This window comes from Agromyces sp. NPDC029043 (assembly GCF_055564615.1).
The window spans coordinates 135,459-247,445 of sequence record NZ_JBVHVX010000004.1 but is presented as its reverse complement, the minus strand read 5'-3'; the positions used below and the strand labels follow the sequence as shown (position 1 = coordinate 247,445).

104 protein-coding genes, 3 tRNA genes and 1 pseudogene (2 of these 108 running past the window's edge) are annotated in these 111,987 nt (G+C 71.6%); 49 read left to right on the top strand and 59 right to left on the bottom strand.

The genetic code is table 11. The features are described 5' to 3' along the window. Positions 1-1,382, top strand: the 3' portion of a protein-coding gene (gene dgt / locus ACZ4TW_RS07975) for a dGTP triphosphohydrolase (RefSeq protein WP_465541812.1). 130 nt of this gene lie to the left of the window's left edge; only the last 1,382 of its 1,512 coding nucleotides appear in the window; its start codon lies beyond the left edge, outside the window; the stop codon is at positions 1,380-1,382. Here the strand turns inward: dgt and ACZ4TW_RS07970 are convergent. Then, positions 1,379-2,272 (bottom strand): LysR family transcriptional regulator ArgP, encoded by an 894-nt coding sequence (locus ACZ4TW_RS07970; protein WP_465541810.1) that lies wholly within the window; start codon positions 2,270-2,272, stop codon positions 1,379-1,381. The two genes, dgt and ACZ4TW_RS07970, sit on opposite strands and share 4 nt — an antisense overlap. Before the next feature lie 70 nt (positions 2,273-2,342). On the opposite strand from ACZ4TW_RS07970, the gene lysE reads away from it, so the two are divergent. From lysE to ACZ4TW_RS07920, 10 genes are all read left to right on the top strand, one after another. Then, the gene (gene lysE, locus ACZ4TW_RS07965) at positions 2,343-3,065 is read left to right on the top strand and encodes an L-lysine exporter (RefSeq protein WP_465541809.1); all 723 of its coding nucleotides are present in this window, start codon (positions 2,343-2,345) and stop codon (positions 3,063-3,065) included. Positions 3,066-3,108: 43 nt separating this feature from the next. Continuing rightward, the gene (locus tag ACZ4TW_RS07960) at positions 3,109-3,756 is read left to right on the top strand and encodes an SRPBCC family protein (protein ID WP_465541807.1); all 648 of its coding nucleotides are present in this window, start codon (positions 3,109-3,111) and stop codon (positions 3,754-3,756) included. Positions 3,757-4,068: 312 nt separating this feature from the next. Next, positions 4,069-5,073 carry an isopenicillin N synthase family dioxygenase gene (locus tag ACZ4TW_RS07955; RefSeq protein ID WP_465541805.1) on the top strand — a complete coding sequence of 335 codons (1,005 nt, stop codon included), beginning with the start codon at positions 4,069-4,071 and terminating at the stop codon, positions 5,071-5,073. Between the two features lie 50 nt (positions 5,074-5,123). Next, positions 5,124-5,984 carry a YciI family protein gene (locus tag ACZ4TW_RS07950; RefSeq protein WP_465541803.1) on the top strand — a complete coding sequence of 287 codons (861 nt, stop codon included), beginning with the start codon at positions 5,124-5,126 and terminating at the stop codon, positions 5,982-5,984. After that, a complete protein-coding gene (locus ACZ4TW_RS07945; RefSeq protein WP_465541872.1) occupies positions 5,981-7,309 on the top strand; it encodes an RNA polymerase sigma factor in 1,329 nt (442 codons plus the stop codon). The genes ACZ4TW_RS07950 and ACZ4TW_RS07945 overlap by 4 nt, the downstream gene beginning before the upstream one ends. Positions 7,310-7,507: 198 nt before the next feature. Continuing rightward, the gene (locus ACZ4TW_RS07940; protein WP_465541801.1) at positions 7,508-8,407 is read left to right on the top strand and encodes an ABC transporter ATP-binding protein; all 900 of its coding nucleotides are present in this window, start codon (positions 7,508-7,510) and stop codon (positions 8,405-8,407) included. Continuing rightward, entirely contained in the window at positions 8,404-9,303 is a 900-nt protein-coding gene (locus ACZ4TW_RS07935) for an ABC transporter permease (RefSeq protein WP_465541800.1), read from the top strand. The genes ACZ4TW_RS07940 and ACZ4TW_RS07935 overlap by 4 nt, the downstream gene beginning before the upstream one ends. 36 nt (positions 9,304-9,339) lie before the next feature. Beyond that, positions 9,340-10,560: a sensor histidine kinase gene (locus ACZ4TW_RS07930; RefSeq protein WP_465541798.1), complete on the top strand. Its 1,221-nt coding sequence runs from the start codon at positions 9,340-9,342 to the stop codon at positions 10,558-10,560. Beyond that, on the top strand, positions 10,557-11,219 hold the full coding sequence (locus tag ACZ4TW_RS07925; RefSeq protein ID WP_465541796.1) for a response regulator: 663 nt from the start codon (positions 10,557-10,559) through the stop codon (positions 11,217-11,219). The genes ACZ4TW_RS07930 and ACZ4TW_RS07925 overlap by 4 nt, the downstream gene beginning before the upstream one ends. A gap of 29 nt (positions 11,220-11,248) precedes the next feature. Beyond that, a complete protein-coding gene (locus tag ACZ4TW_RS07920; RefSeq protein ID WP_465541794.1) occupies positions 11,249-12,853 on the top strand; it encodes a phosphatase PAP2 family protein in 1,605 nt (534 codons plus the stop codon). Between the two features lie 52 nt (positions 12,854-12,905). On the opposite strand, the gene ACZ4TW_RS07915 is transcribed toward ACZ4TW_RS07920, so the two are convergent. The 5 genes from ACZ4TW_RS07915 to ACZ4TW_RS07895 form a co-directional block, all read right to left on the bottom strand. Next, positions 12,906-14,126 (bottom strand): UDP-N-acetylmuramate dehydrogenase, encoded by a 1,221-nt coding sequence (locus ACZ4TW_RS07915; RefSeq protein WP_465541792.1) that lies wholly within the window; start codon positions 14,124-14,126, stop codon positions 12,906-12,908. A gap of 1 nt (position 14,127) precedes the next feature. Further along, the gene (locus ACZ4TW_RS07910) at positions 14,128-14,553 is read right to left on the bottom strand and encodes a MaoC family dehydratase (RefSeq protein ID WP_465541790.1); all 426 of its coding nucleotides are present in this window, start codon (positions 14,551-14,553) and stop codon (positions 14,128-14,130) included. Continuing rightward, a complete protein-coding gene (locus tag ACZ4TW_RS07905; RefSeq protein WP_465541788.1) occupies positions 14,553-14,999 on the bottom strand; it encodes an FAS1-like dehydratase domain-containing protein in 447 nt (148 codons plus the stop codon). The genes ACZ4TW_RS07910 and ACZ4TW_RS07905 overlap by 1 nt, the downstream gene beginning before the upstream one ends. Before the next feature lie 67 nt (positions 15,000-15,066). After that, positions 15,067-15,669: a DUF937 domain-containing protein gene (locus ACZ4TW_RS07900; protein ID WP_465541787.1), complete on the bottom strand. Its 603-nt coding sequence runs from the start codon at positions 15,667-15,669 to the stop codon at positions 15,067-15,069. A gap of 73 nt (positions 15,670-15,742) precedes the next feature. Continuing rightward, positions 15,743-16,360, bottom strand: a complete 618-nt coding sequence (locus ACZ4TW_RS07895) for a TetR/AcrR family transcriptional regulator (protein WP_465541785.1) — start codon at positions 16,358-16,360, stop codon at positions 15,743-15,745. A gap of 182 nt (positions 16,361-16,542) precedes the next feature. Between ACZ4TW_RS07895 and ACZ4TW_RS07890 the strand changes: the two genes are divergently transcribed. The 4 genes from ACZ4TW_RS07890 to ACZ4TW_RS07875 all read left to right on the top strand — a co-directional run bounded on the left by ACZ4TW_RS07890 (position 16,543) and on the right by ACZ4TW_RS07875 (position 20,586). Next, entirely contained in the window at positions 16,543-17,787 is a 1,245-nt protein-coding gene (locus ACZ4TW_RS07890; protein ID WP_465541783.1) for an MFS transporter, read from the top strand. Next, positions 17,784-19,430 carry an amidohydrolase gene (locus ACZ4TW_RS07885; RefSeq protein WP_465541781.1) on the top strand — a complete coding sequence of 549 codons (1,647 nt, stop codon included), beginning with the start codon at positions 17,784-17,786 and terminating at the stop codon, positions 19,428-19,430. The genes ACZ4TW_RS07890 and ACZ4TW_RS07885 overlap by 4 nt, the downstream gene beginning before the upstream one ends. Before the next feature lie 138 nt (positions 19,431-19,568). Further along, complete coding sequence (locus ACZ4TW_RS07880) at positions 19,569-19,928, top strand: ArsR/SmtB family transcription factor (RefSeq protein WP_465541870.1); 360 nt, start codon at positions 19,569-19,571, stop codon at positions 19,926-19,928. A 1-nt stretch (position 19,929) separates the two neighbouring features. Then, the gene (locus tag ACZ4TW_RS07875; RefSeq protein WP_465541780.1) at positions 19,930-20,586 is read left to right on the top strand and encodes an SRPBCC family protein; all 657 of its coding nucleotides are present in this window, start codon (positions 19,930-19,932) and stop codon (positions 20,584-20,586) included. 113 nt (positions 20,587-20,699) lie between these two features. Here the strand turns inward: ACZ4TW_RS07875 and ACZ4TW_RS07870 are convergent, their stop codons facing one another. From ACZ4TW_RS07870 to gabT, 6 genes are all read right to left on the bottom strand, one after another. Next, positions 20,700-22,256: an APC family permease gene (locus ACZ4TW_RS07870; RefSeq protein WP_465541778.1), complete on the bottom strand. Its 1,557-nt coding sequence runs from the start codon at positions 22,254-22,256 to the stop codon at positions 20,700-20,702. Further along, positions 22,253-23,140, bottom strand: a complete 888-nt coding sequence (locus ACZ4TW_RS07865; RefSeq protein ID WP_465541776.1) for a universal stress protein — start codon at positions 23,138-23,140, stop codon at positions 22,253-22,255. The genes ACZ4TW_RS07870 and ACZ4TW_RS07865 overlap by 4 nt, the downstream gene beginning before the upstream one ends. Continuing rightward, positions 23,137-24,528, bottom strand: coding sequence for a flavin monoamine oxidase family protein (locus tag ACZ4TW_RS07860; protein ID WP_465541774.1), 1,392 nt, complete (start codon positions 24,526-24,528; stop codon positions 23,137-23,139). The genes ACZ4TW_RS07865 and ACZ4TW_RS07860 overlap by 4 nt, the downstream gene beginning before the upstream one ends. A gap of 188 nt (positions 24,529-24,716) precedes the next feature. Further along, on the bottom strand, positions 24,717-26,183 hold the full coding sequence (locus ACZ4TW_RS07855) for an NAD-dependent succinate-semialdehyde dehydrogenase (RefSeq protein WP_465541773.1): 1,467 nt from the start codon (positions 26,181-26,183) through the stop codon (positions 24,717-24,719). Positions 26,184-26,223: 40 nt separating this feature from the next. After that, positions 26,224-27,525, bottom strand: coding sequence for a Glu/Leu/Phe/Val family dehydrogenase (locus ACZ4TW_RS07850; RefSeq protein WP_465541772.1), 1,302 nt, complete (start codon positions 27,523-27,525; stop codon positions 26,224-26,226). Continuing rightward, positions 27,522-28,883 (bottom strand): 4-aminobutyrate--2-oxoglutarate transaminase, encoded by a 1,362-nt coding sequence (gene gabT / locus ACZ4TW_RS07845; RefSeq protein WP_465541770.1) that lies wholly within the window; start codon positions 28,881-28,883, stop codon positions 27,522-27,524. The genes ACZ4TW_RS07850 and gabT overlap by 4 nt, the downstream gene beginning before the upstream one ends. 130 nt (positions 28,884-29,013) lie before the next feature. On the opposite strand from gabT, the gene ACZ4TW_RS07840 reads away from it, so the two are divergent. The 3 genes from ACZ4TW_RS07840 (at position 29,014) to ACZ4TW_RS07830 (ending at position 31,689) form a co-directional block, all read left to right on the top strand. Next, a complete protein-coding gene (locus tag ACZ4TW_RS07840) occupies positions 29,014-30,567 on the top strand; it encodes a PucR family transcriptional regulator (protein ID WP_465541768.1) in 1,554 nt (517 codons plus the stop codon). A gap of 67 nt (positions 30,568-30,634) precedes the next feature. Next, positions 30,635-30,835, top strand: coding sequence for a DUF1918 domain-containing protein (locus ACZ4TW_RS07835; protein WP_465541766.1), 201 nt, complete (start codon positions 30,635-30,637; stop codon positions 30,833-30,835). Between the two features lie 86 nt (positions 30,836-30,921). Next, on the top strand, positions 30,922-31,689 hold the full coding sequence (locus ACZ4TW_RS07830) for an SGNH/GDSL hydrolase family protein (RefSeq protein WP_465541765.1): 768 nt from the start codon (positions 30,922-30,924) through the stop codon (positions 31,687-31,689). Positions 31,690-31,705: 16 nt separating this feature from the next. Here the strand turns inward: ACZ4TW_RS07830 and ACZ4TW_RS07825 are convergent, their stop codons facing one another. Both ACZ4TW_RS07825 and ACZ4TW_RS07820 read right to left on the bottom strand, forming a co-directional pair. Then, on the bottom strand, positions 31,706-32,200 hold the full coding sequence (locus tag ACZ4TW_RS07825) for an FBP domain-containing protein (RefSeq protein ID WP_465541763.1): 495 nt from the start codon (positions 32,198-32,200) through the stop codon (positions 31,706-31,708). Positions 32,201-32,260: 60 nt separating this feature from the next. Beyond that, on the bottom strand, positions 32,261-33,562 hold the full coding sequence (locus ACZ4TW_RS07820; RefSeq protein ID WP_465541761.1) for an aminotransferase class V-fold PLP-dependent enzyme: 1,302 nt from the start codon (positions 33,560-33,562) through the stop codon (positions 32,261-32,263). 328 nt (positions 33,563-33,890) lie between these two features. Between ACZ4TW_RS07820 and ACZ4TW_RS07815 the strand changes: the two genes are divergently transcribed. Beyond that, positions 33,891-35,513, top strand: coding sequence for a stealth family protein (locus tag ACZ4TW_RS07815; RefSeq protein WP_465541869.1), 1,623 nt, complete (start codon positions 33,891-33,893; stop codon positions 35,511-35,513). A gap of 42 nt (positions 35,514-35,555) precedes the next feature. Here ACZ4TW_RS07815 and ACZ4TW_RS07810 read toward each other — a convergent pair whose 3' ends face one another. Together ACZ4TW_RS07810 and ACZ4TW_RS07805 are read right to left on the bottom strand one after the other, a co-directional pair. After that, positions 35,556-36,503 carry a phosphodiesterase gene (locus tag ACZ4TW_RS07810; protein WP_465541759.1) on the bottom strand — a complete coding sequence of 316 codons (948 nt, stop codon included), beginning with the start codon at positions 36,501-36,503 and terminating at the stop codon, positions 35,556-35,558. Positions 36,504-36,848: 345 nt separating this feature from the next. After that, positions 36,849-37,346 (bottom strand): hypothetical protein, encoded by a 498-nt coding sequence (locus tag ACZ4TW_RS07805; RefSeq protein WP_465541757.1) that lies wholly within the window; start codon positions 37,344-37,346, stop codon positions 36,849-36,851. A gap of 261 nt (positions 37,347-37,607) precedes the next feature. Between ACZ4TW_RS07805 and ACZ4TW_RS07800 the strand changes: the two genes are divergently transcribed. Both ACZ4TW_RS07800 and ACZ4TW_RS07795 read left to right on the top strand, forming a co-directional pair. Continuing rightward, the gene (locus tag ACZ4TW_RS07800) at positions 37,608-38,582 is read left to right on the top strand and encodes an ABC transporter ATP-binding protein (RefSeq protein WP_465541755.1); all 975 of its coding nucleotides are present in this window, start codon (positions 37,608-37,610) and stop codon (positions 38,580-38,582) included. Further along, positions 38,579-40,321, top strand: a complete 1,743-nt coding sequence (locus tag ACZ4TW_RS07795; protein ID WP_465541753.1) for an ABC transporter permease — start codon at positions 38,579-38,581, stop codon at positions 40,319-40,321. Before ACZ4TW_RS07800 ends, ACZ4TW_RS07795 begins: the two co-directional genes overlap by 4 nt. Here ACZ4TW_RS07795 and ACZ4TW_RS07790 read toward each other — a convergent pair. Together ACZ4TW_RS07790 and ACZ4TW_RS07785 are read right to left on the bottom strand one after the other, a co-directional pair. Next, the gene (locus ACZ4TW_RS07790) at positions 40,272-42,635 is read right to left on the bottom strand and encodes a phosphoketolase family protein (RefSeq protein ID WP_465541751.1); all 2,364 of its coding nucleotides are present in this window, start codon (positions 42,633-42,635) and stop codon (positions 40,272-40,274) included. The genes ACZ4TW_RS07795 and ACZ4TW_RS07790 overlap by 50 nt on opposite strands. After that, positions 42,632-43,450, bottom strand: coding sequence for a universal stress protein (locus ACZ4TW_RS07785; RefSeq protein ID WP_465541749.1), 819 nt, complete (start codon positions 43,448-43,450; stop codon positions 42,632-42,634). Before ACZ4TW_RS07785 ends, ACZ4TW_RS07790 begins: the two co-directional genes overlap by 4 nt. A gap of 201 nt (positions 43,451-43,651) precedes the next feature. Between ACZ4TW_RS07785 and ACZ4TW_RS07780 the strand changes: the two genes are divergently transcribed. From ACZ4TW_RS07780 to ACZ4TW_RS07750, 7 genes are all read left to right on the top strand, one after another. Then, positions 43,652-45,268 (top strand): GAF domain-containing sensor histidine kinase, encoded by a 1,617-nt coding sequence (locus ACZ4TW_RS07780; RefSeq protein ID WP_465541747.1) that lies wholly within the window; start codon positions 43,652-43,654, stop codon positions 45,266-45,268. Between the two features lie 5 nt (positions 45,269-45,273). Further along, positions 45,274-45,915, top strand: a complete 642-nt coding sequence (locus tag ACZ4TW_RS07775) for a response regulator (protein ID WP_465541745.1) — start codon at positions 45,274-45,276, stop codon at positions 45,913-45,915. Between the two features lie 136 nt (positions 45,916-46,051). Continuing rightward, entirely contained in the window at positions 46,052-47,200 is a 1,149-nt protein-coding gene (locus ACZ4TW_RS07770; protein ID WP_465541743.1) for a zinc-dependent alcohol dehydrogenase, read from the top strand. Between the two features lie 15 nt (positions 47,201-47,215). Next, entirely contained in the window at positions 47,216-47,815 is a 600-nt protein-coding gene (locus ACZ4TW_RS07765; RefSeq protein WP_465541741.1) for a hypothetical protein, read from the top strand. Between the two features lie 87 nt (positions 47,816-47,902). Beyond that, positions 47,903-48,805, top strand: coding sequence for a VOC family protein (locus ACZ4TW_RS07760; protein ID WP_465541739.1), 903 nt, complete (start codon positions 47,903-47,905; stop codon positions 48,803-48,805). Further along, positions 48,802-49,434, top strand: a complete 633-nt coding sequence (locus ACZ4TW_RS07755) for an alpha/beta hydrolase (RefSeq protein WP_465541737.1) — start codon at positions 48,802-48,804, stop codon at positions 49,432-49,434. Before ACZ4TW_RS07760 ends, ACZ4TW_RS07755 begins: the two co-directional genes overlap by 4 nt. A 72-nt stretch (positions 49,435-49,506) precedes the next feature. After that, on the top strand, positions 49,507-50,076 hold the full coding sequence (locus ACZ4TW_RS07750) for a GIY-YIG nuclease family protein (RefSeq protein WP_465541735.1): 570 nt from the start codon (positions 49,507-49,509) through the stop codon (positions 50,074-50,076). Positions 50,077-50,207: 131 nt separating this feature from the next. Here the strand turns inward: ACZ4TW_RS07750 and ACZ4TW_RS07745 are convergent, their stop codons facing one another. After that, positions 50,208-52,076 carry a DEAD/DEAH box helicase gene (locus ACZ4TW_RS07745; protein ID WP_465541733.1) on the bottom strand — a complete coding sequence of 623 codons (1,869 nt, stop codon included), beginning with the start codon at positions 52,074-52,076 and terminating at the stop codon, positions 50,208-50,210. 169 nt (positions 52,077-52,245) lie between these two features. On the opposite strand from ACZ4TW_RS07745, the gene ACZ4TW_RS07740 reads away from it, so the two are divergent. Together ACZ4TW_RS07740 and ACZ4TW_RS07735 are read left to right on the top strand one after the other, a co-directional pair. After that, positions 52,246-52,533, top strand: a complete 288-nt coding sequence (locus ACZ4TW_RS07740) for a hypothetical protein (RefSeq protein WP_465541731.1) — start codon at positions 52,246-52,248, stop codon at positions 52,531-52,533. 201 nt (positions 52,534-52,734) lie between these two features. After that, positions 52,735-54,072 (top strand): hypothetical protein, encoded by a 1,338-nt coding sequence (locus tag ACZ4TW_RS07735; RefSeq protein ID WP_465541729.1) that lies wholly within the window; start codon positions 52,735-52,737, stop codon positions 54,070-54,072. Between the two features lie 12 nt (positions 54,073-54,084). Here ACZ4TW_RS07735 and ACZ4TW_RS07730 read toward each other — a convergent pair whose 3' ends face one another. Genes ACZ4TW_RS07730 through ACZ4TW_RS07710 form a run of 5 tightly spaced genes read right to left on the bottom strand, consistent with a single transcriptional unit; the run spans position 54,085 to position 59,005 of the window. Further along, positions 54,085-54,957 (bottom strand): MurR/RpiR family transcriptional regulator, encoded by an 873-nt coding sequence (locus tag ACZ4TW_RS07730; protein ID WP_465541727.1) that lies wholly within the window; start codon positions 54,955-54,957, stop codon positions 54,085-54,087. 17 nt (positions 54,958-54,974) lie between these two features. Further along, the gene (locus ACZ4TW_RS07725) at positions 54,975-56,189 is read right to left on the bottom strand and encodes a M20 family metallopeptidase (RefSeq protein ID WP_465541725.1); all 1,215 of its coding nucleotides are present in this window, start codon (positions 56,187-56,189) and stop codon (positions 54,975-54,977) included. A 1-nt stretch (position 56,190) separates the two neighbouring features. Then, the gene (locus ACZ4TW_RS07720; protein WP_465541723.1) at positions 56,191-56,997 is read right to left on the bottom strand and encodes an amino acid ABC transporter ATP-binding protein; all 807 of its coding nucleotides are present in this window, start codon (positions 56,995-56,997) and stop codon (positions 56,191-56,193) included. Continuing rightward, positions 56,994-57,995 carry an amino acid ABC transporter permease gene (locus tag ACZ4TW_RS07715; protein WP_465541721.1) on the bottom strand — a complete coding sequence of 334 codons (1,002 nt, stop codon included), beginning with the start codon at positions 57,993-57,995 and terminating at the stop codon, positions 56,994-56,996. Before ACZ4TW_RS07715 ends, ACZ4TW_RS07720 begins: the two co-directional genes overlap by 4 nt. Positions 57,996-58,033: 38 nt before the next feature. Continuing rightward, positions 58,034-59,005: an ABC transporter substrate-binding protein gene (locus ACZ4TW_RS07710; protein WP_465541719.1), complete on the bottom strand. Its 972-nt coding sequence runs from the start codon at positions 59,003-59,005 to the stop codon at positions 58,034-58,036. A 206-nt stretch (positions 59,006-59,211) separates the two neighbouring features. Between ACZ4TW_RS07710 and ACZ4TW_RS07705 the strand changes: the two genes are divergently transcribed. Beyond that, positions 59,212-60,513, top strand: a complete 1,302-nt coding sequence (locus tag ACZ4TW_RS07705; protein WP_465541717.1) for a cyanophycinase — start codon at positions 59,212-59,214, stop codon at positions 60,511-60,513. A 125-nt stretch (positions 60,514-60,638) separates the two neighbouring features. Here ACZ4TW_RS07705 and ACZ4TW_RS07700 read toward each other — a convergent pair whose 3' ends face one another. The 6 genes from ACZ4TW_RS07700 to ACZ4TW_RS07675 form a co-directional block, all read right to left on the bottom strand. After that, positions 60,639-61,316, bottom strand: a complete 678-nt coding sequence (locus ACZ4TW_RS07700; RefSeq protein WP_465541716.1) for a histidine phosphatase family protein — start codon at positions 61,314-61,316, stop codon at positions 60,639-60,641. Next, entirely contained in the window at positions 61,313-62,956 is a 1,644-nt protein-coding gene (locus tag ACZ4TW_RS07695) for a dipeptide ABC transporter ATP-binding protein (protein WP_465541714.1), read from the bottom strand. The genes ACZ4TW_RS07700 and ACZ4TW_RS07695 overlap by 4 nt, the downstream gene beginning before the upstream one ends. After that, positions 62,953-63,816: an ABC transporter permease gene (locus tag ACZ4TW_RS07690; RefSeq protein WP_465541713.1), complete on the bottom strand. Its 864-nt coding sequence runs from the start codon at positions 63,814-63,816 to the stop codon at positions 62,953-62,955. Before ACZ4TW_RS07690 ends, ACZ4TW_RS07695 begins: the two co-directional genes overlap by 4 nt. Then, positions 63,813-64,751, bottom strand: coding sequence for an ABC transporter permease (locus tag ACZ4TW_RS07685; protein WP_465541868.1), 939 nt, complete (start codon positions 64,749-64,751; stop codon positions 63,813-63,815). The genes ACZ4TW_RS07690 and ACZ4TW_RS07685 overlap by 4 nt, the downstream gene beginning before the upstream one ends. Positions 64,752-64,833: 82 nt before the next feature. Next, positions 64,834-66,504 carry an ABC transporter substrate-binding protein gene (locus ACZ4TW_RS07680; RefSeq protein ID WP_465541711.1) on the bottom strand — a complete coding sequence of 557 codons (1,671 nt, stop codon included), beginning with the start codon at positions 66,502-66,504 and terminating at the stop codon, positions 64,834-64,836. Between the two features lie 20 nt (positions 66,505-66,524). Continuing rightward, on the bottom strand, positions 66,525-68,180 hold the full coding sequence (locus tag ACZ4TW_RS07675; RefSeq protein ID WP_465541709.1) for an amidohydrolase: 1,656 nt from the start codon (positions 68,178-68,180) through the stop codon (positions 66,525-66,527). 194 nt (positions 68,181-68,374) lie between these two features. Here ACZ4TW_RS07675 and ACZ4TW_RS07670 point away from each other — a divergent pair, with 194 nt between their 5' ends. The 4 genes from ACZ4TW_RS07670 (at position 68,375) to ACZ4TW_RS07655 (ending at position 71,343) form a co-directional block, all read left to right on the top strand. Continuing rightward, the gene (locus ACZ4TW_RS07670; protein WP_465541707.1) at positions 68,375-69,073 is read left to right on the top strand and encodes a TetR/AcrR family transcriptional regulator; all 699 of its coding nucleotides are present in this window, start codon (positions 68,375-68,377) and stop codon (positions 69,071-69,073) included. A gap of 91 nt (positions 69,074-69,164) precedes the next feature. Next, a complete protein-coding gene (locus tag ACZ4TW_RS07665; protein ID WP_465541705.1) occupies positions 69,165-70,412 on the top strand; it encodes a flavin-dependent oxidoreductase in 1,248 nt (415 codons plus the stop codon). Beyond that, complete coding sequence (locus ACZ4TW_RS07660) at positions 70,409-70,879, top strand: MarR family winged helix-turn-helix transcriptional regulator (protein ID WP_465541704.1); 471 nt, start codon at positions 70,409-70,411, stop codon at positions 70,877-70,879. The genes ACZ4TW_RS07665 and ACZ4TW_RS07660 overlap by 4 nt, the downstream gene beginning before the upstream one ends. After that, on the top strand, positions 70,876-71,343 hold the full coding sequence (locus ACZ4TW_RS07655; protein ID WP_465541702.1) for a DUF3237 domain-containing protein: 468 nt from the start codon (positions 70,876-70,878) through the stop codon (positions 71,341-71,343). The genes ACZ4TW_RS07660 and ACZ4TW_RS07655 overlap by 4 nt, the downstream gene beginning before the upstream one ends. Before the next feature lie 45 nt (positions 71,344-71,388). On the opposite strand, the gene ACZ4TW_RS07650 is transcribed toward ACZ4TW_RS07655, so the two are convergent. Both ACZ4TW_RS07650 and ACZ4TW_RS07645 read right to left on the bottom strand, forming a co-directional pair. Then, on the bottom strand, positions 71,389-71,913 hold the full coding sequence (locus ACZ4TW_RS07650; protein ID WP_465541701.1) for a hypothetical protein: 525 nt from the start codon (positions 71,911-71,913) through the stop codon (positions 71,389-71,391). A 55-nt stretch (positions 71,914-71,968) separates the two neighbouring features. Further along, entirely contained in the window at positions 71,969-72,388 is a 420-nt protein-coding gene (locus ACZ4TW_RS07645) for a DUF4383 domain-containing protein (protein WP_465541699.1), read from the bottom strand. A gap of 260 nt (positions 72,389-72,648) precedes the next feature. On the opposite strand from ACZ4TW_RS07645, the gene sigK reads away from it, so the two are divergent. The 3 genes from sigK to ACZ4TW_RS07630 all read left to right on the top strand — a co-directional run bounded on the left by sigK (position 72,649) and on the right by ACZ4TW_RS07630 (position 74,449). Next, the gene (gene sigK, locus ACZ4TW_RS07640) at positions 72,649-73,239 is read left to right on the top strand and encodes an ECF RNA polymerase sigma factor SigK (RefSeq protein WP_465541697.1); all 591 of its coding nucleotides are present in this window, start codon (positions 72,649-72,651) and stop codon (positions 73,237-73,239) included. Further along, a complete protein-coding gene (locus ACZ4TW_RS07635) occupies positions 73,236-74,063 on the top strand; it encodes an anti-sigma factor (protein WP_465541695.1) in 828 nt (275 codons plus the stop codon). Before sigK ends, ACZ4TW_RS07635 begins: the two co-directional genes overlap by 4 nt. A gap of 95 nt (positions 74,064-74,158) precedes the next feature. Next, positions 74,159-74,449, top strand: a complete 291-nt coding sequence (locus ACZ4TW_RS07630; RefSeq protein ID WP_465541693.1) for a hypothetical protein — start codon at positions 74,159-74,161, stop codon at positions 74,447-74,449. 437 nt (positions 74,450-74,886) lie between these two features. On the opposite strand, the gene ACZ4TW_RS07625 is transcribed toward ACZ4TW_RS07630, so the two are convergent. From ACZ4TW_RS07625 to ACZ4TW_RS07600, 6 genes are all read right to left on the bottom strand, one after another. Further along, a tRNA-Met gene (locus ACZ4TW_RS07625) sits at positions 74,887-74,960 on the bottom strand. A gap of 33 nt (positions 74,961-74,993) precedes the next feature. Beyond that, positions 74,994-75,065 (bottom strand) — tRNA-Thr (locus ACZ4TW_RS07620). A 64-nt stretch (positions 75,066-75,129) separates the two neighbouring features. Continuing rightward, on the bottom strand, positions 75,130-75,627 hold the full coding sequence (locus ACZ4TW_RS07615; protein WP_465541691.1) for a DUF4190 domain-containing protein: 498 nt from the start codon (positions 75,625-75,627) through the stop codon (positions 75,130-75,132). A gap of 156 nt (positions 75,628-75,783) precedes the next feature. Next, complete coding sequence (locus ACZ4TW_RS07610; protein WP_465541689.1) at positions 75,784-76,770, bottom strand: sugar ABC transporter permease; 987 nt, start codon at positions 76,768-76,770, stop codon at positions 75,784-75,786. Next, positions 76,770-78,407, bottom strand: a complete 1,638-nt coding sequence (locus ACZ4TW_RS07605) for an ABC transporter permease subunit (RefSeq protein ID WP_465541688.1) — start codon at positions 78,405-78,407, stop codon at positions 76,770-76,772. The genes ACZ4TW_RS07610 and ACZ4TW_RS07605 overlap by 1 nt, the downstream gene beginning before the upstream one ends. Positions 78,408-78,493: 86 nt before the next feature. After that, on the bottom strand, positions 78,494-79,729 hold the full coding sequence (locus ACZ4TW_RS07600) for a sugar ABC transporter substrate-binding protein (protein WP_465541686.1): 1,236 nt from the start codon (positions 79,727-79,729) through the stop codon (positions 78,494-78,496). Positions 79,730-79,995: 266 nt separating this feature from the next. Between ACZ4TW_RS07600 and ACZ4TW_RS07595 the strand changes: the two genes are divergently transcribed. After that, positions 79,996-81,690, top strand: a complete 1,695-nt coding sequence (locus ACZ4TW_RS07595; RefSeq protein WP_465541684.1) for a glycoside hydrolase family 13 protein — start codon at positions 79,996-79,998, stop codon at positions 81,688-81,690. 297 nt (positions 81,691-81,987) lie between these two features. Here ACZ4TW_RS07595 and ACZ4TW_RS07590 read toward each other — a convergent pair whose 3' ends face one another. From ACZ4TW_RS07590 to ACZ4TW_RS07580, 3 genes are all read right to left on the bottom strand, one after another. Continuing rightward, positions 81,988-82,263 (bottom strand): DUF559 domain-containing protein, encoded by a 276-nt coding sequence (locus ACZ4TW_RS07590; protein ID WP_465541683.1) that lies wholly within the window; start codon positions 82,261-82,263, stop codon positions 81,988-81,990. Beyond that, positions 82,170-82,922 carry a type IV toxin-antitoxin system AbiEi family antitoxin domain-containing protein gene (locus tag ACZ4TW_RS07585; RefSeq protein WP_465541876.1) on the bottom strand — a complete coding sequence of 251 codons (753 nt, stop codon included), beginning with the start codon at positions 82,920-82,922 and terminating at the stop codon, positions 82,170-82,172. Before ACZ4TW_RS07585 ends, ACZ4TW_RS07590 begins: the two co-directional genes overlap by 94 nt. Positions 82,923-83,122: 200 nt before the next feature. After that, on the bottom strand, positions 83,123-84,145 hold the full coding sequence (locus ACZ4TW_RS07580) for a M23 family metallopeptidase (RefSeq protein WP_465541682.1): 1,023 nt from the start codon (positions 84,143-84,145) through the stop codon (positions 83,123-83,125). A 342-nt stretch (positions 84,146-84,487) separates the two neighbouring features. On the opposite strand from ACZ4TW_RS07580, the gene ACZ4TW_RS07575 reads away from it, so the two are divergent. Beyond that, positions 84,488-85,021 (top strand): hypothetical protein, encoded by a 534-nt coding sequence (locus ACZ4TW_RS07575; RefSeq protein ID WP_465541680.1) that lies wholly within the window; start codon positions 84,488-84,490, stop codon positions 85,019-85,021. 568 nt (positions 85,022-85,589) lie between these two features. Here the strand turns inward: ACZ4TW_RS07575 and ACZ4TW_RS07570 are convergent. Next, positions 85,590-86,420: an inositol monophosphatase family protein gene (locus tag ACZ4TW_RS07570; protein ID WP_465541678.1), complete on the bottom strand. Its 831-nt coding sequence runs from the start codon at positions 86,418-86,420 to the stop codon at positions 85,590-85,592. Positions 86,421-86,671: 251 nt separating this feature from the next. On the opposite strand from ACZ4TW_RS07570, the pseudogene ACZ4TW_RS07565 reads away from it, so the two are divergent. Both ACZ4TW_RS07565 and ACZ4TW_RS07560 read left to right on the top strand, forming a co-directional pair. After that, positions 86,672-86,794: pseudogene (locus ACZ4TW_RS07565) on the top strand (hypothetical protein); the annotation flags it as partial. Then, the gene (locus ACZ4TW_RS07560; RefSeq protein ID WP_465541866.1) at positions 86,778-87,203 is read left to right on the top strand and encodes an integrase core domain-containing protein; all 426 of its coding nucleotides are present in this window, start codon (positions 86,778-86,780) and stop codon (positions 87,201-87,203) included. The pseudogene ACZ4TW_RS07565 and the gene ACZ4TW_RS07560, both read left to right, overlap by 17 nt. A 53-nt stretch (positions 87,204-87,256) precedes the next feature. Here ACZ4TW_RS07560 and ACZ4TW_RS07555 read toward each other — a convergent pair. The 3 genes from ACZ4TW_RS07555 to ACZ4TW_RS07545 all read right to left on the bottom strand — a co-directional run bounded on the left by ACZ4TW_RS07555 (position 87,257) and on the right by ACZ4TW_RS07545 (position 88,364). Continuing rightward, a tRNA-Tyr gene (locus ACZ4TW_RS07555) sits at positions 87,257-87,338 on the bottom strand. 99 nt (positions 87,339-87,437) lie between these two features. Continuing rightward, positions 87,438-88,115, bottom strand: coding sequence for a PH domain-containing protein (locus ACZ4TW_RS07550; RefSeq protein WP_465541676.1), 678 nt, complete (start codon positions 88,113-88,115; stop codon positions 87,438-87,440). An 81-nt stretch (positions 88,116-88,196) separates the two neighbouring features. Then, the gene (locus ACZ4TW_RS07545; RefSeq protein WP_465541675.1) at positions 88,197-88,364 is read right to left on the bottom strand and encodes a hypothetical protein; all 168 of its coding nucleotides are present in this window, start codon (positions 88,362-88,364) and stop codon (positions 88,197-88,199) included. A 175-nt stretch (positions 88,365-88,539) separates the two neighbouring features. On the opposite strand from ACZ4TW_RS07545, the gene ACZ4TW_RS07540 reads away from it, so the two are divergent. Further along, on the top strand, positions 88,540-89,559 hold the full coding sequence (locus ACZ4TW_RS07540; protein ID WP_465541673.1) for a LacI family DNA-binding transcriptional regulator: 1,020 nt from the start codon (positions 88,540-88,542) through the stop codon (positions 89,557-89,559). A 341-nt stretch (positions 89,560-89,900) separates the two neighbouring features. On the opposite strand, the gene ACZ4TW_RS07535 is transcribed toward ACZ4TW_RS07540, so the two are convergent. Continuing rightward, the gene (locus ACZ4TW_RS07535; protein ID WP_465541672.1) at positions 89,901-91,049 is read right to left on the bottom strand and encodes an ROK family protein; all 1,149 of its coding nucleotides are present in this window, start codon (positions 91,047-91,049) and stop codon (positions 89,901-89,903) included. A 116-nt stretch (positions 91,050-91,165) separates the two neighbouring features. Between ACZ4TW_RS07535 and ACZ4TW_RS07530 the strand changes: the two genes are divergently transcribed. From ACZ4TW_RS07530 to ACZ4TW_RS07510, 5 genes are all read left to right on the top strand, one after another. Beyond that, positions 91,166-93,292 (top strand): alpha-galactosidase, encoded by a 2,127-nt coding sequence (locus tag ACZ4TW_RS07530; RefSeq protein ID WP_465541670.1) that lies wholly within the window; start codon positions 91,166-91,168, stop codon positions 93,290-93,292. 46 nt (positions 93,293-93,338) lie between these two features. Continuing rightward, a complete protein-coding gene (locus tag ACZ4TW_RS07525) occupies positions 93,339-94,667 on the top strand; it encodes an ABC transporter substrate-binding protein (protein WP_465541668.1) in 1,329 nt (442 codons plus the stop codon). 1 nt (position 94,668) lies between these two features. Beyond that, positions 94,669-95,604, top strand: a complete 936-nt coding sequence (locus ACZ4TW_RS07520) for a carbohydrate ABC transporter permease (RefSeq protein WP_465541666.1) — start codon at positions 94,669-94,671, stop codon at positions 95,602-95,604. Next, positions 95,604-96,518, top strand: a complete 915-nt coding sequence (locus ACZ4TW_RS07515) for a carbohydrate ABC transporter permease (RefSeq protein WP_465541664.1) — start codon at positions 95,604-95,606, stop codon at positions 96,516-96,518. Before ACZ4TW_RS07520 ends, ACZ4TW_RS07515 begins: the two co-directional genes overlap by 1 nt. An 84-nt stretch (positions 96,519-96,602) precedes the next feature. Beyond that, positions 96,603-98,294 (top strand): glycoside hydrolase family 13 protein, encoded by a 1,692-nt coding sequence (locus ACZ4TW_RS07510; RefSeq protein ID WP_465541662.1) that lies wholly within the window; start codon positions 96,603-96,605, stop codon positions 98,292-98,294. Positions 98,295-98,408: 114 nt separating this feature from the next. On the opposite strand, the gene ACZ4TW_RS07505 is transcribed toward ACZ4TW_RS07510, so the two are convergent. Further along, positions 98,409-99,695, bottom strand: coding sequence for an NAD(P)/FAD-dependent oxidoreductase (locus tag ACZ4TW_RS07505; RefSeq protein WP_465541661.1), 1,287 nt, complete (start codon positions 99,693-99,695; stop codon positions 98,409-98,411). A 76-nt stretch (positions 99,696-99,771) separates the two neighbouring features. Between ACZ4TW_RS07505 and ACZ4TW_RS07500 the strand changes: the two genes are divergently transcribed. Next, positions 99,772-100,260: a YajQ family cyclic di-GMP-binding protein gene (locus tag ACZ4TW_RS07500; RefSeq protein ID WP_067950348.1), complete on the top strand. Its 489-nt coding sequence runs from the start codon at positions 99,772-99,774 to the stop codon at positions 100,258-100,260. Here ACZ4TW_RS07500 and ACZ4TW_RS07495 read toward each other — a convergent pair. From ACZ4TW_RS07495 to ACZ4TW_RS07440, 12 genes are all read right to left on the bottom strand, one after another. Beyond that, positions 100,247-101,359, bottom strand: coding sequence for an alpha/beta hydrolase (locus ACZ4TW_RS07495; protein ID WP_465541658.1), 1,113 nt, complete (start codon positions 101,357-101,359; stop codon positions 100,247-100,249). The genes ACZ4TW_RS07500 and ACZ4TW_RS07495 overlap by 14 nt on opposite strands. 46 nt (positions 101,360-101,405) lie before the next feature. After that, positions 101,406-102,272 carry a type II secretion system F family protein gene (locus ACZ4TW_RS07490; RefSeq protein ID WP_465541656.1) on the bottom strand — a complete coding sequence of 289 codons (867 nt, stop codon included), beginning with the start codon at positions 102,270-102,272 and terminating at the stop codon, positions 101,406-101,408. Continuing rightward, the gene (locus ACZ4TW_RS07485; protein ID WP_465541654.1) at positions 102,272-103,228 is read right to left on the bottom strand and encodes a type II secretion system F family protein; all 957 of its coding nucleotides are present in this window, start codon (positions 103,226-103,228) and stop codon (positions 102,272-102,274) included. The genes ACZ4TW_RS07490 and ACZ4TW_RS07485 overlap by 1 nt, the downstream gene beginning before the upstream one ends. Then, positions 103,225-104,751, bottom strand: coding sequence for a CpaF family protein (locus ACZ4TW_RS07480; RefSeq protein ID WP_465541652.1), 1,527 nt, complete (start codon positions 104,749-104,751; stop codon positions 103,225-103,227). The genes ACZ4TW_RS07485 and ACZ4TW_RS07480 overlap by 4 nt, the downstream gene beginning before the upstream one ends. Next, a complete protein-coding gene (locus tag ACZ4TW_RS07475) occupies positions 104,738-106,126 on the bottom strand; it encodes an AAA family ATPase (protein WP_465541650.1) in 1,389 nt (462 codons plus the stop codon). The genes ACZ4TW_RS07480 and ACZ4TW_RS07475 overlap by 14 nt, the downstream gene beginning before the upstream one ends. Before the next feature lie 4 nt (positions 106,127-106,130). Next, the gene (gene cpaB / locus ACZ4TW_RS07470; RefSeq protein WP_465541648.1) at positions 106,131-106,880 is read right to left on the bottom strand and encodes a Flp pilus assembly protein CpaB; all 750 of its coding nucleotides are present in this window, start codon (positions 106,878-106,880) and stop codon (positions 106,131-106,133) included. A gap of 45 nt (positions 106,881-106,925) precedes the next feature. After that, positions 106,926-107,918, bottom strand: coding sequence for a pilus assembly protein TadG-related protein (locus tag ACZ4TW_RS07465; protein WP_465541646.1), 993 nt, complete (start codon positions 107,916-107,918; stop codon positions 106,926-106,928). Next, positions 107,906-108,286 carry a TadE family protein gene (locus tag ACZ4TW_RS07460; RefSeq protein ID WP_465541644.1) on the bottom strand — a complete coding sequence of 127 codons (381 nt, stop codon included), beginning with the start codon at positions 108,284-108,286 and terminating at the stop codon, positions 107,906-107,908. The genes ACZ4TW_RS07465 and ACZ4TW_RS07460 overlap by 13 nt, the downstream gene beginning before the upstream one ends. 86 nt (positions 108,287-108,372) lie before the next feature. Further along, positions 108,373-108,558, bottom strand: coding sequence for a hypothetical protein (locus ACZ4TW_RS07455; protein WP_465541643.1), 186 nt, complete (start codon positions 108,556-108,558; stop codon positions 108,373-108,375). A gap of 414 nt (positions 108,559-108,972) precedes the next feature. Then, the gene (locus ACZ4TW_RS07450) at positions 108,973-109,638 is read right to left on the bottom strand and encodes a prepilin peptidase (protein ID WP_465541641.1); all 666 of its coding nucleotides are present in this window, start codon (positions 109,636-109,638) and stop codon (positions 108,973-108,975) included. Between the two features lie 31 nt (positions 109,639-109,669). After that, positions 109,670-111,226: a hypothetical protein gene (locus ACZ4TW_RS07445; RefSeq protein WP_465541639.1), complete on the bottom strand. Its 1,557-nt coding sequence runs from the start codon at positions 111,224-111,226 to the stop codon at positions 109,670-109,672. A 141-nt stretch (positions 111,227-111,367) separates the two neighbouring features. Continuing rightward, a protein-coding gene (locus ACZ4TW_RS07440) for a thiamine pyrophosphate-requiring protein (RefSeq protein ID WP_465541638.1) crosses the window boundary here: on the bottom strand, positions 111,368-111,987 show its 3' end. 1,216 nt of this gene lie beyond the right edge of the window; only the last 620 of its 1,836 coding nucleotides appear in the window; the start codon falls outside the window, past its right edge; the stop codon is at positions 111,368-111,370.

Below are 111,987 nucleotides of genomic sequence, written 5' to 3'. Positions count from 1 at the left end.
CGCAGGTGATCGCCCAGCCGGGAGCGGGGCCGCTCATCCACAATCGGCTCACGCACTCGATCAAGGTCACCGCGGTCGCCCGTGCCATCGCGGTCGCGATGACCGATGCCTCGTCGCCGGCGCGCGACCTCGCGCTCGAGCACGGCTGCGACGCCGTGGTCGTGCAGGCCGCCGCGAGCGCGCACGACCTCGGCCACCCGCCGTTCGGACACCTCGGCGAGCGCGTGCTCGACCGGCTGGCCCGCGAGACCCTCGGGCTCTCCGACGGCTTCGAGGGCAACGCGCAGAGCTACCGCATCATCGCCACGCTCGACGTGAGCGAGGTGGCGCCGCGCGGACTCAACCTCACCGCCGCCGTGCGCACCGCGGTCGCGAAGTACCCGTGGACCCGGTATCTCGAGGTCGACCAGCTGGGCGAGGGTCCGCTGCCGCGCGGCCTGCGGCGCACGGCCGACGGCGTGGACGTGCCGAAGTACTCGGCCTACGGCATCGATGCGGCCGACCTGGTCGACGCGCGTCGGGGCCATCCGCCGCTGCGCCAGTCGCTCGAGTGCTCGATCATGGACATCGCCGATGACATCGCGTACTCGATCCACGACGTCGACGACTTCTACCGGGCGGGTCTGCTCAGCCAGGGTGCGGTCGCACGGGAGTTCCGCGGGTGGATCGAGTCCGGTGGCGAGCTCGCCGACCTCGCCGACGAGGCGCTCGCCCGGCGCACCGCGCCGCCCGGCAGCGCGCTCGAGGCCCTCCGGCGGAAGCTGCACGCGAGCGACCCGTGGATCGCCTCCGACGACGCGTTCGGCGAGGCGGTCGGCGTCGTCGCCGACGACCTCGTCGACGGCCTGCTCGCGAGCCCGTTCGACGGCTCCATCGCCTCCGAGCGCGCGCTGTCGTCGTTCACGAATCGATGGATCACCCACCTGCAGTCCTCGGTCGTGCCCACGCCCGACGGCGTCATCCGGGCCGGACTGGTCACGCTCGACGTGCTCGCCTGGCACGAGGTCGAGATCCTGAAGTTCGTGCACCGGCACTTCATCCTCGACCGGTCCGACATCGTCATGTACCAGCGCGGGCTCAGCCGCGTGCTCACCCGCGCGGTGAAGGGCCTCACCGCGTGGATCCGCGACGAGGACGATCGCGAGCGGGTGCCCCAGCGCCTCCGCGAGCTGGTGGAGATCGCGACCGACGGATACGCGCGGCTTCGCTCCGAGGCACCCGACGGGGTGCCGGTCCCCGAGCCCTCTGAGGTGGCGCGCCTCGGCGTCGGCCGCGGGGTCATGGACTACGTCGCGTCGCTCTCCGACGACCAGGCGCTGGCGGTCTCGGAGGCGATCGACGGTCGCCCCGACCGACTCTGGGACATCGGCCAGAACCTCTAGGTCCGCAACGCGGCACGCGCGTCACGGGTGATGCCGTCGGCGATCGCGTCGAGCAGCGGCGAGCCGAGGTTCCACTGCTGCCAGTACAGCGGCACGTCAATCGGCGGGCCGCCGAGCGCGACGAGCTCACCGCGCGCGAGCTCGTCGTCGGACTGGAACCCGGGCAGGAGCCCCCATCCCAGCCCGAGCTTGACCGCGGTCGCGAAGTCGTTCGACGCCGGGACGTAGTGCCGGGGCGGCTCCGCGCCATCCGCCCCGAGGCGCCGAAGGTACTCGGCCTGCAGGTCGTCGCGACGGTCGAAGTCGACGCGCGGCGCGTCGGCCAGCGCCGCGGCATCCGCCCCGCCTGGACACCACCGCTCGACCCACTCCGGCGTCGCGACCGCGGTGTAGCGCATGACGCCCAGCGGGCGCACGACGCAGCCCGCGACGGGGGTCGACCGCGAGGTGACCGCCCCCATGACCGCGCCCGACTCGAGGAGGCCGGCGGTGAAGTCCTGGTCGTCGCGATGCAGGTCGAACACGACGGCGTGCTGCGCAGCGATCCGCGCGAGCGCGGGCAGGAACCACGTGCCGAGCGAGTCGGCGTTGACGGCGAGCGGCACGGTGGTCGGGCGCGCGGATGGCGCGTCGTCGCCGCCGAACGCGGCGAGCGCGTCGTGCTCGAGCAGCGCGAGCTGGCGTGCGAGCCGCACCACGGCGGCGCCGGCTTCGGTGACTCGCACCGGCTTGGATCGTACGACGAGCACCCGGCCGAGCCGATGCTCGAGTTGCTTCACGCGCTGCGAGACCGCCGACGGCGTGACGTTGAGTCGGCTCGCGGCGACCTCGAACGTCTCGGAGTCGACGACCGCGGCGAGGGTGCGGGCGAGGTCGAGCGGGATTTCCATGAAGCAATGCTAATCGGGATGAAGAATCCTGAGCTGGCTTTCATCACTGCGAGTCCGTACCGTCGGACTCATGGACTTCAGCGTGCTCGTCGCCGGCCTCGGCCTGGGCTTCTCGCTCATCGTCGCCATCGGCGCGCAGAACGTGTTCGTGCTGCGGCAGGGCATCCGGCGCGAGCACGTGCTCCTCGTGGCCGCCATCTGCGCGGTCTCCGACGCGGTGCTCATCGCCGCGGGCGTGGGCGGCATGGGCGCGGCACTCAACGCAGCCCCCTGGCTCATCGGCGTCGCTCGGTGGGCCGGCGCCGCGTTCCTCATGGGATACGCGTTCCTCGCCGCGCGCCGGGCGCTCCGCGGGACCGAGACGGGTCTGGTGGTGGACGACGATGCCTCCGGGCAAGCGGCGGCGGCGCCTTCCGAGGATCGAGGAGCACCGACGGCGAGAACCGAGACCCTGACGGCGCAGCGGGTTTCGGTGCGCCGCTCGCGGGCGACTCGACCGGCCGGACCGGTGCTGCCCGTCGTGCTGACGTGCCTCGCGCTCACGTGGCTGAACCCGCACGTGTACCTCGACACCGTCGTCCTGCTCGGCTCGGTCGGCGCGACGTACGGCGACCAGCGCTGGATCTTCGCCGCCGGCGCCATGCTCGCGAGCGTCGTCTGGTTCTTCTCGCTCGCGTACGGCGCTCGGCTGCTGGGTCGCGTGCTCGCGAGCCCCCGCGCGTGGCGCATCCTCGACGGCATCATCGCCGCCGTGATGCTCGTGATCGCCGTGTCGCTCGTGCTGCCCGCCTGACGATGCCGTGGCGGCGCGACCCGCACGGGACGATACTGAGGGCATGGCAGGGGTGGGCCGGATCGGGATCGCGCTCGGAGCCGTGGCCGCCGCCGCGGCGGCGATCACGGCGGTGCGGCGCGCCTCGCTGCGATGGGGCACGTCCGGCGACGAGACGACGCGACCTCTCCCGGGCGACGAGCTGCTCGAGACGGCCGACCTGCAGTCGACCAGGGCGATCTCCATCGACGCGCCGCGTTCGACGGTCTGGCCCTGGATCGCGCAGCTCGGGCAGAACCGCGGCGGCCTGTACACCTACGACTGGCTCGAGAACCTCCTCGGCTGCGACATCCACAGTGCCGAGGAGCTCATGCCCGAGCTGCGCATCCGCGGCGTCGGGGAGGCCGTGAACCTGCATCCGAAGGTGGCGCTCGACGTCGCCGCCTTCGACGAGGGCGACCACCTCGTCCTCCGTGGCGGCGTCGGCCCCGACGGAACCTCGCAGGGTGCGCCGTACGACTTCACGTGGGCTTTCGTGCTCGTCGACGAACCGGGCGATCGGACCCGTCTCGTCGTGCGCGAACGCTACGCCTACCTCGAACCGTGGGCCGCCGCCCTCGTCGAGCCGGTCGAGCTCGTCAGCTTCCTCATGTCGCAGCGCATGCTCCGCGGCATCCGCGACCGGGCGGAGCGCGTGAAGGCCGCGGAGTGAACGGGCGCCCGCAGAGTGGGTTGCGCACGCCGGCACCGCCCGTGCTAGCGTGTGCGTCATCGTGAGCACCATCACCTGTCGCTGCTGTCGCCGCTAGGCGATCGTCTCCCCGACGATCCCAGGGCGCGATTCCTCCGCGCCGCCGACCGCAGCCCCCGTGCTCACGCCGCATCCGACGCGTCCGCGTCAGCTCCGCGGCATCCGGTTCTCGAGGCCCTTCCTCGAAGCGGATGCCACGCAGCCGACGTCGAAGGATGCCGGGGCCGCCACATCGTCGGCGCACCATCCCGGCACCTCGAAAGGACCAGCACAATGTCCGGCATCCCCGTCCTCGATCTCTCGCTGCTGAACGGCACCCCCGAGCAGCGGGCCGCGTTCCGCGACGACCTGCGGCGCGCGACCCACGAGGTCGGCTTCTTCTCGCTCATCGGCCACGGCGTCCCCGCTGAGCTCGTCGACCGGGCCTACGCCGCGGCGCGCGCGTTCTTCGCGCTGCCCGAGTCGCACAAGCTCGCGATCGAGAACGTGACGAGCCCGCACTTCCGCGGCTACACGCGCATGGGCGGCGAGCGCACGCTCGGCCGCGTCGACATCCGCGAGCAGATCGACATCGGCGCCGAGCGCCCCGCGGTGCCCGTCGGGCCGGACACCCCCGACTACTGGGTCCTGCAGGGCCCCAACCTCTGGCCCGAGGCGCTGCCCGAGCTGCGCAAGGTCGCCGAGGAGTGGATCGCCCGGCTCGACGAGGTCGGCACGCGCCTGCTCCGCGCGTGGGCCGAGGCGCTGGGCGCGCCATCCGACGCCTTCGACGCCGCGTTCGCGACCCCGTCGCCGTACCTGAAGATCGTGCGCTACCCCGGTGTCGACGCGGAGCAGCCGGCGCAGGGTGTCGGCGCGCACAAGGACCTCGGCGTGCTGACGCTGCTCTCGGTCGAGGGCGGCAAAGCCGGCCTGCAGGTCGAGAAGGACGGCGAGTGGATCGACGTCGTCGCCCCGTCGGGCGCGTTCATCGTGAACATCGGCGAGCTGCTCGAGATCGCCACGAACGGCTATCTCAAGGCGACCCTGCATCGCGTGGTGTCCCCTCCGCCGGGAACCGAGCGCATCTCGATCCCCTACTTCCACGGGCCCGCGCTCGACGCCACCATCCCGACCATCGACCTGCCACCGGCGCTCGCCGCCGAGGCGCCCGGCGTCACGCAGGACCCGGCGAACCCGCTGCACGCCGTCTTCGGCGAGAACTGGCTGAAGAGCCGGCTGCGCGCGCACCCGAACGTCGTCGAGGCCCAGCACCCGCGCCTGCTCGTCGGAGCCTGAGCCCGCCCGGTGTCGAAATCGGGTTACGCCGTTCGTCGTACGTGCGTAGCGTGACCGAGAGGAAGGAATCCGCCATGGAGTATGCGCTGTTCTACGCCGAGGGGCCCGACGCCCTGCCCTACGTGCCGGCCGACGACCACGTCGGCGAGTGGGTCGACGAGGTCGAGGCGCGCGGCGTCTCGGAGTACGGCGAGCGGCTGCGGCCCGAGCAGGATGCCACGACCGTCCGCGTGCGCGGCGGCGAGGTGCTCGTCGTCGACGGGCCGTTCACCGAGGCGAAGGAGGCGATCGGCGGCTTCGACGTCATCGAGGCGCGCGATCTCGACGAGGCGATCGAGATCGCATCGAAGCATCCGGTGGCCTCCTTCGGGCGGGTCGAGATCAGGCCGTTCGTGCAGTGGCCCGACGCGGAGCCGGGAGCGCGCGTCGTGCCGGCCGGGTTCGCCGAGCGTCCGGTGCGGGGCCGCCGTTACCTGCTGCAGGTCGTGGTGGACCCGACGGGCGAGCGCACCGCGGCCGACGGAAGCACCCCGACTGACGACGACCCGGAGGCGTGGGTACGCGAGATGGACGGCCGGGGCGTGCGCCTCTTCGGCGAGGTGCTGCGGCGACCCGCGGATGCCACGTTCGTGCGCCGCCGTCACGGCGAGGTGCTCGTGACCGATGGCGGGTTCGCGGAGGCGAAGGAGTGGGTCGCCGGGTTCGACCTCATCGAGGTGCGCGACCTCGCCGAGGCGATCGAGGTCGCGGCGACGCATCCGATGGCCCGCGGCGGCGCGATCGAACTGCGTCCGCTGTGGCCGTTCGACGTGCACGAGGACTCCGTCGCGCGCACCGAGCGCGAGGCGGCCGAACGCGACATCCGCCTCGAGCCCGCGGCCGCCGAGGCGCTGGCGGGAGCCGCCCTCTGAGGGGCGCACCGGATGGCGCGACGGCGCGGGCTGCGGGCGGCGCCGACCCGCTCGCACCCGCCGTCGCGGCGGCACTACGTGACGCGTACCGGTCGGACTGGGCGCGCATCGTCGCGACGCTGATCCGGGTCACCGGCGACTGGGATGTCTCCGAGGACGCGGCGGCCGCCGCCTTCGAGCGGGCGGCGCAGACGTGGCCGCGAGACGGAGTGCCCCGCAACCCCGGCGCGTGGCTCACGACCGCGGCCCGGAACCTCGCGCTCGACCGGCTCCGCCGCCGCGGCGTCGAGGCCGACAAGGTCAGGGAGTGGATGGCGATGGAGGAGGTCTCCGGCCGCACCGGCGGCCCGCCCGACCCGGCGGAGGTCGTCGCCGACGAATCGCCGGAGTGGGACGACCGGCTGCGGCTGATCTTCACGTGCGCGCATCCCGCCCTTCCGATGGAGTCGCGCGTGGCGCTGACGCTCCGCACCGTCGGCGGCTTGGAGACCGGCGAGATCGCGCGCGCGTTCCTCGTGCCGGAACCGACCATGGGCCAGCGCATCTCGCGTGCGAAGCGCAAGATCCGGCACGCGGCCATCCCCTATCGAGTGCCCACGCCCGCCCTCCTGCCCGAGCGGCTCGACGGCGTGCTCGCGGTGCTCTACCTCATCGCCAACGAGGGGTACCTCGCCTCGCACGGCGACGCGCTCCAGCGGCTCGACCTCGCCGCCGAGGCCATCCGCCTCACGCGGCTCGTGGTCGTCCTGATGCCCGACGCCGACGAGGCGCGGGCGCTGCTCGCGATGCTGCTCCTCCAGCACGCCCGCTCGACGGCCCGCGTCGACACGGCCGGCGACCTCGTGCCGCTGCCTGAGCAGGATCGCTCCCGCTGGGACGCGGCCGAGATCGCCGAGGGGCTCGCCCTCCTGGACAACCGCGCCGGCGACCCACCCGGTCCGTACCGCCTGCAGGCCGAGATCCAGGCCGAGCACGCCCGCGCCCGCACCTCCGACGAGACCGACTGGAGCGCCATCGGCGAACGCTACGACGCGCTCGCGATGCTCGCCGACTCCCCGTTCGTCGCCCTCAACCGCGCGATCGCCCGCGGCATGGCGTTCGGTCCCCGGCACGGCCTCGACGACCTCGCGCTGCTCGAGGCATCCGGCCGCCTCGCCGGGTACCACCTGCTCCCCGCCGCCCAGGCCGACCTGCTCCGCCGCCTGGGCGAGACGGATGCCGCGGCCGCCCGCTACCGCGAGGCGATCGCGCTCGCGCCGACCACCCCTGAGCGCCGCTTCCTCGAGCGCCGCCTCGCCGAGCTCGGACCCGCAGCACCCGACTAGCCGCGCGGCGCCGGACCGATGCCGCACGTCCATTCCGGCGGATATACGATCCGCCACTCCGGCAGCCGGGCCGAATCGGCCGCGCGCCGGATCGTATATCCGCCGGGCTGGACCGAAGCGGGGTCCACCGATCGGTGGAGGCGGAAATCGACCGGATCACGGCTGCCGCGGGACGGCGCGCGCAGGCAGGCTCGAAGCATGGACCACATGAATGAGGCGGAGGCGCCCGCCGTGCGGGTGCACGGGCTCCGCAAGGACTACGGCGGCACGGCCGCGGTCGACGGCATCGACCTCGACATCCGGCGCGGCGAGACGTTCGCGCTGCTCGGCCCGAACGGGGCGGGCAAGTCGACCACGATCGAGATCCTCGAGGGGTACCGGCTGCGGACCTCCGGCGAGGTGAGCGTGCTCGGCGAGGACCCGGCGCACGGCGGCCTCGACTGGAAGTCGCGACTCGGCATCGTGCTGCAGTCGGCGACCGAGCCGGGGCAGTACACCGTGCGCGAGCAGCTCGCGCACTTCGCGCGGTTCTATCCGAACCCGCGCGACGTCGACGAGGTGATCGCCGCCGTCGGTCTCGAGGCCAAGGCGCGCACGCGCATCTCGAAGCTCTCGGGCGGGCAGCGGCGGCGAGTGGATGTCGCCCTCGGCATCATCGGCCGGCCCGAACTGCTGTTCCTCGACGAGCCGACGACGGGCTTCGACCCCGAGGCCCGCCGCGAGTTCTGGAACCTGATCCGGGCGCTCAAGCAGGAGGGCACCACCATCCTGCTCACGACCCACTACCTCGACGAGGCCGCGCAGCTCGGCGACCGGGCCGGCGTGATCGTCGGCGGGCGGCTCGTCGACGTCGCCTCGATCGACGAGCTCGGCGGCGCCGAGGCACGCATCCCGATCGTGCGCTGGCGCGACCTCGACGGCACCCCGCGCGAGGCGCGGACCGAGCGGCCGGCCGAGCTCGTCGGCACTCTCGCACGCGAACTCGGCCGCGAGCCGGAGGGGCTCGAGGTCATCCGCCCGAGCCTGGAGGACATCTACCTGGGACTGGTGGGCGCGGCCGGAGTCGTCGCCCCCGATGAGGAGGAGGCGCTCGCATGAGCACCACGACGACCACCGCCGCGGCGAGCCCGCGGCGCGACATCCGCTCGACCGGCGACCGCACCGGGAGCACCGCCGCAACCCGCCCGGGCCGGCTCGCCGTCGGCGTCGCCCGCATCGGGCACGAGGTACGCGGGTACTTCCGCTCCCCCGACACCGTGTTCTTCACGTTCCTGTTCCCGCTGATCATGCTCGGCATCTTCACGGCCGCGTTCAGCGCGTCGGGCGAGATCCAGCCGGGTCCGGGCGCCGAGTCGATCTCGGTCGGCGCGTACTACCTGCCCGGCCTGCTCGCCGCCGGCATCCTGCTCTCGGGCGTGCAGAACCTCGCGATCGACATCGCGGGCGAGAAGTCGGATGGCACGCTCAAGCGCCTCGGCGGCACGCCGCTCTCGCCGGTGTCGTACTTCCTCGGCAAGATCGGGCAGGTCTTCGTGACCGGCACCGCCCAGGCGGCGCTGCTGCTGCTCGCCGCCGGCACGCTGTTCGGCATCGAGCTGCCGACCGAGCCCGAGGCGTGGATCACGTTCGCATGGGTGTTCGTGCTCGGCATCACCACGTCAGCGCTGCTCGGCATCGCCCTGTCGTCGGTGCCGCGCTCGGGCAAGTCGGCGAGCGCCGTGGTCGTGCCGATCATGCTGGTGCTGCAGTTCATCTCCGGCGTGTACCTGCAGTTCAACCAGCTGCCCGAGTGGATGCAGAACATCGCGAGCATCTTCCCGCTGAAGTGGATGGCGCAGGGCATGCGCGCCGCGTTCCTGCCAGAGGACTTCGCGGTGCTCGAGCAGAACGAGGCCTGGGACCTCGGCTGGGTCGCGATCGCGCTGCTCGCGTGGCTGGTCGTCGGACTCGTGGTCAGCCGGCTCACGTTCCGGTGGATCCGGCGCGACGCGTGAACGCCGCGGGTCCGGGCCCTGTGGGAGCCTGAGTCCATGCAGAACGTGAGGTGGTGGGATGCCGCGGCGGTGGGGGTCGCGATCGTCATCGTCGCGGTCAGCCTGATCGAGCCGCCGTTCGGCGCCGACGACGCGGGCGTGTGGGCGGTCACGGGGGCCTTCCTCCTCATCCACCTCATCTGGGGCCGCAGGTGCGTGCCGGTCGCGACGACCCGCACGCACCTCGCGGTCTCACTCGCGTACGCGGTGCTCCTCGCGATCGGCACGACGATCGAGCCGTCGTTCGCGATCCTGCAGGCGTTCCTGTACCCGTTCGTCTGGTCGACCTCGCCGTCGACCCGGAGCGCGATCGTCGCGAACCTCCTCATCGCGGTCGCGATCGTCATCGGCTATGCCGTGCGGTCCTGGCCCGCCGGCCTCGCCGCCGGCGCCGCCGTGGCCGCACTGTCCGTGGGCTTCAGCATCGCGCTCGGGCTCTGGATCACGCGGATCGCCCAGTTCGGCGAGGAACGCGCGCGCCTGCTCGAGGAGCTGCAGGCCGCGCAGGGCCAGCTCGCCGCCATGCACCGGGATGCCGGCGTGGCCGAGGAGCGCGGCCGGCTCGCCCGCGAGATCCACGACACGATCGCGCAGAGCCTGACGGGGCTCGTGATGGTGGCCCAGCGCACCGAACGCCGGCTCGCCACCGTCGAGGGCGAGGCCGCGGCATCCGCTCGGGGCGATGTCGAGCTCATGGAGCAGATGGCCCGCGAGGCCCTCACCGAGGCGCGCGGACTCGTCGCCTCGCTCGCACCCGTCGATCCGTCGGCCGGACTCGGCGAGGCGTTGCGGCGACTCGCGGCCGGGTTCGAACGCGAGACCGGAGTGCGGGTGTCGGTCGAGACGGACGCTACCGGGCTCGACCGCGAACTCGAGGTCGTGCTGCTGCGCTGCGTGCAGGAGGCCCTCGCGAACGTGCGCAAGCACGCGCGGGCGAGCCGCGCGTCGATCACCGTGACCGGCGTCGACGCGGCGGTCGTGCTCGAGGTGCGCGACGACGGCGTCGGACCGGGCGCGGCCGTGCCCGGCGAGGGCGGCTTCGGGCTGGCGGGCATGCGGGACCGCGTCGCGCTCGTCGGTGGCCGGGTCGAGTTCGGCGCGGGCGACGGCGGTGGCACCGTGCTGCGCGTGGTCGTGCCCCGACCGGATGCCGCGGCCGAGGCGGAGGCTCCGGCCAATGCGGCCGGCACGGAGACGACCGAAGCGGCCGAGTCATGAGCGATCGCAGCGATCCCATCCGCGTCGTCGTCGCCGACGACCATCCGATCGTGCGCGCCGGCATCGTCGGGCTGCTCGAGTCCGAGCCCGGCATCGAGGTCGTCGGCGAGGCGGTCGACGGCGCCGAGGCCGTGGCGCTGGCCGCCGAGCTGCGCCCCGACCTCGTGCTCATGGACCTGCGCATGCCCGTGCTCGACGGCGCGGCCGCGACCGAGCAGATCGTCGCCGCAGCCGGCACCGGCGGCACGCGCGTTCTCGTGCTCACGACCTACGAGACCGACGACCACATCCTCGCGGCGATCGAGGCCGGCGCGAGCGGCTACCTGCTGAAGGCCGCGCCGCAGGAGGAGATCCTGGCGGGCATCCGCTCGGTCGCGGCCGGCGAGACCGTGCTCGCCCCGTCGATCGCGGCCAAACTCGTGTCGCGCGTGCGCGCCGCCGCGACCTCGGCCGCCGCGCCGGCACCGCCGTCGCTGTCGCCGCGCGAGCTCGAGGTGCTGCGGCTCGTCGCCGACGGCCGCTCGAACCCCGAGATCGCGCGCACCCTCCACATCGGCGAGGCGACCGTGAAGACGCACCTCATCCACGTGTTCGAGAAGCTCGAGGTGAACGATCGCACGCGTGCGGTCACGCGCGCGATGGAGCTCGGCCTGCTCTGATCGCGGGAGGCACCCCGTACGCTGGGCGGGTGGGGCTGGTGACGGGGGTGCGGGTCGCGGCCCGCCGCGCGCGCCTGCTCCCAGACTGGGTAAGGCGAGCGGATGCCGCTGCGACGCGCCGCATCAACGGCTGGCACTCGCATCCGCATGTCGACCGGTTCTGGTCGCGGCTCACCGGCTTCGCCGACAAGGGCGTGCTCTGGTTCACGACGGCGGGTGTGCTCGCCGTCGTCGGCCGTCGACGGGCGGCGGTCCGCGGCATCCTGTCGCTCATCGCCGCGAGCGCACTCACCAACCTCATCGCGAAGCGCGTGTTCGGCGGCGACCGCCCGGCCCTCGAAGACGTGCCCATCGGGCGACGGCTGGCCGTGCAGCCGTCCAGCCGCACCTTCCCGTCGGGGCACTCGGCGAGCGCCGCCGCGTTCACGGCGGGCGTCGCACTCGAGGCCCCGGGGGTCGGGGCGGCGCTCGCGCCGGTCGCGCTCGGCGTCGCGTACTCGCGACTGCACACCGGCGTGCACTGGCTCTCCGACGTGGTCGGCGGGCTCGCGATCGGCGTCGGCGTCGCGGCGGCCGGCGCGGCGATCGTGCGACCGCGACCCGGTCCGCCCCCGCCTCCGGTGCCGCCGGGAATGGATCGCGAGCTGCCGGCCGCCCCCGACGGCGAGGGCGTGTTCATCGTCGTGAACCGGTCTGCCGGCACCAGCGTGGTGCGCGCCGACCCGATCGACGTGCTCGCCGAGCGGCTTCCGAAGGCGGAGCTGCGCGTGCTCGATCCAGGCGACGACCCCGGCGAGGCCGTCCGGGCGGCGCTCGGGCGTCCGACGCCCCCGCGCATCGTGGGCGTCTGCGGCGGTGACGGGTCGGTCGCGTGCGTCGCCGACGACGCGCGCCGGGCGGGCGTGCCGTTGCTCGTCGTGCCGGCGGGCACCTTCAACCACTTCGCGCGGACGGCGGGCCTGGCATCCGTCGACGCCGCCATCGATGCCGTGCAGCGCGGCGAGGGCGTGCGGGTGGATGTCGGCGAGCTCACCTTCGGCGCGCACGAGCCGATCACCGTCACGAACGTCGCGTCGGTCGGCGTCTACCCCGACTTCGTCGCCGAACGCGAGGTGCTGCAGCGGCGGCTGCGCAACAAGTGGGTGTCGGCGATCATCGCGGCCGCACGCGTGCTGCGCCGTTCCGAGCCGGTGACCGTCGTCGTCGACGGGCGCCGCGCCGAGGTGTGGACGCTGTTCGTCGGGGTCGGCCGGAACGACCGCGACGTGCCCGCCCCGCTGCGACGCCACACCCTCGACGACGGGCTCCTCGACGTGCGCGCCCTGCACGTCGGGTCGCGCACGGGTGCCATCGCGTCGCTGGCCTTCGGGCGCCGCACCTCCGCGGTGCTGCGCGCACTCCGGCTGATCCCCGAGCGGGTGGAGTCGTTCACCGCGACCGAGCTCACCGTCGACGTGCGGCCGCGCCACGGGCAGCCACCGGGGTTCGCGCACGACGGCGAGGTCGCGCTCGACGAGCCGGCCGCGGCATCCGCCCACCTGTCGGCCCCGGGCTACCGCACCACGATCCGCGTCGTGCCGGGCGCGCTCGACGTCTACCGGCCCGCGGTGCGGACCGCGGCCGCCCCGCGCTGATCCCCTTCCCTCCCGCGCGGGGAGCGCGGGCGAGGTGCGGGATCGAGGCCGTCTAGAGCTCGACGCCGATCAGCATCGGCTCGGGGTGCAGCACGATGCCGAACTCGGCCTGCACGCGGCCCTGCACGAAGCGGGCGAGCTGCGCGACCTCTTCCGCCGACGCGCCGCCGCGGTTGGTGAGCGCGAGTGTGTGCTTCGTGGAGATCGCGGCGCGCGAGCCGGGCAGGGCGAAGCCGCGGTGCACGCCCGACTGCTCGATGAGCCACGCGGCCGAGAGCTTCACGAGCGGCGGCGTCGCCGCGCCGTCCGTCGCCTGCTCCTCGACCCGCTCGAGCTCGGCCTGGTGCGCGAGGAACGCGTCGAGCGGCGACTCGGCGGTGAGCTCGGCGAGCGGGGTGACCTCGTCGGGCTCCTCGGGCTCGACGTACCAGCGGGGCGCGTCGCCGGGCAGCGTGCGGGCCACGCGCTCGGGCACGATCGGGTTGGTGAAGAACGAGCCCGCGCTCACCGAGTCGGCGTCGTCGGGATCGAGCACCATGCCCTTGCCCGACCGCAGCGCGAGCACGGCCTCGCGCACGCGCGTGAGGGGAACGCGATCGCCGAGCTGCACCCCGAGGGCGCTCGCGAGCTGCGCGTAGGCGACGGGCGTGCCCAGCGCCTCGCCGAGCACCTCGCGCTCGGCGGTCGTGTCGTGCAGCGCGAGCTCGACCGAGACGACCACGCCACGCAGGCCCTGCTTCAACGCCGAGGTGCGGTAGCCGAGCTCCAGCTCGTCGGCCGACACCACCCGCGGCTGGTCCTCGCCCTCCCCCAGGAACTCGATGCCGACGAGCGCGCTCGAGAGCTCCTGCCCGTAGGCGCCGATGTTCTGGACGGGCGACGCGCCGACCGAGCCCGGGATGCCCGACAGCGCCTCGAGGCCCGCGTACCCGTGCTCGACGGCGTAGGCCACGAGCTCGTCCCAGTTCTCGCCGGCCTGCACGCGCAGGTGGACCGTGCCCTCCTCGTCGCCGGGGAGCACGTCGATGCCGCGCGTGGCGATCCGGATCACGGTGCCCGGGAAGCCCCCGTCGCCGACGAGCAGGTTCGACCCGCCGCCGAGCACCATCCACGGCTCGCCCGACGCCTCGGCGTCGCGCACCACGTCGACGAGCTCGGTGGGCGTGGTCGCGGTGACGAGGCGCCCGATGGGCCCGCCGACGCGCAGCGTGGTGAGGTCGGCGAAGCGGATGTCGCGTTCCTCGCGAAGCGCGGACGAATCGGTGCCGCTCATGTCAGGCGAGCACCACGCGCACCTGCGCCTTGCCGAGCACCGTGCGACCGTCGAAGGTCACGGTGAGGTCGACGCGCGCGATGCGCGCCTCGGCGTCGAGCTCGCCGACCTTCGCCGAGACCGACACGTCGGCGCCCGCCTCGGGGTCGACGACGACCGGACGCGTGAAGCGCACCTGATAGTCGCGGACGCGGGCCGGGTCGCCCGCCCAGTCCACGACCGGCTGCACGGCGAGCCCCATGGTGAGCATGCCGTGCGCGATGACGCCTGGCAGGCCCACGCCGCTGGCGACGTCGTCGCGGTAGTGGATCGCGTTGAAGTCGCCGGAGGCCCCCGCGTACCGCACGAGCGAGTCGCGAGTGAGGTGCACGTCGCGCTCGGCGACGACATCGCCGACCGACAGGGTCTCGAAGCCGGGTGCGGGCATCAGTCGTCTCCTCGAACCACGAGCACGGAGGTCGCCGTGACGACGTGCTCCCCCGCGGCATCCGTCATCACCGATTCGGCCGTCACGGTGGAGTGGCCGCCGATCGACTTCACGCTCGTGACCGTCAGCGTCGCCGTCAGCTCGTCGCCCGCGACGATGGGGCGCGACGAGGTGAAGCGCTGGTCGCCGTGCACGACGCGCGAGAAGTCGATGCCCGCGTCGGGCTCGGCGAGCAGCTGCGCGAGCGTGTGCTCCTGCACGACCACGGCGAACGTGGGCGGCGCGACGACGTCGGCGTGTCCGGCGGCGCGCGCGGCCTCGACGTCGAAGTTGATCGGGTTGGTCGCGAACACGGCGCGCGCGAACTCGCGCACCTTCTCGCGGCCGACGAGGTACGGCGCGGTGGGCGGGAACTCGCGCCCCTGCAGCTCGGGGTTCACTGGCACCGTGACAGTCTACGCAGGCGCACTGCGGCGAGCGGATGTCGCATCCGCTCGCCCGCACAGGCCGGGCTCAGCGCTTGCCGCCCCCGAGCAGGCCGCCCAGCAGGTCGCCGAGACCGCCGAGCATGCCGCCGCCCGCCGCACCGCCGCCGCCCGCCGCGCCGCCCGCCGCGCTCCCGCCGCCGGTCGCCCCGCCGCCGAGCAGTCCGCCGAGGATGTCACCGATGCCGCCGCCGGCCGGGGCGTCATCCTGTGCCGACTCCGCGCCCTTGCCTCGCTTGGCGAACTGGCTCGCGAGGAAGCTCAGCACGATGGGCGCGAGGATGGGCAGCAGCTTCTGGATGAGCCCCTGCCCGCCGCTCCCGGTCGAGCCGAGCTTCTGCACGACCTGGTCGGTGTGGTCGCCGAAGACGTTGTGGACGATCTTGTCGCCGTCATCCTCGTCGACCTCGTCGAGGTTGACGCCGCCCTCGTAGAGCCGCGGCGAGTGGTGCTGCACCGCGCGTTCGAGCGAGGCCGCTCCCGCGGCATCCTGCGCGTTGGCGCCCATGCCGCCGAGCAGCGCCGGCAGGGCCTCGTCGACGGCCGACCGCGCGGTGGCCTCGTCGACGCCGAGCCTCGCGGCCAGGTCGGAGATCGGGATGTTGGCGATGATGTCGTCGTACGCGGCCATTCGGCTCCCCCTTCGCGCCCGCCGTCGGACGCCCACGCTCACGCTACCGGGCGGGCGCAGCGACGGTCGAGGGTCAGTCGTCCTCGCGCAGGCGCGCGAGCCGGAGGCGCAGCGCGTCGAGCAGCAGCTCGAGGCCCTCCTCGAACGCGCGGTCGGAGCGGGCGTCGCCGCGCTCGGCGTTCGCGAGCAGGCGGCCGAGCGTGACGGTCGGCCCCTGCGGACGCCAGATCTCGTCGGGCGAGGCGAGGTCGAGGCCGAACCCGAGCGCGAAGGAGTCGAGGATGGCGACGACGACGAGCACCTCGTCGTCGGGGAAGCCCGCGCCGAGCAGCGCGGTGGCGAGGTTGTCGTAGCTCGCGATCACGAGCGGGTCGGTGATCGTCTTGCCGACGATGAGCGGCACCGCATTGGGGTGCTCGGCGTAGAGGCGGCGCTGGCCGCGCAGGGTCTCCGTGACGACGTGATCCCACGTGCCGTTCGGCGGCTCGGGCAGGTAGCGCTCGGCGAGCCGGCCGCGGATCAGCTCGACGATCTCGTCGCGACCGCGCACGTGGTTGTACAGCGACGACGGCGTGACGCCGAGCTTGCGGGCGAGGGCATTGACGCCGAACGACTCGCCCGAGTCGACGAGCTCGAGCGCGGCATCCGCGATGCGGTCGGTCGACAGCAGCGGCACCTTCGGCCTGGGCATCCGCACCTCCTCGTCCGGGCCAGCCTAGGGCGCGGATCGCGAGGAATCCGAGATTCCCTCTTCCCCCGAGCGGCTTCGGTGTGAATAATAAACGAACACCATTCATTTAGCGGATGCCGCACCCGGCGCGCCGCACCCCACTCCCCGCACAGCGTCGTGCACCTCCCCGTCAGGAGTCTCCCGTGACCGCAACCTCTCGCTCCTCCCGGGTGCCGCTCCGGTTCCCCGGAGCCGTCGCCACCTTCGGCGTCGGCATCGCCGGCTACCTCGGCGTCAACCTCTCGCCGTACATGATCGCCGCGTTGCAGACCGCGCTCGGCGCCGACGTGCTCACGGCCAGCTGGATCGTCACCGCGGCGCTCCTCGCGACCGCCGTCACCGGCCTCGCCGTCGCCCGGCTCTGCGCCGGCCCGCGCCGGCTGGCCGTCGCGCGCATCGGCCTCGTCGCGGCGACCGTCGGCTTCGGCGTGGCCGCCCTCGTACCCGCCCCGGCCGCCGTGGTCGCCGGCCTCATCGCCGGCGGCATCGGCGCCGGCGGCGCGGCGTCGTCGGGTGCCGCGCTCGCCGCGTTCCTCAACCCCGAACGCGTCGCCGGATGGAACGGCCTCGCGAACCGCGCGGTGATCACCGTGATCCTCGCGATCGTGCCGCTCATCGGCCTCGCCCCAGTGAGCATGTTCGGTGTGCTCGCCGGCTTCTCGGCCGCGATGCTGCTCACCACGGCCTGGCTGCCCGCGGCGCCCATCGTCGAGGTCGCGCCGCACGTCGCGTCGGCGCCATCCGCCTCACCGGCATCGCGCCGCGTCACGATCGCCGGCATCGCGCTGCTCGTCTGCTTCGCGCTGTGGGCCGTCAGCGAGGACTCGCTCTGGGCCATGGCCGGCGTCATGGGCGCCGAGCAGGCCGCGCTCACGCCCGAGGGGCTCGGCATCGCGCTGAGCGGCGCGACCGCTGGCGGCATCCTCGGTGCCATCCTGATCACCGTCGTGGGCGACCGGTTCGGGCGGGCGCTGCCGCTGGCCATCCTCCTCGGCGCGGGCGGCATCCTGAAGATCGTCGAGTCGACCGTCACCGACCCCACGGCGTTCGTGGCCGTCTTCATCGCGTGGAACACCATCTACGCCGTCGCGTTCCTCTACTTCGTCTCGACTGCGGCGGCGCTCGACGCCGACGGCCGTTGGTCGGGTCCCCTGCTCGCGGTCTACCTCGTCGGCTCGTCGCTCACGCCCGTGATCGGCGCGGCGCTCGTCGAGGCGTTCGGGTTCGCCGGGTTCGGCGTGGTGCTCGGCGTCGCGAGCTTCGCGCTCATCACCCCGGTCGTGCTCGTCGCGCGGTTCTCGCGCGAGGTGCAGGCGGCCGAGGCGGCGGAGGTCGCGACGCACGACGCGCGCGCCGACTCCGGTCTCACCGAGGGGGTTCGCGCATGACCCGCATCGCCTACGTGAACGGCCGGGTCTTCACGGCCGCCGACGACCGGGAGTGGGCGGAGGCGGTGGCCGTCGACGGCGACACCATCACCGCGGTCGGCAGCACCTCCGACGCGCTCGCGGCGGCGGGCCCCGGCGCCGAGGTCGTCGACCTCGCGGGCCGGCTCGTCGTGCCCGGATTCGTCGACGCCCACACGCACCTCGTCATGATGGGCGAGGCGCTCGGCCGGGTGGGCCTCACCGACGCCCGCTCGCTCGACGAGATCCAGTCGCGTCTGCGCGCCGCGCGTGCCGCCGACCCGGGCGCAGCGCGCGTGCTCGGTCGCGGCTGGCTCTTCGACTCGGTCCCGGATGGCGCGCCCACCGCCGCGATGCTCGACGCCGCCGTCTCCGACGTACCGGTCTACCTCGACGCGAACGACTACCACTCGTGCTGGGTCAACTCGGCGGCGCTCGCCGAGCTCGGCATCACGCGCGACACTGCCGATCCGATCGGCGGGCGCATCGGGCGAGACGCGCTCGGCGAGCCGAACGGCATGCTGTACGAGACGGCCGCGCAGCAGCACGTCTGGGAGCATCTCGCCGCGCAGGCGTCCGACGCCGATCGCGACGCGGCGGTCGAGCGCACGATCGCCGCGTACCTCGCGACCGGCGTCACGGGCGTCGTCGACATGGCGTTCGACGAGCTCGGCCTCGCCGCGTTCCGCCGGGCGGCCGCCCGGCGCGGCGGCCGCCTGCCGATCCGGGTCGTGGCGCACTGGTTCGTCGGCAACACGGGCGACGAGGGCGAGAACCTCTCCCAGGTGGCGCGCGCGGTCGAGCTCGCGCGCGATGTCGACTCGCCCTGGCTGCGCGTGGCGGGCGTGAAGCTCGTGCTCGACGGCGTGATCGACGCGTGCACCGCCGCGATGCGGCATCCGTACGCCGACGGGTCGAACGCCGACCCGATCTGGCCGCTCGACGCGTTGAAGCCCGTGGTCGCGGCGGCGGATGGCGCGGGGCTGCAGGTCGCGATGCACGCGATCGGCGACGCGGCCAGCGGGATCGCGCTCGATGCACTCGAGCACGCGATCGCGGTGAACGGCGAACGCGACCGGCGGCACCGCATCGAGCACCTCGAGTACGTCGAACGGGCGGATGTCGCGCGGCTCGCGCGGCTCGGGGTCGTCGCGTCGATGCAGCCCGTGCACGCCGACCCGGCGATCTGGGCGAACTGGGCGGCGATGCTCGGCGACGAGCGCGCCGACCGCGGGTTCCCGTGGACCGAGGTCACCGACGCCGGCGGCACGCTGGCGTTCTCGACCGACGCGCCGACCGCGCCGCACGAGGCGCTGCCGAACCTCTACGTCGCGGCGACGCGTCGGTCGGCGCTCGACGGGTCGTTCCCGGCGAACCATCCGGAGTACGCGGTGCCGCTCGCCGACGCGGTGCGGCACGCCACGCGCGACGCCGCCTACTCGTGCCGCGAGGAGCACGTGCGCGGGCGGCTCGCGCCCGGGTTCGCCGCGGACTTCGCGGTGATCGACCGCGACCCGTTCGCGCTCGGCGAGGCGGCGCTGCTCCAGGCGCACGTCGTGCGGACCGTCGTCGCGGGCCGCACCGAGTACACCGCGGCCGACGCCGCCGACGCGGCCGCCGCCTGAGCGCACCCTCACCACTGCACCGAGACGTCGCGGATGGCGAGCTCGACTCGCCATCCGCCACGTCTCGATTCCCGGGGATGGGGAAGAAACGTGATATTCACGCTTGACTTATATAAGTCGGGGGTGAAAGATAACCTCATGCACGCGCTCGACATCCTCGGCGATCCGGTCCGGCGCCGGATCGTGGAACTGCTCGCCGACGGCGAGCGGGCCGCGGGCGAGGTCGGGCGCGTGGTGCAGGGCGAGTTCGGCATCAGCCAGCCGGCCGTGTCGCAGCACCTGCGCGTGCTGCGCGAGGCGGGGTTCGCGACCGTGCGGGCCGACGGCACCCGGCGCCTGTACGCGCTCGACCCCGAGCCCATCCACGAGGCCGCCGAGTGGTTCACGCCGTTCGAGCGGTTCTGGCGACCGCGCCTCGACGCGCTCGGCACCGAACTCGCGAGGTCGGCGCGCGCACGCCGGCTCGCGACATCCGCTTCACCGACGAAGGAGCACTGACATGGACATCGACGCACAGATCGACGCGGTCGACCGCGCCCTCACCAGCGGCGAGCGCGACGGCGCGGCCACGCACGTGCAGACGATCGGGCAGACCTACCGCTCGCCGATCGACGACGTGTGGGATGCGCTCACGTCGGCCGAGCGCATCCCGCGCTGGTTCCTGCCGATCAGCGGCGACCTCCGCCTGGGCGGGCGGTACGCCATCGAGGGCAACGCGAGCGGCACCATCGAGTCGTGCGACGCGCCGAACTCGTTCGGCGTGACGTGGGAGTACGGCGGAGGCATCACCTGGCTCACGGTCCGCCTCGACCGGGTCGACGAGGAGCACACGCGGGTCGAGCTCGAGCACGTCGCCCGCGCCGACGGCCTCCCGCCCGAGATGTGGGAGCAGTTCGGCCCGGGAGCGACCGGGGTCGGCTGGGATTCGACGCTCCTCGGCCTCGCCCAGCACCTCACGACCGGCGAGGTGCGGCCCGACAACTCCGCCGAGTGGCTGCAGAGCGAGGAGGGCGTGCGGTTCATGCGCCTGAGCGCCGACCGCTGGGCCGACGCGCACATCGCGAGCGGGGCGGATGCCGCGACCGCACGGGCCGCCGCCGACACGACGTTCGCGGCGTACACGGGCGCCGAGTCGGCGCCGGCGTCCGACGACTGACGCCGGGCGCGCCATCCGGAGAAGCTGAACCGCCCCGCCGGGTGTCGCCGGCGGGGCGGTTCGCGTTCGCGTGCCGGCCGGTGCGGGTGGAGCGCCCGGGGCCGGACGCGGTCTCAGTCGGCCGCGGCGCGCGAAAGCGTCTCACCGCGGAAGAACGCGGGACGCTTGACCGCCTGCCAGATCATGATCGCGACGCCCGTGAGCAGCACGAGCATGCCGAGGATGAACACCAGGCCGATGCCGAACAGGTTCGAGCCGCTGCCGTAGTCGGGGTCCATGCTGTCGACGAGCGTGGTGACGAACAGGACCGACAGGATGACCCCGCCCACGAGCGGGAACAGGAGCGTGAAGAAGAACTCCCGCACCGAGCGGAACCACGTCCTGCGGAAGAACCACACGGCCGCGAACGCGGTGATGCCGTAGTAGAAGCAGATCATCATGCCCAGCGCCGTGATGGTGTCCCAGAGCACGTTCTCGCTGACGAAGCGCATGACCGCGTAGAAGGCGGATGCCACGACCGCCGACACGATCGTCGCGTACCCGGGCGTGAAGAACCGCGGGCTCACGCGCGCGAACTTCGGCGGCAGGGCGCCGTAGTGGCCCATCGCGAGGAGCGTGCGAGCGGGCGACACGAACGTCGACTGCAGGCTCGACGCGCTCGAGGTGAGCACCGCGAGCGAGACGAGCGCGGCGAGCGGCCCGAGGACCGGTCCGGCGAGCGCGAAGAACACGTTGTCCTGGATGTCGGGGTTGCCGAGGCCGAACTCGCCGTCGCCGACGCCCGCGAAGGAGATGAGCGACACCGAGATGAGCAGGTAGAGCACCACGATGATGATCACCGACAGCGTCGCCGCTCGGCCGGGGGTCTTCTCGGCGCCCTTGGTCTCCTCGTTCATGGTGAGCGCGACGTCCCAGCCCCAGAAGATGAAGATCGACAAGGACAGGCCCGCCGCGAGCGCGCTGAAGTCGCTCACCGCGAACGGGTTGAACCAGCTGAGCTCGATCGGCGTCGCGTCGAACGCGTTGCCGTTGGCGACCTCGACCAGGGCGGCGACCGAGAACAGCACGAGAACCAGGACCTGGAAGCCGACCAGCCAGTACTGCAGCTTCTGCGTGGTCTGCAGGTCGCGGTACGAGATCCAGGTCGCGCCGAGCATGAACAGCAGGCACACGACGACGTTCACGAACGGGTTCGCGGCGATCTCGGCGATCTCCGGGTTGCCGGCGATCTGCGAGATGAGCAGGAAGAGGAAGTCGACCGCGATGCCGGCGAGGTTCGAGAGCACGAGGATCGTCGCGGCGACGAGGCCCCAGCCGGCCATCCAGCCGATCCAGGGGCCGAAGGCGCGCGTGGCCCACGTGAACGACGTGCCCGAGTCGGGCATGCGCTTGTTGAGCTCGCGGTACCCGAACGCGACCAGGAGCATCGGGATGAAGCCGAGCAGGATGATCGCCGGCACCTGCGTGCCGACCTCCGACACCGTCGGTCCGAGCGCGGCCGTGAGCGTGTAGGCGGGCGCGATGCAGGAGATCGCGATGACGACGGCGCCGATGAGGCCGACCGATCCGGCCGAGAGCCCCTTGCGCGTGATGCCGCCCTGCGGCGCGTCGATCGCGCGGGTCGCCTCGGTGAAGGGCGCGCCCGGCGTGGTCTGGTGTTCGTGCGTCATTGCATCGTCTTTCCGTGGGTGGTGCGCGGCACCACGATCATCGGCACCGGGAGCTCGCGCAGCACCTTGGCTGCTGTGGAGCCGAGGAACAGGCGGCGAGGTGCCGCGAGGCGGCTCGAGCCGACGAGCACCAGCTCGCCGTCGTGCCAGTCGAGGGCGCGGACGGCGTCCTCGATGGTCGACCCGCTGGCGATCTCGACGGTCGCGTCGATCCCCGCGGGAAGCGTGCGGTGCGCCTCCTGCAGCACCTGCTCGGCGTGCGCCGAGCTCGTCAGCTCGGCGAGATGCGCGTCGAGGCCGGCGGGCAGGTCGATCGGCACGAGCGAGAGCAGCCGCAGCGGCGCGTGCGTCGCCCGGGCCAGCGAGGTGGCCGCCTCGAGCTGCTCCTCGGCACCGGGCCGCGTGCCCACGCAGGCCGTGATGCGGGTGACGCCCTGCGCCGCGGGGATCTCGCGGGCGCCCGCAGGGGCGAGGGCGACCGGCACGTCGGAGGAGTGCAGCAGCTCGTTGGCGACCGACCCGACCCGCGCGTGCGCGCGTCGCCCGCCGCCGGCCGCGCCGACCACGATGAGGTTCGCCTCGAACTCGTGGGCGGCATTGATGAGACCCTCGGCGAACGACTCGGCGTATCGGATGTGCAGCTTCGACGCGACATCCTCGCCCAGGTGTGTCGACGCCTCGGCGAGCCACTCGCGCGACTGCTCGCGCAGGTAGCGGAGGTAGCCCTGGTCGACGGGCACCCGAGCGTTGTGCGCCTCGGACGGCAGCACCATCACGACCTCGAGCACGCCCTCGGCGGCACCCGCGACGCGGTTGGCGAACGCGAGCGCGTCGGCGCCGGACTCGTTCGCCGTGTAGCCGACGACGATCTTCAGGTCGCTCATCGGGCGCCCACCGCGGCCGGTGCGTCCTCCAGGATCCCGGCGGCGACGAGCCGGCCCATCCGGATGGCACCGTCGACGTGCTGGTAGCCCTTGCCGGCCATGTCGGAGCACGCGAAGCGGATCGGCCCGACGGGCGTGCGCAGGTCGGCGCCGTAGCGCGCGAGGCCGCCCATGTCGAAGCTGGCCGCGTAGGCGCCGCGCGTCCACTCCTCCGAACCCCAGTCGCTCTCGTAGTAGACGACCGGGTGCTTGGCCTGCTCGCCGTAGTAGTGCGACAGGGACTCGAGGATCGCGGCCTTCCGCTCCTCGGCGGAGAGCTGGAACACGCCGTCGGCGGCCTCGTCGGCGACGAACGCGACGAGCGTGCCGCGCGAGTCGCCGTGGTTGGTGTTGTCGTACGCCTCGTGCACGAGCTCCCACGGGCTGAACGCGGTGCCCGAGAGGCCCTGCTCGCGCCAGAACGGGGTCTCGTAGACCGCGTGCACCTTGATGACGAAGCCCATCGAGAGGTGCTGGTGCAGCTGGTGCTGGCGGCGCGGCAGCGGCGGCTCGAACGAGATGCGGCTGTAGAGCACGGGCGGCACAGCGAGGATCGCCTCGCGCGCGTGCACCTCGAGCTCGTCGCTGACGGCGACGACCGTGGAGGCGCCGGCTGCGGCATCCGTCGACCACCGGAGGGTGCGGACGGGCTGGTTCAGGCGCACGCGGTCGCCGAGTCGCTCGGCGAGCTTCAGCGGCACGAGCTGCAGTCCACCGACGACGCGGCGGTCGAGGATGAAGTCGGCGTCGACGAGGTTCGAGAACGAGCCGGCCGATGCCGCCATGAGCAGCGCCTGCAGGGCCGAGAACGCGTGGGCCGGCTTGGTCAGCATCGCCCCGGCGATGAACATGCCGACGTTCTCGCGCGCCTCCTCGTCGTCGGTCTGCGTCTCGAGCCAGCGCGCGAACGAGATCTCGTCGAGGTCCTTCGCCTGCGGGTGCGCCCATGGCTGCTCGGGGTCGATCTCGGCGACGAGCGCGTCGAGCTTCTCGATGAGCGTGACGATCTCCTGCTCGGTCGCCGGCGGCACCGGGAAGATGTCGCCCTCGAACTTCTTGAGCTCGCCGCCGGGGCCGATGTAGACGTTGACGCCCTCGCGGTAGCGGGGGTACGTCTCGAGGCCGAGCTCGTCGAGCGTCTCGATGAGCGCGTCCTGGTCGGGCGAGACCCACTGGCCGCCGATCTCGAGCATCGCGCCGTCGACGTCGCCCGTCCAGAGGCGGCCGCCGACGCGATCGCGCGCCTCGAGCACGACGACGTCGCGCCCGGCCTTGACGAGCTCGGTCGCCGCGGTGAGACCCGCGGCGCCGGCGCCGACGATCACGACGTCGGTGTCGATCCGTTGCATGGTGTGGCTTCCTTCTGTGTGCGGGGTCTGTTGCTCTTCTCAGGCGTTATCCGGCGTGTCGCCGCGACCCGCGGCGTGTCGTCCTGAGAAACGGCCCGAACCGGCCTGGGGCGCCTGAGAAGAGCACTCAGCGAGAGGTGAGCGGATGCCGCGCCGCGGGGGTGTGCGGCATCCGCTCGACCCGGCGGCTACGCCGGGATGAGGGTGTACTTGGTGTCGAGGAACTCGTGGATGCCCTCGAAGCCGCCCTCGCGGCCGATGCCCGACTGCTTGACGCCGCCGAACGGCGCCGCGGCGTTGGAGACGAGGCCGGTGTTGAGGCCCATCATGCCGGTGTCGAGGCGGTCGATCATGCGGTGGCCGCGAGCGAGGTCCTGCGTGAACACGTAGGAGATGAGGCCGTACTCGGTGGAGTTCGCCAGGCGCACGGCCTCGTCCTCGTCGGCGAACGTGGTGATGCCGAGCACCGGCCCGAAGATCTCCTCGCGGAGGAGCCGGGCATCGGCCGAGACGTCGCCGAGCACGGTCGGCGAGTAGAACGAGCCTGCGCCGTCGATCGGCGCACCCCCGGCCAGGACCTTCGCGCCCTTGTTCACGGCGTCCTGCACCAGCTCGTCGGTCGAGGCGACCGCGTCGTCGTCGATGAGCGGGCCGATCGCGACCCCGTCCTCGGTGCCGCGCCCGACGCGCATCGCGGCGACGCGCTCGGTGACGCGCTTCGCGAACTCGGACGCGACGGACTCGTGCACGATGAACCGGTTCGCGGCCGTGCACGCCTGCCCGATGTTGCGGAACTTCGCGACGATCGCGCCATCGACGGCCTTGTCGAGGTCGGCGTCGTCGAAGACGACGAACGGCGCGTTGCCGCCGAGCTCCATCGAGGTGCGCAGGATCCCCTGGGCGGACTGCTCGATGAGCTTGCGGCCCACCTCGGTCGAGCCCGTGAACGACAGCTTGCGCAGGCGCGGGTCGGCGATGATCGGGCCCGACACCTTCGACGAGCTCGTGGTGGTGACCACGTTGACGACGCCCTTCGGGAGCCCGACCTCTTCGAGCAGCTGCACGAACGCGACGGTCGTGAGCGGCGTCAGCGCGGCCGGCTTGACCACCACCGTGCAGCCCGCGGCGAGCGCCGGCGCGATCTTGCGCGTTGCCATCGCGAGCGGGAAGTTCCACGGCGTGATGAAGTACGACGGGCCGACCGGGCGCTGCGCGACCACGATGCGGCCGGTACCCTCGGGGTTCCAGCCGTAGCGGCCGGTGATGCGCACGGCCTCCTCGGAGAACCAGCGGAGGAACTCGCCGCCGTAGTTGACCTCGCCGCGCGCCTCGGCGAGCGGCTTGCCCATCTCGAGCGTCATGAGCAGCGCGAAGTCCTCGCGACGCTCCATGAGGAGGTCGAAGGCCCGCCGGAGGATCTCGCCGCGCTCGCGGGGCGCGGTCGCGGCCCACGACGCCTGCGCGGCCACGGCCGCATCGAGCGCACGGATGCCGTCGGCAGCCGATGCGTCCGCGATCTCCTTGAGCACCTCGCCCGTGGACGGGTCGCGCACCTCGAAGGTCTTGCCGCTCTCGGCGGCGACCCACTCGCCGCCGATGAACAGGCCGTCGGCGACGCGGTCGAGGAGGGCGGATTCCTGCGTTGCAGTGGTCATGCGTGTTGTCCGTTCCGTGTCGTGCGCGGGTCTCGCGCGATCAGGGGTAGAGGCCGCGGAGGCGGTGCGCCTCGGCGACGCGTTCGACGGCGAGCGCCGTGGCGGCGGTGCGGAGCGAGAGGTCGCGGGCCTCGGCGTAGCCGAGGACGTGACGCCAGGCGTTCAGCATCCGCTCCTCCAGTCTGCTCTCGACCTCGTCGGCCCGCCACCAGTACGCCTGGTTGGCCTGGACCCACTCGAAGTACGAGACGATGACGCCGCCCGCGTTGGCGAGGATGTCGGGGACGACGAGCACGCCGCGCTCGCGCAGGATCGCGTCGGCGGCGGGCGTGGTGGGGCCGTTGGCGCCCTCGACGACCACGGAGGCCTTCACGTCGCGGGCGTTGCCGCCGTGGAGCACGCCCTCGACGGCGGCGGGCACGAGCAGGTCGACGTCCTGCGTGAGCAGTTCGTCGCGGTCGAGCTCGTCGGCCCCGGCGAAGCCGACGACCGAGCCGGTGGCGCGGACGTGGTCGGAGAGCGCCTCGATGTCGATGCCGCCATCGTTGCGGAGGGCGCCGTACTGGTCGCTCACCGCGGTGACGCGCACGCCGGCCTCGGCGAGGAAACGGGCCGCGTCGGCGCCGACCTTGCCGAAGCCCTGCACCGCCGCGGTCGAACGCGCCGGCTCGAGGCCGGCGTGGCGCAGCGCCGCGAGCGCGATGTGCGTGACGCCGCGCGAGGTCGCCGACGCCCGCCCGAGCGACCCGCCGAGCGAGATCGGCTTGCCGGTGACGATGCCGGGCACGGTGTAGCCGCTGTTGACGGAGTAGGTGTCCATCATCCAGGCCATGGTCTGCTCGTCGGTTCCGATGTCGGGCGCCGGGATGTCGCGCTCGGGCCCGATGATCGGCAGGATCTCGCTGGTGTACCGACGCGTGACGCGCTCGAGCTCGGCGAGCGAGTGCTCGCGCGGGTCGATCGCAAGCCCGCCCTTGGCGCCGCCGTACGGCACGTCGAGCAGGGCGCACTTCCAGGTCATCCACATGGCGAGCGCGCGCACCTCGTCGAGGTTGACGTTCGGCGCGTAGCGCAGGCCGCCCTTGGCGGGGCCCCGCGAGAAGTTGTGCTGCACGCGGTATCCGAGGTACAGCCGGCTCTCGCCCGAGTCGAGCCGCAGCGGCACGGCCACGCTCAGCTCGCGGCGCGGCGTGGCGAGCATCTGGTGGAGGCCGTCGCCGTAGCCCAGCAGCGTCACCGCCTCGGCGAGCTGTGCGCGCGCGTCGGCCAGCGGGGTGGGCTCGGCGGCGGAAGGGCGGGTGACGGATGCCGCGGCATCCGTCGGCGACGTCACGGGGTTCATGCCTGCTTCAGCCCCTCGGCGAGCACGTCGAGGCCCTCGATGAGCAGCTCGTCGCTGATGGTGAGCGGCGGCAGGAATCGGATGACGTTGCCGTACGTGCCGCACGTGAGCACGAGCACGCCGTTGGCGGCGGCGTGGGCGGCGAGCTTGCCGGTGAGGCCGGCGTCGGGCGCGCCGGTCTCGGGGTCGACGAGCTCGATCGCGACCATGGCGCCGCGGCCGCGGACGTCGCCGATGCGGGCGTCGGCCGTGCGCAGGGCGTTGAGCCGGCCGATGAGCACCGACCCGATCTCGCGGGCGCGCTCGATGAGCCCGTCCTGCTCGTACGACTCGATGGCCGCGAGGGCGGCGGCGCAGGCGAGCGGGTTGCCGCCGTAGGTGCCGCCGAGGCCGCCGGGCATGGCGGAGTCCATGATCTCGGCGCGACCCGTGACCGCCGAGAGCGGAAGTCCGCCGGCGATGCCCTTCGCGGTGACGACGAGGTCGGGCACGATGCCCTCGTGGTCGCTGGCGAACCAGGCGCCGGTGCGGCCGAAGCCGGTCTGCACCTCGTCGGCGATGAACACGACGTCGTTCTCGTTCGCCCACTTCACGAGCGCCGGCAGGAAGCCGGGCGCGGGCACGATGAACCCGCCCTCGCCCTGGATGGGCTCGATGATGATGGCGGCGAGGTTCTCGGCGCCGATCTGCTTCTCGATCTGCAGGATGGCGCGGGCCGCGGCCTCGGCGCCGGAGAGGCCGCCGTCGCGGAAGGGGTAGCTGAGCGGCGCGCGGTACACCTCGGGCGCGAACGGGCCGAAGCCGTTCTTGTACGGGATGTTCTTCGCCGTGAGGCCCATGGTGAGGTTCGTGCGGCCGTGGTAGGCGTGGTCGAACGCGACGACCGCCTGCTTCCTGGTGTGGTGGCGCGCGATCTTGATGGCGTTCTCGACGGCCTCGGCGCCGGAGTTGAAGAGGGCCGAGTGCTTCTCGTGGTCGCCCGGCGTGAGCTCGTTGAGCTTCTCGGCGACGGCGACGTAGGAGTCGTACGGCGCGACGGTGAAGCACGTGTGGGTGAAGGCGTTCAGCTGCGCGGTGACGGCCTCGACGACACGCGGGTTCGCGTTGCCGACGCCGGTCACGGCGATGCCGGAGCCGAGGTCGATGATCGAGTTGCCGTCGGCGTCGACGATGACTCCGCCGCCCGCCGCGACGACCGACACGGGGAGGGTGGTGCCGACGCCCTTCGCGACGGCCTGGGCCTTGCGGGCCATGAGCTCCTGCGAGCGGGGGCCCGGGATGCTGGTGACGAGGCGACGCTCCTGCGGGAGGGCGGGGCCGCCGACGGCGGTGAGGGCCGTGGGTTCGACGAGGGTCATGGGATGCTCCGATGCGGTGACGACGGTGGCGGTGTCGGGCCATGGTAGGCAGCCCGAAGCGGATACCACCCCCTCCCCGATGTACACTCGTACCCACTGTGCTCGACGTGGCGTACACCGAGGAGGTTCCGTGAAGCCCACCGTTCGCACCCTCCTCGATCGCGGCGACCTCGCGCTGACGCTCCTGACCGACGCGGCGTCGCTTCCCGACGCCGCGCTCGACGCGCCGGTGCCGTGGGTGCACAGTTCCGACCTCGAGGATCCGGCGCCGTTCCTCGAGCCCGGGCAGGTGCTGCTCACCACCGGCACCCAGTTCGGCGCCGACACCGACCATGACGACCCCGCCGTCTTCGACGCGTACGTCGCTCGCCTCGCCGGTGCGGGCATCGCAGCCCTCGGGTTCGGCACCGAGGTCGTGCGCGCGGGCACCCCGCCCCTGCTGGCGCAGGCGTGCGCGAGGCACGGCGTGCCGCTCTTCGAGGTGCCGTACCGCGTGCCGTTCATCCGCGTCGCGCGCACCGTCGCCGACCTCAACGCGGCCGACGCGAACGCCCGCCAGGCGTGGGCGCTGCAGGCGCAGCGCGCGATCTCGCTCGCGGCGCTCCGCCCCGACGGCCTCGGCGCGACGCTCACCGAGCTCAGCCATCGGCTCGGAACCTGGGTCGGCCTCGTCGACGCCGCGGGCGCGCTCGACAGGGAGGCTCCCGTCGGCGGGCTCGGCCAGCCCGCGCTCGGCGAGGTGGTCGGCGAGGCGCGCTCGATGCTGCGACGCGGCCAGCGCGCGAGCCGGACCCTCGAGGCCGGCGCATCGGTGGGCCGGTCGCAGCGGATGACGCTGCAGACGCTCGGCGCCGGCGGCGCGCTGCGCGGCGTGCTCGTGATCGGCGACTCCCCCGAGCTCGACGCCGCCGGTCGCGAGGTCGTCACCGCGGTGATCGCGCTCGCCGGGCTCGCGCTCGAGCAGAACCGCGATCTCGACCGTGCTCGCGGTCACCTCAGATCGGGCCTGCTGCGCTCGATGCTCGCGGGCGACGTCGAGCTCGCGGCCGGCGTCTCCGCCGAGATGTGGGGCCCGCTGCCGCAGGATCCCGTCCGCGTCGCGGTCGCCGACCTGCCCACCGAGCACGTCGATCGGGTCTCCGAGCAGCTCGAGCTCCTCGTCGACGAGCGGGCCGGCCGGCTGTTCTTCGGCCGCGACGGCGAGACCGTCGTGGTCGTCGCCGAGGACGGGGACCGCGGGGTCGCCGACGACCTCGCGAGCGAGTTCGACGTGCCGGTCGGCGTCTCCGACGCGGCATCCGTCGCCGACCTCGCCCGGCTGCACGAGCAGGCGACCCGCGCGCTCGAGCGCGCCCGCGAGACCGGCCCCGGCGTGACGTGGTTCGACGACATCAGCCGGCAGGGCGTGCTCGCGTTCCTCGCCCGCACCGACGCGCGCGCGGTCGCCCGGGCGACGCTCGAGCCGCTCATCGAGTACGACCGCGACAACGGCACCGCGCTCCTCGAGACCACGCGCACGTGGCTCGAGCACGGCGGCCAGTTCGACGCGACGGCGCAGGAGCTGGGCGTGCACCGCCACACCGTGCGCAGCCGCATCGCGCTCGCCGAGAAGCTTCTGAGTCGCGACCTCTCGGGGTTCCACGCGCGCGCCGACCTGTGGGCCGCGCTGCTCGCGACGGAGTGAGCCTTCCGGTCGCCCGGCGCCGGGCGTACCGTGGAATGAGGACGTTCTCGCGACGAGGGGGGTACCGATGCAGGCGACGGTCGGCGATCGGCTGGTCATCCACGGCAAGGCCGTGGGCAACGCGGAGCGGCACGGCGAGGTGCTCGAGGTCCGCGGCGCGGACGGCGGCCCGCCGTACCTCGTCCGCTTCGACGACGGTCACGAGGCGCTGCTGTACCCGGGCAGCGACTGCGAGCTCGAGCACGCGCACAAGCACAGCGCGCACTAGTGCGGCCCGAGCCGAGGAGCGGCCGCAGGTCGTCTCCGGGGTCGGCGCGGGCGGGCGAGCGGATGGCACGCGATAGCGTGGAACGCATGTTCTCCTCGTACGCGGCCATCGGCGACAGCTTCACCGAGGGCGTGGGCGACGAACTGCCCGACGGCAGCGTGCGCGGCTGGGCCGACTTCGTGGCGCTCGGGATGGCGCGCGCCGCGGCACCCGACCCGGTGCGGTACGCCAACCTCGCGATCCGCGGGCGCAAGCTCGGCCCGATCATCGACGAGCAGCTCGAGGCCGCGATCGCGCTGAAGCCCGAGGCGATCAGCTTCAACGGCGGCGGAAACGACATGCTGCGCCCGCGGATGGCCGAGGAGATCGTCGCCGACCGGTTCCGCCAAGCGGTGCACCGCATTCGCGACGAGGGCATCCACGTGATCATGCTGAGCGGCGCGAACCCGACCGACCACCTGCCGCTCGGCCGGGTGTTCGATGCGCGCGGGGTGCGGCTCACGCGGGCGCTCTACGACCTCGCGTCGCTTCCCGGCGTGACGTTCGTCGACAACTTCGGCGATCGGGCGCTTCGCGACATCCGCTACTGGTCGCCCGACAAGCTGCACCTCAACTCGCTCGGGCACGCGAAGGTCGCGGCGAACGTGCTCACCGCGCTCGGCATCGTCGTGCCCGAGGAGTGGGGCGTCGCCGAGGTCGCCTCCGCGCCCGCGGGCCCGAAGAGCCGCAACACCGCGGTGTACTACCGCGAGTACGTGCTCCCGTGGATCGGCCGCCGCCTCACGGGCCGCTCCTCGGGCGACGGTCGCACGGCGAAGCGCCCGACCCTCGAGCCGGTCGCCCTCGACGGCTGACGGGTCGCGCGCCGGGTCAGTCGGCGAGCACGCCCTGCACGAACGCCCGCGTGCGACGCGCGAGGCCGTCGATGCGCGCCCACGCGTGGGAACCGCTGCGCACCTCGGCAGGCGCCAGCGGCGCGTGCAGCCGCACGTTCTCCTGGCACGACAGGTCGCTGCAGAGGTACGTGCCGATCGTGTTGCCGTTGCGGCCGGCCTCGCCGGCGCGTCGCGCGGAGAACATCGTGACCTGGTTCATCGGCTGCTGCGTGTGGCACAGGTTGCACATCCCGGCCCGGAATCGCGACGACGGCGGATCGGCCGCACGCAGCACGACCCCGACCGGCTCGTCGTCGATGAGCGTGACGAGGTACCCGCGGCGACTCGCCTTGCGGTCGCGCCAGGCGAGCGCATCGACCCGGTCCCACTCGACGAGCAGGTACTCCAGCGGCAGTTCGAGCTCCTCGAGCTCGCGGTCGGTCGCGTTCACGAACGACGACCGGAGCTCGTCCTCGGTGATGGGACGCATCCGACCCCCCTTCGACCCGAACCAGTGTAGGAGGTCCCGGCGGCGGCGTCCCCCGGGCGGTCAGTCGAAGCTCGGCCGCGGGCGATCGTCGACGCGCGGGCACCAGCCCGCGGGCGTGCGGTCGTAGTCGTGCTCCGGGCCGTCGGCGACGAGCCGGGCGAGCGCGTCGACGAACCGGTCGACGTCGTCGGCCGACGAGCCCGCCCCGAGGCTGGCCCGCAGGCCGTTCGCCCGCGCCGCGACGCGGTCGAAGAACGGATGCGCGCAGAAGCGTCCGGCGCGGACCGAGATGCCGTGCTCGGCCGCGAGCGCCGCGGCGACGAGCCCCACCGATCCGCGTTCGAGCTCGATCGTCGCGATGCCGAGCCGGTCGTCGGCGTCGACGAAGCCGCGGATGACGCGGACCCCGCGCACCGCGCCGAGGCCCGCGTGCAGGCGCGCGGTCAGCGCCTCCTCGTGCTCGCGTCGGGCATCGTCGCCGAGTCGTTCGAGCTCGGCCAGGGCACGGGCGAGCGCGGTGATGCCCAGCACGTTGGGCGTGCCCGCCTCGTGGCGCTCGGGGCCGGTCTTCCACGACGCGCCCTCGACCCGCACGGCCTCGACCGCGCCTCCGCCGGCCAGGTAGGCCGGTGCGGCGTCGAGCCAGTCCGATCGGCCGACGAGCGCGCCGGCGCCGTAGGGCGCATACGCCTTGTGCCCCGAGAACGCGAGGTAGTCGATGCCGGATGCCGCGAGGTCGACCCGTCGGTGCGGCAGCAGCTGCGCGCCGTCGACCGCCAGTCGGGCGCCGTGCTCGTGCGCCAGCGCGGCGATCGACGCGACGGGCAGCACCTCGCCGGTCACGTTGGACGCGCCGGTGACCGACACGAGCGCGGCGGGCCGCCGCCGCAGCTCCTCGGCGAGCGCCGCGATCGTCTCCGCGACGGTCGGCCGGGCCACGACCACGCGCCGGCCACCGCGCTGCCACGGCAGCAGGTTGGCGTGGTGCTCGATGTCGAGCACGACGGTCTCGCCGGGCACCGCGCCCGCGAGCAGGTTGAGCGCGTCGGTCGTGTTGCGCGTGAAGACGACCGCGTCGTCGAGGCGGGCGCCCACATGCCGGGCGACGGCGACGCGCGCGTCGTCGACGAGCGCGGTCGAGGCCTGCGACGGGTAGCCCGTGCCGCGGTGCACGCTCGAGTAGTAGGGCAGCACGCGGGCGATGTGCGCGCTGACGGCGGCCAGGGCCGGCGCAGAGGCCGCGACATCCAGGTTCACGTGGCGCACGCGCCGTCCGCCGAGCACCGGCACCTCGAGCCCGGCGTCGTCGAGCACGGCGAGCGGCCCGGCGCCGGCGTGCACGGCGGTCGCGGAGCTGGACATGGCGCCTCCTCGGACGGGGTTCGCACGAGGCTACGGACGCGCGGCCCGCGCCATCAAGGGTCGCGCGTCACTGTGCGTCATGTCCGGAAACGGAGCGCAACACACGAGGCCGCCGGGGCGGGGCCGTCGCGGCCGTACGATTGGTGCATCCGGCGCCTGCGCGCGCCGACCGACGAACCCCGGAGCACCCCACGACGTGACGACGACCGAGCCCGACCAGTTCCCCGACGACCGCACCGAGCGCAACGGCCTCGCCAAGGGCGACGCCTTCCGCCGCCCCCTCCCCGATCCCGACCGGGGGCTGCAGCTGAGCGACGTCCCCGAGCTCGTGCTGGTCACCTCCCCGACCCCGCACGCGCGGTTCGACCGCGACGACGTCGTCGTCCGAAAGGGCCAGTACGCGCTCGCGAACGGGCACGCGACGCCGCACGAGTCGATGGTCGAGGACCTGCTCGCCGTGGCTTCCGCCCTCGACGAGGCCGGCATCGATCACCTGCTGGTCCGCCGCGACGGCGGCCGCGCCGTGATCGCCGTCGATCGCGCCGACCGCAAGCGCGTGGTCCGCGCGCTCGCGACCGCGTTCGCGAACGAGCCGTTCTACTCGGCCACGCTCGTACCCGAGAAGGCGGCCGACGCCGCCCACGTGCTCGTCGCCGACGGCACGCTCTCGGCGCACCGCAAGCCGCAGGCCGTACGGCTGTACCGCCCCCGCATCGAACCCGTGGGCCGGCTGCGGTACGGCGCCGAGTCGGCGCTGCAGCTGGAGTTCTGGCGCTTCGGCGACGACGTCATCGAGGCGCCGTGCGAGAACGCGCTCATGCGCCGCACGCTCCCCCGCTCGGAGGCGGTCGACGAGACCGTGCACCTGCACGGGCGCGACTGGCGCACGATCGAGCACATGTGGGCGCCGCTCGCGAGCGACATCGACTTCGAGATCGACATGGTGTTCTCCTGGGTCGACGGCTCCGACGTCGAGTTCCTCCGCGAGCGCGCGCGTCGCATGCAGACGTACGTGGTCGGCGAGGGCGACGAGTCCGAGGCCCGCTACCGTCAGATCGACGAGTTGAAGTACGCGCTGCGGTCGGTGCACCTGTTCGCACCCTGGGTGCGTCGCATCTTCATCTGCACCGACTCGCCGGCGCCGAAGTGGCTTGCGAAGCACCCCAAGGTCACGATCGTGCGCAGCGAGGAGATGTTCGCCGACACCTCGATGCTGCCCACCTACAACTCGCACGCGATCGAGAGCCAGCTGCACCGCATCGAGGGCCTCGCCGAGCACTTCCTCTACTCCAACGACGACATGTTCTTCGGCCGTCCGCTCTCGCCCGACCTGTTCTTCTCGCCGGGCGGCATCACCAAGTTCGTCGAGGCAACGACGCGCATCGGGCTCGGCGAGACCGACCCGAGCCGCTCGGGCTTCGAGAACGCCGCGCGCGTGAACCGCGCGCTGCTGCGCGAGCGGTTCGGCAAGGTCACGACGCGCCACCTCGAGCACTCCGCGGCGCCGCTGCGCAAGAGCGTCATGGCCGAGCTCGAGGCGACCTTCCCCGACGAGTTCCGGCGCACCGCCGCGAGCCGCTTCCGCTCGGCGACCGACATCTCGGTCACCAACTCGCTCTACCACTACTACGCGCTGCTCACCGGGCGCGCGGTCGTGCAGACCGACGCGAAGGTCAAGTACATCGAGACCACGCTCAAGCGCGCCGTGCCGGCCATGCGGCGGCTGCTGAAGCGGCGCGACATGGACATGTTCTGCCTGAACGACGGCAGCTTCCCCGAGATCTCGGTGGAGGAGCGCACCACGGCGGTCATCGACTTCCTCGAGCGGTACTTCCCGTTCCCCGCCCCGTGGGAGAAGGGTGCGACGGATGCCGCGGCGAGCCTCGCGGCGACGGGCGACGTGCCGTCGATCGACGAGCTCCGGCGCGCAGCGGAGGACCTCACGGCGTAGGTCTCGGTACGGGCGCTGGGCGTCCTCCTCGACCGGCGGAGCCTAGGCGAGCACGGGGATGGGCTCGGTGAACGGCGGCTCCGCCGTCCGCACGATCATCGGCGAGGCGGCATCCGGGATCACCACGCCCGTGAGCGCGAGGCGGCGCGCCGATTCCTCGGCGTCGATGAAGGCCAGGGCGGGGGTCTCCCCGAGCGGCACGACCGAGTGCAGCACCGTGTCGGGGTACACGTGCACGAGGTTGAACGCCCGCGCGCCGTCGCGACCGCGCGTGCCGCCGACGGGCACCGTGAGGTCCTGCGTGTAGCAGCTCGCCGACGCCACCGAGACGGGCACGCCCGCGAACATGGCGGTCGACGAGTAGTGCAGGTGTCCGCCGATGATCGAGCGGATGTCGCTTCCCGCGACCACCTCGGCCAGGGCCGCCTGGTCGCGCAGCTCGACCGAGACGGCCAGGTCGAGGACGCTCGGCACCGGCGGGTGGTGGAGCGCGAGGATCGTGCCGTCGGGCGCCGGGATCGAGAGCTCCTCGGCGAGCCAGTCGAGCTGGTCGCCCGTGACCTCGCCGTGATGGTGCCCGGGCACGGTCGTGTCGAGGGTGATGACGCGGAGGCCGTTGACATCGTGGACCCGGTCGACCGGTCGCTGCCCGCCGATGGCGTCGCCGAGCAGGCCGCGACGGAACGCGTCGCGCTCGTCGTGGTTGCCCATGACCCAGATCACCTGCGCGCCGAGTCGCGCTGCGGCGGGCTCGACGATGTCGCGGAGCAGCTCGTACGCCTCGGGCTCGCCGCGGTCGGCGAGGTCGCCCGTGAAGACGATCGCCTCGGGCCGCGCGCCCGACGCCTCGAACTGCTCGAAGAGCTCCCGGAGGTGGGTGTCGGCGGCGACCCGGTCGTAGAGCCGGCGTCCGCCGCCGAGCAGGTGCGTGTCGCTGATGTGCAGGAGGAAATGCGACGGCCGCGGATACTCGGCCCTCCGGATGTTCACGAATGCTCCGTCTCGTCGACTTGCTGGTCGTCCGGGTGTGGTCAACCTAGCGCAGCACGGGGAGCCGAACGTGCAGTGAACGCGGGATGTGACGAAGCTGAATGCTCCGCCATGACCCACCTTCGGGGGATGATGTCAAGGCCCTCCCCACGACGAGCGCGCGGCACCAGACTCGAGTCGAGAGGTGGTCGTCACCTCCAGGCAGGCCGGTCGGCGAGCTGAAGACCGTTCCCGTCCCCCGGGAGCCTTCGCCGCCGGCCTGCCGACCACCCACCGACTGCGTCGCGGTTGCCGCGCCGCAGTAGGGCCGCCGGCGCCCCGACGGCGCGTCTCCTGGGGAGCCCGTCAGTCCTTGGGCTTCTCGGGGCGATTCGTGGCACCCGGCGGGTCGGGTCGGCCGTTCGCGTCGGTGATCGGCTCGGTGGTCGGCGCCACGGGCTCACCGCTCGGCGCGGGATCGAGCACGGGCGTGCCGCTCTCGCCCGCCTCCGGTTCGCCGGTGGGCGTGGGGGTCGGCGACGGCGTGGGCGACGGCGCCGGGCTGGTCGGCACCGGGCTCGGCATCGTGAAGCCGGAGCCGGGCTGCGGGCGCGCCGCCTCCTCCTCGGCGATGCCGCCGCCGGCGACCGGACGGGGCACCTGCGCGATCATCGCCATCGTGCCGCCGATCGCGAGTGCCGAGACGACGAGCGCACCGCCGATGAGCACGAGCATGCGGTGCGCCGAGACCCACGGCAGCACCGGGCCGGCCCGGAAGGCCGAGACGGCCTCCCCAGCCCGGCCTCGGGCGGTCAGGAGCTTCGCGCGACCGACCGTGAGCCCGGAGGCGACGGCGGCCGTCACGGCCTCGAGGGGACCCACGGGACCGGTCGGCGGCGCCGCGCGGCGGCCTCGCCGCCTGCCTGCCTCATCCGGTCGGGGGTTCTCCATGCCATTCACCGTCTCGTCGCTGTCCGTCCGCCGGAGTACTCTACCTTCCCCGCCCGAACGGGGGACATCGCCTCGGGGGCTTGACACGGGCCCGATCCACTGTTCCGGGGGTCTTTCGACCCGGCACGCGCCATCCGTCGCCCCTACCGTCGAGACCGACGCGGGAGGTGGCGCATGCGGCCGATCGAGGTACGCGACCTGCGCAAGGCGTACGGCGACGTGCAGGCCGTCGACGGGGTCTCGCTCGAGATCGACCGCGGCGAGCTCGTCGCGCTGCTCGGCCCGAACGGCGCAGGGAAGACGACCGTCGTCGAGATCCTCGAGGGACACCGCACCGCGGACTCGGGCGACGTGCGCGTGCTCGGGCACGATCCCGCACGGCGCGAGCGGGCGCTGCGCGAGCGCATCGGCATCGTGCTGCAGGAGGCGGGATTCGACGAGGATGCGACGGTCGCCGAACTCGTGCGACTGCACCGCAACCTCTATCCGCGCCGGCTCGATGCCGACGCCGTCATCGACCTCGTCGGGCTCGCCGCCAAGCGGTCGGCGCGCGTGCGGACCCTGTCGGGCGGGCAGAAGCGCCGGCTCGACCTCGCGCTGGGGCTCGTGGGCGATCCCGAGGTGCTCTTCCTCGACGAGCCCACGGTCGGCTACGATCCGGAGGCCCGCCGGCAGGCCTGGTCGATCGTGCGCGACCTGAAGGCGAAGGGCACGACGATCCTGCTCACGACCCACTACCTCGACGAGGCCCAGCACCTGGCCGATCGAGTGGCGGTCGTGGTCGCGGGCCGGCTCGTCGCGCTCGGCACGCCGGGCGACCTCGCCGCTCGCGGCAGGGCGACGGTGATCGAGTTCCGCACCGACGGTTCGACGGATGTCGCGGTCGCGACCGGCGACGAGATCACCGCGCCGGCGGGGCTGCGCGCCGCGGTCGGCATCGGACCGACGATCGAGCGCGACGGCGCCGCGTGGCGGGTGACGACGGATGACGCCGCGCGCACCCTCCACGCGATGACGACCTGGTCGTTCGAGCACCGGGTGCCGCTCGACGAGCTCGAGGTGCGCCGCCCCACGCTCGAGGACGCCTACCTCGAGCTCGTCGGCGAGCGTGCCGTGCACGCGGGAGCCGACGAGGCGGTGCCCGCGTGACCTCCGCCCCCGAGGCATCCGTCGCCGCTGGACCGCCGCCCGCGGTCGAGGCCGGTCGGCCGGGGCCGGCCGCGCTCCTGGTGCGCCGGAGCGCGCACGACGTCCGGTCGCTGTGGCGCGCCCGGATCGCCTTCGTGTTCACGTTCGGCCTGCCCCTCGTGTGGCTCGTGCTCGTCGGCATCGTCGCGGGCAACGCCGTCATCGACGAGTCGACCGGACTGCGCGTGATGCAGTTCGCGACGCCGACCGCGCTCGCGATGGGCTGCCTGTTCGCGACGCTGCCCTCGATCGCGACGACCGTCGCCGAGGACCGCGAGACGCTCGTGCTCAAGCGCCTGCGCGGCACCCCGCTGCCCGGCTGGGCGTACGTGGCCGGCAAGGTCGTCGCGGTGACGCTGCTCGGCGCCGCGGCGGTCGCGGTCGTGCTCGCCGTCGCGGTCGTGGCGTACCGCGTGACGGTGCCGGGCGAGGCGGTGGTGCCGCTCGTCGTCACGGTGCTCGTGGGCCTGGCGTCGTTCAGCGCGCTCGGCATCGCGATCGCCTCGCTCGCGCCGTCGGCCCGCGCCACCGAGGCCATCACGGTGGGCGCGGCCGTCGTGCTCTCGTTCATCTCTGGCGTGTTCATCATCGGCGGATCGCTGCCGCAGTGGATCGAGGACCTCGCGTGGATGCTGCCGCTGAAGCCGTTCGTCGACTCGCTCCAGGAGCTGTTCGACCCGTACGACGACGCCTCGGCGTGGAACCTCGGCAACCTCGCGATCATCGCCACGTGGGGCGTGGGCGGCGTGATCGTCGCAGCGCTCGCGTTCCGCTGGGAGCCCCGCCTCCGCCGCCGACCGCAGGCGCGTGCCGCCACTCCCCCCGCTGGTCGAGGAGGACCGCAGGCCCGTGGCGAGGTCCCCGCACCCGCGGAACCCCGCCCCAGCACCCCCTTCACGCGCACGCTCGGTCAGCTCGGCGCCGCGCTCCGCTCGACGGTACGCCGACCGGGCGACCTGTTCTTCTCGATCGGCATCCCGGTCGGCCTGCTCTGGCTGCTCGTGACACTGCAGGGCGCGGGCGAGCGCGACGGCATCCCGATCGTCACCTCGACGGCCGCCGCGATGTGCGCGTGGGGCGTCGGAGTGGTCGCGTTCATGAACACGGCCGAGTGGGTGGCGCGCTCGGCCGAGCGCGGACTGCTCAAGCGGCTGCGCGGCACACCGCTCTCGATCGGGGAGCTCGGCGCCGGCCGCGCGGCGGCGGCCGTGCTCGTCGCGTGGGCGATCGCCGCGACGCTGCTGCTCGTCGGCGCGCTCGCCTTCGAGTTGCGCACCACTGTCGGCGGGCTCGCGCTCAGCGCCCTCGTCATCGTGCTCGCCGTGGCATCGCTCGCCGCGTGCGGGCTCCTGCTGGCGACCGCGCTGCCCGACGCGCGCGCCGCCGGGGCCGCGGCGCTCATGATCCTCTTCGTCGTCGCGTTCGTGTCCGACATCTTCCTCGTCGGCGGTCCCGACTGGATGCGCGCGATCGGCGCGATCTTCCCCCTCGCGCACGTGAGGACGGCGTTGCTCGACGCCTGGCGGCCCGACGGGCCGGCAGTCGCGTGGGTCGCGCTCCTGGTGCTCGCCGCCTGGGCGCTCGGGGCGGCCGCCGCGACCTGGCTGCTGGTCCGCGCCCGCGGCGCTGCGTGGAGCGCCGCGCGCGAGCTCAGTCGCGCGCCGCGGCGAGGAGCCGATCGAGCCACGCGGTCGCCGTGACCTCCGGGCTGTCCTCCCCGTACTCGTAGGCGTGCGAGCGCATCCGGTCCCGCGCGGCCGTCAGGTGCGCGACGGCGTGCGGATGGCGCAGCTCGCCGCCCGGCACGTGCCGGAGCACCGCGAGCGCGAGCGTGTAGCGGTCGAGGCCGTTCATCCGGAGCATGTCGAACGGCGTCGTGGTGGTGCCCCGTTCCGCGAACCCGTGCACGTGGAAGCTCCCGTGGTTCGGCTGCCGGTAGGCGAGCTGGTGGATGAGCGACGGATACCCGTGGAAGGCGAACACGACGGGCGCGGCATCCGTGAACACCGCCGCGAACTCGTCGGCCGGCAGGCCGTGCGGATGCTCGTCGGGCGCTCGCAGTCGCATCAGGTCGACCACGTTGACGAACCGCACCCGCAGGGACGGCACCGACTCACGCAGCAGCTCGACCGCGGCGAGCCCCTCGAGCGTCGGCACGTCGCCCGCCGTGGCCACGACCGCGTCGGGCTCGCGCCCCTCGACCTCGGTGCCCGCCCACGCCCAGACGCCGAGGCCGCGCTCGGCGTGCGCCCGCGCGGCCTCGTACGAGAGGAACGACGGCTCGGGCTGCTTGCCCGCGACGATCACGTTGACGTGGTCGCGGGAGGCGAGGCAGTGCTCGGCCACGGTGAGGAGGGAGTTGGCGTCGGGCGGCAGGTACACGCGCACGACGTCGGGTCCCTTGTTCACGACGTGGTTCAGGAAACCCGGGTCCTGGTGCGAGAAGCCGTTGTGGTCCTGCCGCCACACGTGGGAGCTCAGCAGGTAGTTCAGGGACGCGACCGATCGTCGCCACGGCACCTCGTCGGCGACCTCGAGCCACTTCGCGTGCTGGTTGAACATCGAGTCGACGATGTGGATGAACGCCTCGTAGGAGGCGAGCAGGCCGTGGCGCCCGGTCAGGAGGTAGCCCTCGAGCAGGCCCTGCAGCAGGTTCTCGCTCAGCACCTCGATCACCCGCCCGCTGCGGCCGAGGCGGCGGTCGACGGGGAGGCGCGCGGCCATCCACTGGGTGGAGGTGACCTCCCACACCGCGTCGAGCCGGTTGGACGCCGTCTCGTCCGGCCCGAACAGCCGGAAGTCGTGCGGGTTGCGCCGCATCACCTCGGCGAGCCACCCTCCGAGCACGCGCGTCGACTCGACGGTGGCGCCCGGGTCGACGCGATGCGCCGCGGCATCCGGCAGCACGAGGTCGCGGAGCAGTTCGCCGCCGTTCGCCGCGGGTGTCGCGCTCATGCGCGCCTCACCGCGCGGCCGGCACTCGTCGAGCTCGGGCGCGGGCGCGCCATCCGCCGTGAACAGCTCATCGGGCCGGTACGACCGCAGCCATTCCTCGAGCAGCCGCAGGTGCGAGGCGTCGTCGCGCACGCCCGAGAGCGGCACCTGGTGCGAACGCCACGTGCCCTCGACGGGTTCGCCGTCGACCTCGCGCGGGCCGGTCCAGCCCTTGGGCGTGCGCAGCACGATCATCGGCCACGCGGGTTGCGGACGCTCCGGGTCACCGGCGTGCTCGGCGCGGATCCCGTCGATCCGGTCGAGCGCATCGTCGAGGGCGCTCGCGAACGCCTCGTGCACCCGCATGGGCTCGACGCCGACATCGCCCTCGACCAGCACCGGAGCGTATCCGTAGCCGCGGAACAGCTCGAGCAGCTGCGACTCGGGCAGGCGCGCGAGGACCGTCGGGTTCGCGATCTTCCACCCGTTCAGGTTGAGGATCGGCAGCACCGTGCCATCCGTCGACGGGTTCAGGAACGCGTTGAGGTGCCAGCTCGCGGCGAGCGTGCCGGTCTCGGCCTCGCCGTCGCCGACGACGCACGCGACGAGGCGGTCGGGCGCGTCGAGCGCCGCGCCGAACGCGTGCGCGAGCGAGTACCCCAGCTCGCCGCCCTCGTGAATCGACCCGGGTGTCTGCGGCGCCGCATGCGAGGGCACGCCGCCGGGCGTGGAGAACTGGCGGAACAGCTCGGTCATGCCCCGCTCGTCGAGCGACACGCGCGGATACCGCTCGGTGTACGTGCCCTCGAGCCAGGCGTTCGCGAGCATCGCCGGCCCGCCGTGGCCGGGGCCCGCGATGTACAGCGCCCGCAGCGCGCGTTCGCGGATCGCGCGGTTCAGGTGCGCCCAGACCAGGTTCAGCGCCGGCGCGGTCCCCCAGTGCCCGAGCAGTCGCGGCTTGACGTGCTCGGGGGCGAGCGGATGGCGCAGCAGCGCGTTGTCTCGCAGGTAGATCTGGCCCACGCTCAGGTAGTTCGCCGCCCGCCACCATCGGTCGACCGCGGCGAGCTCGCGCGTCACGCGGCGGTCCACCCCACGACCACGGCCTCGACGGACGTGTGCGGCACGACCACGACGGGGCCGGCGAGGTTCATGAGCAGGTCGGTGTTGGTGCGCCCGAGCGGAAGGAACCCGCGGCTCGGCACGCGTCGACCCGTGACGGTCAGCACGGCGCGCCGGGAGATGCCGATGAGCGCGCCCGACGCGGGGTCGGCGGTCGTGCGCACCTCGATCGCCAGGCCCGGGTGCACGGCGGCGGCGAGGGACGCCGCGCGCTCCCCGATGCTCGAGCGACCGGCGCCGCCGTCGGCCCGGAGCAGGACGAGCGGCTCCCCCAGCCGGCTCGCCTCCCCCGCGGCGAAGCGGACCGCGTCGTCGCTGTCCACTCCGTCCGCCACGCCGACGGCGACGCCACTGCGCCCCCGCCATGAGGTGACCGGGACCACCGCGCTCGGGGTCACCGACACCGCTGCCAGTTGCAGGCTGCGCGAACCGAGCGCGTGCCCGTGGAAGTAGCCGACCTTGTGCGTGCCGACCGCCACGAGGTCGGCCTCGCGCGCCGCGTCGGCGAGCGCGAGCATCGGGCTGCCCACCTGGACGGCGCTCCGGATCGCGATGTTCGCGCCGAGGTTCCGCGCGAACGCGAGCTCGCGCTCCGCCCGCTCCTCCGCCGTGCGCTTCAGCTCCGCGAGCGCGGAGCCGCCGACGGACCCCCATTCGTCGTCGACGATGGTGACGAGTGCGAGGTCGTCGCGGGTGGTCCGCGCCCGCTCGAGCGCCCAGGTGAGGGCGGCCCGGCTCGCGACACTTCCGTCCGCCCCGACCAAGATCGTCATGGAGCAAGCATCCGGTAGGCCCATTGCACCGAGCGGGGTCTTTGGTCCCTCGTGCGCCGTCGACACGCCGGATGCTACAGTTTCGCCATCCGTCGGGATGGGGGGACCATCACCCACGCGTCGCCGCTGTCATTCCCGGAGGGGCCTCGAGTCGAGCTCGATCGGGCCCTCCGGGACCTCGTCGAGCGCGCAGACGAGCTGATGCGCACGCAGGGCCGGCTCCGCGCCCTGCTCCGGGCGACCCAGGCCGTCGTCGAGCAGATCGAGCTCGCCGAGGTGCTGCGCCGCATCGTCGAGGCGGCCGTCGAGCTCGTCGACGCCGAGTACGGCGCGCTCGGCGTGCTCGCGCCGCAGGGCGGCCTCGAGGAGTTCATCCACGTCGGCATGCCCGACGATGCGGTCCGTCGCATCGGCCACCTGCCGGAGGGGCACGGGCTGCTCGGCGCGCTCATCGACCATCCCGACCCGATCCGGCTGCGACGCATCGGCGACGATCCCCGCTCGGTCGGGTTCCCCCCGAACCATCCGCCCATGGGCAGCTTCCTCGGCGTGCCGGTGCGCGTGCGCGACGAGGTCTTCGGCAACCTGTACCTCACCAACCAGCGACAGGGCGAGTTCTCCGAGGAGGACATCGAGCTGACCTCCGCGCTCGCCGCCGCCGCGGGCGTCGCGATCGACAACGCGCGGCGGTTCGCCGAGGCGCGCATGCGCGAGGCGTGGGCCGCGGCATCCGCCCAGGTCGTCTCGGCACTGCTCACCGACCCCGACACCGAGGGCACGGCCGCGCTGCTCGCCGACGAACTGGCCTCGCGCGGCGCCGCCGATCGGATCGCCATCCTCGTCCCGGCCGAGGACGATCACGACCTGCGCGTGATCGAGGCGCGCGGCAGGGATGCCGATGCGATCGCCGGCGCGGTGATCCCCTCCGACCGCACGCTCGCCGCGGTCGTCCTCGAGGGCGGTGAGACGCGCGCGACGCCGGGCGGGCGGATCGACGGCCTCGCCGACGCGCTGGCGCTCGAGCACGACGGGCATGTCGGCCCGGCGCTGTTCGTCGTCGTCCGCGAGGCCGGCTCGCCCCGCGCCGTCATCGTCGCCGGGCGGACCCCCGGGACCCCGCACTACACGCCGGCCGAGATGCGCATCGCCGACGACTTCGCCGAGCGCGTGTCGCTCGCGCACGAGCTCGCCGGCGCCCGCGAGGCGCAGCAGCGCACGATCCTGCTCGAGGACCGCGCCCGCATCGCGCGCGACCTCCACGACCACGTCGTGCAGCAGCTCTACGGCGCCGGTCTCGACCTGCAGGCCGTCGCGTCGGGCTCGCGCGACCCGGCCAACTCGCGCATCGAGTCGGCGGTCTCCGCGATCGACGACGCGATCGCGCAGGTCCGCACGATCGTGTTCGCGCTCACCCCGCGTGCCGACGGCGTCCCCACGCTGCGGCACCGCGTGCTCGACCTCGCGGCCACCGCCTCGAGCCATCTGCCACAACCCGTGGCCGTCACCTTCAGCGGCCCCGTCGACCTCGTCGCGGAGGGCCGGCTCGCCGACGAGCTCACCGCGTCGGTGCGCGAGCTGCTGTCGAACGTCGTGAAGCACTCGGGGGCGGCATCCGTGCACCTCACCGTGGCGGCGGTCGACGGCGAGGTCACGGCCGACGTCACCGACGACGGCCACGGCATCGAGGTCACGGCCCGCCGCAGCGGGCTCGAGAACCTGCGCGTGCGCGCCGAGCGGCTCGGCGGTTCCTTCCGGATCGAGACGGGCGCTCGCGGCACGCGAGCCCGGTGGTCGGTCCCCGTCCCCATCGAGGAGTGAGAACCATGACCCGCGTGTTCCTGGTCGACGACCACGAGATCGTCCGTCGGGGCGTCGCCGAGCTGCTCGAACGCGAGCGCGACCTCGAGGTCGTCGGCGAGGCCGGCACGGTGGCGCAGGCGCTGGCGCGCATCGAGGCGACGTCGCCCGATGTCGCGGTGCTCGACATGCGGCTGCCCGACGGCGACGGCATCGACCTGTGCCGCGAGCTGCGTTCGCGGCATCCGGAACTGGCTTGCCTGATCCTGACGGCGTACGACGACGACGCCGCCGCCATGTCGGCCGTGCTGGCCGGTGCGGCCGGGTACGTGCTGAAGAACGTGCGCGGCACGACCATCGTCGAGGACGTCCGCGCGGTGGCGAAGGGGCGCACGCTCATCGACCGCACGGTCTCGGCGAAGGTGGCCGAGCAGGCTGCGCGCGACGACCACGACGACCCGAGGTTCAGCGCGCTGAACCTGCGCGAGCGGCAGGTGCTCGCGCTCATCGCCGACGGCCTCACGAACCGCCAGATCGGCGAGGAGCTCGGCCTCGCCGAGAAGACCGTGAAGAACTACGTGTCGGGCCTGCTGTCGAAGCTCGGCTTCGAGCGGCGCACGCAGGCGGCGATCTACCAGCTCGAACGCCGCAACCACGAGCCCGCCTGACGCGCCCGGCACCGATCCGCGCCGCTGAGGCGCTGCGCGCACTTCTTCTCACCCCGGATGGCAACCCCCTGTCGGCTGGCGTGCCCCCGTGCTGGGCTGACCGCTCATCCGTGAACGCCAGGCGAGAGGAGCCACGATGCGCGCGATGGTCTACCGAGGGCCCTACAAGGTCCAGGTCGAGGAGAAGGAACGCCCCCGGATCGAACATCCGAACGACGCGATCGTGCGGGTGAGCCTCGCCGCGATCTGCGGCTCTGATCTGCACCTGTACCACGGCATGATCCCCGACACCCGCATCGGAACGACGTTCGGCCACGAGTTCGTGGGAGAGGTCGTCGAGATCGGGCCGTCCGTCGAACGACTCCGGCCCGGCAACCGCGTCATGGTGCCGTTCAACATCTTCTGCGGGTCCTGCTACTTCTGCGTGCGCGGCCTGTACTCCAACTGCCACAACGTCAACCCCAACGCCACGGCGGTCGGCGGGATCTACGGGTACTCGCACACCAGCGGTGGCTACGACGGGGGCCAGGCCGAGTACGTTCGCGTGCCGCTCGCCGACGTCGGACCCTCGATCATCCCGGACTGGCTCGATGACCGCGATGCCCTGTTGCTGACGGACGCCCTGCCGACCGGCTACTTCGGTGCGCAGCTCGGCGACATCGCGCAGGGCGATACCGTCGTCGTGTTCGGGGCCGGCCCGGTGGGCCTGTTCGCCGCCAAGTCGGCGTGGCTGATGGGGGCGGGTCGCGTCATCGTGATCGATCACCTCGAGTACCGGTTGCAGAAGGCTCGAGAGTTCGCGCACGCGGAGACGCTCAACTTCACCGAGGTCGACGACGTCGTGGTGGAGATGAAGCGCACGACCGACTGGCTCGGCGCCGACGTCGTGATCGACGCGGTCGGCGCCGAGGCGGACGGCAACTTCCTGCAGCACGTCACCTCGGCGAAGTTCAAGCTGCAGGGCGGCTCGCCCGTCGCGCTGAACTGGGCGATCGACTCGGTGCGCAAGGGCGGCACGGTGTCGGTGGTCGGGGCGTACGGCCCGCTCTTCAGCGCGGTCAAGTTCGGTGACGCCATGAACAAGGGCCTCACCATCCGCACCAACCAGTGCCCGGTCAAGCGGCAGTGGCCGCGTCTGCTCGAGCACATCAAGGCCGGCTACCTGACGCCGCGCGACATCATCACCCACCAGATCCCCCTCGACGACATCGCCGAGGGCTACCACATGTTCTCGGCCAAGCTCGACGACTGCATCAAGACCGTCGTCGTTCCGACCGCGGCCTGAACGAAGGAGATCACCATGCCCTACACCGCCGACGCGCACCTGCGCCGACCCGACCCGGACGAGCTCCGACGCCGAATCCCAGGTTGGGGTGCCGACCTCGACCCCGCCGACCGTCCGTCGTATCCTCGTGAAGCGACGCTCTCCCCGGAGGACAACGGCGCGCATTGGGATCTCCCCGAGCGACAGCCCGAACTCCAGCCTCGGGAGCGTTCGATCGAGCACGGCATGCTACCGCCGGTGTTCGGTACCACTGCCCCGCTGCGTGGCATCGCCGGTGCCATCCGCCGGTTCGCCTACGAGAACTACAGCGAGGCCCGGGCCGCGCACTGGCTGCTGCTGGTGCTCGGCGACCGCGTCGACGCCGCCACGCAGCACGTCGCGTCCCTGGCCTCGACCCGTCCGGACAACCCGATCACGCAGACCGGCGTGCTCAGCGAGGCCCGCCGGCACGGGATCTCCTCGCGTTTCGGGGTGGGTCGGGCCGACACGGCGCACCAGTGGATGGACCCGCTGATCGTCGTCGCACCCTGGGTGGTGACGGCGGTGGGGGTCGGCCTGCTCGCGCGCACGGTCCGTCGAGAGTCCACGCGAGGAGACGAGGCGCTCGCCGAGTGACCGGCGGCGACCTGGAATGCGGGCGAGGGTGCGCCCGTTGCAGCCATCAGGTAAAGTTGTAGCTACAAGTAATGACTGGAGTTCCTGATGGACGAGCGCATCCTCAACCCTGCGACCTCGATGGGCGCGGTGACCCTGCGGGTCGGCGACCTCGAGGGCATGAGTTCCTACTACTCCAACGCCCTCGCGATGGAGCCGCTCGAGGAGCACAGCCGCGACCGCGAGGTGCACCGCGTGCTCGGCCGCGGCACGACCCCGCTCGTGCGGCTCATCCACACGCCCGACCTGCCGGGCGTCGACCCGCGCCAGCCTGGCCTCTTCCACACGGCATTCCTGTTCGACGACAAGGCGAGCCTCGCCGCGACCGTCCTGCGCGCCGCGCAGGATCCGCGCAGCCGCTTCGTCGGTTCGAGCGACCACCTCGTCAGCGAGGCCTTCTACTTCACCGACCCCGAGGGCAACGGCGTCGAGCTGTACACCGATCGCGACCGCAGCACGTGGATCCACGACGGCGAGCAGATCCGCATGGCGACCGCCTACCTCGACCCCAACGCCTACCTGCAGCAGCACCTCACGCAGGCGGCCGTCGACGCCGGCCCCGCACTCGCCGGCAAGGTCGGGCACGTGCACCTGCAGGTCGGCGACCTCGCCGCCGCGAGCGACTTCTATGTCGACGCGCTCGGCTTCGAGACCACGCAGTCCGGCTACCCGGGCGCGGTCTTCGCGTCGGCCGGCGGCTACCACCACCACATCGCGATGAACACCTGGAACAGCCGTGGCGCGGGTCCGCGCGCGGTGAGCCTCGGTCTCGGCGACGTCTCGGTGACCGTGCCCGGCCGGGAGGACCTCGACGCGCTGGTCGCCCGCCTGCAGTCGCGCGGCCTGCAGTTCGCCGACGACGGCCGCTCGGTCGCGGTCGCCGATCCGTGGGGCACGCACGTCACCGTCGCGCTGCCCGACCTCACGACCGAGGAGCTCCTGGCCCGATGACGATGCTGCTCGACCTCCGGTCCGGCGACCTCGGCAGCGCGGATGTCGCGACCCCACGCGCGGTCGCGCTGCTGCTGCACGGCTTCGGCTCGAACGAGCGCGACCTGGCCGGCCTCATGCCCGCCCTCGGGCTCGACCTTCCGTGGGCGTCGCTGCGCGCACCGCTGCCCGCCGGTCCGGGTGCCGCGTGGTTCCAGATCACGACGCCGGGCAGCCCCGACGCCGCGCCAGTCGAGGCCGCGACCGCCGCGATCTGGGCGTGGGTCGACGAGCACCTGGATGCCGCGACCCGCGTGGTGCCGATCGGCTTCTCGCAGGGCGGCCTCATGGCGACGCAGCTGCTCCGCACACGCCCCGCGCGCGTGCTCGCCCCGGTCGTGCTCGGCGGCTTCGTGCTCGGCGCGCCGCAACCCGCCGACGCCGGGCTCGAGACATCCCGGCCCGCCGTCTTCTGGGGTCGCGGCGCGGAGGACCGCGTCATCGCCGCGCACGCCGTCGCACGCACAGCCGAGTGGCTGCCGCGGCACGCGACGCTCGTCGAGCGCGTCTACCCCGGTCTCGCCCACGGCATCAGCGCCGACGAGCTCGCGGATGTCCGCGCCTTCCTCGACGAGAACCTCTCCAGCTGACCCGGCAGCACTCGCGCCGTCGAGCATGGAGCACGCTGGGAGCGCGTCGGAGGTGCGGGTTAGCCTGCGGGCATGGCAACGGATGGCGCCGCCTGCACCGCCGTCGACGAGCGCGGCCAGTGCACCGCGCCCGCCGACCCGCACGCGCCGCTGCGGTTGTGCACGACGCACCTGCTCGTCGCGCACGACTGGGTGGCGCGCGACGAGGGCGTGATCGACGTGCTGCCCGGCGCCTGCCTCGTGTGCGGCTCGCGCGTGGGCGTTCGATACCCGTCGGGGTGGGTGTGCGCCGTGTGCGAGTGGCGGCTCGGCGACGTGCCCGACCCCGAGCTCCCGCCGCCGCGCGTCGACGTCGTCTACTACGTGCGATACCGCGAGCGCGTCAAGATCGGCACGTCATCGAACCCGCGGCAACGCCTCGCCGTCATCCCGCACGACGAGGTGCTCGCGTTCGAGCGCGGCGGGCGGCTGCTCGAGCAGCGTCGGCACGCCGAGTTCGCCGCCTCGCGCTGGCCCGGATCGGAGTGGTTCCGGCTCGACGACCCGCTCGTGCGCCACATCGCCGAACTGGCCACGGGCGTCGAGGATCCGTGGGACCGCTACGAACGCTGGCGCAGCGAGGAGCTCGCGCGCCGCGCCTGACGTTCCGCCGGCCGCCCCGGCCGGCGAGAGTATGCCGAACGTCGCCGAGCGCGCGCCGATCACGTCGATCGGCATACTCTCGCGCCGGCTCGCCGCCGGAGCGGCGGCCACGGCGGCCGCGGCGAGCGCGGTCAGCGCTTGGAGTGGCGCGGCTTGCGATACGGCGTGTCGTCGTCGCGCGGGCCGCGGTCCCCAGCGTCGTCGCGGCTCGCCCCGCGGTCGTCGCCGTAATCCCGCGGGCGACGCGCGGGGCGGCGGTCGGCGTCATCCCACGAGCGCCGCCGTGGACGGCCTGAATCGGGCCGCAGCTCGATGAGCTGACCAGAGATGCGGGTTCCGGCGAGCCGGTCGAACACATCGGCCGGCAGGTCGGCGGGCAGCTCGACGAGCGAGAAGTCGGACTTGATCTGGATGGCGCCGAAGTCGTCGCGCTGCAGGCCGCCCTCGTTGGCGAGCGCGCCGACGATCTGGCGCGGCTGCACGCGCTGTCGCTTGCCGACGGCGATGCGGTACTGCGCCATCGGCTTCGCGTTCGGGCGCGGGCGCCGCTCGGGCCGGTCGCCCCGGTCGCCCCGCTCGCCGCGGTCCGCGCGATCGGCCCGGTCGCGATCGAACCGCTCCCGCACCGGCCGTTCGGGCTCGGGCTCGAGCAGGAGCGGCGACTCGCCCTGCGCGACCACGGCGAGCGCGGCCGCGACATCGGCCTCGGGCACGTCGTGGTGTCGCACGTAGTGCGCGATGATGTCGCGGAACCCGTCGATGCGCTCGGTCTGGCCGAGGGCCGAGGTGATGCGGTCGTCGAAGCGCGCGAGGCGCGTGACGTTGACGTCCTCGACGCTCGGCAACTGCATCGGCGTGATCGGCTGCTTCGTGGCCTTCTCGATGCGGGCGAGCAGGCCACGCTCGCGCGGGGTGACGAAGCTGATCGCGTCGCCCGTGCGGCCCGCACGGCCGGTCCGGCCGATGCGGTGCACGTACGGCTCGCTGTCGGTCGGGATGTCGAAGTTCACGACGTGGCTGATGCGCTCGACGTCGAGGCCGCGGGCCGCGACATCCGTCGCCACCAGGATGTCGAGCTTGCCCGACTTCAACTGGTTGACCGTGCGCTCGCGCTGCGCCTGCGCGATGTCGCCGTTGATCGCCGCGGCCTCGTAGCCGCGGGCCCGCAGCTTCTCGGCGAGCTCCTCGGTGACGTTCTTCGTGCGGACGAAGATGATCATGCCCTCGAAGTTCTCGACCTCGAGGATGCGGGTGAGCGCGTCGACCTTCTGCGCGTACGAGACGACGAGGTAGCGCTGCGTGATGTTGGCCGAGGTCTGGGTCTTGGTCTTGACCGTGATCTCTTCCGGATCGTGCAGGTACTGCTGCGACATCCGCCGGATCATCGCGGGCATGGTCGCCGAGAAGAGCGCGACCTGCTTGTCGTCGGGGGTGTCGGCGAGGATCGTCTCGACGTCCTCCGCGAAGCCCATCTTGAGCATCTCGTCGGCCTCGTCGAGCACGAGGTACTTGAGCTCCGAGAGGTCGAGGGTGCCCTTGTCGAGGTGGTCCATGATGCGGCCGGGGGTGCCGACGATGATGTGCACGCCGCGGCGCAGCGCCGAGAGCTGAACGCCGTACCCCTGCCCGCCGTACACGGGCAGGATGTGCACGTGCTTGAGGTGCGCGGCGTAGCGCTCGAACGCCTCGCAGACCTGCAGCGCGAGCTCGCGCGTGGGGGCGAGCACGAGCGCCTGCGGGGTCTTCTGCGACACGTCGAGCCGCGCGAGGATGGGCAGCGCGAAGGCCGCGGTCTTGCCCGTGCCGGTCTGCGCGAGCCCGACGACGTCGCGCCCCGCGAGCAGGGTCGGGATGGTGGCGGCCTGGATCGCCGACGGTGTCTCGTAGCCGACGTCGTCGAGCGCCTTCAGGACCGGGCCCTCGAGTCCGAGGTCGGCGAACGTCGTCTGAGGGGGCTCGGCGGGAGCCTCGGCCTCGACGGGGGCATCGACGGAAGTCACGCTTCAGGGTAGTCCGCCTGCCTGTGAGCGAGCGGATGGCGCGGAGCCGCGCCGGCCGAGGGGCGCCAAGTGTGCGCCATCCGTTCGCGGACTGCAAGGGGGTGGCAGCGTCTCGACCCGTTCGGAATGGTGGATGGCTCGTGACCGCACTCGAATGAAGGAGGAAGCGATGCTGACACTCACCGACACGGCCAGCACGGTCGTCAAGGAGATCGTCGACCGCAGCGACGCGCCTGCCGGGTCCGGCCTCCGCATCGACACCCAGGGCGACTGGCGGACGGAGTTCGCGGTCGAGATCGCCCCGGTGCCGGAGGAGCGCGACGCGATCGTCGAGCAGGCGGGGGCGCGCGTCTACCTCGCCGAGGATGCCGCGCAGGCGCTCGACGACAAGACGCTGGACGCCCATGTGGGCGAGGACGGGCGCGTGGCGTTCGACATCCTGCCCCAGCGCATCTGACCAGCCGGAGACGGCGACTCGGTGTCCCCTCCCCGGATCGTCGCCTGCTGGACGGAACGGTGGTGCCCCGGGCTTCGGCTCGGGGCACCGGCCTGTCCGGGGCGCGTGCGCAATTCCCTCGAACGGGGTCTTCCACCGAGCGAGCACCGGCTGGTTGCCTGACGCGAGGTGACTCGCCGGGTCATCGGGTGGGAGGGTGCGATGTCGGACGAACCGGAACTCAGGGCGCGACACTATCCGGTCGTCGACGCGCTGGTCAGGCGGACGCTCGCCGACGGCGACTGGGATGCGCGCCGGGTGGATGCGACGGCCGAGCTGCTCGCCGAGGCCGGCGACCTCGGCCCGCGGGCCCCGACCCTGGTGTCGAGCGCGCACGGCGCCTTCGAGCGGATGCTGCTCACGCTGCCCGCGTACGTGTTCCACGGCGACGACAATCCGCTGCGCGCCGCCTACGTCGACCTGCTGCGCAAGCTCCCCGACGAGGTCGGGTTCGTCGTGGTCGCGCACGCTTCCGTGCAGGACGAGGTCGCCGCGCTGTTCGCGGAGGCCGGCCGACCGGGGCCGACCCTCGCGGTGATGCCCGACCACGTCCACTTCTCGGTGTGGGCCGAGGACGGCTACGTCGCCGCGGTCGACGCCGACACCCGCCGCACGTTCCTGCTCGAGCCGTTCTCGTTCCCGCGGTACGGCGATTCCCTGATCGCCGACGCCGTGTCACGGCGGGCCGACGTCGAGCACGCCCAGACGCCGCTGTACTTCCAGGGCGGCAACGTGCTCATCGGCGACGCGTTCTGGCTCATCGGCGCCGACTACCCGGCGAACACGCTCGCGTACGTCGACCGGGTCCTCCTGCCGGATCCCGACGAGACGCCCGAGGAGGCCGTCCGCCGCCTGTACGGCGAGCACCTCGACACCGACCGGATGCTCGCGTACGTCGGCAGCACCGTTCCGGTGCCGTCGCAGACCGAGCGCGCCTTCGAGCTCGGCGGGGAGCCGTGGACCGAGGTGCTCCACCTGGGCAATCGACCGGGCACCGTGCAGCCGCTCTTCCACATCGACATGTTCCTCTCGCTCGCCGGGCGCGGCCCCGACGGCCGGTACCGGGTGTTCGTGGGCGATCCGGGGCTGGCCGCGCGCATCCTCGGGGTCGATCCGTGGCCGCACGCGATGCAGGAGGTGTTCGACGACATCGCGGGAACGCTCGCGGACGCCGGCTTCGCCGTGCTGCGGAACCCCCTGCCGCTCGTCTACGTCGACGACATCCGCTCGAAGACGAGGTACTGGTACTTCGCGACCGCGAACAACGCGCTCGTCGAGATCGATGACGTGCGCAAGCGGGTCTGGCTTCCGGCGTACGGCTTCGGGGCGTGGCCCGAGCTGCAGGCGACGGATGCCGCGAACCTCGCGGCGTGGACCGACCTCGGGTTCGAGGCGACGCTGCTCGCCGACTTCCACCCGTTCGCCGAGAACCTCGGCGCGGTGCACTGCATCAAGAAGTACCTCGGCCGGAGCGACCCGTCGGACCCCGCGGCGTCGTGATCCGACCGCCGGTCAGTACAGGTCGAGGTCGCGCCCGGCCTGCTCCACCTCGCGCATGCGCGCCGACGCCGCCTCGCCGAGCCGTTCGGAGCACTCGGCGATCACGGCTTCGATGAGCGCCAGGACCGGGGTCATCGCATCGAACGCGGAGGGCGATCCGGTCTCGCTCGGGAGCACGACGTCGGCGTCGCTCGAGATCGGCGAGAGCCAGGCGTCGGTGAAGAGCACGACCGAGGCGCGTCGCGCCTTCGCCGCCGCCGCCAGCCGGCGCGTCGGCTCCTCGTACCTCCGGTAGTCGAAGAGCACCACGACGTCGCCCCGGTGGAGCCCGGCCACCGCCTCGGCACGCCCGGCGTCGTGTTCGGGCAGCGGCGCGACTCCGGGCCTCAGCAGCTGCAGGTGCTGCGCGAGGAACCGGGCGAGCAGCCCGCTGAACCGCCCGCCGCCGACGAGCACGCGGCTGCGCGGCGCGCACAGGATCTCGACGGCCCGCTCGAACTCGTCGGGTGCGAGCGCCGCGAACGTCCGGTCGAGCGTGTCGCGCATGATCGCGCCGGCGCGGGCGAGGCCGGATGACTCGTCGGGCGCCGATTCGCCCTGCCTGCGGTCGTACAGCTCGATGGGCGAGGCCGACCGCTCGTCGAGGTCGTCGCGGAGCGCCTGCTGGAAGTCCGGGAACCCGCGGTAGCCGAGCCGGTTGGCGAACCGCAGCACGGTCGGCCCGCTGACCCCGGCGCGCGCCGCCAGCTTGGCGACCGTCTCGAATCCCGCCGACGGGTACGACGAGAGCAGGACCCGCGCGACCTTGCGCTCCGCAGGGCTGCAGTCGGCCATGCCGCGGCGGATCGCCTCCGCCATGGGCATGGGTGCCTCAGTCGCACTCATCAGCGCCTCCTCCGCACTCACCGTACCGACTCGCCCTCCGCGACGGCGGCGACGAGCCCGGCGAGCATCGCGACCCGGTCGGGAACGCTCGCGAGGTCGAGCCATTCGTCGACGCCGTGGTCGCCGCCCCCGACGGGGCCCAGGCCGTCGAGGGTCGGAACGCCGAGCGCGGCCACGAAGTTCGCGTCGGACGCGCCGCCCGTGGCTGCGACCTCGAACGCGACGCCGAGCCGCTCGCCCACCTCGGCGGCGAGCGCGGCGAGCCCGTCGGTCGCGGTCCGCTCGAGCGGCGGGCACACGTCGAGCCGGGTCACGTCGATCCGGGCGCCGTCGACGAACGGATGGCGCGCTCGCGCGTCGATCGCATCGAGCGTGCCGATGAGCTCGGCGAGGCCGGCGGCGCGCACCTCGACGTGCAGCTCGGCCGAGTCGGGCACGATGTTCGGTCGCGAACCGGAGGTCACGCGGCCGACGTTGACCGTGAGCCCGGGCTGCGAACCCGACATCGCCTGCACGTCGAGGAGGAACCTCGCCGCCTCGACGGCCGCGTTGATGCCCCGCTCGGGCTCGACGCCGGAGTGCGCCGCGCGCCCACTGATCGTCACGAGCACGTCGGCCACGCCCTTCCGCGCGCCCACCAGGTCGCCGTTCTCGCGCGCGCACTCGAGGCACAGCGCGGCATCCGCCCCAGTGACCACCTCGGCGAGGAGGTCGCGGCTCGCGGGCGATCCGACCTCCTCGTCGGGCGTGAGGGCCAGGACGAGCTCGCCGTATCCGTCGAAGCCGACGGCGTCGAGCACCCGCGCGGCCGCCATCCCGGCGGCGATGCCGGCCGCATCGTCGCACACGCCCGGACCGCGCGCGAGGTCGCCGTCGATGCGGAACGGCCGCTCCGCCGCCGTGCCCGCGGGGAAGACGGTGTCCATGTGGGCGAACAGCACGATGCGACGGCTGCCGGTACCCCGCTTCCGGCCGAGGACGACGGGGCCGTAGCGTCGCCGGTCGCGCTCGGGCGTCGGGACGGTCGCGACCTCGAAGCCGTCGCGGATGAGCGTTGCGGCCGCCCACGCGGCCACCCGGTCCACGCCGTCGGCGTCGTGCGAGCCCGAGTCGATGCCGACGAGCTGCGCGAGGTCGGCGCGGAACCGGCCATCGACCGATCGCGCGGCACGGCGCAGCTCGTCGGTCGTCGGCGCGACGGCGGATGCGACATCCGCTCGGCTGACCGCCATCTCAGAGCACCTTCGACAGGAACGAGCGGGTGCGCTCCTCGCGCGGGTCGCCGAGCACCTGCGACGGGTCGCCGGCCTCGACGACGACGCCGCCGTCCATGAAGACGGCCACGTCGCCGACCTCGCGGGCGAAGCCGATCTCGTGCGTGACGACGATCATCGTCATCCCGCTGTCCGCGAGCCCGCGCATGACGTCGAGCACGTCGCCGACGAGCTCGGGGTCGAGGGCCGACGTGGGCTCGTCGAACAGCATCACCTCGGGCTCCATGGCGAGCGCACGCGCGATCGCGACGCGCTGCTGCTGGCCGCCCGACAGCTGCGCGGGATACGCGGCGGCCTTCTCGGCGAGTCCGACCTGGGCGAGCAGTCGCATGGCCTGGTCCCTGGCATCCGCCTTCGAGCGCCGCGCGACCTGCACGGGCGCCTCGATCACGTTCTCGAGCGCCGTCATGTGCGGGAACAGGTTGAACCGCTGGAAGACCATGCCGACCGTGCGGCGCTGCGCGGCGACCTCCCGCTCGCGCAGCTCGTAGAGCCGGCCGTCCCGCTCGCGATAGCCGACCGTCTCGCCGGCGACGCGGATCAGCCCGGCGTCGATCTGCTCGAGGTGGTTGATGCAGCGCAGGAAGGTGGACTTGCCCGAGCCCGACGGGCCGAGCAGACACACGACCTGCCCGCGCTCGACCGACATGGTGATGCCCTTCAGCACCTCCACGCTGCCGAAGCGCTTGTGCACGTCGACGGCCTCGACCATGGGGCGAGTGGATGCCACGGCGAGCGGCGCCGGCTGCGGAACGGTGGCGGTCATGAGGCCGACTCCTTCTTCGACGCGCGCGAACCGCGGACGCGGGTGGGCAGCGCGATGCTCTGCGTGAACGTCGACACGCGCGATCCGATCGTGGGCCGGACGCCGGAGAAGCCGCGGCCGTAGCGGCGCTCGAGCCACATCTGCGGGATCGCGAGGATCGAGGTGAGCGCGAGGTACCAGATCGCCGCGACGATGAGCAGCGGGATGATCTTGTAGTTCTGCGTGTACGCCTCGCGGATGTTCGACATGAGGTCGTCGCCGGCGACGATCGCGACGAGCGAGGTGCTCTTGAGCATCGTGATCGTCTCGTTGCCCATCGGCGGGATGATCACGCGCATCGCCTGCGGCAGCACGATGCGGCGCAGGGTCTTCGCGGGCGACATCCCCAGCGAGTGCGCGGCCTCGGTCTGGCCGTGGTCGACCGACTGGATGCCCGCGCGCACGATCTCGGCGGCGTACGCCATCTCGTTGAGGCTCAGCGCGAGCAGGGCGGCCACGGTGGCCGGGATGAGGTCGCTCGTGGTGAACGACCAGAACTCGATCGACGTGAACGGCACGCCGATCACGATCTTGGGGATGAAGGCGCCGATGAAGCCCCAGAAGATCAGCTGGAGCAGCAGCGGCGTGCCGCGGAACACCCAGATGAAGAGCATCGCCGAGATCGACAGCACCGGGTTCGCCGAGAGGCGCATGACTGCGACGACGATGCCGCCGAGCACGCCGAGGACCATGGAGGCGGCGGTGAGCCAGAGCGTGATGAGCACGCCGTTGATGGTGAGCGGCTTGAAGAGGTACTCGCCGACGGTCTCGAGGTCGAGGTTCGGGTTCTGCAGGATCGAGACGATCGATCCGATGCCGACCACCAGGACCAGGACGGCGGCGATCCACCGGCCCGGGTGGCGGACCGGCACGGCGACGAGAGGCTCCGGGCGGGCGGCGCCCGGAGGGCCGGCGGGCCCCCCGGGCGCCGTCGTGGCCGACGGCTGCGTTGCGGTCATGGGTGGTGCTTCTTCCGTTCCGATCGTGCGGAGGATGGTCACTCGCTGTCGGCGGCGCCGTTGATGGTGGCCTCGTCGATGCCGATGCCGGTCACGCCGTACTGGTCGAGGATGGCCTCGTACGTGCCATCGTCCATGAGCGACTGGAGCGCCGCCTGGATGGCCTTCGCGAAGTCGCCGTTCTCCTTCAGCACGCCGATGCCGTTGAGCGTCGCGTCGTAGCCGTTCGGGGCCTCGGGGTCCTCGACGACCTCGAAGGTCTCGCCGTCGTTCGTGGTCTTGGCGACGTAGCCGGCGCTCGGCTTGGTCAGCAGCGACGCGACGGCCTTGCCGCTGGTGATGGCCAGCTGCGCGTCGGCGTCGGACGGGAACTCGGAGAGCTCGATCGGGTCGAGGCCCTCGGCCTCGCACTCGGCCTGCCAGACCTCGTTCACGAGGTCGACCTGGCTCGTCGCGGCCTGCACTGCCACCGCGTTGCCGCAGAGGTCGAGGTAGCCCTCGATGCCCTCGGGGTTGCCGGCCGAGGTGAGGATGCCGGTGCCCGACGCCGAGTAGTCGACGAAGGTGAGCACGTCCATGCGCTCGACGCTCGAGGTCATCGCGGTGATGGTCACGTCGAAGTTGCCGGCCTGGAGCGCGGGGATGATGCCGTCGAACGCCTGCTGCTCGAACTCGAAGTCGATGCCGAGCTTCGCGCCGATGGCGTGCCCGAGGTCGACGTCGACGCCGGTGAGCTCGTCGGAGCCCTCTTCGGTGAACATCTCGAACGGCGCATATGGGGCATCGGTCGCGACCTTGACCGAGCCGGCCTCGGCGATCTCGGCGGGCAGCAGCTCGGCGGCGGCCTCGTCGACGGCGATCTCGATGCCGGCGACCTCGACGGCGCCGTCGGACGCGGCCGCGCCGCCCTCGGACGCCGAGCCGGGGGCGCTGCAGGCGGCGAGGAGCAGGATGCCGGAGAGGCCCGCCGCGGCGATGGCCGGGCGGGTGAGCGGGGAGGAAGCAGTCATGGGTGGGAGTCCTTTGATCGCTGCGGTGAGATCCGAACAGGACCGAGTATGTAACATCCGTTCCAGAATTGCCAGTGCGTGATCAATCTGTAACAACGGAACGAGTGAGTCGCTCGTGCGACTCCAGTCTTCCGCCCCGTCGTATCGTGCGTTAGCATCACGGTCGTCTGCCCCGTTCTTGTAACGCACATTCCAAGGAGGCAATCGTGCGAACTCTCCCTCGGCACCTCATGGCCGGCGCGGTCGGCACCGCCGTCGCCCTGCTCGCTGCCGCACCGGCCGTCGCCGCCCCATCGTCCGCCGACGGCCCCCGGCCGCACGCGGTGCTCATCGGCGGGAACCTCTCCGAGCACCCCGAGATCCTCCGCGCGATCGTGGATCTGGCCGACCCCGACGGCGCCGGACCGGCCACCGCCCGGATCGCGATCGTGACCGCGGCGGCACGGACGGCGCGCACCCCGCAGCAGGCCGCCGACCCGACGCTGAACAACGCCGCGGCGAACGGCCTCTACTACGCCGACCTGTTCGAGCAGTACGGCGCCGACACGTACGCGGTGCCCGTCGACGCGGCGGTCGACTACGACGGCGACGAGTACCGCCCGGATCGGGCGGACGACCCGTCGGTCGTCGACGCGATCGCCGGAGCGACCGGCGTGTTCTTCGGCGGCGGCGACCAGATGCGCTACATCCGCACGCTGCTCGACTGCGCGCCGGCAGCCGAGGAGGCGTACACCTCGTGCGCGGACACGCCCGTCATGACCGCGCTCCGCGAGGCCGCCGACCGCGGCGTGGTGGCCGGCGTCAGCGCAGGACTGACGATCCAGCAGGGGCCCGACATGATCACCGGCGGTGAGTCGTACGAGGCCTGGCGCGACGGCGCCACGCCCGGCTACCTCGAGGACCCGGCCGAACTCGGCTACCTCCCGTACGGCGGCCTCGGCTTCGTCGACGGCGTCCAGCTCGATAGCCACTTCACGACCTGGGGCCGTCAGGCCCGTGCCGTCAAGCTCGGCCTCGAGACCGGCCACGACCTGATCCTGGGCGTGGACGAGACGACCGCGGTCGTGCTCGATCGCACGACCGGCGTCGGCCGGGTCATCGGCGAGCACGGCGCGTCGCTGCTCGACCTGGGCCAGGCGCGCGAGACCGACTCGGGCGTGACCGGGGTGCGCTGGAGCTACCTGACCGCGGGCGACCGCGTGAACCTCCGCCGGGGCCTCGCGCTCCCCACCGACGGCGCCGTCGCCGTCCGGCCGACCGGTGACCCCGTGTCCGAGCGCCAGGATATCTGGGATTCGCCCTCGGGCGCGGGCGGCGCCTACTCGCTCCGAGACCTCGCGCGCGAGACGGTCGCGTCACAGGCCCGCACGGCCAGCGGCACGACCCTGGAGGAGGATCCGCAGTTCCGCACCACGCTGGCACGCCAGTCGTCGACGCGGGCCTGGACCACGCCTGACGGCGGCGTCTCGTTCGCCGGGCTCGACCTGCGGATCGACCGCGTGCCCTGAGCGGCTGCGCGCCGGCACCCACCCCGGTCCCCACCCCGCGAACGCCTCCGGTACCCCGCGTACCGGAGGCGTTCGCGCGTCGAGGACGGGGTCGACACCGACGTCCGGTCGGTCCTCCTCCGGGCTCAGCTCCCGGCGACGACGGGCGCCGCCGCGTCGTTCACGCGTTCGACATCCCACACCTCGCCGCTCCAGCGCACGACGCTGACCGCGGCGTTGCCGATGCCGCCGCGCAGCATCCACGGGTCGGCTCCGAACGCCTCGAGGGCGAGCATGATGCTGATCCCGCTCGAGACGACGAGCACGTCGCCGCCTCCTGCCCCGGAGGTGGTGCGCCCCAGTGCGTCGAGCGCCTCGACCATGCGATCGCGCGCGGCCTCAGGGGACTCGGCCGCGTGACCACGTACCAGGCTCAGGGCCGGCAGCCGCGCGAGCCGCCGGCGCAGGTCGAATTCGGCGTCATCCACTTCGCCGAGCGCCGTCCAGAGCTCGGCGTTCGGCGCGCCCTCGAAGGCGCCGAACCCCACCTCGCGAAGCCTCGGGTCGACGGTGAGGTCGATCGAGACGCCGGCGGCGGCCGCGGCGAGCCCGGCCGTCTCCCGGTGCCGGACGCCGTCGGCGGCGTGCACGGCGACGGGCCGCACTCCCTCGGCGCGGAGGCGGCGACCGAGACGGGCCGCTTCGTCGCGGCCGTTCGCGGTGAGCGGCGCGTCCACCCAACCCTGCACCCGGCCGAGCGCGTTCAGCAGGCTCTCCGCGTGCCGCACGAGCAGGATCCGCGCCGGGCGCGACCGCGCGCTCACGCCGCGCCGGCGGGCACGCGGTCCCACTGCGGGCGCGGCACCGAGTCGAGCAGCAGCCGCGTGTACTCGTGCGCCGGCGCCCGCAGCAGCGCGGCGGTCGCTCCGCGCTCGACGATCTCGCCGTGCCGCATCACGACCGTCTCGTCGCAGACTCGTCGCACGACGGCGAGGTCGTGGCTGATGAACAGCACGGTGAGTCCGCGCTCGCGGCGGATCCGCGCCACCAGGTCGAGCACCTGCGACTGCACCGACACGTCGAGGGCGCTGGTCGCCTCGTCCATCACGAGCAGGTCGGGTTCGATCGCGAGGGCGCGCGCGATGGCGACGCGCTGGCGCTGGCCGCCGGAGAGGGTGCGCGGACGCGCCTGCGCGTGTCGCTCGTCGAGGCCGACCTGGTCGAGCAGGTCGAGCACGCGGGTGCGCGCCTCCTTGGTGCCGAGCGGAGCGTGCAGCCGCAGCGCGTCCTCGATCGCGCGGCCCGCGGCGATCCTCGGGTCGAGCGAGAGGTACGGGTCCTGGAACACCATCTGCACCGAGCGCGCGTGCGCCAGCCGTTCGGCGCGCGTGCGTGGGGCGGCGGTGCGGTCGCGTCCGCCGACGAGGATGTCGCCGGCGTCGGCCTGCTCGAGGCCGACGATCATGCGCGCGAGCGTCGACTTGCCCGATCCCGACTCGCCGACCACGCCGAGCGCGCCGCCGCGCGGGATCGCGAGCGACGCGTCCGCGACCGCGCGCACGGCGGTCCGGCCGTGCGGGTGGTACGTCTTCGACAGCGACGAGACCACGAGCATCGGCTCGAGCGCGGCGGATCGCGCGGCCGCGGCATCCGTGCCCCGCGGCGCGACGCCGTCGTCGCCCGACGCTCGAGCGCCGATCGTCGGGGTGGCCGCGACGAGCCGCCTCGTGTACGCCTCCTGCGGGTCGCCGAGCACGCGGCGGGCGCCGCCCGACTCCACGACGCGGCCCCCGCTCATCACGACGATGCGGTCGCAGAGGGATGCCGCGAGGTTGAGGTCGTGCGTGATGAACAGCATGCCCATCCCGCGCTCGGCGCACTGCTCGGCGAGCACGCCGATGATCTCGGCCTGCGTGGTCACGTCGAGCGCGGTCGTCGGCTCATCGCAGATGAGCAGCCGCGGCGATCCCATCAGCGCGCCGGCGATCATGACCCGCTGCAGCATCCCTCCCGAGAGCTCGTGCGGGTGCTGGCGCAGGTGCTCCTCGGGACGCGGCATCCGCACCGCCCCCAGGAGTTCGATCGCGCGGGCACGAGCCTCCGCCGCCGGCCGGCCGTCGGCGAGGCGCATGGCCTCGGTGAGGTGGTCGCCGATCGTGCGCATCGGATTGATCCCCGCGCGAGGGTCCTGGAAGACCATCGACGCCGAACGACGCCGGAGCTCGAGGAGCTCCCGGCGGGAGGCGCCGAGCACGTCACGGCCGTCGAGGCGCACCGAGCCTCCCGCGGTGGCCCGATCGGGGAGCAGGCCGAGCACGGAGCGAGCCGTGAGCGACTTGCCCGAGCCCGACTCGCCGACCAGGCCGACGGTCTCCCCGGCGTCGACGCCGAGCGAGATGCCGTCGAGGAGCCGGGTGCCGTCGGGCAGGTCGAGGGTGAGCCCGTCGATGTCGAGGAGTGTCATGCGGGGATCTCGCCTCCGATGCGGTCGGACAGTTCTTCGCCGATCACGTTGACGGCGACGACCACGATCACCACGGCCACGGCCGGCACGATCGCGGGGAGGAGGTAGCCGCCGATGAGCCCGGCCTGCGCCTCGTTGATCATGGCGCCCCAGTCGGCGGTCGGCGCCTGGACGCCGAGTCCGAGGAACGACAGGGCGGCGAGCTCGGCGAGCACGTACCCGAAGTTCAGCGTCGACTGGGCCCCGACGATCGGGGTCACGTTGGGCAGCACGCGGCGGAACGCGATCCACGCGCCGCCGAAGCCCTGCACCCGGTAGGCCGCGACGTACGGGCGGCTGCGCTCGGCCGTGACGAGCGATCGGGTGAGCCGCGCGACGAACGGCGCGTAGGCGATGCTCATGGCGATGACCGGGGCGACGAGTCCCTTGCCGAACAGCGCGACGGCCATGATCGCGATGAGCAGCGACGGGAAGGCGAACACGACGTCGAAGACGCGGCCGAGCACGGCGTCGAGCCATCCGCCGCGCCATCCGGCCAGGAGCCCGAGCAGGATGCCGAGCACGGTCGAGCTCACGACGACCAGGAGCGGCCCGAGCAGCGCGGTGCGCGCGCCGAAGATGAGCCGGCTGAGCAGGTCGCGACCGAGCGCATCGGTGCCGAGCCAGTGCGCGGCGCTCGGTCCGGCATGGACGGCGCCGAGGTCGACCTGGTCGGGCGGATAGGGTGCGACGAGCGGGGCGAGGATCGCGGCGAGCGTCATCACCGCGACGACGCCCACGCTCACGACGAAGGTGGTGTTCGCGCGGCGGACGCGAGGAGCGCGCAGCACCTCGACGGCGAGGGTCGGCGTGGCGGTCATCGGGCACCCGCTCCCGCCACCGATCGCGGGTCGACCCAGGGCTCGAGGAGATCGACGATCGCGTTCACCACGACGAACGCCGTCACGACGAGCAGCACGATCGCCTGCACGACCGGGAAGTCGAGCCGGTCGACCGACTGCACGAGCAGCGATCCGATGCCCGCGAGCCCGAAGGCGGCCTCGACGATCGAACTCGCGACGAGCAGGCCTGCGACGAGCAGGCCGCTCACGGTCAGGATCGGCCCGATCGCGTTGCGGAACACGTGGCGGCGCACGACGGTCGCCCTCGTGAGGCCGCGGCTCGTCGCGACCTCCACGTGCTCGCGATCGAGCTGGTCGACCATCGACGAGCGCGTGACCTTGCCCACGAGCACGACGAACACGATCGCGAGTGCGATCGATGGCAGCACCAGGTGGTACACCGTGTCGAGCCCGCCGTCGCCCGATCCGAACGACGGGAACCAGCCGAGCTGCACCGCGAACAGCGCGATGAGCACGATCGCGCCGACGAACGAGGGGATGGCGCCCAGCGTCGTGAGTCCGATGAGAACGGCCCGGTCGAGGGCCCGCCCGCGATTGAGCGCCGCGACGACGCCGGCGACGAGGCCGACGATCGCGATCATCGCGCCCGCCATCACGACGAGCCCGAGGGTGACCGGCAGCCGCTCGCCGATGACGGTCGCGACATCCTGCCGGTACTGCAGTGAACGGCCGAAGTCGCCCTGCAGCATCCCGGTGACCCAGTTCACGTACTGCTGCCACGGCGGCAGGTCGAGCCCGTATTGGGCGGTGACCTGCGCCACTGCCTCCGGGCTCGGCTTCCGTCCCCGCAGGAGGAAGGACACCGGGTCGCCCGGCACCAGGAACCGCGAGAAGAACACGAGCAGCGACGCGAGGAACAGCGTGAGGGCGAGCGCGCCGAGCTTGCCGGCCACCCGCCGGAGCGCGGCCCCACCGGCCCACTCCCCGCCCGACCGCGCTCCCCCGGGCTTCGCCGCGGCGGCGGGCGCCGGAGGACTAGCGAGCGCCAACGGTCGCCGCCCACGGGTAGTAGAGGAACGCGATCGAGGGCGCGACGCCGGTGATCCGCTCCCCGACGAACACCGGCATGGGGCTCGTGAACAGCGGCAGCCACGGCAGCTGCTCGTTCGCGATGCGCTGCGCCTCGGCCGTCTGCTCCGAGCGCGCAGCCGGGTCGTCGATCGCGATCGCCTCGTCGACCACCTGGTCGAACTCGGGGTCGCTCCATCCGCCGTAGTTGCTGAACTCGCCCGTGCGCAGCACGCTGTACATCTCGAGCGGATCGGGGCTCGAGAGGTACCAGACCGTGTAGAAGAGGTCGATGCCCTCGCGCGCGCTCGGGTCGGAGAAGAGTGCCGTGTAGGCGTTCGGGGTCACCGTCTCGATCGTGGCCTTCAGGCCGATGGACTCGGCCGCCGCCGCCGTGGCCTGCGCGATGAGGTTGAAGTCGCTGCCGATCGGCGCGGTCGCGTAGGTGATCTCCTCGCCGACGGCACCGGCCTCTTCGACGAGTCGCTTGGCCTCCTCGAGGTCGTACGGGTACTCGGCCAGGTCGCCGAACGCCGACTCGAGCGCCGGGTCGCTCGCGCCGACCCACACCGATTCGGTGGTGAGCGCATCGGTCACGTCGCCGTAGCCCTTCGCCGCGGCATCCACGACGCCCTGCCGGTCGAGCGCCATGAGCAACGCCTGACGTACGCGCAGGTCGCCGAGCGGCCCGTCGAGGTTCGACACGATGAGGCTCGAGACCGCGGTGCTCAGGCCGAAGTGCACGTCGCCGGCACCGGATGTCTCGAGCTGCCCGATCGCGTCGAACGGGATCATCCAGCCGCCGTCGACCTCGCCCGACTTCAGCGCGTTGACCCGCGCGGTCGAGTCGTTCATGAAGATGAACTCGACCTCGCCCGACCTCGCGCGCAGGGAGTCGTCCCAGTAGTCGTCGAAGCGGGCGAGGGTGATGGACTCGCCCGACTTCCACTCCTCGAGCGAGAAGGGGCCGGTGCAGTTCACGCCGCCGGTCGAGTTGCCGTAGTCGGCGCCCGCGGCCTCGAGGGTGGCGGCCGACTCGACCACGCCGGCCGACCCGCCCATGGCGAGGTTGAACTGCGAGTCGGGAAGCGCCTCGGTGACGGTGACCTCGCGCTCGCCGGTCTGCTCGATGGAGACGACGTTCTGGTAGACCGAGTACCACGACGACCCCACCGCCGGATCGAGGTGCCGACTCAACGAGGCGACCACGTCGGCGGCGGTCAGCGGCGTGCCGTCGTGGAAGGTCACGCCCTCGCGGATCGTGTAGACCCACGTCTCGGGCGTCGGGTGATCGAACGACTCGGCGAGACCCGGCGAGAGCGTGTAGTCGGGGTTCAACCGGAGCAGCGACTCGCACACGTTCGAGAGCACCTGGTTGTCGGCGTAGTCGAACGCGTAGGCGTAGTCGAGCGAGTACGGCTCGGCGTAGCTCACCCACGAGAACGAGTCGATGTCGCCGGATGGCGCGTCGGTCGTGGTCGTGAGCTCCCACTCGACGTTCGCGTCGTCATCGGGTGCGGGCGTGGTGCACGCGGCGAGCGCGAGGGCGGCGGTCAGGCCGCCGGCGAGGACCGCGGCGGTGCGCCGGGTGCGACGGGCGCGCCGGGACCGACGGCCGGGAGTGCGGGGTGCGGACATTCGGAGTGCTCCTCAGGGGATCAGCTGGTGCGGGAGTAGACGAGCTCGCCCTCGATCCACGTGGACGTCACGGTGGACCGGTGGATCTCGTCGGCGGGCAGGGTGAACGGGTCGGGATCGAGTACGACGAGGTTCGCGAGGTAGCCCTCGCGGACGTGTCCCGTGTCGTGGTCGCGGTGGTTCACGTAGGCGGTGCCGGAGGTGTAGGCGGCCATCGCCGTGGCGAGGTCGAGGCGCTGGTGGGCGCCGCCGAGCGGCTCGGCATCGGTGCCGGGTGCGACCCGGGTGACGGCGACGTGGATGGCGTCCATGGGGTCGGCGCTCGAGACGGGCCAGTCGCTGCCTGCCGCGAGCCGGGCGCCGTGACGCACGAGGTCGCCGAACGGGTACTGGCGCGCCTCCGCGCCATCCTGCAGGAACGGCAGCGTGAGCTCGTCGATCTGGTCCTCGTGGGTGGCCCACAGCGCCTGGATGTTGGCGATCGCGTCGAGCCCGGCGAACCGGGCGGTCTCGGCCTCCTCGACGACCTGCAGGTGTGCGAGGTGATGGCGGCCGTCACCGGCGCCGTTCGCCTCGCGCGCGGCCTCGACCGCGTCGAGTGCCTCGCGCACGGCGCGGTCGCCGAGCGCGTGGAAGTGCACCTGGAAACCGGCGGCGTCGAGCGCGGTGACGATCTCGCGCAGGCGCTCGGGGTCGATGAACGACAGCCCGCGGTTCGCGGTGTCGTGCCCGTGCACGTCGCGGTACGGCTCGAGCATCGCGGCCGTCTGGTTCTCGGCGACGCCGTCTACCATGATCTTCACCGTGCCGAGGGTGCAGCGACCGCTGTCGAGGGCGGCGAACTCGGCTCGCCGCGCGACCATGGCGTCGACCTGCTCGAGGCCGCCGCCGCGTTCCCACCACTGGGCGCCGACGACGTGGGCGCGCAGGGTGCCGTCGGCGAGGGCACGGCGGTAGGCGGCCGCGACATCCTGGACACCCCCCAGGCCGCTGCCGACCCAGGCGTCCTGCCATCCGGTGATGCCGAGCGCGACGAGTTCCTCCTGCGCGCGCAGCAGGCCGGCGTACGCGAGGTCGTGGCTGATCGCCGGGCGCACGTGCGCGAACAGGTCGCCGGCTCCCTCGTGGAACGTGCCCGCCGGGGTGCCGTCGGCCTCGCGCTCGATGCGCCCGTCGGCAGGATCGGGCGTCGACGCGTCGAGGCCCGCGGCGGTGATCGCCGCGGTGTTCGCCCAGGTCGAGTGGTGATCGCGGCTCATGAGCGCGACGGGGCGGTCGGGCACGACGGCGTCGAGCAGGCCGCGCACGGGGGCTCCGCCGAGGAAGTGGTCCATCGACCATCCGCCGCCGAGGATCCACGGCTCGTCGGGGTTGGCGTCGGCGTAGGCCTTGACGCGCGCGACCGCGTCCGCGGCATCCGTCGCCTCCGTGAGGTTGCACATGAGCAGCTCGACGCCCGCGCTGACGGGATGCACGTGGGCGTCCTGGAAGCCCGGGCCCAGCAGGGCACCGCCCAGGTCGACGACCTGCGTGGCGGGACCAGTCCAGGCGGATGCCTCGGCTTCAGGGAGCACCGCGGCGATCCGGCCTGCGGCGACGGCCACCGCGTGGCCTCGCAGCGGCTCGCCGGTTCCCGTGAACACGGCTCCGCCGGTGAACAGTACGTCTGCAGGCAACAGCGCCCCTCGCTTTCCTCGTCGAACCGGGGTGATGCGGTGAGGCTAATCCGGTCGATACGCCGTTGTCAACATCGTTGACAACGGCGTGGACGATCACGGACCATCGGAATGCCACGCTCGCGAGCGAGCTCACCGCCCGCAGGGGTCGCGGGCGTGGCACCATGAAGTCCGGGACGAACGAAGCGAGGACGATGACGACGGACGGCGCGCGATCCCCGAGCCGAGCACCGGCTCGCCAGGCGAAGCGGCACCGGCTCGACCGCGACCGGATCATCGCCGCAGGGCTCGAGCTCGCGGCGACGCCGGGCACGGCGACCATCTCCGTGCGCGAGCTCGGGAATCGCCTCGGGGCCGATCCGACGGCCATCTACCGCCATTTCCGGAGCAAGGAGCAGCTCATGCAGGCGCTCCTCGACGACCTGGTCGGCCGCAGCGTCGCCGAGGTGACCGCCGACCCCGACGACTGGCGCGAGCGCCTGCGCCAGCTCGCCGACTCGACGCTGCGGCTCTTCTCGCACCATCCGGCGGTCGGAGTCGAGGCGACCGTACTCACCACGCACGGTCCCGGCGAACTCGCCGCGGTGGAGTTCATGCTCGACGCGTTCTCGCGGGCCGGCCTCGAGGGCGACGACCTCGTGCAGCACTACGCGCTGCTCGCTGCGCACGTGCTCTCGAACGCGGCGGGCATCGCGCGCGCCCGTGCCGAGCGCGGCTCCGAGGGCGACCCCGACTCGAGCCCGTGGATCGAGGGACCGCTGCTCGTCGACCCGCGGACGCACCCGCGCATCGCCGCCGTCAGCCGCCAGCTGAACGAGCTCGAGGACCGCGACCTGTTCCGGCTCGGCGTCGAGGCGGTGATCCAGTCGGCCGAGCGGGCGTCGCGCGGCTGACGGGAGGTGCGCCGCCGCTTGACGCAGCGATAGTTCATAGACAAAACTCTGTGGACGATCGACGTCGATCTCGCCAGACGAAGGAGTCCTCATGCGAATCGTCATCGCCGGTGCCGGCATCGCCGGCCTGGCCGCGGCCCTCAGCCTCGAGGCTGCCGGCTTCCGCGACATCACCATCCATGAGCGCGCTGCGCGTCTGCGCGGGCTCGGCGTGGGCATCAACCTGCTCCCCCATGCGATGCGCGAGCTCACCGAACTCGGCCTCGCCGAGCGCATCGCCGCGCTCGGCGTGCCGCCGACGACGCTCGCCTACTTCAACCGGTTCGGGCAGCCGATCTGGAGCGAGCCGCGCGGACGCGAGGCCGGGTACCGGTGGCCGCAGCTGTCCGTGCACCGTGGACGCCTCCAGCTCGCGCTGCGCGATGCCGTGCTCGAGCGCCTCGGCGACGTCATCCGGCTCGACCACCGTCTCGAGCGCGTGATCGACGGCGACCGATCGGTCACGGCTCGGTTCGCGACATCCGCCGGGCCCGAGGAGGTCGAAGCCGACGTGCTCGTCGGCGCCGACGGCATCCATTCGGCCCTGCGCGCCCTTCGATACCCCGACGACGGCGACCCGGTGTGGAGCGGCCTCACGCTCTGGCGCGGCACGACCGTCATCCCGCCCTACCTCGACGGGCGGACCATGATCATGGCCGGCGACGGCGACCAGAAGTTCGTCGCCTACCCCCTCGAGGAACCACGCGCCGACGGCCTGCAGCGGGTCAACTTCATCGCGGAGCGCCGCGACACGGGATCCCCGGATGCCGACTGGAACCGCGCCGTCGACGCCGCGCCGATCGTCGACCTGTTCCGCGACTGGCGGTACGACTGGCTCGACGTGCCGGCCGCGATCGCCGCTGCCGACGAGATCCTCGAGTACCCCATGGTCGATCGCGACCCGCTGCCGCGCTGGTCGTTCGGCCGCACGACGCTCCTCGGCGACGCGGCCCACGCGATGTACCCGAACGGGTCGAACGGCGGATCGCAGGCGATCCTCGACGCTCGGACCCTCGCCTACCACCTGGCGAACGCGCACACCGTCGAGCAGGCGCTCGACGCCTACGACGCGGCTCGCCGGCCCGCGACCGCGAAGCTGCTCGAGCTGACGCGGCAGACCGGACCCGAGAAGGTCATGCTGCTGGCCCGGGAGCGAGCGCCGCACGGCTTCGCCGACGTCCACGACGTGATCCCGGCCGCCGAGCTCGAGCAGATCGCCGCCGAGTACAAGCGGATCGCGGGGTTCCATCCCGACGCGCTCAACGAGCGGTCGTCGCTCACGGTCGGAGCCGCATCATGACCTTCGACGCCGCGCGACTTGCGGCCGTCATCTCGCCGCTGCGTCGCGCGCTGCTCGCCGCCGCTCGCGACCGCGAGGCGCTGCCCGACATCCCGGACGCCCAGATCGAGGTGATCCGCGCGCTGCCGCACGGCACCGTGGCCTCACCGAGCGAGCTCGCGCGAACGCTCGGCCTCAACCGCTCCACCGTCAGCAACCTGCTCGCCGCCATGGAGCGCTCAGGCCTGGTCGCGCGCCGCAGCCGCGCCGACGACCGCCGCCACGTCGAGGTCGTCGCGTCGGCCGACGCCCTGGGCTACTTCGAGCGGTTCGACGCGGCGAGCGCGGCGATCGTCTCGCGCGCGGCGTCCGCCCTGACGCCGAGGGAGCTCGACGCGTTGGATGCCGCGGTGCCGGTGCTCGAGCGGCTGCGCGACGTGCTCGTCGAATTCCGCCGCGACGCGGCATCCGCTATGGAGAACGCATGACGCACGACCCCGTCGTTCCCGGCCTCGAGCCCGCCTTCGACGTCACCGTCCGGCTCGGCCCACTCGACGATCACGGCGTCACGCGCGCCGGGCACCGCCGCGTCATCCCGATCGTCGGCGGCGTGATCAGCGGCGGGATGGAGGCGTCGATCCTGCCCGGCGGCGCCGACTGGCAGCGCGTGAGAGACGACGGCGCGATCGAGATCGACGGCCGCTACACCGCCCGCACCGCCGAGGGCGAGCTGCTCTATCTGCAGGCCGTCGGCGTGCGCACCGGCGAGCCCGAGGTGCTCGAGGCGCTGCTGCGCGGCGAGGATGTCGCGCCCGACCGGTACTACTTCCGGACCGTCATCACCGTGGAAACCTCGGCACCGCGGCTGCGGCATCTCGAGAACGCGCTGTTCGTCGCCTCGTGCGTGCGCGACGCCGACGCCGTGCGGTACACGGCGTATCGCGTGACGTAGGCCGGCCGCTCCGCCCGCGCTTCGATCAGACCCTCCGAGACCGCCTCAGTGATGCCCGTGTCGGGTGCCGTGCGGTTCACCGTGCGGCACGGCCAGGTCACCCGCCTCGGTGCCTGCCAACGCAGGCGTCACGAGGGCCGAGACGAGCGCGGCACCGACGATGAGTCCCGGCAGGGAACCGCGGTTCGGTGCCGCCCCGGCGCGGCTTGGACGTCCACGAGCCACCCGGAGCTCGAGCGTTGCGCCGAGCGCGACGACCAGGACGAGGAGGTCGGCAGCGAGGACAGGGAGCGGGGCCACGCCGAGCGATGGCGCCGCTCCCGAGGCCAGCAGCCCGGCCGAGCCCGCGAACACGATCAGCGCGACGGCGAGCGTCGCCCGAGGCCAGGGAAGCCGGCCGGCGTGGAGTGCGAAGACGGCCCAGCCGAGTGCGGCGATCCCGCACCCGGCCAGGACGGCTGCCGCCGCGGGACCGCCGAGACCGGTCGACTCGGCGGTGCCTACCGCCGACCCGAGCGCGCCGGCAGCAGTGGCGGTGAACACGAGTCCGACGCCGATGGCCGACAGCATCGGCCACTCATGCGTCTGACCCGACAGCATCGCCCGCGCCCGCACGATGACGGTCCTACGACATCACCGGCTGCCGGCGGGCGGGCGCGGCGCGTTCGACGCCCAGACCCACCCCGAGCAGCACGAGCGCGCTGGCGAGGTGCAGGAAGTGGTCGGCGGTGTTGAGCGCCAGGATGTTCGCCGCAGTCCCTGCAAGGAAGAACCCGACGATGCCGAGCAGCAGGTACGCCGCACCGACCACCGTGTTGGTGATCTTCGCCGCACGGGCGCTGACCAGCCCGGCGATGAGCAGCGCGCCGCCGATCAGCAGATGGGCGACGTTGTGCAGCGGGTTCACGGCGAAGATGCCGAGCAGAAGCCCACCTTCTGTTGCGATGAAGCCGACGCCGCCGGTGACGGCGAAGCCGAGCAGGCCGACGAGCAGGTAGACCGCACCGAACACCGTGGCGACGATGCGATTCGGGGAGTTGCGCATGATTCCTCCTTGGAACAGGCAGCGGATGCCGCTTCACAGGGTCATTCGGCGGTGGCGGCGACTCGGATTGGATCTGCTTCGACCAATCGGATCCGCGGGTCGGCTCCGAATCACGATCAGCCAGGAATGAGGAACCCGATGCTCGCTCTCGCAGTGATCGGCCGCACCGGCGGCCTGATCACCTTCACGTCTGGATGACCGGTGTGCTGGCGCCATCCGTCTCGTCCTCTCTGGGGCGTCCGGCATCGAGTGGGTCTGGCATGCTGGATCCCGTGGACGACGCCGAGGTGCATCCGGGGGTGCACGTCGTGCCCCTGGGTGACCTGCTCGTCGCGACGGCCGCGGGCGACCGCGACGCCTTCAGCCGCCTGTACGACCACCTGGCCCCCCGCGTTCACGGACTGGTGCGTCGAGTGCTCGTCGATGCCGCCCAGGCCGAGGAGGTGACACAGGACGTGTTCCTGGAGGTGTGGCAGACGGCCGCTCGATTCGACCCCGCTCGCGGTACTGCCGTCGGATGGGTCCTGACGCTCGCCCATCGTCGCGCCGTCGACCGGGTGCGTGCGTCGCAGGCATCGCGCGAACGCGACCTGAGAATCGGGATCCGCGATGTCGAGGTCCCGGTCGACGACGTGGCCGAGGCGGCCGAGATCGCGATCGAGCACGACCGCGCGAGCGAAGCGTTCGCCCGGCTCAGCGCCGCTCAGCGGGAGTGCCTCGCCTTGGCCTATTACGGCGGGTGCACACAATCCGAGATCGCCGCACGCTTGGGGCTCCCCCTCGGCACGGTCAAGACCCGGCTGCGCGATGGGATGATCCGACTGCGCGAACTGCTGGGGGTGACCACGTGAACGACGCCGACGACCTGGCCGGGCGAACGCCGACGCCCGAGGACCTTCGCGCGCTCGCGCCGGCCTACGCGCTCGGAGCGCTCGACGAGGCCGATCGCATCCGCTTCGAGCAGGTGCTTGCGGTCTCACCCGAGCTGCAACGGGACGTCGAGGCCTTCCGCGTCACGGCCTCGACGCTCGGCGACTCGCTGCCGCCAGTGGCGCCGCCACCGAGCCTCAAGGACGAGCTTTTCGCTCGGCTCGACATGGTGGAGCAGGAGCGTACGAGTGAGGGCGCGGCATCCGCCCCCGGCACTTCCGACGCCCAGGCCTCGGAGCCCACCTCACGCCTCGAACGCGACGCGCCCGCGATCGCCGACCTCGCCGGCCGGCGCAGACGCCGCCGTCTCGTCACGGTGCTGTCGGCGGCGGCAGCGCTCGCGGTGCTCGCTGTCGGGATCGTGGTCGGAGCGATCTGGCAAGGCCCGAACGGCTGGGGCGCACAGCGTGAGTTGGCGGCCCTCACCGAAGCCCCCGACGCCGAGCGGGCCACGATCCAGGCCACGGGCGGCGGCGAGGTGACGCTCATCTGGTCTGCCGCTCAGGAACGCAGCGCGATCGTCGCGGAGGGCCTGCCCGACGTGGGAGCCGCGTCCAGTTACCAGCTCTGGTACATCGATGAGAGCGGGGCCGTCTCCGCAGGGACCTTCGACATGCGCGACGACGAGTCCTGGCGTCTTCTCGAGGGTGAGTTGCCGCCAGGCGCTGCGGTCGGCATCACCGTCGAACCGGCCGGTGGTTCGACGCAGCCGACCACCGAGCCCATCGCGGTCATCCCGACGTAGCCCAGCGGCGATCGCGACCAATCCGGACGGCCGTCGCGTATCGAACACCTCGTAGTAGGCGGCGACGACGCCGCCGATGAGGATCGGAGGAACCCATGCATGTCCGCTCTCTCGCCATCGCCGGGGCCGTGGCTCTGACGGCCACGTTCGCCACCGCCACGCCCGCGATGGCTGCGCCCACGGCCGCCCCGGACGGCACGAACTGCTGGGGCGTGGTCTCGTCGCAGGCTGCCCGCTCGGACGGCGGTCTCGGTGCCCACAGCAGCGCGCAGGAGGAGCCGCGGCTCGGACTCGGCAACGTCGCACGCGCGTTCGGCGTCGACGGCCTCGGCGGGCTCGGATCGCTGCTCGCCTCGATCGACGGCAACGACGCGACGCACTGCTGATCCTGCCGAGCAAGCAGGGCACGCTCCGTCGGGCGTGCCCTGCCGCGTGCTCCGCGCCGTCGCGGGCTCAGGATGGGGTCGAGACGACCGCGCCAGAGATCGCGCCGATCTCCCGCACGTCGATCGCGGTCGATCCTCAGGATGCGGCGGCTTCCGCTGCCCTCTTCAGGTCGGCGGTGAACTGCTCGAAGTTCTTCTCCAGCGGCGGGATCATCCGAGCGACGAACGGGTGGAACGGTCCGCCCATGCGCTCGCGATCACCATTCGCGTGCCTCCGGTCTCGCCGCAAAGTGAGCACGTGCGAGTGGCCATGGCGTCGAGGAGTGAACCCACGGGTCGATCATGCCGCGCCCGTGCAGAACCGGCGACCCGATTGCGCGCACGCCAGATCGCGCGCAGGCCAGATGCCGGGAATCTCAGACCAACCGGCCTTCTTGTAGCGAGGGCGGGACTCGAACCCGCGACACCACGATTATGAGCCGTGTGCTCTAACCACCTGAGCTACCCCGCCGCGAGGCTTCTCCGGCGCAGCCGGAGGAACCAGAGCCCCGAGTCAGGATTGAACTGACGACCCCTTCCTTACCATGGAAGTGCTCTACCACTGAGCTATCGGGGCAGGTGCCGCTCTCACGGCAACCACACGAGGATATCACCGCCGAGCGCGTGCATGAAATCGGGTGTCAGATGCTCGAACCGAAGCCCGAGGACGCTCCAGCGGCCGCGAAGAGCACAACGAAGAAGAGCACGTACGCCGCGATGCCGAGCACCCACAGCGCGGTGAACACGTACCCCGAGATGAGGCCGGTGAGCGCCGCCCCCGAGCCCTGCTCGCCGCGCTCGCGGATCTGCCGGCGCGCGATGTGGCCGAGGATGATCGCGGGGATCGAGGTGACGAGGCCCATCATGAAGGCGCCGAGCCCGAGGCCGAACGAGACCCACGCGAGCACGTTCTGCGGTGGTGCGACGGGCGGCGTCCAGGTCGTGACGGAGGCCGGCGCGGGAGCGACCAGAGGCGGTCCGTAGGCGGTGGCCGACCACGCCCCCGGCGCGGGTGCCCCTCCGACGAGCGGCGGAGCCGGCGGCGCCGGCGGGGCCGGTGCGATGGGAGGAGCTGATGCGGATGCTGCGTCGGGCGCGGGCACGTGCGCAGGACTCGGGGCAGGGGCGGGGGCGTCCACGGAAGACTCCATCGGGTCGGGGGTGCGGGGCGGGGCGGGGTCATGCTAGCGGTCGCGGGTTGCGCGCGGGTGACGTGCGGGCACGTGCCGCTGAGACGACGGATGCCGCGACGCGGGAGCTCCGCGCGCGGCATCCGTCATCGAGGGGAACCGGGGCTACTTCACCGCGCCCGCCGAGAGCCCGCCCACGATGTACTTCTGCAGGTAGAGGAACAGCAGCACCACCGGGAGCGCCGCGATCACGGCGCCCGCCGAGAACGCCGCCCAGTCCGCGTAGCGGGGGTTCGACACGAGCTTGGTCAGGCCCACCGCGAGCGTCTGGTTCTCGGAGTCGATCAGGATCACCGACGCGACGACGTACTCGTTCACCGAGAAGATGAACGAGAGCAGCGCGACGACCGCGAGGATCGGCGCGACCAGTCGCAGGATGATCGTGAAGAAGATGCGCGCGTGGCCGGCGCCGTCGATCTTCGCAGCCTCGTCGATCGAGGCGGGGATCGTGTTGAAGTACCCGTACATGAGGTAGGTGTTCACGCCGAGCGCACCGCCCAGGTACACCATGATCAGGCCGATGTGCGTGTTCAGGCCGATCGCCGGGAACCAGTCGCTGATCGCGCTCATCACGAGGAAGATCGCCACGACCGCGAGCATCTGCGGGAACATCTGCACCACGACGATCGTGATGAGCCCGAAGCGCCGGCCGGTGAACCGCATGCGCGAGAACGAGTACGCCGCGAGCGCGCCGAGGAACACGGTCAGGATGGCGGTGACGCCGGCGATGATCAGGGTGTTGGCGAACCAGTTCGTGAACGGCACGTCGGGGTTCGTCAGGATCCGCGCGTACGCGTCCAAGCCAATCTGCGAGAACAGGGCGTTCGACCCGGTCAGCGTGCCGTTCGGGTTCAGCGACGACGAGACGACGAACACGATCGGGAACAGTGCGAACACGACGACGACGATGCCGACGAGGTGGCGCCATCCGGTCGCCTTGAACCAGCGCCCGAACGAGAACGGGCGCTTGACCGGCGCTTCGCGCTCGAGTTCGGGGTCGCCGCCCGCGCGAACGGCGACGCGCTGTTCGCGCAGCTCGCCGGCGAGGAGTCCGGTCTGGGTGCCGGGAACCGTCCCCTGCTGGTCAGCCATCAGTTGATCTCCTCGAGCGACTTGGTGCGGCGGAACGCGATGATCGAGATCACCGCGACCACGATGAAGATGATGATCGAGTACGCCGCCGCGAGGCCGTAGTCGCGGTTCTGGCCGGTGAACGCCACCTTGTAGACCATCGAGATCAGGATGTCGGTGTAGCCGACCGGGATCGGCGCGCCGGTGTCGCGCGGCCCGCCGTTCGTCAACATGTAGATGACGTTGAAGTTGTTGAAGTTGAACGCGAACGACGCGATCAGCAGCGGCGCCACGCTCACGAGCAGCAGAGGCAGCTTGATGAGGCGGAACGTCTGCCACGGCGACGCGCCGTCGACGGTCGCGGCCTCGTTCACGTCGTCGGGGATCGACTGCATCGCGCCCGTGCAGATGAGGAACATGTACGGGAAGCCCAGCCACAGGTTCACGATGAGCACCGAGATCTTCGCCATGAACGGGTCGGTCAGCCACGGGATGGAGGCGCCGCCGAAGATCACCTGGTTGATGAAGCCGAAGCTCTCGTTCATCATGCCCGCCCAGACCAGCGCCGAGAGGAACGACGGGATCGCGTACGGGAGGATCATCGCGACGCGGTAGTACTTTCGGCCGCGCATGCGCAGGTCGTTGAAGACGAGCGCGAGGAAGAGACCGAGGAAGAACGTGGTCGCGACCGAGATGAGCGCGAACGCGAACGTCCACAGTGTGACGTAGACGAGCGGGCCCGCCAGGCGTGTGTCGGTCACCGCTCGGACGAAGTTGTCGAAGCCGACCGTGATCTGCCAGCCGGGGCGCAGCTCCTCGCCGTCCTCGGCGACGAAGGCACCCGTGCCGATGTCGGTGTAGACCGTGCCCGTGGTGAGGTCGGTCATGGTGCCGGCGGCCTCGTCGTACTCGAGCGTCGACGTGTAGAGGTAGCCGCTCGATCCGTCGGGGGTGCGGATGGCGCCGTCGTTCGGGTCGTCGGAGAACGGCACCGCGAGCTCGGTGATCTCGTCGGTGCGGGCGATGACCTCCTGGAAGCTCAGCGTGGTCCAGCCGTCGACCGCGACGGCCTTGCCGTTGTCGAGCTCGGCGCCGTCGACCTCCTGCAGGGGCTGCTCGGTGGTGCCGACGCTCACCTCGCCGTCGGGGTCGGTGACGAGCAGGCCGAGCGTGCCGAGCTGGTCGACGACCGTGACCTGGTAGGTCGGCGAGTCGGGCACGCGCTCGAGCGAGGCCGCCATCAGCGAGCTGACCGCCTGCTCCTTGGAGCCGTTGTGCCCGGTGCCGTAGTTGGTGAACGCGATGTAGCCGGTGTAGACCAGCACGAACACCTGGAACAGCACGAGGAAGATGACGCCCGGCGTGAGGTACTTCGCCGGCAGCTTCTTCCGCGAGAAGTAGATCCAGTTGACGATCGCCGTGACGACCGCCACGACGCCGAGGATCAGCCAGTCCTGCTGCAGCGCGAGGACGAAGATCGCGTAGACCGCGATCGCGTCGACGATGCCGAGCAGCAGCAGCTTGATCAGGATGGTGCGGACACCGCCGGACGCGGCATCCGCGATGGCCGCCGCGCGGCGTTGCCGTTTCGTGGGCGGCGTCTCGGGCGACGTCGGCGTGGTCTCGGCCGTGACGTCCTCGTCCGTCGTGGTGCTCATTCGCTCGCTCTTCTCGTGAACGCTTCGTGGATACGCGAGTGCTCCGGGCCGGATGCGTCGCGGCATCCGGCCCGGAGCGTCAGGCGTCAGCCTGCGTCGATCGCCGACTGGACGTCGGTGGCGAGCTTGTTCCAGGTCGCGACCGGGTCCTCGCCGTTGATGATCGCGGCCTCGGCGATGCCCCAGTACTGCCAGACCGAACCCATGGCCGGGATGGCGGGCATCGGGACGGCGTCGGCACCCACGGTGGCGAAGCCCTCGATGATCGGGTCGCTCGAGGCGGACTCGGCGGCGGCCGAGAGCGCGGGCAGGATGTTGCCGGCCTCGAAGAGGTCGAGCTGCACATCCTCGGTGCCGATGTAGTTCACGAGGAAGTCGTTCGCGGCGACCTTGTTCTCCGACTCGGACGAGACGAAGAAGCCCTTGACGCCGGCGAACGGCGAGGCGACCTCACCGGTCGGGCTCGGGACCGGGTCGATCGCGACGTTCACGCCGCCGTCGAGCGCCGCGCCCACGTTCCACGGGCCGGTCAGCCAGAACGCGGCGGTGCCGTCGAGGAAGGCCTGCTTGGCGATGTCACCGTCGATGTCGGTGTTGAAGACGCCGGTGCCGGTCTTGCCCTGCGTGCCGAGCCACTGCGCGAACTGGACGCCGCCCTCGTTGCCGAGCTGCAGGTCGGTGGGGTCGTAGCCCTCGTCGTTCGAGCCGAACACCGGGGCGCCGAACGCCGTCTGGAACGGGTACAGGTGGTACGGGTTGCCCTCGGCGCCCTGCTCGACCACGAACGGCTGGGTGAGGCCGGCGGCCTGGCCCTTGGCGATCATGTCGTCGAAGCTCGTCGCGGCCTCGGGGACGAGGTCGGCGTTGCGCAGCACGGCGATGTTCTCGACCGCGTAGGGGAGCATGTAGACGGTGCCCTCGTAGGTGGCCGCGTTGATCGCGACGTCGAGGTAGTCGGCGGCGGAGTCGCCGAGCTCGAGCGGCGCCACGACGCCGTTGGTCGAGAGCTCGCCCAGCCAGTCGTGGGCGCCCATGGTGATGTCGGGGCCCTCGCCGGTCGGAACCTGCTGGATGAAGTCGTCCTTGATCGTGGAGTTGTCCTTGCCGACGATCTCGACCTCGACGCCCGTCTCCTCGGTGTAGGCCTCGGCCGCGCCCTTCAGCGCGTCGACGCGCTCGGCGTCGACCCAGACCGTGAGCGTGCCGCCGTCGGCCGCGCTGTTGTCGCCTTCGCTGTTGCCGCTCGCGCAGCTCGCGAGGCCGAGCGTCGCGACGACGGCGACAGCGCCGGCCGCGAGGAGGCTCTTGGTGTTCACCCGCATTGGTGTGTGCCCTTCTCAGTGTGCGTGAGACCGGCGCCTTCGCCTGGTGGGGGACGCTGCCCCGTTCCGCTTCTGGGAACTGCGCACCGTGCTCGAAAGGCCGTTCTTCCGTGTGGATGTGCCCGCAATGTGAATGCAAGCGGTTTCAGGTATACCCTCTTCTCGTCGAGTTGACAACTCGGCGTTATCCGATCGATACCGGTTCACCGGCCCTGTGCCGGTCGCCTGCATCTGCAAACGCTTTCAGATTGACCTAGGGTTACCGCATGACTTCCGAATGGTGGCGCACCGCCGCGATCTACCAGATCTACCCCCGCTCCTTCGCCGACGCGAACGGCGACGGCATGGGCGATCTCGCCGGCATCCGCTCGCGCCTGCCGGAGCTCGCCGACCTCGGCATCGACGCGATCTGGCTCTCGCCGTTCTACACGTCGCCCCAGAAGGACGCCGGCTACGACGTCGCCGACTACTGCGACGTCGACCCTCGCTTCGGCACGCTCGCCGACTTCGACGACATGCTCGCCGAGGCGCACCGGCTCGGCCTGAAGGTCATCGTCGACCTCGTGCCGAACCACTCCTCCGACCAGCACGTCTGGTTCCAGGAGGCGCTGGCGGGGCCCCCCGGCAGCGCTGCCCGGGCGCGCTACCTGTTCCGCGACGGTCGCGGCCCCGGCGGCGACGAGCCGCCGAACAACTGGGAGTCGGTCTTCGGCGGACCGGCCTGGACCCGCGTCACCGAGGCCGACGGCACGCCGGGCCAGTGGTACCTGCACATCTTCGACAGCTCGCAGCCCGACTTCGACTGGACCAACGAGGAGGTCCGCGAGGAGTTCCGCCGTATCCTCCGCTTCTGGCTCGACCGCGGCGTCGACGGCTTCCGCGTCGACGTGGCGCACGGCATGGTCAAGGCCGACGGCCTGCCCGACTGGACCCCGCCCGCCGAGGGCGGCAGCATGGGCGGCGCGAGCCACGCGCTCATCGAGGAGGGCGTCCCGCTCGAGCCCGAGATCCACGACCAGGGCGACGGCGCTCCCTACTGGGGCCAGGACGGCGTGCACGAGATCTACCGCGACTGGCGCGCGCTGCTCGACGAGTACCCCGGCGAGCGCATCCTCGCCGCCGAGGCCTGGGTCGACCCGCTCCCGCGGGTCGCCAAGTGGGTGCGCCCCGACGAGATGCACCAGGCGTTCAACTTCGCCTACCTCGAGACGCCGTGGGATGCCGCAGCCCTCCGCCGCGTGATCGACGCGTCGCTCGACGCGTTCGGCGCGGTGGGCGCGCCATCCACCTGGGTCCTCTCCAACCACGACGTGGTGCGGCACGCCTCACGCCTCGCGCTGACGTCCGAGAACCTGCAGGGCCACGGCATCGGGCCGCGCACGCCGGGACTGCCCGACCCCGAGGTGGGCCTGCGCCGCGCGCGCGCCGCGACCGCGCTCATGCTCGCGCTGCCCGGGTCGGCGTACCTCTACCAGGGTGAGGAGCTCGGGCTGCCCGAGGCGATCGACCTGCCCGACGACGCTCGCCAGGACCCGACGTGGTTCCGCACGAACGGCGAGCGCTACGGGCGCGACGGATGCCGCGTGCCGATCCCGTGGGAGAGCGACCGCCCCTCGTACGGCTTCGGGCCGACGGATGCCTCGTGGCTGCCGCAGCCCGCATCGTGGGCGTCGTTCGCGCGAGACCGTCAGCGCGGGGTCGACGGCTCCACGCTCGAGCTGTACCGCGCGGCGCTCCGCGGCCGCCGTTCGCACGCGCTGGCCACCGGCGCGGTCGAGTGGGTGGCGCCCGCGCGCGGCGATGCCGACGGCGTGCTCGCGTTCCGCAACGGCGAGGTGCTCGTCATTGCGAACACGGGTTCCTCCGACGTGCCGCTGCCGGCGGGCGAGCTGCTGCTCGCGAGCGCGGATGTGTCCGACGGCGTCCTGCCGGCCGATACCACCGCCTGGCTGCGCGCGTAGGGCGGCGCTCCCCCGCGCCATCCGCTCGCCGCACGAACGCATGAGAATCCCGGGCATGCCGCCTCTCAGGCAGGCATGTGCCGGATTCTCATGCGTTCGCGGGCATACGACTCCCTTTCGCCCTCCGAGCCGCGGCACGAACGCATGAGAATCCGCCTATCGCGCTCGCTACACGACCCGTCGACCGGATTCTCATGCGTTCGGCGCGACCGCGGCTTCCTGCTCGCCGCACGCGGATGACTCGAGCGCATGAGAATCCGCGGATGACGGGCGTTCAGGGACCGGGCGACCGGATCTTCATGCGTTCTCGACGCGCGCCGGCTCGCGGAGCGCCGACGCCGGCAGCTCTGGCGAGAACGGTCCGCGGCCGGCCCACCGGTGGCTACCGCGGGCGACGAGCGCGAGGATGCCCGCGCGCGTCCGCTCCCAGTCGTCGATGACCTGCCGATGACTGAGCCGCAACACCAGGTACCCGCGCATCACGAGCTCGAAATCGCATCGCCGGTCCTCCTCGAACGCCGCGCCGGTATGGAATGCGCGCCCGTCGACCTCGATGACGAGGCGCTCCCCCACGAGGAAGTCGACCGTGCCGGCGCCGGCGATGTGCGCCTGGCGCGGAACCGGATCCGGCGCGATCGCAGCAGCAGGCGGACCCTCGTCTCGAGGCCCGACTGGGCGTCGAACGCGGCGCGATCGACGAGCGAGCGCCGCGATCGCGGCATCCGCTCGCGAATGAAGTCGAGGTGCCCTGGCTGCAGCGTTCCGCATTCGAGGGCCGAGTCGATCGCGGCGAGCACTGAATCGTCGTCGGTGCAGGCGAACATCTCGGCGAGGGCGAACCCGAGCGGGTCACGCGGTTGGTCGAGCCCGCCGTGGCTGCTGTAGTGCACGCACACGCCGTGCACCGCGCGATCGAGTGGGATGCGGCGATCGCCTGGCGAGGAGAGCCGACCGGTCGAGTGGCGGACGCGCACGTGCAGCTTGCCGTCGTCATGCACCCAAAGCCCGTGCAGACGGGCGACGGTCGTCGCCGTCGCGGTTCCGCCGACTCGGACGGCGCGCACGATGTCGGGTTGCGCGTCGGGCACGGCGAACCATCCGTTGCGCACCCGCTCGATGGAGCCGCTTCGCACAGCGGCGCGCACCGCCTTCCGGTCGAATCCGGCGCGCTCGAGGGCGCGGTACGGAAGGACTCCGCTGCGGGATCGGAGGTGGGCGGCGACGGCGGACACGGGTCCGAGTCTGTCGCGGTCACGGCATCAGCTCGGGAATCGGGATGGATCTGTGGAGAAACGCAGGAGGATCTGCGCCATGACCGGACGGTGGCGCCCGCGGAGCGGACCCTCATGCGCTTCATGCCGGGGCGCGCGCGAAGGCGCGTCGTGCCGGGGCACACGTGAACGCGGCGCGGCGCGCGCCGCCCGGCTGGGGATCAGTTCGTGTTGGCCCAGAGCCACTCGAGCGGGTCGACGTGCGTGCCGTTTACGCCGCCGAGGCGGATCTCGAAGTGCAGGTGCGGGCCCGTGGACATGCCCGTGTTGCCGGTGGTGCCGACGACGTCGCCGACCTCGACACGGTCGCCGACCGCGAAGCGGCGGGAGCCGGTCTCCATGTGCGCGTAGACGCTCGTGACGGTCTCGCCGTCGATCTCGTGGTCGATCATCATGACGACACCGAGCGAGCCGCCCGAGTCGGTCGAGACCGAGACGGTGCCGTCGGCGATCGACTGGATCTGGGCGCCGAGGCCCGGGTTGAAGTCCTGCCCGCGGTGGTTGACCGAGCAGCCCGCGCAGTTGCGGTACCCGAAGCGGTCGCCGATGTGCACGCCGACCGCGAAGGGCCACTGGATCGTGCCGAGCGGGTTGTTCGTGAAGGTCGCCTCGGGGCGGATGCCCGCCGCTCGCGCGTACTCCTCGATGCTTTGGTGCTGGTACCCCTCGCGGTCGACCGACGCGGCGAGCGTGCCGCCGGCGATCTCGACGCGCTGGCCGTCGATCGTCGCCACTGTGGTGTTGCTGAGCGCCATCGCCTGCACGTCCTGCGGCGAGAGCAGTGAAAGCGACGGTACGGATGTCGCGACCGCGAGCATGGCGGCGAAGCCCATCGCGATCGTGCTCACCACGCGGGTCGAGACCGCTCGGCGCAGCGACCGCCCGGGTGCCGGCTTCGAAGCGGATGCCGCGGCGCCGGCCGGGCGCGCAGCCCCTGCGCCACTCGACCCGCCCATGGCGGCCGCAGCGATCGCGCGGCGCGCGGCTCGGTCGCTGCCCGATGCCCCGCCGCGGCCGAGCGAGGTGCGGGTGGGTTTCGAGGGTCGGGGCTCGACCTCGCGGAACTCGAGTCCGGCGGGTGCGGCGGCGTCGGCGCCGGCCGCGGCCGCGAGCATCGCGGCGAAGTCGTCGGCGGACTCGGCGCGCAGATCGCGCTCGGTCGGACGCAGGTCCTCGGGACGCACCCCCGAGCGGTCCTCACGGCGGCGGCCCGGGTGCGGTGCGTTCGGCTGCGGGCGCCCTGACCCGATGGTCTGGCCACGCCGCTCGCCGGGATGGAGTGCCGGAGTCTGCAGCTGCGACGGGAGCGGTGCGCGGCCATCGGCGGAAGGCGGTCCGGAGATCGGCGCTCCGCCGACGGGCGCTCCGCCGACGGGCGCTCCGGCGATGGGCGTTCCGGCGATGGAGCGTCGCGGGTCGGCGGGCGCCGACCGATCTGACGGCGAATGCCGGTCGCGTGCCGTGGGCTCGCCCGCTCGGGCGCGGGGGGCAGGTCGGCCGTCAGCCTCGGGCCTCCCAGCCCGGGGGTGCCGCGGCGACTGACCGGGGCCGTCCTCGGGCTCGATGCGGCCGCGCTGCTGGATGGGGGCCGGCTGCCCATCGCGGGCCGGCTGCTCGACATGAGCTTGATCGACCCGGGCCTGCCGCTGCACGAGGGCCTGCTGCTCGGCGCGAGCCTGCTGCTCCAGACGGGCGCGCTGATCGCCGCCTGCCTGCTGCTCCATGCGTGCCTGCTGCTCGACGCGAGCCTGCTGCTCGGCGCGGGCGCGCCGCTCGTGAACCGGCGGCTCGGCGGAAGCGGACTGATCGGGACGGCCGGGCCGCAGTGCGCCCGATGCATCGGTACGTGCGCCGTGCTCGCGCGGCGCGGACCCAGCCGGGGCATACCCCTGCGTCGGGCGCCCACCCGGTGTCGGACGCACCGGCTGCGCCGAGCGCCTCGTGGGGGCCGGCCGCTCGTCCGTGATCCGGCGCGCGTCTGCCCCATCGACCGGCGCGGGTTCGGGACGGCGCTGCGGAGTGCGCGCCGCGGATGGCGTCACACCCGGGGCGGAGGCTGACGACGGCGCGACGCCCGGCTCGGCGACGTACGCCTGTGCAGGCGCGACCGCGGCGCGGCGGCCGGTCCGCCGGGCCTCAGCAGCGGGAGCGGCAGATGCAGCCGGGGCGGCCGGCGCCGCCTCGCGGCGCTCGCGCGGACGCAGCGGCCCCGTGCCTTCCGACCGCCCGGTGCCATCCACCGGCCCCGTGCCATCCGCTCGCCCGCTGCCGACGGCCTCGGAACCGCGCGCCGGCAGATACGACTCGAACGACATGCCCCCGGAAACGGCGGCGGCCGAACCCGGGCCGACCCGACGGTCGGCCGGCTCGGCCGGCTGGGTGGTGGCGGCGCGCTCCCGCAACTCGCGGCGAGTCAGCGGACGCTCTGATCGCACGCGATCATGGGTGCCTGGCGCTGAATGGTCGGGCACGAGGGGGAACTCGGGCACGTGGGGGCTTTCGCTCGGGTTGGGCGGGACTGGGGGCTGCTCGCTCAGCTCGTGGCCGAGGTAACGGATCGATAAAGCGTAACCGGTCGATGGCGTCTTCGCCACGTGGTGTGTCGGCCTGTGGAGCAGGGCCGACGGCTCAGCCGGCCGCCGCCCCCGACTCCAGCAGCAGTGCGGTGAGCTCGTCGTACACCGACGGCGCCGCCGCCACCAGCAGCTCGCCGCTCTCGGGCCCGCCGTCGATGCCGCCGACCCGGCCGCCCGCCTCGCGCACGATCAGGGCGCCCGCCGCGTGATCCCACGGGTTGAGCCCGCGCTCGTAGAAGGCGTCGAGCCGGCCGGCCGCGATGGCGCTGAGGTCGAGCGCGGCCGATCCGATGCGGCGGATGTCGCGGACCCGCGGCAGCACCTTCAGCAGCACCTCGGCCTGCGTGCGGCGTCGCTCCGAGGCGTACCCGAACCCGGTGCCGACGAGCGCCTTCGAGAGCTCGACGTCGTCGTTCACGCGCAGCTCCCGGTCGCCGAGGCGAGCGCCGCCGCCCCGCGACGCCTCGAACACCTCGCCGGTGACGGGGTTCACGACGACGCCCGCGAGCGCGTGCCAGTGCAGCGGGTCGGGCGGCCCGTCGACGACCGCGATGCTCACCGCCCAGGCGGGGATGTCGTACAGCAGGTTGACCGTGCCGTCGATCGGGTCGACGACCCAGTTCAGCCCCGACGTGCCGACGTGCGTCTCGTCCTCCTCGCCGAAGATGCCGTCGTCGGGCCGCGCGTCGAGGATCAGGGAGCGGATGCGCGCCTCGGTGTCGCGATCGACCGCCGTGACGACGTCGACGGGCGACGACTTGGTCGCCTCGATCGAGATGCCGCGGCGGCGCTCCTCGAGCGCGGTCTCCGCGACGGTCGTGCCGATGCGGCGGGCGATGGCGAGCAGGTCGGCGGATGCCGCGGGGCCGGCGAGATCGGTCATGCTCCCACGCTAGCCGCGCGGAACCGGCGGGCGCAGTGCGTGACGCCGTTCGCGCGGGCGGGCGCGAGTCGCGCCATCCGCTTCACGCCGCAGGCACAGTCGCCCCGAGACCGACGGAAGCCCCGGCGGGAACCGGGGCTTCACAACGTGGCGAGTGAGGTGTCTGGTTTCAGGACATCGTGAACGGGTGTCTCAAGACATCGTGAACGGCTGGGTGGTCGGCGGCGGGATGTCTCAAGACATCGTGAACGGTGGGCAAGTACGAGCTGCTGATCAAAGCCGTGACCGTGCAAGGGCTCTCCTACGGGCAGGTCGCCGCCCGGTACGGGGTGTCCAAAACGCTCGTGCACAAACTGCATCATCGGTGGCTCGAGGACGGCGAGGCCGCGTACCAGCCGCGCCCCCGCCGCGACGATCGAGGAGCTGCAGGACGTGCTCGACGGCTTCCGCGACTACTACAACCAGCAGCGCCCGCACCGGTCGATCAACCGGCGCACCCCGGCGTTCGCGTACGAGCTGATCCCGAAAGCCACCCCGACCGCACCGGAGGACCCGAACCTGTGGCGGGTCCGCTACGACCGCGTCGACCCCGGCGGGAAGGTCTCACTGCGCTACGCGAACCGGATGCTGCACCTGGGCATCGGCCGACCCCACGCCGGCACCGACGTCATCGTGCTCATCCACAACACCCGAGCGACCGTCATCGACCCCGACGGCACCATCCTCAGCGAACACCGAATCGACCCCGAACGGACCTACCAACCCGCAACGAAATACGGCTGAACCCGCGTCATCCGCGGGTTCAGCCGTTCACGATGTCCTGAGACATCACAACGTGGCGAGTGAGGGATTCGAACCCCCGAAGTCGATGACAGCTGATTTACAGTCAGATCCCTTTGGCCGCTTGGGTAACTCGCCGTACACCCGACCACGTTCCTCACGCGACCGGGGGCCACACAAGGATACCCATGCGGGCGCGTGGCGAGAAATCGAGGCGGCCGGATGGCTCGGAGCCGGTCAGCCGCGGTAGATCGGCTGGGTGTCGTTGGGGCCGCGGCGCTCGGGAACGGTCTCGCCCGTGCCGTCGTCGTCCTCGGCGAACGCCCCGCGTGGGGGCGGAGGAGGCGGCGCGATCGTCAGCGGCTGCGTTCCCGTGTTCGCCGGGCTGCCGTTCGGCCGCACGGGCCCGCGCAGGCCGGCGCGCGCGATCACGCGCTGGATGGTGAGGTCGCGCTCGTTGGGATCGCCCACGTAGCGGATCTCCTTGAGGCCCTGCGTCTGCGCCGCCGACTCGAAGATGAAGTGGCCGAAGCCGAAGATACGGCCGACGATGGGCCGGTGCACCGAGATGTCGAGGATTCGCGCGAGCGGCATGGTGGCGATGTTCTGCGTCAGGATGCCGTGCACCCGGAACACGCGCATGTTGGTGATCACGAACCGGTCCATCTGCGCCTGCAGGATGCGCCAGAACCCGTGCACCGCGAGCACCACGGCGGCCAGCGCGGGCAGCCACCAGACCTGCGGCGGCACCACGAACGCCAGCACGAGCAGCGGCACCGCCGCGACGAGCTCGAGCACGGGCTTCACGATCGCGGCCCAGTGCTTGGCGACCTCGTCGACGATCACCTCGCCCTCGTCGGCGATCAGGAAGCGCTCGACCCGCGGGTCGAAGAGGCTCCTCGCGTTCGCGCTCACGTTCCGCCTCCCGTCACCCGGTCGATCCCGTCCCCGACGCCGCTCCGCCCGATCCGTCCGCTTCCGCTCCGCTCGCCCGGCTCAGGCCGAGGCCAGCGAGGTGAAGAACCGGCCGACCGCTTCGACGCCGCCCCAGACGGCGGCGAACGCACCCTGCACCGCGCCGGCGGCATCCTCGGGGCGGGTGACCATGTAGAACAGGGCGAACACCACCACGAGTCCCACGGCGATCCGCTTGACCCACTTCACGCGTCGATTCCCTTCGTCACACGTTTCGCGGGCAAGCCAGGCCCCCCGAAAGGCCCACCCTGGAACTCTGCTTTCCTACCCCACAACGTGGGACACGGCAATGCGCCACTCCGCACGGCGATAGGATCGAACGTCGCGCGGCCGATCCCGAGCCGCCTGCGAGGTGCGAGGGAACATGGTCGGCATCGATGAGGTGGCCAAGCTCGCGGGGGTCTCCACCGCGACGGTGTCGCGCGCGCTGAGCGGGCGTGGTCACGTCTCGCCGGCGTCGAAGGCGAAGGTCGAGGATGCCGCGGCGCAGCTCGGGTACGTCGTCTCCTCCAACGCCTCGAGCCTCGCGTCGGGCCGCACGCGCAACATCGGCGTCGTCATCCCGTTCCTGAACCGCTGGTTCTTCTCGTCGGTGCTCGAGGGGGCGCAGCAGGCGCTGCTCCGGCACGGGTACGACCTCACGCTGTACAACCTCTCGGGCGACGGGCGCGAGCGTTCGAGCGTGTTCGAGCACTTCCTGCTGCGGCAGCGGGTCGACGCCGTGATCGCGGTGTCGCTCGAGCTCACCGAGCACGAGGTCGAGCGGTTGCACGACCTCGGCAAGCCGCTCGTCGGCGTCGGCGGCCCGATCCCCGGCGTTCGCACGCTCACGATCGACGACGTCGCGGTGGCGCGCCTCGCGACCGAGCACCTCGTCGGGCTCGGCCACCGCCGCATCGGGCACATCGGCGGCGACCTCGCGTTCGACCTCGACTTCCACCTGCCCACGAACCGGCGCCTCGGTTACGAGGCCGCGTTGCGCGAGGTCGGCGTCGAGCCCGATCCGTCGCTGTTCGCGCCGGCCGACTTCACGATCGCGGGCGGGTACCACGCGGCGAAGCAGCTGCTCGGGCGGCCGCACGACCGGCCGACGGCGATCTTCGCGGCGTCCGACGAGATGGCGATCGGCTGCATCCTCGCCGCACGCGATCTCGGCATGGTCGTGCCGCGCGACGTGTCGATCGTCGGCATCGACGACTACGACCTCTCCGACTTCTTCGGCCTCTCGACGGTCGCGCAGTTCCCGCGCGGTCAGGGCGAGAAGGCGGTCGAGATCCTGATGGAGCAGCTCGAGCCGGGTCCGGATGCCGCGCCTCCCGCGGCCACGCCGTTGCCCTTCGAGCTGCGCGTGCGCTCCTCGACGGCCCGCCCGCCCGAGTCCTGACGCGCCCCATCGCCCCGCCCGCCCGGGCGGGGCCACACCATCCGCGAATCCCGTGTTTCTGCGGGTGCACCCACAGAAACGCGGAACTCGCGAAGGTGGCGAGAGGCCCGAGCGCGAGTCGAGCGACCACCCTGCCCGTCCCCATCGTCGAATCCCGGGATTCGGCGGGTGCACCCGCACAAACGCGGAACTCGCGAGGGTGGCGAGGCGCAAGCGCGAAGCGAGCGACCAGCGTGCCCGTCCCCATCCTCGAATCCCGGGTTTCTGCGGGTGCACCGCAGAAACGCGGGACTCGCAGGAATGACGAGGGGTGGCGAGGCGAGGGGTGGCGAGGCGCGCGGCTACTCGACCAGCGACCCCAGGCGTAGGCGCGCGAGGCCGCCCTGGATCGCGACCGCCGCGGCGCCGCGGGCCCACGAGTCGAAGCCGGTCCGGTCGACGTGCACGACGACCTCCGACGCCTCGGGATCGCGGTCGCCGGCGAGCGCCGAGCGCGCCGCGTCGGCCGCGACATCCCACAGGCCGACGCCCTCGCCCGAGAGCACGATCGTGTCGACCATCGTGAGGTTGGCGATGTACGCCATCATGCGGCCGAGCGCGCGCCCCGCGGCATCCGTCACCGATGAGGCGAGCGGATGGTGCGAGGCGGCCAGCTCGAGGACCTCGTCGTAGCCGATCTCGCGACCGAGCGCGATGCCGACCTGCGCGCAGATGCTCGGGATCGACAGCATCGCGGTGGCGCAGCCCCGGTGCCCGTCCATGCAGAGCGGCCCGCTGGGGTCGAGCGGCAGGTGGCCGCCGAGGCCGAGGCCGGTGTCGCGCGTGGTGACGACCCGGTCGTGCATGACGAGGCCGTAGCCGACGCCGGCGCCGACGGTGACGACGGCGAACGCGTGCTCGCCGCGCGCCGGGCCGAACCACTGCTCGGCGGTGGTGAGTGCCGTGACGTCGTTCTCGACGTCGACGGGAACGCCGAGGCGGGCCTCGAGCAGGTCGGCGAGCGCGACGTCGCGCCATCCGAGGAAGGGCGCCCGGGTCACGACGCGCTGGTCGGCGACGTTGCCGCCGACGCTCACGCCGATCCCGGCGAGTCGCACCCCGTCGGTGCGGAGTGCCGCGACGACCTCGGCGAGGGTCTCGACGACGAGACCGGGGTCGCGCGCCGGCAGGGCGCGTGAATGGAGCGCGAGCGCACTCGCGCGCAGGTCGGTGAGCACGCCATGCGCCGCCTCGCCGCTCAGCTTGATGCCGACGAAGCGCCGGGCGTCGACGGCGACGTCGAGCGGGCGGGCGGGGCGCCCGGTCGCGCCCTGCACGAGCTCGGGTGCTTCGACGAAGAGCCCGCGGTCGAGGAACGGCTTCGACAGGCGGGTGAGACTCGCCGGGGAGAGCCCGAGGCGGCGGCCGAGCTCGGCCCGCGAGATGGGCCCGTGGATCAGGACCTCCCGCGCGAGTTCGCGTGCCGAGTCCCCCAATTCGACCTGAGCCATCGATGCCTCCAGAAACGATTCGTTTCATCATGGCATGAATATCACCACGCAATCGGGTGGTTCATCCCGGATCAAGGGGATTGACAACGTGGTTCTTTCCGTCGTAGAAATAACACATGCACCGCGGCACCGAGCTCGTCCACCTGCGCAATGGCGGCACCAGCGTCGTCCTCGACGCCCGGCACGCACCCCTGCCGGTGATCGTCGCGTGGGGCCCCGACCTGGGCGACCTCACTCCAGACGAGCTGGCCGCGCTCGGCCTCGCGGCAGTCCCCCAGCGCGTCTCGGGCGGCCTCGACGTTCCCGCGCCACTCACCCTGATTCCCCAGGAGTCCTCGGGATGGCTCGGCACCCCCGGTCTCGAAGGCCATCGCGGCGGCCGCCACTTCTCCACCAAGCTCGTCGCCGACGCGTTCGAAGTCGACGGCGCCTCCGCGACGATCCAGGCGACGGATGCCGCGGCCGGCCTCGCCGCGACCATCGAGCTGCGCCTGACCGATGCCGGCCTCCTCCGCCAGCGGATCACCATCGAGAACCGCGCGGCCGAGCCGTACGCGCTCACCGCTCTCGCCCCCACCTTCCCCCTCCCCCGCGACCTCGACGAACTGCTCGACACGACCGGGCGGCACCTCCGCGAGCGCAGCCCCCAGCGCCACGCCTTCACGATCGGCTCGCACGTGCGCGAGAGCCGCCGCGGCCGCCCCGGCGCCGACGCCAGCCTGCTGCTCGCCGCGGGCCGCACGGGCTTCGGCTTCGAACGCGGACTCGTGTACGCGGTGCACACCGCCTGGAGCGGCAACCACCGCCTGCTCGCCGAGCGCACGCCGACCGGCGAGGCGTTCCTCAGCGCGGGCGAACTGCTCGCACCCGGCGAGATCGAGCTCGCCGAGGGCGAAACGTACACTACGCCCTGGGCGATCGGCTCCTGGGGCGACGGACTCAACGAGCTGTCGAAGCGGTTCCACGACGAGCTCCGCGCCCGGCCGCAGCATCCGCGTCGCCCTCGGCCCGTCACGCTCAACACGTGGGAGGCCGTGTACTTCAACCACGACCTCGGCACGCTCACCGAACTCGCCGAGCGGGCGGCGCGCGTCGGCGTCGAACGCTTCGTGCTCGACGACGGATGGTTCCGCGGCCGCCGCGACGACACCGCCGGTCTCGGCGACTGGTACGTCGACGCCGACGTCTGGCCCGACGGGCTCGGTCCGCTCATCGAGCGCGTCCGCGGTCTCGGCATGGAGTTCGGCCTGTGGGTCGAGCCCGAGATGGTCAACCTCGACAGCGACCTGGCGCGCGAGCACCCCGACTGGATCCTCCGCGGCCGCGACGAGCTGCCCGTGCCCGCACGGCAGCAGTACGTGCTCGACCTCGCGCACCCCGAGGCATGGCAGTACCTGCTCGACCGACTCGACGCGCTGCTCGCCGAGTACGACATCGCCTACCTCAAGTGGGACCACAACCGCGACCTGCTCGAGGCCGGCGCCGCCGACACCGGCCGGGCGCGCGTGCACGAGAACGTCGCCGCGCTCTACCGCCTGCTCGCCGAACTCAAGCGCCGCCACCCCGGCCTCGAGATCGAGTCGTGCGCCTCGGGCGGCGCCCGCGTCGACCTCGGGATCCTCGAGCACACCGATCGCGTCTGGACGAGCGACACCCTCGACCCGATCGAGCGCCTGCAGATCCAGAAGTACACCGGGCTGCTCGTGCCGACCGAGATCATGGGTGCGCACCTGACCAGCCCGAAGGTGCACTCCACGCATCGGCGGGTCACCCTCGACCTCAGTGCCGGGGTCGCCCTGTTCGGGCACTTCGGCATCGAGTGGAACCTCACCCGCCTCGACGACGCCGGGCTCGATCGCGTCCGCGCCTGGGTGGACCGCCACAAGCACTATCGCGACCTGATCCACTCGGGCGCGCTCGTCCATGGCGACACCCCGGATGCCACGACCGATGTCCGCGGCGTGGTCGCGCCCGACGCGGCATCCGCGCTCTTCACCTTCACGCAGGTGACGACCAGCGTGACGTACCCGCCTGGCCGCTTCACGCTGCCGGGCCTCGCACCCGACCGCCGGTACTCGGTGCGCGTCGTCGCGGGCAGCATCGCCGACGGCCCCGGCCAGTCGGCGCTGCCCTGGGCCGAGCAGCCGATCACGCTGTCGGGCCGCCAGCTCGGCACGGTGGGCGTCCAGGCCCCCGTGCTCTTCCCCGGGCAGCTCGTGCTGCTCGAACTCACTCCCGCCTGATCCCACGACCGATCACCGCACCATCCGACGCGCAAGGAGGCGCATCATGACGGACCATCCCATACGCTCGCACCCCCACCGGAGGCGTCGCACCAGGCGACGGCGAGCGCTCGCCGTTGCATCCGTCGCCGTGGCCACCGCCGCGAGCCTCGGGCTCGCCGGATGCGCCGGCAGCGGCGGCGACGACGGCCGCGTGAAGCTCGACTTCTTCCAGTTCAAGGGCGAGGCGCTCGAGGACTTCGAGCAGATCATCGCCGACTTCGAGGCGGGGAACCCCGACATCGACGTGGTGCAGAACCAGGTGGCGGACGCCGACACCCTGATTCGCACGCTGCTCGTGAAGGACGCCGTCCCGGATGTCATCACCCTGAACGCCAACGGCAACTACGGCCGACTCGCGCAGGCCGGCGTCTTCCACGACTTCTCAGGCGACCCCGTGCTCGAGACGATCAACCCGGCGGTGCAGGAGATCCTCGCCGACCTCGGCACCTACCGCGACGAGGTGAACGGGCTCGGCTACGTCAACAACGCCGACGGCATCATCTACAACGTCGACATCTTCGAGGAGCAGGGGCTCGAGGTCCCCGAGACCTTCGACGAGCTGATCGAGGTGTGCGAGCAGCTGCAGGCCGCCGGGATCACGCCGATCTACGGCACGCTCGGCGACGCGTGGACCACCCTGCCGTCGTTCAACGGGCTGGGCGCCTATCCGGCGCAGGACGGCTTCTTCGAACAGATGCGCGAGGAGGGCGAGAACGTCGGCCCCGACTCGTCGGTGTCGTTCGAGAAGGACTACGCCGAGGTGCTCGACCGGCAGGCCCAGCTGTACTCCTACGCGCAGGAGGGCTATCGCGGCCGCACGTACGACGACGGCAACGCCGCATTCGCGAACGGCGACGCCGCCATGTACATGCAGGGCATCTGGGCGGTGAACCCGATCACGGGCGTGAACGAGGACATCAACCTCGGGATCTTCCCGTACCCGACCGACGAGCCCGACGACCGCCTGCTCGTCTCCGGCGTCGACGTCGTCGTCACGATGGGCAAGGACGCGCCGAAGAGCGAAGAGGCGATGCGCTTCATCGAGTACCTCTTCCAAAAGGACGTGATCACCGAGTTCGCGGCGTCGCAGAACATGATCCCCTCGGTCGAGGGCGCCGAGCTCAGCGACGAACCTGTGATCCAGTCGGTCGCGCCGTGGTTCGTGGAGGGCCGGATCACGGGCTTCATCGACCACCAGGTGCCGCCGGGCATCCCGCTGGACGCGACGGTGCAGCAGGCCCTGTTCACCGGCGAGCCGGAGGAGGCGCTCGCCACCCTCGACCGCGAGTGGGCGAAGGTCGCCGCTCGCACGATCCCCGTGACGGAGGACTGACATGAGCACCCTGACCCAGGCGACACGGTCGTCGACGGGCGGACGCGGTGCCGAACGGGCGCCGCGGACCCGCACCGCCTCGAAGCGGGCGCTGCCCGCCTACTACTGGATGGTCTGGCCGGCCGTGATCGCGTTCGCCGCCTTCCACACCCTGCCCGTGCTCGTCGGCATCTTCTTCAGCCTCACGAACTACGCCGGGTACGGCGCATGGAACTTCGTAGGCCTGTCGAACTACGCCAACCTGTTCGGCGACGAGCGCGTGCTTCAGGCCTACGGATTCACGTTCCTGTTCGCGATCGTCGCGACGATCCTGACGAACGTCATCTCGCTCGCGATCGCGCTCGGCCTGAACGCGAAGATCGTCGGCCGGAACTTCTTCCGGGGCGTCTACTTCGTCCCGTACGTGCTCGCGATCCTCGTCATCGGCTACGTGTTCCAGTTCCTCTTCTCGAACTCGCTGCCGAAGATCCTCTCGGGCATCCCGGTGTTCCGCGACAACATCCTCACCAGCCCCGAGTGGGCGTGGACGACGATCGTCGTGCTGGCGGTGTGGCAGGCGTGCGCGTTCGCGATCATCATCTACCTGTCGGGACTGCAGACCATCCCGCAGGAGCTCTACGAGGCGGCGTCCATTGACGGCGCGGGCGCATGGCGGCAGTTCCGCTCGATCACCTTCCCGCTCATCGGCGCCTTCTTCACCATCAACGTGGTGCTCAGCATGAAGAGCTTCCTGCAGGTGTTCGACCCCGTCGTCGCCCTGACGAACGGCGGACCAGGCACCTCGACCGAATCGGTCACCCTGCTCATCTTCAAGGGCGGCTTCTCGGGCGGCGAGTTCGCCTACCAGACGGCCAACGCGGTGATCTTCTTCATCGTGATCACGGTCGTGTCCCTCTTCCAGTTCCGGGTCCTTCAGCGCAGAGAGGCCGAATTCTGATGACCACCACAACCACCACGGCGGCCCAGGCCGCCGAGGCCCTGCCCGAGGAGGGCACGGGCCAGGTCCGTCGAGCCCGGGGCTCCGACGACGACACCCGCCGCATCAACTGGTGGGCGACCGCGCTGATCGCGGTCTGCTCGCTCACGGTGCTCATCCCGCTCTACCTCGCCCTGGTCGTCGCCCTGAAGACACCCGACCAGCTCGCCGGGGGCACCGGCTTCGAGTGGCCGAACCCGATCAACCTGGGCAACTTCGCCGAGGCGTGGGAGCGCACCAACTCCCCGCAGGCACTCGCGAACACCGCCTTCATCACGGTCGGCTCGGTGATCTTCACCCTGCTGACGAGCTCGGTCGTCGCCTACGGCATCGCCCGCAACCTGCACCGCCCGTTCTTCAAGGGCGTGTTCTTCTACTTGCTGGCGGCGCTGTTCATCCCGTTCCCGATCATCATGCTGCCGCTCGTGAAGCAGACGGCGCTGCTCGGCATGGACAATCCGGGCGGACTGATCATCCTGTACACGATCTACGGCCTGTCGCTGAACATCTTCATCTACACCGCGTACATCCGCTCGATCCCGATCGAGCTCGAGGAAGCGGCCCGGGTGGACGGAGCCGGCACGTGGCGGGTCTTCTGGCAGGTCATCTTCCCGCTGCTCATGCCGATGAACGCGACGGTGGGCATCCTCACGTGCGTGTGGGCGTGGAACGACTTCATCATGCCCCTCGTGGTGCTGACCGACCCGGCCTCGCGCACGCTGCCGCTCGTGCAGTACGTGTTCCAGGGCCAGTTCAACGTCGACTACACGGTCGCCTTCGCGTCGTACCTCATGGCGATGGCTCCGTTGCTGATCATCTACATCTTCTCGCAGCGCTGGGTCATCTCCGGCGTGACGCGAGGATCCATCAAGTAAGGTGCACGGATGCCGCGAAGGCGCGCACCTCGCGGCATCCGCTCGCACGAACCATCCCCATCCTTCGAGAGGAACCATCACCGCATGACCGCTGCCCGCCTGTCGACCCTCGACGCCGGAACCGTGCTCGCCGCCGACCCGAACTGGTGGCGTCAAGCCGCCGTGTACCAGATCTATCCGCGCAGCTTCGCCGACGCGAACGGCGACGGCATCGGCGACCTTCGCGGGATCACTTCGCGGGTGCCGTACCTCGTCGAGCTCGGCGTCGACGCGGTGTGGCTCTCGCCCTTCTACCCGTCGGCGCTGGCCGACGGCGGGTACGACGTCGACGACTACCGCGACGTCGACCCGAAGATCGGCACGCTCGCCGAGTTCGACGAGATGGTCGCGGCGCTGCACGCCGCCGGCATCCGCCTCATCGCCGACATCGTGCCGAACCACTCGTCGAACCGGCACGAGTGGTTCCGCGAGGCGCTCGCGTCGCCGCGCGGTTCGGCGGCGCGCGACCGCTACATCTTCCGTGACGGCGAGGGGCCGGATGGCACGGAGCCGCCGAGCGACTGGCAGTCGATCTTCGGCGGGTCGGCGTGGCAGCCCGTCGGCGACGGTCAGTTCTACCTGCACCTCTTCGCGCCCGAGCAGCCCGACCTGAACTGGGCGAACCGCGAGGTGCGCGACGACTTCCTGCGCACGCTGCGGTTCTGGTCCGACCGGGGCGTCGACGGCTTCCGAGTGGATGTCGCGCACGGCCTCGCGAAGGACCTGACGTACCCGCTGCGCTCGCACGCCGAGCTCGAGGCGACGAAGCTCTCGACCGACGGCTCGCACCCGCTGTGGGACCGCGAGGAGCTCGACGAGATCTACGCCGAGTGGCGTGCGGTGTTCGACGAGTACGACCCGCCCCGCATCGCGGTCGCGGAGGCCTGGGTCGAGCCGACGCGCCGCCACCGGTACGCGGCGCCGACCAGCCTCGGGCAGGCGTTCAACTTCGACCTGCTGCGGGCGAACTTCTCGGCCGCGGAGTTCCACGAGATCGTCGACCGCAACATGGCGTTCTCGGCCGAGACTGGTTCGTCGAACACGTGGGTGTTCTCGAACCACGACGTGGTGCGGCACGCGACCCGGTACGGGCTGCCGTCGGACGGGAGCTTCGAGGGCGACGTCGGCAAGGACTGGCTGCTGCGCGGCGGCTCGCCCGCCGAGGTCGACGCGGAGCTCGGCCTGCGCCGGGCGCGGGCGGCCACGCTGTTCCTGCTCGGCCTGCCGGGCAGCGCGTACCTCTACCAGGGCGAGGAGCTCGGGCTCGCCGAGGTCGGCGAGATCCCCGACTCGGAGCGGCAGGACCCGACGTTCTTCCGCAACGCGGGCGTCGAGGTCGGGCGAGACGGATGTCGCGTGCCGCTGCCGTGGGTCGCCGGCGCGCCGTCGTTCGGGTTCGGGCCGACCGCGGCATCGCACCTGCCGCAGCCGGCGTGGTTCGCGCAGTACGCGGTCGACGTGCAGGCGGGCGACCCCGACTCGACGCTGTCGATGTACCGGCGCGCGCTCGCGCTGCGGCACGAGCTGCAGGGTGCGGAGAAGCTCGCGTGGATCGAGGTCGCCGACCCCGACCTGCTGGCGTTCCAGCGGCCGGGCGGATGGACCGTGGTGACGAACTTCGGCTCCGCCCCCGTCACCCTGCCCGACGGCCTCGCCGACCTGGAGGTGGTGCTCGCGAGCGGGCGGCAGGCCGACCCGGCCGTGGTTCCGGCGGAGACGACGCTCTGGCTCCGCTGACCCGGGCGGAAACCTCTTCCTTCGCGCGGCGGCCCGGTACTTCGGTACCGGGCCGTCGCGCCGAGGCATCCTCGTCGGTCGAGTAGCCGCGGATCGGTGTCGCGAGTCCCGCCCTCAGCGGGGCTGGCCGCTCCCGCCGAGGCCGGCCAGCACGGCGCTTCCGACGCGATCGCCAGATACCAGCGCGCCTTGGATCGACGCCGTGTCGCGGTGGTCCCCGGCGACGTAGACGCCCTCGCCGACGCGCGCCGGGCTGGTCGTCCGGAGCGCGGGTGGCTGGGCGGGCAGCGCGTGCGGGATGTCGTCGCGCCGCAGCAGCTCCCACGGGGCGGCATCGGCGCCCCAGATGTCGGCGAGCTGCCGGCGGACGTCGCGCTCCTGCGGCGCGTCGCCCCCCGAGGGGTACGGCAGCAGGCACGTGGCCTCGATGAGGTGGCGGCCGGGCGGCGCGTACGTCGGCGCGGTGTGCGACATGACGACCGTGTTGACGATCGGCCCGCGCCGGCGGCCGTCGACGGCGAGCAGGGCAGATGTCGCGGGCGCCGTGTCGGTGGCGAACCACCAGGTCTGCAGGCCCTTCGTCGCCGGTGCGGGGATCTCGAGCAGATCGGCGACTGCGTCGGGCCCCACCGCGATCACGACGGCGCGCGCCGACATGGTGTCGGCGCCGCGCACGTCGACCTCCACACGCGCGCCCGCGCCCGACCGGATGCCTCGCACGCGCGCTCCGAGGCGGAGGTCGGCGCCTGCCGCACGCGCGGCACTCGCCAGCTGCGCCGGGAGCGCCGCGATCCCCTCCTCGGGCACGCCCGGCGAGCCGAGCAGGAACATCCGCATCAGCAGCCTCGCGAAAGCGTCGGACGTCGAGCCGTCGCCGTCGGCCAGCACGCCGGCGAGGAACGGCTCGAGCACCTCGGTGCGCAGCGGACCGCGCAGTCCGACCCGGTCCCAGCCGCCCCGCAGCGGACGGTCGGCGCCGTCGATGACCGCTCGCGGTCTCGCCAGCACCGGAAGCACCCACCTGGTGAGCGCGACGAGGTCGCGCGGTCCGACCAGTCCGCTCGCCAGCATCGACGGGATGCGGCCGGGGTGACGGCGTGGATCGACGAGCTCGGCGACGCCGTGGTCGCGTCGCACGCGCACGCCCACGGGGAACCGCTGCAGACGGAGCGCCGCGACATCCACCCACCGCCCGACCGCCGGGTAGGCGGGATTGAGCACCTGGAACCCACGGTCGAGCAGGAACCCGTCGACGCGGTCGGTGCGCTGCCGCCCGCCGACGACCTCCTCAGCCTCGAGGACGAGCACGCTGCGCCCTGCCTGGGCGAGCCGCGCAGCGCAGCGCAACCCGGCGAGACCCGCACCGACGACGATCACGTCGGCGTCGAGATCACGTGACATCGGAGCCTCCTCGCGGGTCTGTTCCATCATGTCCTTTCGGCGCCACCCCGTTGGGCCCCTCGCTAGACTGACCCGCATGGCAGATTCGACGTTCGACATCGTGAGCAAGGTCGACAAGATGGAGGCCGAGAACGCGGTCAACCAGGCCCGCAAGGAGGTCGAGCAGCGCTACGACTTCAAGGGCGTCGGCGCGTCGGTCGAATGGTCGGGCGAGAAGATCCTGCTGAAGGCCACGTCGGAGGAGCGCGTCAAGGCCGTCCTCGACGTGGTGCAGTCGAAGTTCATCAAGCGCGGCATCTCGCTGAAGTCGCTCGACTCGGGTGAGCCGTATGCGTCGGGCAAGGAGTTCCGCATCGAGATCGCCCTGAAGAACGGCATCTCGCAGGAGAACGCGAAGAAGATCGGCAAGATCATCCGTGACGAGGCGCCGAAGACGGTGAAGTCGCAGATCCAGGGCGACGAGCTGCGCGTCTCGTCGAAGAGCCGCGACGACCTGCAGGAGACCATCCGCCTGCTGAAGGCGGCCGACCTCGACGTCGACCTGCAGTTCGTCAACTTCCGCTGACGCGGGGCACGTAGCCCTCGAGCCACCGCGTGATCGCGGCGTACGCCGCTGCGCGCGCCGGCTCGCGCGACAGGAACACGTCGTGCAGGGCGCCATCGATGCGCACGACGGTGACCTCGCGTCCGAGGTTGAGCGAGCGCTGGGCGATGTCGTCGACGACGAGCACGATGTCGGTCTCGAGCATCGCGTCATCCCACCGCGGCAGCAGCGTCGACCTGGCCGACAGCAGCGTCAGCACGGGCGCGCCCACGTCGATGCCATTCGCGATGGCCGCATGCCCGGCGAGGATGGCGGTGAGCCACGCCGGATGCGTCGCGAACCCCCGGTCTGGCCGCCACCGGTGGTCGTACTCCCACTCCCCGTCGAGCTCCTTCGCGATGGACCGCGTGTAGAACCCGAGGTCGACGTTCGGCAACGGCCCCATCGGGTCGAGCCGCGCGCGGAACTCGATCATCGGCGCCACTGCCTGCCGCCCGATCCCCCGCAACTGGAACTCGAGCCACGGGCTGTTCAGGACGACCGCCGCCGCCCGCCCGGGGTTGCGCGCCGCCCACAGGCTGAGGACCAGCCCGCCCGTCGAGTGCCCGAGCAGGATGAGGGGCCGCTCGGGCGGGCTCTCTGGACCGCCGTCGTGGAGGTTGGGGAGGCCGCCGCGGGGCCCTCTCGAAACCCGCTCCGGTTCGCCCTCGTCTTCCGCCTGTCCGATCACGGCCAGCGCCGACTCGATGTCCTCGTCGTAGGTCGCTAGATCAGTCACGTACCCCGGCGTCTGCCACTCACGCAGGCTCCGTCCGTACTTTCGCAGGTCGAGCGCGAAGAACCGGGCCCCCGCATCGGTCCAGAACCGAGCGAGCTCGGCGTTGAAGAAGTAGTCGCTCCACCCGTGCACGTAGAGCACATCACACCCGGATGCCGCGGGCTCGCGCCTCGGCTCAGGCTCGGGTTCCCACGGCCACCGCCATCGGCGGGGCGCAGGTGGCTGGTCCGCCGCGGACCGATGCCGCACTAGCGTCGCTTCGACCTGTCCCTCGTCATCAGACTCCAGCGGCAGCGTCAGACGCTCGAACCCCTCGCCGAGCACATCAGGTCGCCAGTCCACATGTCCCCCGCGGACAGCCTACGCGGCGATGAACTGCGACCCAGCTTCAGCTCAGAAAGAGCGTGCCCACGATATCGAGGATGGCCGGTGTCAGGACGACGATGAAGAGGACGGGAAGCAGGCAGAACACGAGAGGGAAAATGATCTTCACCGCGATCTTCTGCGCCTGTTCCTCGGCGCGCTGCCGTCGCTTCAGGCGCATCTCACTCGCCTGCACTCGCAGTACGTCACCGATTGCAATGCCGTAGGCGTCGGCTTGAACGACGGCGCGCACGAATCGGCGCAACTCCTCGACATTCGTCCGTTGCTCGAGCTCGTGGAATGAATCGCGCCGAGTGCGGCCAAGACTCATGTCCTGCAGCACACGAACGAGTTCCTCGGCAAGTGGCCCATCCCCTCCCCGTGCGGCCTTCGCCATTGCGGCGTCGAAACCGAGGCCCGCCTCGACCGCGATCGTCATCTGATCGAGCGTGTCGGGGAGAGCCCGCCCGATCTTCTCCTGACGATCATGCGCCCGGCTGTTGATGCGGACATCCGGTACGAAGAACAGCATCAGGGTGCCGGCCATCGCGAGCAGGATTCGCAGGGGATGAGCGTCAGCGAGGACGACGAGAGTGCCGATCAACGCGCCGCCGAGGCCGAGAAGGACCTTCCATTTCAGAATGCTTCCCACGGTCACTGCCGGAGGGCGGCCGGCAAGGACGATCTGACGGTCGAGCCACCCGATATAGCCCTGCGGTGCGGCAGCGACAAGCGAGCGACCGTTCGAAGGTTGCTGGACTACCACGCCCCCAACCTCGACAGACTCGTCTGTTGTCGTTCGCCGTCCCGGAAACAGCAGGAACACGAAAGCTGCGGCGCCGAGGACGGTGGCGGCAATTCCTACCCAGACGATGACCGTCGAAGCTTGCATCAGAACTTCACTTTCACGGCTGCATTCATCCAGAGGCTGCCGACGATAAGCAGAAGGAACGCCACGACGAGCGCAATGGTGCCGATGATGTTCGTGAAAAAGACGGAAACGTACGCCGGCTGAAGGAACATCAGAGCGAAGAACACGAAGACGGGCAAGGCGATGAGAATGATGCCGGACAGTCTGCCTTCGGCACTCAATGCCCGAACTTGGCGCCGGATCTCGTTGCGCTCGCGGATGGTACGGCCGACCTGGTCCAACACCTCTGCGAGGTTGCCGCCCGTCTCGGCGTTGATCGCCACCGCTTGGGCGACCCATTCGAAGTCGACGCTGCGCATCCGCTGGGCCACGACGGTGAGGGCCTGAGGAAGCGGCCGCCCGAGTCGGGCCTCGTTCACCACGCGCGCCAGTTCCTCACCCATCGGTGCATCTGCTTCAGCGGCGACCGCCGCGACGGTGCGTGAGAATCCGTGCCCGGCGCGAAGTCCGCCTGCGAGGAGCTGTACAGTGTCATCGATCTGATCCGCGAACTTCGCGCGGCGCGAGCTCGTTCGGACGATGAGAACGATCTTGGCAACGACTGGCGCGAGAATCGCGAATAGCAGAGCGAGCAACACTGCCGATCCGTTGAGCAGGCCCAGTACCGCACCGAAGAGCGCGAGCACGCAGGCCGCCGACGCAACATAGATGGCGAACTGGGAGGGAGTCGCCTTGATACCCGCCAGTTCGAGTTCCTGTTCGCCGAAGAGCCGAGCGCGACCCTTCGCAAACGCCTCGTCGACCGCCCCGGTCGCACGATTGGATGCGTGACGCAGAAACGAAATGCGCTCCACACCGGGTGCAGTGCGACGGTCTGCGGCGATGCGCGGAGCCGGCGGCGCAATTACGAAAAAGACGACCACCAGAGCTGCGAGCAGGCTCACAACCATGCCGGCGATGAGGAGCAGTGGCGTCACAGTATCTCCCCGATGAGCCCCGTGCGTGGAAGGTGGAACAGCGACATGGGAAGTTGGATGCCGTGGTCGGCGATGCGTTCTGCGAATCGCGGCCGGACGCCCGTCGGCTCGAGACGACCGAGCAGCCGACCTTCCGAATCGAAGCCCCGACCATAGTCGAACGAGAACGCGTCCTGAAGCGTGATGATGTCACCCTCCATGCCATGCACCTCGGTGACATGGGTGACGCGACGTACTCCGTCCTTATGGCGCCCAATCTGCACGATGATGTCGATGGCGGAAGCGATCTGCTCGCGGATCGCGCGAAGCGGCAGATCCATTCCCGCCATGAGCACCAGAGTCTCCATGCGCGATACGGCGTCGCGCGGGGAATTCGCGTGCACGGTCGAGATGGATCCCTCATGACCGGTGTTCATCGCTTGTAGCATGTCGAGGCTCTCTGCACCGCGGACCTCGCCGACGACGATACGGTCCGGGCGCATGCGTAGTGAGTTGCGGACGAGGTCGCGGATACTGATCTCACCTCGACCTTCGATGTTGGGCGGTCGGGACTCGAGGCGCACGACGTGGTTCTGCTGCAACTGGAGTTCGACGGCATCCTCGATCGTGATGATGCGCTCGTCGGCGGGGATGAAAGCGGAGAGAACGTTGAGCAACGTGGTCTTACCGGTACCCGTACCGCCGGACACCAAGATGTTCAGCTTCGCTCGGACGGCGGCGTCGAGAACCGTCGCGGACTCGCGCGTGAGGGTTCCGAAGCCGACGAGATCCTCGACAGTGAACGGCGTGCTCGCGAACTTCCGAATCGTCAACGATGCGCCATTGACCGCGAGCGGCGGGATCACAGCGTTGACGCGGGAGCCGTCTTCGAGCCGAGCATCGACCAGCGGCGATGACTCGTCGATGCGTCGGCCGACCTTCGCCACAATCCGTTCGATCACACGCCGCAGCTGTGCCTCGCTCGTGAAGCGCAAAGCCGATTCGAAGAGACGTCCATTGCGCTCGATGTAGATCTGGTCGTGGCGGTTCACCATGATCTCGGTCACTGACGTGTCCGCCAAGAGCGGCTCGAGCGGGCCGTAGCCGAGGACATCAGCCCCAATCTCGTCGATTAGGCGGTTTCGCTCGGCAGTAGTCAACGCGAGCTGCTCACCCGCGACGATCTCGGCAAGCTCCGCCCGGGCGATGTCGTGGAGCTGTTCCTCGGTGAGGCTGGGGTCATTCAGCCGGGCGCCGATGCGACCGAACAGCTCCTCAGCCGCCTTCTCTTTCACCGGCGCAAGGGCATCGAACGTGGAAACGGATTCGGTTCGCGGCCGGTCGGCCAGCAACGTTGCCGCGGGCACATCGGTCGACGAAGTCAAGATGAGCGCCGGATGCCCGTCATCATCAGGTTGGAAGAGCCGCGGCTGCTCAACTGGAGGATGCAGCTCGAGCGGCATCGACGGCTCCAGCACCGGCGGATGCTCGGTACCCGTCGACGTAGACGTGCGGATGGCCCTGAGTCGATCATTGAGGCTCAAGGACTCGCCTCCTTCGTGTGGTTCGGGAACGCTTCGGAAGCTCGTCCCGAGCGATCCTGGCGATGATCTCGCGTAGGGCCCGCGCGGCGGGGTCGCGAGGATCGTCATGGATCAGAGGTCGGCCGCGATTGCTCGCGAGCACGACAGAGGGTGATCGCGGCACCTCGACATCGATCGGTGCACCGATGATCGCCGCAGCGTCCTTCACCGTGAGGCCCGCCATCCGGTCACTGAAGTTCAGCACGACGTGTCGGTTCGCAGGCATCAACCCCAGCGTGGCCAGTAGGGACAGCTCGGCGCGAAGCGCTCGAAGACTTGCGACCGCCATGTTGGTGACGAATACAGCGTCGGTGACATGCTCGAGCACGTTGAGCGTGTGCTCGCCGAGCCCGGGGGTGGTGTCGACGATCACGTAACGGAACACGCCCCGGAGGCGTTCAATGAGACGACTTACGTCGTGGGGCTCGACCCCGTCGCCGAGTTCGGGAGAGGGCGCGCTTGCCACGACGAAGAACCCGGCGGAGTGATGCGTGAGCGTCGTCTTCAGGACCAGCTCGTCTGCGGCCTCAGGTGCGACGGCATCCACGATCGTGTGCGTCGGCTCAAGGGCGAGTGCAACGCTGACGTCACCGAACTGCAAGTCCGCGTCCACGAGGACGACTGAGTTCGGAGTGACGCCTGCGAGACCTGTAGCCAGATTGATGGCAAGCGTCGACTTGCCCTGGCCGCCCTTCGGGGCGACGACGGCGATCGCCTCGCTCCGCTCCCCGGGAGGCAGCGGCGGAAAGAGCCACTCGGGCTCGCTGCTCGAGGTGTCGCTCTCCCCTTCGGGCTCGGGCTCGGCCTCCCCGGAAGAATCCTCTTGGCGATCCGACGCGACGCTCTCACTGGAGGCGTCGAGCATTGTGTCGACATCCGGCCCGGATTCGACAACGCCCGAATTCGACTGGAGATCCGTTTCCTCAGATAGCGGGATATCGAAGTCGGCCCGCTCCGCGCGACCATTCGCAACAAGCCAATCGGCGAGCCGATCGAAAAGTTCTGTAGTTACTTGATCGCTCGCGAGCGGGCTCAGCACAGCGTGAATGGAGAGTTCGTCGACCCAGTCCTCAAGGTCGGCTCGCTGCTCGCGCACGACGATGAGGCCGACATCGGGGTGGCGCTCGACCAGCCCGCGGGCGAGCTCCCGCGTTTCCTCGAAATTCAGCACCGGCCCAAGCAACGCGATCCGCGGAACCTCGTTCACCATATCGAGCACGAACTCTGTGCCGAAGCTCAGGAATTCGCCTGTGATCACGCTGAGACGGGAGCCAAGCAGCTCACGTACCCGAGCCTGGTAGTCGGTCGATCTGCTTACCAGCAGGAATGGCGTCATGACGTCACCCGAAGATGTTCTCGCCGCTGCGGGAGACAGATCCGTTGGGGTCCGCGGACTCCGGCTCGAGCGTCAGCCAGATGCCGCCGTTTCCATCCTCCTGTTGCTCAGCCGCATAGACGAGCTTCTCGATCTCGGCCGTCGTCGCGGCGAAGGTCACCATCACTGTGCTGACTTCGGTCGATGTCGACTCATTCTCGCCGACCGTCACCGTGCTTCCCGGCGTCACGCGAGTGACGAGCATTCGATGGAACATGAACTGTGTGATGGCGAGACTCTCGGTGGCCGATGGGCTCCGGGTCGCCGTCGTGTAAACCACGCCGACCGTGGCGCCTGGCCGTACCTCGCCGCCCACGACGCGCTGCACGGAAAGCGGGACCGTCACCTCCTGCAGCCCCTGGGGCACGGGGATCTCCCCCTGTGCAGCGAGGACTGCGGGCTCCGCGAAGCGCGAGGCGAGCAGTTGCTCTCCGGGAAGGACGGGATCGAGCGCGACGAGACCGACAAGCGACTCCAGATCAGTCACCCGATCCTCGTTGAGGTTTCGTGCGGGGAGCTGATCCACCGTCACGAACTCCCCGATGCGCTCACCCTCGGTACCCTGAGGGATCTCGGTCTCGACGATGTAGACATCCTCGAGTTCGGCTCCGTCGGCTGCTCTCGCGTCAGCGCCGGTCACGTAGTTCACCAGGACGAAAGCCCCGGCCACCGCCAAGAGCAGGGCAACGATTGCGCCGATGATGCGGGTCTTCATGAGGTGGTTCCTAACTGCGGGTAGATCGCAGGCATGTTTCGATAACTATTCGGTGAGTCGCACGACCATCAAGCCGTAGTTCGGTCCGTTGCCGACCTCGAACGCCTCGCCGAGTTCGACATAACGAACGAAATAGCCTTGGATGCCTCGAGCGTTTCCAGTGAAGGTGGGCGGAAGCGCCTGTCCGTTGAGATAGATCTCTGTTCCGCCTCGAGTCTTCACGCCCGTGATAGTGAAGGCGGCGAACCGGGAGATGGTGTAGCGGACAGGGTCGTTCGGGTTGCTTCCTGTGCCCTGTGCGAAGTCGTATAGCGGGACCAGTACCGTTTCGCCGAGGAGATCTTCCGCGAAGCCAGCCGGGCACCCGGTGCCGACCTCATTGTTTCCCGTCGTGCCGATAACGATCGCATCGTCAGCGACTTGGACGGAGCAATCGGCGTCTGCAAGCCAACCGAAACCCCCTGGTCCTCCGCCAGGGCACGACGCGTTCGTATCATTCCTGATGAGAATGCGGGTGGGGTTGTCGAAGTCGTACCCCGCCAGCCGTTCCGTGAGCTCGCACTCGGCGATCGCGAGCGGGATGGTGCGTCCCGAAACGGGCACGCCCCATTCCGCCTTGGCGGTCGCCTGGACGGTGGTTTCCCAGACGCCCGGCAGGAATGCCGACGCGAACGGGTGCCGGATCGTGGCGTCCCCATCGTCGATCGTGGAGGTCGTAACGCGGACCGAGCCGCTGTTGCCGATCACCGCGAACTCGGAAAGCGCGGAGGCGGCTGTGGTGTCGTTCGCATTCGTTCCTGCGAAGTTGGCCGCGACGCTGTTCGCCTCACCGGTGCAGTTCGCCGGGTCACTACCGCAGTTCTGTGCGACAGCCAACGCGGCCGCATCCGCGCCATTCTGGAGCTGGCCCTTCTCCCAGTAGAGCATTCCGACGTCGGCACCGAGCGCCGCGACGGCCAGCAGTGGCACAGCCGAAACCGCCACCCAAATTGCGACGGCACCTCGCTCATCCCGTTTGGGTCGGTTCAACCACCGCATCGCATACTCCCCCGACCCTCCATCGTGTTCGGCGCGAGCGCCGTAAGCCACCCCGTGAGGTCACCCATCGGCTGACTCACGACCACCGTGACCTGGTCATCGGGAGCTGGTCCGCACACTGACGGGAAGCTGACCGTGGAAGAGCCGGCCACCTCGGTAACCCTGCTCCGCGCGGTCGTGCTCGCATTCGGATCATCGTGATGCACAGCCATGATTCGAGCCGCCTCTCGGGCGGCCGCAGTCACGCGCAGCTGCTGATTGAACACCCAGCCGAGGTCGATAATCGCGAGCATGATCACGAGCAGCACTGGCACGACGAGTGCGAATTCGACGGCAGCAGCGCCGTCTTCCTTCCGATGCCGGGTCATCGGGCTCTCCGATCATATGTACGCTTCGGCCGCGCCTGGGTGGGCGCGGCCGAAGCGACTCTGCAGACGTCGTCGCAGCGCTGCGACTAGAGCTTGCTGACGATGTCGGTCTGAACGAAGGAGCTGATCGCGGGCGCGATGAGCGCGAGCGCGGCGACGATGGCGATCGAGGCGACGCCGATGATGAGCGCGTACTCGGTCGCGGTGGCGCCGGTCTCTTCGTCCTTGAGCGAGTTGATGCGGGCCTGCGCCTGCGTGATGAGCTTGAGCATGATGGGCACCCTTCGGGTCTAACTGAGTTGGGGACCGCCTACACGCGCAAGCGGTTTCATGAACGTAGCCGGGCGTCCTTCTGGCGGGATACGCCCCAGTTCGGGGTTCCCTACGAATGGGGGTGCAGGCGCCGGGCAATGAGACCATCTCGTTATCCGAGGACTGCTATAGTCCGCGAGCGCTCTCCCGCCGATCACGTCGACCCTCCTTTTCGGGCGATCCAACCCGGCGGCGGGCATGTGGAGGTTCGCACTTCGAGCTGACGGTATCGACTCTGCTCACCCGACGACCAATCCCCCCTTCGGGGCTCACCCGAACTGGGGGGAAACACGCCGCCGCTTCAACCGCCAATCCACCTCACGCTCGGTATTCTGCGCCATTCATGCCGTGAGGAATTGGAAACCCACACCGCTCTATACGGCGCTCGGTGCAAGCGTCACCACAGCAAGTAGAGCCCCAATGAGCATCGACGGCCCGAAAGGGAGGGAACCGCGAATCGTGACGCGTCGCAAAATGAGCGCGACCATCGCGACGATTCCGCCCACGACGAATGCGCCGAGAAGCCCGGCGACCCAGGCGTTGAAGCCGAACCAACCGAGAAGCCCTCCGAGGGGAACGGCGAGCTTGACATCGCCCATCCCCATGGAACGTGGGGAGACGACCGCCAGTGCCAAGTAGAAGGCAGCCATGGCCAGCGCCCCGGCGAGCGCCCATCCGAGTCGCGCCCATTCCTCGGTTACGGCCGAGGCGACGACGAGCAGCACGACGGTCGCTGCTGTCGTGGAGCCCACCACGGCATTCGGCAGCCGATGCTCGGTGAGATCCACGATCGACAGGACCACTCCGGCGGCCGCGAGCGCGAGCACCGCCGGAAGCACGGGAACGATGCCCAGACGCCAGGCGAGGACTCCGAAACAGACGGAGGTCGCGAGAGCCGACCAGAGCCGGAGCCGGCGAAGCGGCATTCGCGACGTCGCCAGGCGGTGAATCGAGCCGTCAGCCCACGCCGCAAGCGGCCATGCTCCGAGAATCGCTCCGACGAACGCGGCAGCGAGTGCAAGCGCGAGCGCGGTAGGCATGGGGAGCAGCGTATCGGGCCAGTCGCGGCGATCAGCGACGCGTCCACAGGGCGTAGCCATCGAGAACTGCGTCGCGTTGCCACTCAGGATCGTTGTCAAGAGCAGCGATGGCGGGAAAGGCGACCCCCGTGCCGGTTGACAACGGGAGCACGACGCAGTCCGCGCCCGCCGGCACGGGGTCGGCGGCTGCGAAGATTCGATTCGCCTCGATCAAGTGCTCACGGCCGTAGAAATCCGCCCGTCCATCGAGCCACACCTTCACGTCGGGACGTGCGAGGATGATCGGCCCTGCCGTCGCAGCGTCCGAAAAGAGCGAGCAGCGCGCCGGAAGGAGCTCCGCAATCCGAGCTTCCGCCGGCTTCGCACCCTTGGCGGTGGCGATGATCGCAAGTGGAAGCAGGACCGCTGCAATCCCGATGAACACCACTGCCCAGAAATGACCCGAGGCATACTCGACGAGTTTTGGACGCGCGAGTCTTCCCCCGAGACGCTGTCGTTCGTGGATGACGTCAACGAGGGCCGTGCTCGCGGCTGCGATGACGGGCAGGAGAAGGAGCAGACCGACCGCGAGGAAGCGGATGGCGAAGATGCCCGCGAGTGTGACGGGCACCCCGATCATGGCCAGTGGCACAACGAGTCGACTGCGAGGAGCGAAGCGGTCGCCACGTCGCACGAGCCCAATGACCCAGTATGCCGTCCCGAGCGCTACCGTTACCGCCACGGCCGCGACAGGGATCCAGCGGAGTTCCCCAAGATGGATTGCGGTGAGAACAGAGGTCCACTCGATGATGAGGCCACGGCAGATCTCGCCGACGATTCGGGAACGCTCCATTGTCAGGGCCACGCCATAGGGCGACAAAAGGCAACCTCCGAGTAGCCCAATGCCACCCGCGGCGGTGAACGCGATCCGCTGCAGAGAGCTCAACCCAGGTGACAGCCACCAGGCGACGGCCCACATCAGCGCGACGGCGCCAGCGAGCAGCATGTACGAAAGGTGCACCCAGTTCCCGACGAAGGAGAAGGCGAAACCGGCCACGGCGACAGTGGCGGTGCCGTTCAACGTGCTTCGTCGCGTGCCAACGCCGCCCCACCACCAAGCGAAAAGGGCAGCTGCGAGGAGCGATGCCTGAACGACGACCGTCGCTCGCGCGGAGAGCGCTGCCGACGCGACGAGCAGCACGGGCGCGAACGCGATGAGCGTAGGCAGCGCGCGGGCGCCCGCGATCCGGGATGCAATGGCAGCGCATGCGAGGAGAACGGACAGCGCGACGAGCGCGACCCAGAACAGCCCCCAGTACCCAAAACCTTGCCAGCTCGCGCCCAGCACGACATTCCAGGCGGGGGAATTCGGGTACCACGTGCCCTCGGCGGACCAGCTCCACGTATCTGCCCGCGCAATCGATGATCCTGCGAGTTGCTCCATCCCTGCCCGCGCCGACCAATACTGGTCACGCTCGGACGGAAAGCCCGACCGCACCGCTGCCAGCATGGCAAGAAGTGCGATCGTGAGCCCCCAGCGAAACCGCTCTGATCTAAGGACGCGCTGCATCCGCTCCGGGCGGGTGGGCGGGCGCAGGAGCTCGGTCATCTATGAGGTTCCTTGTGTAACGGTTCGGGTCAGCCGAAAGCCAGCGCACGCCGAATCGGGTCGGCGTGCGGAAGTCCAGTCGGCATCGCGTCAGTCAACATCACCACCTAGCGTTCGCTCCATCCCCCGTTCGGGGCGGCGTCACGCATGCTTCGCTGACCGAGGCGGCTCGCCCTCGATGCGCACGTACTCGTCGTACAGGGCCAGCGCGTGCGCGGCGCCCTCCGCCTCGAGCCCGGCGCGCATCGTTTCGCGCGCCTCGCGCGCCTGCGGCAGCGGCGGCAGCAGTGGAACATCGCGGTCGCTGACGAGCTGGATCACGGTCGGCCGGTCCGCCGCGAACGCGCGCTGCCACGCGCCATCCACATCGGACGGCGTGTCGACGATCTCACCCCGCAGGCCGAGCAGCTCCGCGTACCGCGCGTACGGGAACCGCGGCAGCCGCTGGCTGGTCGCGAAGCGCGGCTCGCCCTCGACCTCGCGCTGCTCCCACGAGACCTCGGCGAGGTCGCCGTTGTCGAGCACGAGCACCACGAAACGCGGGTCGTCCCACGACGTCCACCGGTCGGCGACGGTCACGAGCTCGGCGATCCCGGTCATCTGCATCCCGCCGTCGCCCGCGAGCACCACCGCCGGCCGGCCGGGGAACGCGAGCTTCGCCGCGATCCCGTACGGGACGCCGCATCCCATGCTCGCGAGCGTGCTGCAGAGATGCGCATCGGCGTTCTGGGGCAGGCGCAGCTGCCGCGCGTACCAGTAGA

What these genes read in the sequence shown, in the direction of transcription:
- ACZ4TW_RS07970 (WP_465541810.1), bottom strand. Translation starts at nt 2,272, where the DNA reads ATGGAAATCCCGCTCGACCTCGCCCGCACCCTCGCCGCGGTCGTCGAC.
- lysE (WP_465541809.1), top strand. Translation starts at nt 2,343, where the DNA reads ATGGACTTCAGCGTGCTCGTCGCCGGCCTCGGCCTGGGCTTCTCGCTC.
- ACZ4TW_RS07960 (WP_465541807.1), top strand. Translation starts at nt 3,109, where the DNA reads ATGGCAGGGGTGGGCCGGATCGGGATCGCGCTCGGAGCCGTGGCCGCC.
- ACZ4TW_RS07955 (WP_465541805.1), top strand. Translation starts at nt 4,069, where the DNA reads ATGTCCGGCATCCCCGTCCTCGATCTCTCGCTGCTGAACGGCACCCCC.
- ACZ4TW_RS07940 (WP_465541801.1), top strand. Translation starts at nt 7,508, where the DNA reads ATGGACCACATGAATGAGGCGGAGGCGCCCGCCGTGCGGGTGCACGGG.
- ACZ4TW_RS07935 (WP_465541800.1), top strand. Translation starts at nt 8,404, where the DNA reads ATGAGCACCACGACGACCACCGCCGCGGCGAGCCCGCGGCGCGACATC.
- ACZ4TW_RS07930 (WP_465541798.1), top strand. Translation starts at nt 9,340, where the DNA reads ATGCAGAACGTGAGGTGGTGGGATGCCGCGGCGGTGGGGGTCGCGATC.
- ACZ4TW_RS07925 (WP_465541796.1), top strand. Translation starts at nt 10,557, where the DNA reads ATGAGCGATCGCAGCGATCCCATCCGCGTCGTCGTCGCCGACGACCAT.
- ACZ4TW_RS07915 (WP_465541792.1), bottom strand. Translation starts at nt 14,126, where the DNA reads ATGAGCGGCACCGATTCGTCCGCGCTTCGCGAGGAACGCGACATCCGC.
- ACZ4TW_RS07910 (WP_465541790.1), bottom strand. Translation starts at nt 14,553, where the DNA reads ATGCCCGCACCCGGCTTCGAGACCCTGTCGGTCGGCGATGTCGTCGCC.
- ACZ4TW_RS07900 (WP_465541787.1), bottom strand. Translation starts at nt 15,669, where the DNA reads ATGGCCGCGTACGACGACATCATCGCCAACATCCCGATCTCCGACCTG.
- ACZ4TW_RS07895 (WP_465541785.1), bottom strand. Translation starts at nt 16,360, where the DNA reads ATGCCCAGGCCGAAGGTGCCGCTGCTGTCGACCGACCGCATCGCGGAT.
- ACZ4TW_RS07885 (WP_465541781.1), top strand. Translation starts at nt 17,784, where the DNA reads ATGACCCGCATCGCCTACGTGAACGGCCGGGTCTTCACGGCCGCCGAC.
- ACZ4TW_RS07880 (WP_465541870.1), top strand. Translation starts at nt 19,569, where the DNA reads ATGCACGCGCTCGACATCCTCGGCGATCCGGTCCGGCGCCGGATCGTG.
- ACZ4TW_RS07875 (WP_465541780.1), top strand. Translation starts at nt 19,930, where the DNA reads ATGGACATCGACGCACAGATCGACGCGGTCGACCGCGCCCTCACCAGC.
- ACZ4TW_RS07870 (WP_465541778.1), bottom strand. Translation starts at nt 22,256, where the DNA reads ATGACGCACGAACACCAGACCACGCCGGGCGCGCCCTTCACCGAGGCG.
- ACZ4TW_RS07865 (WP_465541776.1), bottom strand. Translation starts at nt 23,140, where the DNA reads ATGAGCGACCTGAAGATCGTCGTCGGCTACACGGCGAACGAGTCCGGC.
- ACZ4TW_RS07860 (WP_465541774.1), bottom strand. Translation starts at nt 24,528, where the DNA reads ATGCAACGGATCGACACCGACGTCGTGATCGTCGGCGCCGGCGCCGCG.
- ACZ4TW_RS07855 (WP_465541773.1), bottom strand. Translation starts at nt 26,183, where the DNA reads ATGACCACTGCAACGCAGGAATCCGCCCTCCTCGACCGCGTCGCCGAC.
- ACZ4TW_RS07850 (WP_465541772.1), bottom strand. Translation starts at nt 27,525, where the DNA reads ATGAACCCCGTGACGTCGCCGACGGATGCCGCGGCATCCGTCACCCGC.
- gabT (WP_465541770.1), bottom strand. Translation starts at nt 28,883, where the DNA reads ATGACCCTCGTCGAACCCACGGCCCTCACCGCCGTCGGCGGCCCCGCC.
- ACZ4TW_RS07835 (WP_465541766.1), top strand. Translation starts at nt 30,635, where the DNA reads ATGCAGGCGACGGTCGGCGATCGGCTGGTCATCCACGGCAAGGCCGTG.
- ACZ4TW_RS07830 (WP_465541765.1), top strand. Translation starts at nt 30,922, where the DNA reads ATGTTCTCCTCGTACGCGGCCATCGGCGACAGCTTCACCGAGGGCGTG.
- ACZ4TW_RS07825 (WP_465541763.1), bottom strand. Translation starts at nt 32,200, where the DNA reads ATGCGTCCCATCACCGAGGACGAGCTCCGGTCGTCGTTCGTGAACGCG.
- ACZ4TW_RS07820 (WP_465541761.1), bottom strand. Translation starts at nt 33,562, where the DNA reads ATGTCCAGCTCCGCGACCGCCGTGCACGCCGGCGCCGGGCCGCTCGCC.
- ACZ4TW_RS07800 (WP_465541755.1), top strand. Translation starts at nt 37,608, where the DNA reads ATGCGGCCGATCGAGGTACGCGACCTGCGCAAGGCGTACGGCGACGTG.
- ACZ4TW_RS07785 (WP_465541749.1), bottom strand. Translation starts at nt 43,450, where the DNA reads ATGACGATCTTGGTCGGGGCGGACGGAAGTGTCGCGAGCCGGGCCGCC.
- ACZ4TW_RS07780 (WP_465541747.1), top strand. Translation starts at nt 43,652, where the DNA reads ATGCGCACGCAGGGCCGGCTCCGCGCCCTGCTCCGGGCGACCCAGGCC.
- ACZ4TW_RS07775 (WP_465541745.1), top strand. Translation starts at nt 45,274, where the DNA reads ATGACCCGCGTGTTCCTGGTCGACGACCACGAGATCGTCCGTCGGGGC.
- ACZ4TW_RS07770 (WP_465541743.1), top strand. Translation starts at nt 46,052, where the DNA reads ATGCGCGCGATGGTCTACCGAGGGCCCTACAAGGTCCAGGTCGAGGAG.
- ACZ4TW_RS07765 (WP_465541741.1), top strand. Translation starts at nt 47,216, where the DNA reads ATGCCCTACACCGCCGACGCGCACCTGCGCCGACCCGACCCGGACGAG.
- ACZ4TW_RS07760 (WP_465541739.1), top strand. Translation starts at nt 47,903, where the DNA reads ATGGACGAGCGCATCCTCAACCCTGCGACCTCGATGGGCGCGGTGACC.
- ACZ4TW_RS07755 (WP_465541737.1), top strand. Translation starts at nt 48,802, where the DNA reads ATGACGATGCTGCTCGACCTCCGGTCCGGCGACCTCGGCAGCGCGGAT.
- ACZ4TW_RS07750 (WP_465541735.1), top strand. Translation starts at nt 49,507, where the DNA reads ATGGCAACGGATGGCGCCGCCTGCACCGCCGTCGACGAGCGCGGCCAG.
- ACZ4TW_RS07740 (WP_465541731.1), top strand. Translation starts at nt 52,246, where the DNA reads ATGCTGACACTCACCGACACGGCCAGCACGGTCGTCAAGGAGATCGTC.
- ACZ4TW_RS07735 (WP_465541729.1), top strand. Translation starts at nt 52,735, where the DNA reads ATGTCGGACGAACCGGAACTCAGGGCGCGACACTATCCGGTCGTCGAC.
- ACZ4TW_RS07730 (WP_465541727.1), bottom strand. Translation starts at nt 54,957, where the DNA reads ATGAGTGCGACTGAGGCACCCATGCCCATGGCGGAGGCGATCCGCCGC.
- ACZ4TW_RS07725 (WP_465541725.1), bottom strand. Translation starts at nt 56,189, where the DNA reads ATGGCGGTCAGCCGAGCGGATGTCGCATCCGCCGTCGCGCCGACGACC.
- ACZ4TW_RS07720 (WP_465541723.1), bottom strand. Translation starts at nt 56,997, where the DNA reads ATGACCGCCACCGTTCCGCAGCCGGCGCCGCTCGCCGTGGCATCCACT.
- ACZ4TW_RS07715 (WP_465541721.1), bottom strand. Translation starts at nt 57,995, where the DNA reads ATGACCGCAACGCAGCCGTCGGCCACGACGGCGCCCGGGGGGCCCGCC.
- ACZ4TW_RS07710 (WP_465541719.1), bottom strand. Translation starts at nt 59,005, where the DNA reads ATGACTGCTTCCTCCCCGCTCACCCGCCCGGCCATCGCCGCGGCGGGC.
- ACZ4TW_RS07695 (WP_465541714.1), bottom strand. Translation starts at nt 62,956, where the DNA reads ATGACACTCCTCGACATCGACGGGCTCACCCTCGACCTGCCCGACGGC.
- ACZ4TW_RS07690 (WP_465541713.1), bottom strand. Translation starts at nt 63,816, where the DNA reads ATGACCGCCACGCCGACCCTCGCCGTCGAGGTGCTGCGCGCTCCTCGC.
- ACZ4TW_RS07680 (WP_465541711.1), bottom strand. Translation starts at nt 66,504, where the DNA reads ATGTCCGCACCCCGCACTCCCGGCCGTCGGTCCCGGCGCGCCCGTCGC.
- ACZ4TW_RS07670 (WP_465541707.1), top strand. Translation starts at nt 68,375, where the DNA reads ATGACGACGGACGGCGCGCGATCCCCGAGCCGAGCACCGGCTCGCCAG.
- ACZ4TW_RS07665 (WP_465541705.1), top strand. Translation starts at nt 69,165, where the DNA reads ATGCGAATCGTCATCGCCGGTGCCGGCATCGCCGGCCTGGCCGCGGCC.
- ACZ4TW_RS07660 (WP_465541704.1), top strand. Translation starts at nt 70,409, where the DNA reads ATGACCTTCGACGCCGCGCGACTTGCGGCCGTCATCTCGCCGCTGCGT.
- ACZ4TW_RS07655 (WP_465541702.1), top strand. Translation starts at nt 70,876, where the DNA reads ATGACGCACGACCCCGTCGTTCCCGGCCTCGAGCCCGCCTTCGACGTC.
- ACZ4TW_RS07650 (WP_465541701.1), bottom strand. Translation starts at nt 71,913, where the DNA reads ATGCTGTCGGCCATCGGCGTCGGACTCGTGTTCACCGCCACTGCTGCC.
- ACZ4TW_RS07645 (WP_465541699.1), bottom strand. Translation starts at nt 72,388, where the DNA reads ATGCGCAACTCCCCGAATCGCATCGTCGCCACGGTGTTCGGTGCGGTC.
- sigK (WP_465541697.1), top strand. Translation starts at nt 72,649, where the DNA reads ATGCTGGATCCCGTGGACGACGCCGAGGTGCATCCGGGGGTGCACGTC.
- ACZ4TW_RS07630 (WP_465541693.1), top strand. Translation starts at nt 74,159, where the DNA reads ATGCATGTCCGCTCTCTCGCCATCGCCGGGGCCGTGGCTCTGACGGCC.
- ACZ4TW_RS07610 (WP_465541689.1), bottom strand. Translation starts at nt 76,770, where the DNA reads ATGGCTGACCAGCAGGGGACGGTTCCCGGCACCCAGACCGGACTCCTC.
- ACZ4TW_RS07605 (WP_465541688.1), bottom strand. Translation starts at nt 78,407, where the DNA reads ATGAGCACCACGACGGACGAGGACGTCACGGCCGAGACCACGCCGACG.
- ACZ4TW_RS07600 (WP_465541686.1), bottom strand. Translation starts at nt 79,729, where the DNA reads ATGCGGGTGAACACCAAGAGCCTCCTCGCGGCCGGCGCTGTCGCCGTC.
- ACZ4TW_RS07595 (WP_465541684.1), top strand. Translation starts at nt 79,996, where the DNA reads ATGACTTCCGAATGGTGGCGCACCGCCGCGATCTACCAGATCTACCCC.
- ACZ4TW_RS07570 (WP_465541678.1), bottom strand. Translation starts at nt 86,420, where the DNA reads ATGACCGATCTCGCCGGCCCCGCGGCATCCGCCGACCTGCTCGCCATC.
- ACZ4TW_RS07540 (WP_465541673.1), top strand. Translation starts at nt 88,540, where the DNA reads ATGGTCGGCATCGATGAGGTGGCCAAGCTCGCGGGGGTCTCCACCGCG.
- ACZ4TW_RS07535 (WP_465541672.1), bottom strand. Translation starts at nt 91,049, where the DNA reads ATGGCTCAGGTCGAATTGGGGGACTCGGCACGCGAACTCGCGCGGGAG.
- ACZ4TW_RS07530 (WP_465541670.1), top strand. Translation starts at nt 91,166, where the DNA reads ATGCACCGCGGCACCGAGCTCGTCCACCTGCGCAATGGCGGCACCAGC.
- ACZ4TW_RS07525 (WP_465541668.1), top strand. Translation starts at nt 93,339, where the DNA reads ATGACGGACCATCCCATACGCTCGCACCCCCACCGGAGGCGTCGCACC.
- ACZ4TW_RS07520 (WP_465541666.1), top strand. Translation starts at nt 94,669, where the DNA reads ATGAGCACCCTGACCCAGGCGACACGGTCGTCGACGGGCGGACGCGGT.
- ACZ4TW_RS07515 (WP_465541664.1), top strand. Translation starts at nt 95,604, where the DNA reads ATGACCACCACAACCACCACGGCGGCCCAGGCCGCCGAGGCCCTGCCC.
- ACZ4TW_RS07510 (WP_465541662.1), top strand. Translation starts at nt 96,603, where the DNA reads ATGACCGCTGCCCGCCTGTCGACCCTCGACGCCGGAACCGTGCTCGCC.
- ACZ4TW_RS07505 (WP_465541661.1), bottom strand. Translation starts at nt 99,695, where the DNA reads ATGTCACGTGATCTCGACGCCGACGTGATCGTCGTCGGTGCGGGTCTC.
- ACZ4TW_RS07500 (WP_067950348.1), top strand. Translation starts at nt 99,772, where the DNA reads ATGGCAGATTCGACGTTCGACATCGTGAGCAAGGTCGACAAGATGGAG.
- ACZ4TW_RS07490 (WP_465541656.1), bottom strand. Translation starts at nt 102,272, where the DNA reads ATGCAAGCTTCGACGGTCATCGTCTGGGTAGGAATTGCCGCCACCGTC.
- ACZ4TW_RS07475 (WP_465541650.1), bottom strand. Translation starts at nt 106,126, where the DNA reads ATGACGCCATTCCTGCTGGTAAGCAGATCGACCGACTACCAGGCTCGG.
- cpaB (WP_465541648.1), bottom strand. Translation starts at nt 106,880, where the DNA reads ATGAAGACCCGCATCATCGGCGCAATCGTTGCCCTGCTCTTGGCGGTG.
- ACZ4TW_RS07465 (WP_465541646.1), bottom strand. Translation starts at nt 107,918, where the DNA reads ATGCGGTGGTTGAACCGACCCAAACGGGATGAGCGAGGTGCCGTCGCA.
- ACZ4TW_RS07460 (WP_465541644.1), bottom strand. Translation starts at nt 108,286, where the DNA reads ATGACCCGGCATCGGAAGGAAGACGGCGCTGCTGCCGTCGAATTCGCA.
- ACZ4TW_RS07455 (WP_465541643.1), bottom strand. Translation starts at nt 108,558, where the DNA reads ATGCTCAAGCTCATCACGCAGGCGCAGGCCCGCATCAACTCGCTCAAG.
- ACZ4TW_RS07450 (WP_465541641.1), bottom strand. Translation starts at nt 109,638, where the DNA reads ATGCCTACCGCGCTCGCGCTTGCACTCGCTGCCGCGTTCGTCGGAGCG.
- ACZ4TW_RS07445 (WP_465541639.1), bottom strand. Translation starts at nt 111,226, where the DNA reads ATGACCGAGCTCCTGCGCCCGCCCACCCGCCCGGAGCGGATGCAGCGC.